94 protein-coding genes, 1 other RNA gene and 1 pseudogene (2 of these 96 running past the window's edge) are annotated in these 115,343 nt (G+C 44.6%); 58 read left to right on the top strand and 38 right to left on the bottom strand.

The genetic code is table 11. From position 1 onward, the window contains the following. Positions 1-874: the 3' end of a S8 family serine peptidase gene (locus tag DN730_RS03715; RefSeq protein WP_115466742.1), read on the top strand. Its footprint begins 965 nt before the window's first position; only the last 874 of its 1,839 coding nucleotides appear in the window; its start codon lies beyond the left edge, outside the window; it ends in the stop codon at positions 872-874. A gap of 203 nt (positions 875-1,077) precedes the next feature. Here DN730_RS03715 and ffs read toward each other — a convergent pair. Further along, positions 1,078-1,174, bottom strand: an RNA gene (ffs, locus tag DN730_RS03710) — signal recognition particle sRNA small type. A 143-nt stretch (positions 1,175-1,317) separates the two neighbouring features. Beyond that, positions 1,318-1,524 carry a helix-turn-helix transcriptional regulator gene (locus tag DN730_RS19410; protein WP_115466820.1) on the bottom strand — a complete coding sequence of 69 codons (207 nt, stop codon included), beginning with the start codon at positions 1,522-1,524 and terminating at the stop codon, positions 1,318-1,320. 209 nt (positions 1,525-1,733) lie between these two features. Here DN730_RS19410 and DN730_RS03700 point away from each other — a divergent pair, with 209 nt between their 5' ends. The 8 genes from DN730_RS03700 (at position 1,734) to DN730_RS03665 (ending at position 17,688) form a co-directional block, all read left to right on the top strand. Beyond that, a complete protein-coding gene (locus tag DN730_RS03700; protein ID WP_115466741.1) occupies positions 1,734-5,831 on the top strand; it encodes a PAS domain S-box protein in 4,098 nt (1,365 codons plus the stop codon). Beyond that, positions 5,831-6,757: a diguanylate cyclase domain-containing protein gene (locus DN730_RS03695; RefSeq protein ID WP_115466740.1), complete on the top strand. Its 927-nt coding sequence runs from the start codon at positions 5,831-5,833 to the stop codon at positions 6,755-6,757. Before DN730_RS03700 ends, DN730_RS03695 begins: the two co-directional genes overlap by 1 nt. A 108-nt stretch (positions 6,758-6,865) precedes the next feature. Beyond that, positions 6,866-7,207 carry a hypothetical protein gene (locus tag DN730_RS03690; protein WP_115466739.1) on the top strand — a complete coding sequence of 114 codons (342 nt, stop codon included), beginning with the start codon at positions 6,866-6,868 and terminating at the stop codon, positions 7,205-7,207. 259 nt (positions 7,208-7,466) lie between these two features. Then, a complete protein-coding gene (locus DN730_RS03685; RefSeq protein ID WP_158541170.1) occupies positions 7,467-9,323 on the top strand; it encodes an ATP-binding protein in 1,857 nt (618 codons plus the stop codon). A 211-nt stretch (positions 9,324-9,534) separates the two neighbouring features. Further along, positions 9,535-11,418 (top strand): methyl-accepting chemotaxis protein, encoded by a 1,884-nt coding sequence (locus tag DN730_RS19325; protein WP_115466737.1) that lies wholly within the window; start codon positions 9,535-9,537, stop codon positions 11,416-11,418. A gap of 173 nt (positions 11,419-11,591) precedes the next feature. Continuing rightward, entirely contained in the window at positions 11,592-12,428 is an 837-nt protein-coding gene (locus tag DN730_RS03675; protein WP_158541169.1) for an inositol monophosphatase family protein, read from the top strand. A gap of 344 nt (positions 12,429-12,772) precedes the next feature. After that, complete coding sequence (locus DN730_RS03670; RefSeq protein ID WP_158541168.1) at positions 12,773-16,777, top strand: PAS domain S-box protein; 4,005 nt, start codon at positions 12,773-12,775, stop codon at positions 16,775-16,777. Then, positions 16,774-17,688 (top strand): GGDEF domain-containing response regulator, encoded by a 915-nt coding sequence (locus tag DN730_RS03665; RefSeq protein WP_115466734.1) that lies wholly within the window; start codon positions 16,774-16,776, stop codon positions 17,686-17,688. The genes DN730_RS03670 and DN730_RS03665 overlap by 4 nt, the downstream gene beginning before the upstream one ends. Positions 17,689-17,791: 103 nt before the next feature. Here DN730_RS03665 and leuA read toward each other — a convergent pair whose 3' ends face one another. Next, positions 17,792-19,465 carry a 2-isopropylmalate synthase gene (gene leuA, locus DN730_RS03660; RefSeq protein ID WP_115466733.1) on the bottom strand — a complete coding sequence of 558 codons (1,674 nt, stop codon included), beginning with the start codon at positions 19,463-19,465 and terminating at the stop codon, positions 17,792-17,794. Positions 19,466-19,656: 191 nt separating this feature from the next. On the opposite strand from leuA, the gene DN730_RS03655 reads away from it, so the two are divergent. Together DN730_RS03655 and ribA are read left to right on the top strand one after the other, a co-directional pair. Beyond that, positions 19,657-20,130 carry an Lrp/AsnC family transcriptional regulator gene (locus tag DN730_RS03655; RefSeq protein WP_425452695.1) on the top strand — a complete coding sequence of 158 codons (474 nt, stop codon included), beginning with the start codon at positions 19,657-19,659 and terminating at the stop codon, positions 20,128-20,130. 77 nt (positions 20,131-20,207) lie between these two features. Then, positions 20,208-20,813 carry a GTP cyclohydrolase II gene (ribA, locus tag DN730_RS03650; RefSeq protein ID WP_115466731.1) on the top strand — a complete coding sequence of 202 codons (606 nt, stop codon included), beginning with the start codon at positions 20,208-20,210 and terminating at the stop codon, positions 20,811-20,813. A gap of 86 nt (positions 20,814-20,899) precedes the next feature. Here the strand turns inward: ribA and DN730_RS03645 are convergent, their stop codons facing one another. Beyond that, the gene (locus DN730_RS03645; RefSeq protein WP_115466730.1) at positions 20,900-22,126 is read right to left on the bottom strand and encodes a DEAD/DEAH box helicase; all 1,227 of its coding nucleotides are present in this window, start codon (positions 22,124-22,126) and stop codon (positions 20,900-20,902) included. A 161-nt stretch (positions 22,127-22,287) separates the two neighbouring features. Here DN730_RS03645 and DN730_RS03640 point away from each other — a divergent pair, with 161 nt between their 5' ends. Together DN730_RS03640 and DN730_RS03635 are read left to right on the top strand one after the other, a co-directional pair. Further along, entirely contained in the window at positions 22,288-22,848 is a 561-nt protein-coding gene (locus DN730_RS03640) for a DUF1415 domain-containing protein (RefSeq protein WP_115466729.1), read from the top strand. Between the two features lie 60 nt (positions 22,849-22,908). Then, positions 22,909-23,742, top strand: coding sequence for a CvfB family protein (locus DN730_RS03635; protein ID WP_115466728.1), 834 nt, complete (start codon positions 22,909-22,911; stop codon positions 23,740-23,742). Positions 23,743-23,775: 33 nt separating this feature from the next. On the opposite strand, the gene DN730_RS03630 is transcribed toward DN730_RS03635, so the two are convergent. Next, positions 23,776-24,726, bottom strand: coding sequence for a ketopantoate reductase family protein (locus tag DN730_RS03630; RefSeq protein WP_115466727.1), 951 nt, complete (start codon positions 24,724-24,726; stop codon positions 23,776-23,778). Positions 24,727-24,811: 85 nt separating this feature from the next. On the opposite strand from DN730_RS03630, the gene DN730_RS03625 reads away from it, so the two are divergent. Further along, entirely contained in the window at positions 24,812-25,297 is a 486-nt protein-coding gene (locus DN730_RS03625; protein ID WP_115466726.1) for a YajQ family cyclic di-GMP-binding protein, read from the top strand. Between the two features lie 17 nt (positions 25,298-25,314). On the opposite strand, the gene DN730_RS03620 is transcribed toward DN730_RS03625, so the two are convergent. Continuing rightward, the gene (locus DN730_RS03620) at positions 25,315-25,623 is read right to left on the bottom strand and encodes an MGMT family protein (protein ID WP_115466725.1); all 309 of its coding nucleotides are present in this window, start codon (positions 25,621-25,623) and stop codon (positions 25,315-25,317) included. A 51-nt stretch (positions 25,624-25,674) separates the two neighbouring features. Here DN730_RS03620 and DN730_RS03615 point away from each other — a divergent pair, with 51 nt between their 5' ends. From DN730_RS03615 to DN730_RS03560, 12 genes are all read left to right on the top strand, one after another. After that, entirely contained in the window at positions 25,675-26,151 is a 477-nt protein-coding gene (locus DN730_RS03615; RefSeq protein WP_115466724.1) for an FxsA family protein, read from the top strand. Positions 26,152-26,285: 134 nt separating this feature from the next. After that, positions 26,286-26,576 carry a co-chaperone GroES gene (locus tag DN730_RS03610; protein ID WP_115466723.1) on the top strand — a complete coding sequence of 97 codons (291 nt, stop codon included), beginning with the start codon at positions 26,286-26,288 and terminating at the stop codon, positions 26,574-26,576. Between the two features lie 51 nt (positions 26,577-26,627). Continuing rightward, on the top strand, positions 26,628-28,265 hold the full coding sequence (groL, locus tag DN730_RS03605) for a chaperonin GroEL (RefSeq protein WP_115466722.1): 1,638 nt from the start codon (positions 26,628-26,630) through the stop codon (positions 28,263-28,265). Between the two features lie 292 nt (positions 28,266-28,557). Beyond that, positions 28,558-30,912 carry a FimV/HubP family polar landmark protein gene (locus DN730_RS03600; RefSeq protein WP_115466721.1) on the top strand — a complete coding sequence of 785 codons (2,355 nt, stop codon included), beginning with the start codon at positions 28,558-28,560 and terminating at the stop codon, positions 30,910-30,912. Continuing rightward, entirely contained in the window at positions 30,905-31,732 is an 828-nt protein-coding gene (gene truA, locus DN730_RS03595; protein WP_115466720.1) for a tRNA pseudouridine(38-40) synthase TruA, read from the top strand. The genes DN730_RS03600 and truA overlap by 8 nt, the downstream gene beginning before the upstream one ends. Next, complete coding sequence (locus tag DN730_RS03590) at positions 31,716-32,333, top strand: phosphoribosylanthranilate isomerase (RefSeq protein WP_115466719.1); 618 nt, start codon at positions 31,716-31,718, stop codon at positions 32,331-32,333. The genes truA and DN730_RS03590 overlap by 17 nt, the downstream gene beginning before the upstream one ends. 422 nt (positions 32,334-32,755) lie before the next feature. Next, the gene (gene accD / locus DN730_RS03585; RefSeq protein WP_115466718.1) at positions 32,756-33,619 is read left to right on the top strand and encodes an acetyl-CoA carboxylase, carboxyltransferase subunit beta; all 864 of its coding nucleotides are present in this window, start codon (positions 32,756-32,758) and stop codon (positions 33,617-33,619) included. A 4-nt stretch (positions 33,620-33,623) separates the two neighbouring features. Further along, on the top strand, positions 33,624-34,850 hold the full coding sequence (gene folC, locus DN730_RS03580; protein ID WP_115466717.1) for a bifunctional tetrahydrofolate synthase/dihydrofolate synthase: 1,227 nt from the start codon (positions 33,624-33,626) through the stop codon (positions 34,848-34,850). A gap of 19 nt (positions 34,851-34,869) precedes the next feature. After that, positions 34,870-35,481, top strand: a complete 612-nt coding sequence (locus tag DN730_RS03575) for an SPOR domain-containing protein (protein ID WP_115466716.1) — start codon at positions 34,870-34,872, stop codon at positions 35,479-35,481. 70 nt (positions 35,482-35,551) lie between these two features. Further along, on the top strand, positions 35,552-36,085 hold the full coding sequence (locus tag DN730_RS03570; RefSeq protein WP_115466715.1) for a CvpA family protein: 534 nt from the start codon (positions 35,552-35,554) through the stop codon (positions 36,083-36,085). A gap of 54 nt (positions 36,086-36,139) precedes the next feature. Further along, positions 36,140-37,648, top strand: a complete 1,509-nt coding sequence (purF, locus tag DN730_RS03565; protein ID WP_115466714.1) for an amidophosphoribosyltransferase — start codon at positions 36,140-36,142, stop codon at positions 37,646-37,648. A gap of 92 nt (positions 37,649-37,740) precedes the next feature. Further along, positions 37,741-38,913 carry an O-succinylhomoserine sulfhydrylase gene (locus DN730_RS03560; RefSeq protein ID WP_115466713.1) on the top strand — a complete coding sequence of 391 codons (1,173 nt, stop codon included), beginning with the start codon at positions 37,741-37,743 and terminating at the stop codon, positions 38,911-38,913. A 45-nt stretch (positions 38,914-38,958) separates the two neighbouring features. On the opposite strand, the gene DN730_RS03555 is transcribed toward DN730_RS03560, so the two are convergent. From DN730_RS03555 to DN730_RS03535, 5 genes are all read right to left on the bottom strand, one after another. Next, the gene (locus DN730_RS03555) at positions 38,959-39,384 is read right to left on the bottom strand and encodes a PilZ domain-containing protein (RefSeq protein ID WP_115466712.1); all 426 of its coding nucleotides are present in this window, start codon (positions 39,382-39,384) and stop codon (positions 38,959-38,961) included. 17 nt (positions 39,385-39,401) lie between these two features. Then, positions 39,402-40,181: an OmpA/MotB family protein gene (locus DN730_RS03550; protein WP_115466711.1), complete on the bottom strand. Its 780-nt coding sequence runs from the start codon at positions 40,179-40,181 to the stop codon at positions 39,402-39,404. A 2-nt stretch (positions 40,182-40,183) separates the two neighbouring features. Continuing rightward, a complete protein-coding gene (locus DN730_RS03545; protein ID WP_115466710.1) occupies positions 40,184-40,951 on the bottom strand; it encodes a motility protein A in 768 nt (255 codons plus the stop codon). A gap of 132 nt (positions 40,952-41,083) precedes the next feature. Continuing rightward, positions 41,084-44,209, bottom strand: a complete 3,126-nt coding sequence (locus tag DN730_RS03540; RefSeq protein WP_115466709.1) for an efflux RND transporter permease subunit — start codon at positions 44,207-44,209, stop codon at positions 41,084-41,086. A gap of 10 nt (positions 44,210-44,219) precedes the next feature. Further along, positions 44,220-45,314, bottom strand: a complete 1,095-nt coding sequence (locus tag DN730_RS03535) for an efflux RND transporter periplasmic adaptor subunit (RefSeq protein ID WP_115466708.1) — start codon at positions 45,312-45,314, stop codon at positions 44,220-44,222. 272 nt (positions 45,315-45,586) lie between these two features. Between DN730_RS03535 and DN730_RS03530 the strand changes: the two genes are divergently transcribed. From DN730_RS03530 to DN730_RS03515, 4 genes are read left to right on the top strand one after another with little or no spacing between them, the layout of a single operon-like run. Beyond that, positions 45,587-47,497, top strand: coding sequence for an ATP-binding cassette domain-containing protein (locus tag DN730_RS03530; protein WP_115466707.1), 1,911 nt, complete (start codon positions 45,587-45,589; stop codon positions 47,495-47,497). Between the two features lie 4 nt (positions 47,498-47,501). Continuing rightward, positions 47,502-48,095, top strand: a complete 594-nt coding sequence (locus DN730_RS03525) for a DUF2760 domain-containing protein (protein WP_115466819.1) — start codon at positions 47,502-47,504, stop codon at positions 48,093-48,095. Then, a complete protein-coding gene (locus DN730_RS03520; protein WP_115466706.1) occupies positions 48,096-49,844 on the top strand; it encodes an Hsp70 family protein in 1,749 nt (582 codons plus the stop codon). It abuts the gene before it with no gap. Beyond that, a complete protein-coding gene (locus DN730_RS03515; protein WP_115466705.1) occupies positions 49,844-52,540 on the top strand; it encodes a hsp70 family protein in 2,697 nt (898 codons plus the stop codon). Before DN730_RS03520 ends, DN730_RS03515 begins: the two co-directional genes overlap by 1 nt. A 77-nt stretch (positions 52,541-52,617) precedes the next feature. On the opposite strand, the gene DN730_RS03510 is transcribed toward DN730_RS03515, so the two are convergent. Beyond that, complete coding sequence (locus tag DN730_RS03510) at positions 52,618-53,136, bottom strand: hypothetical protein (protein ID WP_115466704.1); 519 nt, start codon at positions 53,134-53,136, stop codon at positions 52,618-52,620. Positions 53,137-53,173: 37 nt separating this feature from the next. Here DN730_RS03510 and DN730_RS03505 point away from each other — a divergent pair, with 37 nt between their 5' ends. Continuing rightward, positions 53,174-54,325 carry a M14 family metallopeptidase gene (locus DN730_RS03505; protein ID WP_115466703.1) on the top strand — a complete coding sequence of 384 codons (1,152 nt, stop codon included), beginning with the start codon at positions 53,174-53,176 and terminating at the stop codon, positions 54,323-54,325. 132 nt (positions 54,326-54,457) lie between these two features. Here DN730_RS03505 and DN730_RS03500 read toward each other — a convergent pair whose 3' ends face one another. Then, positions 54,458-54,937: a DUF934 domain-containing protein gene (locus tag DN730_RS03500; RefSeq protein ID WP_115466702.1), complete on the bottom strand. Its 480-nt coding sequence runs from the start codon at positions 54,935-54,937 to the stop codon at positions 54,458-54,460. Beyond that, a complete protein-coding gene (locus DN730_RS03495) occupies positions 54,921-56,582 on the bottom strand; it encodes a nitrite/sulfite reductase (protein WP_115466701.1) in 1,662 nt (553 codons plus the stop codon). The genes DN730_RS03500 and DN730_RS03495 overlap by 17 nt, the downstream gene beginning before the upstream one ends. A gap of 233 nt (positions 56,583-56,815) precedes the next feature. Between DN730_RS03495 and nfuA the strand changes: the two genes are divergently transcribed. Then, a complete protein-coding gene (gene nfuA / locus DN730_RS03490) occupies positions 56,816-57,397 on the top strand; it encodes a Fe-S biogenesis protein NfuA (RefSeq protein ID WP_115466700.1) in 582 nt (193 codons plus the stop codon). 62 nt (positions 57,398-57,459) lie between these two features. Here nfuA and DN730_RS03485 read toward each other — a convergent pair whose 3' ends face one another. Together DN730_RS03485 and DN730_RS03480 are read right to left on the bottom strand one after the other, a co-directional pair. Beyond that, positions 57,460-58,536 (bottom strand): 3-deoxy-7-phosphoheptulonate synthase, encoded by a 1,077-nt coding sequence (locus DN730_RS03485; RefSeq protein WP_115466699.1) that lies wholly within the window; start codon positions 58,534-58,536, stop codon positions 57,460-57,462. A gap of 220 nt (positions 58,537-58,756) precedes the next feature. Continuing rightward, positions 58,757-59,521: a sulfite exporter TauE/SafE family protein gene (locus DN730_RS03480; RefSeq protein ID WP_115466698.1), complete on the bottom strand. Its 765-nt coding sequence runs from the start codon at positions 59,519-59,521 to the stop codon at positions 58,757-58,759. Positions 59,522-59,633: 112 nt separating this feature from the next. Here DN730_RS03480 and cysB point away from each other — a divergent pair, with 112 nt between their 5' ends. Together cysB and DN730_RS19320 are read left to right on the top strand one after the other, a co-directional pair. Then, positions 59,634-60,608 (top strand): HTH-type transcriptional regulator CysB, encoded by a 975-nt coding sequence (cysB, locus tag DN730_RS03475; RefSeq protein ID WP_115466697.1) that lies wholly within the window; start codon positions 59,634-59,636, stop codon positions 60,606-60,608. Between the two features lie 92 nt (positions 60,609-60,700). Beyond that, positions 60,701-60,829 (top strand): hypothetical protein, encoded by a 129-nt coding sequence (locus DN730_RS19320; protein ID WP_281270483.1) that lies wholly within the window; start codon positions 60,701-60,703, stop codon positions 60,827-60,829. 23 nt (positions 60,830-60,852) lie between these two features. On the opposite strand, the gene DN730_RS03470 is transcribed toward DN730_RS19320, so the two are convergent. From DN730_RS03470 to DN730_RS03450, 5 genes are all read right to left on the bottom strand, one after another. Continuing rightward, positions 60,853-61,647 carry an ATP-grasp domain-containing protein gene (locus DN730_RS03470; protein WP_115466696.1) on the bottom strand — a complete coding sequence of 265 codons (795 nt, stop codon included), beginning with the start codon at positions 61,645-61,647 and terminating at the stop codon, positions 60,853-60,855. 66 nt (positions 61,648-61,713) lie between these two features. Next, positions 61,714-62,697 (bottom strand): FAD:protein FMN transferase, encoded by a 984-nt coding sequence (locus DN730_RS03465; RefSeq protein ID WP_115466695.1) that lies wholly within the window; start codon positions 62,695-62,697, stop codon positions 61,714-61,716. Positions 62,698-62,725: 28 nt separating this feature from the next. Beyond that, positions 62,726-63,997: a DUF3570 domain-containing protein gene (locus DN730_RS03460; RefSeq protein ID WP_245957879.1), complete on the bottom strand. Its 1,272-nt coding sequence runs from the start codon at positions 63,995-63,997 to the stop codon at positions 62,726-62,728. Beyond that, entirely contained in the window at positions 63,984-64,211 is a 228-nt protein-coding gene (locus DN730_RS03455) for a DUF4266 domain-containing protein (protein WP_115466693.1), read from the bottom strand. Before DN730_RS03455 ends, DN730_RS03460 begins: the two co-directional genes overlap by 14 nt. Before the next feature lies 1 nt (position 64,212). Beyond that, complete coding sequence (locus DN730_RS03450; protein ID WP_245957878.1) at positions 64,213-64,764, bottom strand: TlpA disulfide reductase family protein; 552 nt, start codon at positions 64,762-64,764, stop codon at positions 64,213-64,215. Positions 64,765-64,896: 132 nt separating this feature from the next. Between DN730_RS03450 and dsbD the strand changes: the two genes are divergently transcribed. From dsbD to DN730_RS03410, 8 genes are all read left to right on the top strand, one after another. Further along, the gene (gene dsbD / locus DN730_RS03445) at positions 64,897-66,639 is read left to right on the top strand and encodes a protein-disulfide reductase DsbD (protein WP_115466692.1); all 1,743 of its coding nucleotides are present in this window, start codon (positions 64,897-64,899) and stop codon (positions 66,637-66,639) included. Between the two features lie 5 nt (positions 66,640-66,644). Then, positions 66,645-67,313, top strand: coding sequence for a response regulator (locus DN730_RS03440; protein WP_115466691.1), 669 nt, complete (start codon positions 66,645-66,647; stop codon positions 67,311-67,313). A gap of 3 nt (positions 67,314-67,316) precedes the next feature. Then, positions 67,317-68,717: an ATP-binding protein gene (locus tag DN730_RS03435; RefSeq protein ID WP_115466690.1), complete on the top strand. Its 1,401-nt coding sequence runs from the start codon at positions 67,317-67,319 to the stop codon at positions 68,715-68,717. 77 nt (positions 68,718-68,794) lie between these two features. After that, on the top strand, positions 68,795-69,523 hold the full coding sequence (locus DN730_RS03430; protein WP_115466689.1) for a ZIP family metal transporter: 729 nt from the start codon (positions 68,795-68,797) through the stop codon (positions 69,521-69,523). A gap of 61 nt (positions 69,524-69,584) precedes the next feature. Beyond that, positions 69,585-70,757: a benzoate/H(+) symporter BenE family transporter gene (locus tag DN730_RS03425; RefSeq protein ID WP_115466688.1), complete on the top strand. Its 1,173-nt coding sequence runs from the start codon at positions 69,585-69,587 to the stop codon at positions 70,755-70,757. Then, entirely contained in the window at positions 70,754-71,389 is a 636-nt protein-coding gene (locus DN730_RS03420) for a GntR family transcriptional regulator (protein WP_115466687.1), read from the top strand. The genes DN730_RS03425 and DN730_RS03420 overlap by 4 nt, the downstream gene beginning before the upstream one ends. Before the next feature lie 23 nt (positions 71,390-71,412). Beyond that, entirely contained in the window at positions 71,413-73,083 is a 1,671-nt protein-coding gene (locus DN730_RS03415) for a tetratricopeptide repeat protein (RefSeq protein ID WP_115466686.1), read from the top strand. A gap of 9 nt (positions 73,084-73,092) precedes the next feature. Continuing rightward, positions 73,093-73,779: a sensor histidine kinase gene (locus DN730_RS03410; protein ID WP_147290556.1), complete on the top strand. Its 687-nt coding sequence runs from the start codon at positions 73,093-73,095 to the stop codon at positions 73,777-73,779. Positions 73,780-73,834: 55 nt separating this feature from the next. Here DN730_RS03410 and DN730_RS03405 read toward each other — a convergent pair whose 3' ends face one another. The 12 genes and pseudogenes from DN730_RS03405 to nadC form a co-directional block, all read right to left on the bottom strand. Further along, positions 73,835-74,494 carry a sensor histidine kinase gene (locus tag DN730_RS03405; RefSeq protein ID WP_115466684.1) on the bottom strand — a complete coding sequence of 220 codons (660 nt, stop codon included), beginning with the start codon at positions 74,492-74,494 and terminating at the stop codon, positions 73,835-73,837. 7 nt (positions 74,495-74,501) lie between these two features. After that, positions 74,502-75,716 (bottom strand): response regulator, encoded by a 1,215-nt coding sequence (locus DN730_RS03400; RefSeq protein WP_115466683.1) that lies wholly within the window; start codon positions 75,714-75,716, stop codon positions 74,502-74,504. Positions 75,717-75,742: 26 nt separating this feature from the next. Further along, positions 75,743-75,958, bottom strand: a complete 216-nt coding sequence (gene yacG, locus DN730_RS03395) for a DNA gyrase inhibitor YacG (RefSeq protein WP_115466682.1) — start codon at positions 75,956-75,958, stop codon at positions 75,743-75,745. Beyond that, positions 75,958-76,563, bottom strand: a complete 606-nt coding sequence (gene coaE, locus DN730_RS03390; RefSeq protein WP_115466681.1) for a dephospho-CoA kinase — start codon at positions 76,561-76,563, stop codon at positions 75,958-75,960. Before coaE ends, yacG begins: the two co-directional genes overlap by 1 nt. Further along, on the bottom strand, positions 76,560-77,369 hold the full coding sequence (locus tag DN730_RS19405; RefSeq protein WP_115466680.1) for a prepilin peptidase: 810 nt from the start codon (positions 77,367-77,369) through the stop codon (positions 76,560-76,562). The genes coaE and DN730_RS19405 overlap by 4 nt, the downstream gene beginning before the upstream one ends. Beyond that, positions 77,359-78,387: a type II secretion system F family protein gene (locus DN730_RS03380; protein ID WP_115466679.1), complete on the bottom strand. Its 1,029-nt coding sequence runs from the start codon at positions 78,385-78,387 to the stop codon at positions 77,359-77,361. The genes DN730_RS19405 and DN730_RS03380 overlap by 11 nt, the downstream gene beginning before the upstream one ends. 1 nt (position 78,388) lies before the next feature. Next, complete coding sequence (locus DN730_RS03375; RefSeq protein WP_115466678.1) at positions 78,389-79,318, bottom strand: GspE/PulE family protein; 930 nt, start codon at positions 79,316-79,318, stop codon at positions 78,389-78,391. Further along, entirely contained in the window at positions 79,315-79,779 is a 465-nt protein-coding gene (locus DN730_RS03370; protein WP_115466817.1) for a pilin, read from the bottom strand. The genes DN730_RS03375 and DN730_RS03370 overlap by 4 nt, the downstream gene beginning before the upstream one ends. Before the next feature lie 66 nt (positions 79,780-79,845). Next, positions 79,846-80,577: a putative metalloprotease CJM1_0395 family protein gene (locus DN730_RS03365; protein WP_115466677.1), complete on the bottom strand. Its 732-nt coding sequence runs from the start codon at positions 80,575-80,577 to the stop codon at positions 79,846-79,848. Positions 80,578-80,650: 73 nt separating this feature from the next. Continuing rightward, entirely contained in the window at positions 80,651-82,750 is a 2,100-nt protein-coding gene (gene pta, locus DN730_RS03360) for a phosphate acetyltransferase (RefSeq protein WP_115466676.1), read from the bottom strand. A gap of 13 nt (positions 82,751-82,763) precedes the next feature. Then, positions 82,764-83,981 (bottom strand): acetate/propionate family kinase, encoded by a 1,218-nt coding sequence (locus DN730_RS03355; protein ID WP_115466675.1) that lies wholly within the window; start codon positions 83,979-83,981, stop codon positions 82,764-82,766. A 6-nt stretch (positions 83,982-83,987) separates the two neighbouring features. Further along, a pseudogene (nadC, locus tag DN730_RS03350) lies at positions 83,988-84,837 on the bottom strand (carboxylating nicotinate-nucleotide diphosphorylase). A 772-nt stretch (positions 84,838-85,609) separates the two neighbouring features. On the opposite strand from nadC, the gene aceE reads away from it, so the two are divergent. Together aceE and aceF are read left to right on the top strand one after the other, a co-directional pair. Further along, positions 85,610-88,276 (top strand): pyruvate dehydrogenase (acetyl-transferring), homodimeric type, encoded by a 2,667-nt coding sequence (gene aceE / locus DN730_RS03345; RefSeq protein WP_115466674.1) that lies wholly within the window; start codon positions 85,610-85,612, stop codon positions 88,274-88,276. Positions 88,277-88,365: 89 nt separating this feature from the next. Continuing rightward, complete coding sequence (gene aceF, locus DN730_RS03340) at positions 88,366-90,330, top strand: pyruvate dehydrogenase complex dihydrolipoyllysine-residue acetyltransferase (RefSeq protein ID WP_115466673.1); 1,965 nt, start codon at positions 88,366-88,368, stop codon at positions 90,328-90,330. 60 nt (positions 90,331-90,390) lie between these two features. Here aceF and DN730_RS03335 read toward each other — a convergent pair whose 3' ends face one another. Next, positions 90,391-91,536 (bottom strand): patatin-like phospholipase family protein, encoded by a 1,146-nt coding sequence (locus tag DN730_RS03335; protein ID WP_115466672.1) that lies wholly within the window; start codon positions 91,534-91,536, stop codon positions 90,391-90,393. Positions 91,537-91,926: 390 nt separating this feature from the next. Here DN730_RS03335 and DN730_RS03330 point away from each other — a divergent pair, with 390 nt between their 5' ends. Further along, positions 91,927-94,074 carry a methyl-accepting chemotaxis protein gene (locus tag DN730_RS03330; RefSeq protein WP_115466671.1) on the top strand — a complete coding sequence of 716 codons (2,148 nt, stop codon included), beginning with the start codon at positions 91,927-91,929 and terminating at the stop codon, positions 94,072-94,074. Between the two features lie 166 nt (positions 94,075-94,240). Next, on the top strand, positions 94,241-95,875 hold the full coding sequence (pgm, locus tag DN730_RS03325; protein WP_115466670.1) for a phosphoglucomutase (alpha-D-glucose-1,6-bisphosphate-dependent): 1,635 nt from the start codon (positions 94,241-94,243) through the stop codon (positions 95,873-95,875). A gap of 28 nt (positions 95,876-95,903) precedes the next feature. On the opposite strand, the gene DN730_RS03320 is transcribed toward pgm, so the two are convergent. Continuing rightward, entirely contained in the window at positions 95,904-96,638 is a 735-nt protein-coding gene (locus DN730_RS03320) for a spermidine synthase (RefSeq protein ID WP_115466669.1), read from the bottom strand. A gap of 58 nt (positions 96,639-96,696) precedes the next feature. Further along, entirely contained in the window at positions 96,697-99,768 is a 3,072-nt protein-coding gene (gene ydiJ, locus DN730_RS03315; protein ID WP_115466668.1) for a D-2-hydroxyglutarate dehydrogenase YdiJ, read from the bottom strand. Between the two features lie 161 nt (positions 99,769-99,929). Between ydiJ and DN730_RS03310 the strand changes: the two genes are divergently transcribed. The 11 genes from DN730_RS03310 (at position 99,930) to DN730_RS03260 (ending at position 113,936) form a co-directional block, all read left to right on the top strand. Next, positions 99,930-100,817 carry a 1-aminocyclopropane-1-carboxylate deaminase/D-cysteine desulfhydrase gene (locus DN730_RS03310; RefSeq protein ID WP_147290554.1) on the top strand — a complete coding sequence of 296 codons (888 nt, stop codon included), beginning with the start codon at positions 99,930-99,932 and terminating at the stop codon, positions 100,815-100,817. Between the two features lie 205 nt (positions 100,818-101,022). Beyond that, positions 101,023-101,904: an NAD(+) kinase gene (locus DN730_RS03305; RefSeq protein ID WP_115466666.1), complete on the top strand. Its 882-nt coding sequence runs from the start codon at positions 101,023-101,025 to the stop codon at positions 101,902-101,904. A gap of 21 nt (positions 101,905-101,925) precedes the next feature. After that, entirely contained in the window at positions 101,926-102,795 is an 870-nt protein-coding gene (locus DN730_RS03300) for a rhomboid family intramembrane serine protease (RefSeq protein ID WP_115466665.1), read from the top strand. A 40-nt stretch (positions 102,796-102,835) separates the two neighbouring features. Beyond that, entirely contained in the window at positions 102,836-103,114 is a 279-nt protein-coding gene (locus tag DN730_RS03295; protein WP_115466664.1) for a YeaC family protein, read from the top strand. Then, on the top strand, positions 103,111-103,947 hold the full coding sequence (locus DN730_RS03290) for a DUF2797 domain-containing protein (protein ID WP_115466663.1): 837 nt from the start codon (positions 103,111-103,113) through the stop codon (positions 103,945-103,947). Before DN730_RS03295 ends, DN730_RS03290 begins: the two co-directional genes overlap by 4 nt. Before the next feature lies 1 nt (position 103,948). Next, positions 103,949-106,582, top strand: a complete 2,634-nt coding sequence (pepN, locus tag DN730_RS03285; RefSeq protein ID WP_115466662.1) for an aminopeptidase N — start codon at positions 103,949-103,951, stop codon at positions 106,580-106,582. A 149-nt stretch (positions 106,583-106,731) separates the two neighbouring features. Next, positions 106,732-108,570 (top strand): coiled-coil domain-containing protein, encoded by a 1,839-nt coding sequence (locus DN730_RS03280; protein ID WP_115466661.1) that lies wholly within the window; start codon positions 106,732-106,734, stop codon positions 108,568-108,570. 141 nt (positions 108,571-108,711) lie between these two features. Further along, positions 108,712-112,440, top strand: a complete 3,729-nt coding sequence (metH, locus tag DN730_RS03275) for a methionine synthase (protein WP_115466660.1) — start codon at positions 108,712-108,714, stop codon at positions 112,438-112,440. 60 nt (positions 112,441-112,500) lie between these two features. After that, positions 112,501-112,881, top strand: a complete 381-nt coding sequence (locus tag DN730_RS03270) for a hypothetical protein (protein WP_115466659.1) — start codon at positions 112,501-112,503, stop codon at positions 112,879-112,881. Between the two features lie 2 nt (positions 112,882-112,883). Next, the gene (gene cobO / locus DN730_RS03265) at positions 112,884-113,492 is read left to right on the top strand and encodes a cob(I)yrinic acid a,c-diamide adenosyltransferase (protein WP_115466658.1); all 609 of its coding nucleotides are present in this window, start codon (positions 112,884-112,886) and stop codon (positions 113,490-113,492) included. Positions 113,493-113,582: 90 nt separating this feature from the next. Further along, positions 113,583-113,936 (top strand): RidA family protein, encoded by a 354-nt coding sequence (locus tag DN730_RS03260; protein WP_281270482.1) that lies wholly within the window; start codon positions 113,583-113,585, stop codon positions 113,934-113,936. Here the strand turns inward: DN730_RS03260 and DN730_RS03255 are convergent. After that, positions 113,933-114,430 carry a cyclic nucleotide-binding domain-containing protein gene (locus tag DN730_RS03255; RefSeq protein ID WP_115466657.1) on the bottom strand — a complete coding sequence of 166 codons (498 nt, stop codon included), beginning with the start codon at positions 114,428-114,430 and terminating at the stop codon, positions 113,933-113,935. The two genes, DN730_RS03260 and DN730_RS03255, sit on opposite strands and share 4 nt — an antisense overlap. A 263-nt stretch (positions 114,431-114,693) precedes the next feature. Here DN730_RS03255 and DN730_RS03250 point away from each other — a divergent pair, with 263 nt between their 5' ends. Beyond that, on the top strand, positions 114,694-114,987 hold the full coding sequence (locus DN730_RS03250; protein WP_115466656.1) for a DUF6404 family protein: 294 nt from the start codon (positions 114,694-114,696) through the stop codon (positions 114,985-114,987). Positions 114,988-115,021: 34 nt separating this feature from the next. Here the strand turns inward: DN730_RS03250 and DN730_RS03245 are convergent, their stop codons facing one another. Further along, positions 115,022-115,343 carry the end of an MOSC domain-containing protein gene (locus tag DN730_RS03245; protein WP_115466655.1) on the bottom strand. Its footprint extends 512 nt past the window's final position, so only the last 322 of its 834 coding nucleotides appear in the window; its start codon lies off the right edge, out of view; it ends in the stop codon at positions 115,022-115,024.

Below are 115,343 nucleotides of genomic sequence, written 5' to 3'. Positions count from 1 at the left end.
AACGCACAAGCCAAGCTACCCTATAACAATTACAGACCGAGGTTGTGGTGTTACGCACGGAACGCTCTCTGAAAATGTCTTATCTTCAAGAATGGCTTACACAACGCCAAGTCGCGAAACATCATATATTGATGGCGCTCCTGAATACCTGATGAGGTACACCACGGACTCTATATCAGGAAGTCGTCAACAGCCCTTGGAGTCTTATGCGGATTTTGATTCACACTGCACGGCAGTTCTATCCTTAGCTGCTGTAAACAATGGGGCTAAATTGAAGGTTGTTAATGACTCCGACTCCCTCTCTTATACTGGAGACTTGGATTTTCTGTCGGAAGATAGTTCCGCCCTAGTTTCTGTTAGCTCATCAGTCACAAACCTTCAGAAAAATCTCTCTTTACCACCTAATGATTCTGTGATTGTCAATGGAGCTGGAAATGCCAATGAAAACTGGACAAACAAATTTTCAGGTAGAGACTTTTCAGTTCTTGAGCGTGCAGTAATTGTTGGAGCATCAATCAATTCAGGCGAAAGATTAGCTTACTTTACAGCAACCCCTGGAGACAGCGCCACTATTCAGTCCCGTTGGATAGTGGCCGTGGGTGTCGAAAATATTGTGGCTGGTTCGGTAGCAAATACTGTCAATTCTCTTACTAAAGATAGCGGCACAAGTTTTGCCACTCCTATTGTCAGCAGAGCCTTGAATCTTGCCAAAAGCTACTGTGAAAACATGACTTATAAAGAGTTATCAGACGTCATACTCGATACGGCTGACCGTAGCATGGAAGATTACAGCCCCGAACGCTGGGGTATGGGGCTCCTAGATGTGAAAGCAATGTTTGAAAAGCTTAAGATTAACGGATGCCAAGCCATTTAGAGGTATGAATCTCCACTAGTTCGGCCATCTTTTCGAACTGTTTTTCAATCTCAACAGGTGACGATATGATGTTCGATAAGCGATAGAGTTTTTTAAGGTTGGATAAAAAGAGGTTATGTCAGCTTATACTGCAAATTTGACAACTTATGGTTCAAATTTGTCATTTTATGCTTCAATTTACAGGGGGGGGATTAAGGTGGTATCTCCATCAGCCGCACCTCGGCACACGAGTCCACCGCTGTGGCTGCTTCCTTCCGGACCTGACCAGATTCACGGTTTATCGTTGCGAGGGGACCAATGGAGACACCATAAAGGAGGCTCTAAGACCTTGGGGCGCCATTATACGCACCCATTATCAAAGTGCAACAGACACTTTATATTTTTCCTTTGGTGGGTATTAGGGCCTGTATCAAGTTTCAAACATACGTTCTTTGGGGTTCTCGTCATTGAGTGAGCAGGGTGCGAAGTACTAGGCTGACGAGGTCTGTTTGATTGCGAGTTTGAGTCTTCGAAAGTATGGCTTTGATTTGTTGGTTAATAGTATTTGAAGAGACGTTGCGTTGCTTGGCAATGTCTTGAGCAGGTTGACCAGAGCATAGCCTGCGGGTGATTTCAGCTTCTGTTGTAGTGAGAGCAAAATGCTGCTGGATCCCACACTGCTAATGCTTTTATGCATCCGCAGCGCTTTTCTGCTTTCTCCCCCTCACGATTAATAACACTCTGACACATCCCGTTACATATTTACTATGCTTTAGCGCTATCTTTAATAAGTTGTTCTTATTAGCTTTAATTAGGTTCGCGGAGGTAATCACTCAGCGTCGTCTGAGTTCTCAATATCTACTTATCAGGGTGTCGATTTATGAAGAAGCCGTTTCATTGGAAGATTGTAATCATCTTAGTTGGAATGCTTCTTTTTGGTAGCACTTATCTTGCCTACGTTTTTCAGTATGGGCGTCTTGTAACCACAGAGCACACTCAACTCGCTAGTAGCCTTAATGATAACGCGCAGATTCTGCAAAATGAGCTATTGGAATGGGAGAGTGACTTGCGCATTTTGCAGACTATACCACCCATTCAAGGGATTATAAGAGCTACGAAGAATGACGGTGTTGACCCTTTAAATCAAGGTAAATTAGAGGGTTGGCGTAAACGTCTCGAATCGATTTTTTCAAGTTATTTACAGTCACAAGATAGCGCTTTTCAAATGCGCTATTTATCCGCCAAAGATGGCAATGAAATCGTTCGCGTTGATAAGTCGGCATCGGGCGTAGAGGCCGTTACAAAGGACCAGCTGCAGTACATAGGTGATCGAGACTACTTTTATCACATCACCACAGAAAATTTCTCAGGTATTTATGTTTCTGATATCACGCTAAATCGAGAATTTGGCGTGATACAACGCCCTCATGTTCCAACAGTTCGCCTTGCCATCAGGGTTTACGCTGAAACCTCAGAGCTTTTTGGTTTCATCATTATTAACTTGGACGTGTCAAATATTATAAATAAGCTTGATCTGCCAGCAGGGGGGGATTCGCTATTTTATATCACTAATGATAACAACCAGTTTATTTATCGTTCTGACTCCGTTAAAGCGTTTGATTTTGAGTTTGGGCAGGGTAGTACGCTTGCAGACGTGTTTCCAGGAGTGAACCTAGCGGGAGGTAGCGCGGATACGGATAACTGGCTGATAGAGCAAACTACCGTTCCTCTCATGGAAGGCCTTCGTTCACTGACGTTTACTGTCGCTAAATCTTCCGATGACCTGGTTGCTCAAGCGAATGTCTACGCGTTTTATTCTTTTCTCGCAACGCTATTAGTCAGCGCTCTATGCCTGACTTTATTTGCTTCCTATCGTAGAAATGTCCGCAGTCAGGCTCAACTAGCCATAGAGCGAGCGCAACATAGTGCCATTATAGATGGCAGTCAGGATGCCATCATCGGTGTCACACTGGATGGACGAATCAAAAGTTGGAACCAGAGTGCTTACCGACTTTTTGGATATATCAAAGAGGAAGTATTGGGAGCACGGATTAACTCGTTATTTAAAGAGAGCGATATCCAAGATGAAGTATTAAAAGTATTAGAAGGGGGGGAAATAAAGCCATTTGAGACGCAGCGTATGGCAAAAGACGGACAGATGATTGATGTGTCGATTTCTGCGTCCCCGATAAAAGATGAAAACGGCACTATTATCGGGCTATCTAAGATTATTCGAGATATACGTGAGCAAAAAAAATTTGCTCGGCAATTGGAAGCATTTAACTACTCTTTAGAGCAGCAAATACGCGAACGCACTTTTGAACTGAAAAAGACCTATGCTCTTCAAACAGCGATACTGAGTAACTCTGCGAACTCTGTGATCGCAACGGATGCTAGCGGTTATATTACGCTATTTAACCCTGCTGCTGAGAAGCTTCTGGGTTATACAGCTGATGAGATACTGGGTAAGTCGACCCCCGCTCTTTTCCATTTGTCAGCGGAAATGGAGGAGCGCGCCGCCGAGTTGTCACTAGAACTAGGAAGACAAGTTCAACCCAATTTAGATGTCTTTGCTGCCATGGCCTCGAATAATCTCAATAACGTGTCGGAATGGACATATGTCGCTAGATCGGGTCAAAAAATACCCGTGTTCTTGTCGATCTCCGAATTGTATGACATAGACGGAAACATCTTTGGTTACTTGGGTATAGCCAGCGATATCAGTGAGCTATCAAAAAACAGAAGTCAGCTTGAGACGCTGAAGAATCAGCTTTCGATCGCATCGGATATCGCGGATATTGGGATTTGGAGCTGGAACACTGCTACCCAAGAGATCACTTGGAATGCGCGAATGTATAAGCTGTATGACATGGAAGATGGCGATGATATTGATTTCGATTTATGGGAAAGTATGGTTGCAGAAGAGGATCGAATAAAGTCGACGGAACACTTCGTACAGCTTGCTCAAGGGGTTAATGACAGCAGTATTATATTTAATGTCATTACGGCTAATGGTACACATAAGGTTATACATGCCGCCGCCACAATCGAATATGATGAGCATACGCAAGTTACGTCTTTAGTTGGGATCAATAAAGATATCAGCGACCAAGTTCGTTACGAGGAAGCGTTGAAAGCGGCTAAAGAAGCGGCGGACCAATCGAGCAAAATTAAATCAGAGTTTGTGGCCAATATGAGCCATGAAATAAGAACCCCCATGAACGCCATCATTGGCTTGCTCGAATTGTTGCGTTATACGTCGCTTGATGAAGCGCAACTGGACTATGTCAATAAATCAGGTCGCGCAGCTCAATCATTACTGCATATCCTGAATGACATACTGGATTTCTCCAAGGTGGAGGCGGGTAAGTTGGAAATGGATCCACACCCTTTTAAACTGATGGATCTAAAGGAAAATCTCACGACGGTTCTCACTTCGACTATTGATAACAAAGACCTTGAATTAGAGATTGAAATTGATCCTCAATTGCCATCCTTTATTACCCTCGATTCCTATCGTCTGCAGCAGATTATTATTAATTTAGCGGGTAATGCGATTAAGTTTACCGCTCAAGGGAAAGTCAAAGTTCTCTTTAGCTATGGTCGTGAAAATCAATCCGATATGCTTCTTATTGAAGTATCGGACACTGGTATTGGCATTTCTCAAGATAAGCAAAAAATTATTTTTGAAGCGTTCAGGCAGGCTGAGACGTCAACTGTTAGGGAGTACGGTGGAACAGGTTTGGGGTTGTTTATAACGACCAGTTTAGTCTCCATGATGGGGGGTGAATTGTCACTATCGAGTCAAGTGGGGGCAGGGACTACTTTTAAAGTCAGGATTCCTTTTTATGATGCGAATGATGAACAAGTGCCTGCTCTTGGGGTGCAAAGACCAGACGAGTCTAACGGCGGTAATGTTTCGAGTTCCATTGATGTTCCTTTAAAGGATGATAAAACGCAGCGCTTAAAAAGCGTAAACATACTCTTGGTAGAAGATAATGCAGTGAACCAATTGGTTGCCAAAAAAATTCTAGAGCTTGAAGGGGCAGAGATACATCTGGCAGAAAATGGCCAAGAGGCGGTGGATAGTGTTGGATCTCATGGAAAGACTTATGACGTTGTATTAATGGATATTCAAATGCCTGTGTTGGATGGCTACGAGGCGACAAAAATGATTCGCCAGCTAGATGAATCTAGTGATATCCCGATTATTGCAATGACGGCTAACGCGATGACATCTGATAAACAAGACGCGATCGATGCAGGGATGGATGATTATGTGAGTAAGCCATTTAATACCGATGTCTTGATTGAAACCATCCAGAGGTGTGCAAGCTTACGCTGTGACATGGCGTTAGAAAGAGAGCTCGCTAAGCCAGGTCTGGGTAGTAAAATCCCAAGCGTACTCAACGTTAGCGAAGCACTCACAAGATTGAGCGGTGATGAACACATTTATACGCTCGCGCTATCCTCTTACTTATCAGACTCAAATCATTTGATTGCGCAGCTGCCGAGAGATCTAGACGCTTCGAACGCGGATGGGGTGTTATCAACATTGCATACATTACGAGGGGCGTCTGCGACGATTGGGGCAGATAGACTCGTTAACGACATTCAGACTGTTGAGGCGGATATTCGAGGCTTGAATTATACGAATTACAAACAAGCTTTCGAGAGCGTTACTTCACGACATGAAGAGGTGTGCTTAGCAGTCGAACGCTATTTAGAAGATGCTAAAGACCGTGCTCCCATTATAGAGTTGGCCGAACAGGGCGGCGTTACGGCGGATGATATAATTGCATTGAACGAATTGCTTGCACAATCTAATATGAAGGCGGTGGATGCGTTCAGTGTGTTGATGCAAAGGACTGATAATCCCTACTCGGACATCTTGACAGCCATCCAAAATGCGGTTGAACAATTGGAATTTGATATCGCACATGACCAATTAACCGCTTACCTGGGTGCGAGCAACTGATGGAATATTTTAATCTAGCAAATGCCAACATCTTAGTGGTTGATGATCAGGTTACTAATCTCCAAATCATCAACGAGGTGCTAAAAGAACACTACAACGTGTTTGTGGCGCGATCTGGTGAAGCGGCTTTAGCGCACTGCTATAAAAATCCACCAGATATTATTTTGCTCGATGTCAATATGCCGGGCCTTTCGGGTCTAGATGTCTGTCAAACGCTTAAACGTGATCCTCTCTATCAAGCTATCCCAATTATATTTATAACGGCTCTTCAAGGAGCGCAGGATGAAAATGCATGTTGGGATTCGGGGGCCGTCGACTTTGTACGTAAACCGATTAATGAAGCGACGCTTTTGAACCGAGTGAAAGCGCACCTCACGTTAAAATTTCAAGCCGACGCTTTGCGTCGGTCAGCACTTCTCGATGGTTTAACAAATGTCTACAACCGACGCTATTTTGAACAACAGATAGAAGTGGAGTGGCAGCGGTGTTTTCAACACAACGTACCGTTCGCAGTTGTCATGCTAGATGTGGATCATTTTAAGTCTTACAACGATTCATATGGTCATTTAATGGGGGATGACTGTTTAAAAGCGATTGCTCAAACATTGAATGAATGTGTGCCAAATGAACGTAGTTTTTTAGCTCGATACGGGGGCGAAGAGTTTGTGATGGTGTTGGTAGGTTTATCAGAATCTAAAGTTCAACAGCTCACTGAATTATGTATGTCTTCCGTCAGAGCATTGGGGATACCGCATGGTGCGGATGGCGCTAAAGACACTGTCACACTGAGTATTGGGTGTTGCCTGAGTATTCAGAATGGTGCTTCCAGCATTTTAAGTGAGATGATAGCTAACGCTGATAAATATTTATATCAAGCTAAAGAAAGAGGTCGAGACAGAGCGGTTGTCGATGCTTTGGTTCAGTGATTAAAGAAGATAATAAAGCGCTGAAAGTAATTGCTATAAGTAATTCTAATGGGTAAATTAGCGGCCAGTTACATTTGTTTACACATTTTCATGAACTGGTGAGGAATTATGGACGAAGCGTTTTCACATGCTGTGAATCAGGAGCGTATTGCAAGAGTGTTGGTGGCAATGCGGGCGTTTGATTCGGTAAACGACGTCATTGATCATAAAAGTGATCAGATTGAGCATTTCCCAGAACACTATGCATCGAGCTTGTTACCCGAACTGATTATATTTCTCGATTGTGTTGAGTCCCTTAATACGGACGAAAAAATACGGAGAATGCTCGAGAGTATTGCCCTCCATAACCTCTATATCCGTGAAGATTTCTTTCTGTTGTGCAAAATCCTTTCTCCAGACCGGCGTCAAAACATTCAGTTAATTTGGCAGACTCTAAACTCGGTAGACTAGCGTTTTTGCTAGCTAGGGTTACGACTCTTTAATGGTGTTGTGATATCAACCGGTTAGGGCTAGACAGTAGAGTCATCATCAGTTTGTATGATTGTAGATATTTTGACTTGCGCAATTACGATAATTGGACAAACTAAAGGTATTGGTCTGGATGATGCACAAGGTTGTGGTAATGCCCCTTCGCGCTTTTCTCTCTCAATGCTTGAATGTGAGATATCTAAATAAGAAACAGCTCTTGGTTGTTTCTTTGGTGTGCGCTGTGGTTGCGGTAGCTTGGCTATACACATTTAGTCATTATCAAGCCGTTAAACAGCAATTGAGTGAACACAAATCACTGGTTGCAGAAAGTGCTTCTATCCTTACACGCTTCACTGATCAAGAAATTAGGTTATTAGAGTATTTATTGTCCGGTGATCGATCCTCTTTAGCGTCTTATGAGCGTACCAAGCTCGACCTACTCGCCAGTATTCAAAGTGCCAAAGCATTAACGTCTAGAGAGCCTTTGATTCAGCATCAGCGCATCGCATCAATCGAGCAAATGTACCGACGTTGGCTAAAAGATTTTGCTCAATACGCAGTCGGTGTGCAGAAAGACTCAGATTTAACAGCGGCTGAAAAATCGTCTTATGTATCGAAGCTGCTTTTACAGCACACCGGCAAACGCCATGCTGATCGCATGACCGTACTGTTAAACGAGTATTTAAAATCAGAGCGGATGAAGATCGAAATTCTTGAGGGCAACGAATTCGCTTTAATGGGACTGATGGTCTTGCTCTGCGTTAGCTTTCTGCTAATTCTCGGTGTAGCAGTGATATACATATTATGGCAATGTAAACACGATTACACAGCGTTCTATGGAAAGCTATTAGCAGCGATCGAACAGGTATATTTAGGGAATTATGGATACCATTTAGATACCGAGAGAAACCCAGAATTCAAGCCAATCACCAAAGCCTTCAACAAAATGTCTGATCAGCTAAGTGTGTTAGACAATGCGCAAACGGGTTTAATGAACTGGAATTATTTAGACCGTATGTCCCATGAAATTCGTACCGCATTGAATGGCATAACTGGCGCCTTAGAGATAATGAAGGTGGATAAGGTTGATGACGAAGTCTGTGAAACCATGTCCTTGATCGAGGAAGGGGCGGGAGTTTTAGTTCGCATTGTGAATGATGTTTTGGACTTGTCGAAGATTGAAGCGGGTCAGTTAGAGCTTGATTTCCAGACGATGAATTTAAAGAATTGCGTTGAATCAATCTTTAGGCTGTCTAAAGTTGAAACGCGAGATATGAGCGTCTCATTGGAGCTTGAGTATGATAGAGACTTACCTCTATATATTTACAGCGATGAAAAACGAATAAAACAGATTCTAATTAATTTGATTAATAATGCAGTGAAGTTCACTGAGCGAGGCAGTGTAAAGTTAGCGGTAAAAAAGCATAACCAGACAACTGAGCATGAAGAGTGCGTCAGGTTTGAAGTTATTGACACAGGGATTGGTATTGAGCCAAATCAAATTTCAAGCATTTTTGATCTGGTGGGTAGTGAAGATAGGTCTGGCGAGTATCAATATGGTAGCTCGGGATTTGGCTTAAAGCTTTGTCATAATTTAATTAAGCTGATGTCTGGAAATATTGACATTGAAAGCGAGCGCAACAAAGGTACTCGCGTTTACTTTGATCTACCGTTGATACAGGGGACACTTAATGTGCCAGAGATGAATACTCATGAAATCGAAAAAGGTCGTTATCAAGGTAAGAAAGCATTGGTCGTCGAGGATAATGGTATTAACCGTATCGTCGCGGGAGCGTTCTTAGAGGATCTTGGGTTTCATGTGACCTTTGCTATCAACGGCCAGGAAGGTGTTAACGCGGCAGCAAGTGAACGGTACGACGCCATCTTTATGGATATGCAAATGCCAATAATGGACGGAATTCAAGCGACAAGCATTATTTTACAAAGGGATTCAGATGCTCCCCCGATTATCGGGTTGACGGCGAATGTTATGGATGATGACATACATCAATGTATTAATGCTGGTATGGTAACCGTAATTACAAAGCCACTTTCTATAGGTAAGCTTTACGGAGTATTGGTGACAGTTGATATCTAGTGAGATGCGTCTTTAGTATTGCTTTAACACTCGCTGCTTTATCGGTTATCACGAACTGACTGTTGTGTTGGTGTGACTCACATTGTGTTACATAAGATGTCGTAAATTGACGTGTCATAATCCAAGTTAATCAAAAAGTTACAGAAATTGTCATCAAAAAGAGCTACTTTAATTAAAATGCTCAGCTAACTACTATTAGGAATTTGAAGCCATGTTAAAAAACTTGTTTTCACGATCATTGGAAGAGAATCAAGTCATTGTAGACAAAGCTGAATTGGCTAACCTTAGAGGCCAATTGCAAGCGATTTCTCGGTCTCAGGCCATTATTGAATTTGATTTAAAAGGTAACATCTTATTTGCTAACGACAATTTTTTAAACGCTGTTGGCTACACTCTTGATGAAGTGCAGGGCAAGCATCACGCTATTTTTGTTGATCAAAAGTATCGTGCGAGCAACGAATATCGAGAGTTTTGGCGTAAGCTGGGTGAAGGAGAGTTTCAGACGGGAGAGTTTTGTCGATACACCAAATCCGGTGACCCTATTTGGATCGAAGCAAGTTACAACCCAGTTTTTGATGAAGAAGGTAAGCCTTTTAAGGTTGTAAAATTCGCTACAGACGTCACGGAAAAGAAAAACATCAATGCTGACTACGAAAGTCAACTAGAGGCAATCTCTAAATCACAAGCTGTTATCTCGTTTGAGTTAGACGGTACGATTATTGATGCGAATGACAATTTTCTGTCTACGCTGGGATATTCGATTGAGGAGGTGCGCGGTCGCCACCACAGCATTTTTGTAGATAAGGCGTATCGCGAAAGTTCGGAGTACCGTGATTTCTGGCGTAATTTAGGTAATGGTGAGCATGCGGTTGGGCGTTTTCCTCGAGTACACAAAAATGGTTCTGCGGTATGGATTCAAGCGAACTACAGCCCCATTCGTGATTCCAGTGGGGAGCCCTACAAGGTGGTTAAATATGCTTCGGACATTACCGCTCAGGTGGAAGCAGAACAGCAGGTCCAGCAAACTGTTGCAGAGATAAATGAAGTAATTGATGCGGCTTCAGCAAATGATCTCACTGCGCGCGTCGATATCCAAGGTAAGTCCGAAATGATGTTGGCGGTTTCCAGAGGCGTGAATTCGCTGTTGGATACGATGACAACTGTGCTCATTCAGATTAAGAACGCTTCGGATGCGGTCTATGTTGGTGCTCGTGAAATCTCAATGGGTAATACTGACTTATCTAGCCGTACAGAGCAGCAGGCGTCGAGCCTAGAAGAGACTGCCTCTAGTATGGAGTTGCTGACCGGTATGGTGCGTCAAAATTCAGACGATGCGAATCAAGCGAATATGTTAGCAGCGAATGCGGTTAACGTAGCGACGGAAGGCGGTAGCCTTATCGAAGAGGTGGTTAAAACCATGGTCGCGATAAATGATTCGTCTCAGAAAATCTCTGACATCATCGGTATGATCGATGGTATAGCGTTCCAGACTAATATTTTGGCGTTGAATGCTGCGGTTGAGGCTGCGCGAGCGGGGGAGCAAGGTCGAGGTTTCGCCGTGGTGGCATCCGAGGTTAGAACACTTGCTCAGCGATCTGCGAATGCCGCTAAAGAGATCAAGGATCTTATTTCGGAGTCTGCGGCTAAAATTCAAGATGGTAATGTATTGGTGGATAAATCTGGCGATACAATGAAGGAAATTGTATCGGCTATCACGCAAGTAAATGAGATCATGTCGGGTATTGCGTCGGCCTCATCCGAACAGTCCTCAAGCTTGTCTGAGATTGGTAAAGCTGTAAATCAAATGGACGAAATGACCCAGCAGAACGCCGCGTTGGTAGAAGAAGCTGCGGCCGCTTCTGAAAGCTTGTTGTCACAAGCTGATCAACTGGCAGGCAGCGTAAATCAATTCCGTATTGATGATGCGAATGAAATGCCGTCAGCGCCAGCTGCGGCACCTCGCCAGTTATCAGCGCCTGTTAAGAAGCCTTCCATTCCAAAGCCTGCGCCAAAACCACGACCAGCTCCAGCGAAAAAGCCGAATCCTGTGCCTCAGTCAGAAGTACAAGATGATGATGGTTGGGAAGAGTTCTAGTCAATGCCTTCTAATAATGCCTAAAGCTAAAAGGCGGCCAACTGGCCGCCTTTTAGCTTTAGTGGCTTAATGCTTCTGTAGATTGATGGCGTGCTACTTTGCAATCTTCATGCTGCTGTCATGGGAAGTCGTGATAATCGAGTTTTTATGTTGCGCGAACAATAGGTGAAAGTGTGATAAGTAAACATCAAAAAGACGGTGTGATTGATATTGTACGACGTGTTGCGGCGGATGAGATTTTGCCTCGTTTTCGTGCACTACAGCAAGTGGATGTAGCCACCAAGTCAGGATTTGATGATTTGGTTACTGAGGCTGACTTAGCGGCAGAAAAGGCAATGACCCAAGCGTTTATTGAGTTACTTCCGGGCGTCAAAGTCATAGGTGAAGAGGCGGTTGCAGACCGCCCTGAGGTGCTAGATCAAATCGACCAAGACGGTTTGGTTGTGATCATTGATCCAATTGATGGGACTTGGAACTATGCAAACGGATTGTCGACGTTTGGTGTGTTGGTGGCGGTTGTTTTTAAGGGGCAAACCATTTTTGGTCTGCAATACGATCCAGTGAATGATGATTGGATAGAGGCCAGTGTTGGTGAGGGATGCTTTTATGTGCGTGCTGATAGGTCTCCATTGCGTATTCGACTTGATGAGCGTGTGATGGATTCACGGCTAGTCGGTATGTTCTCTCCATTTCAATTTCAAGATCTGGCTGTGCGACAGGGTGTTGCGATGTTGCAAGCAGGGTATGCTCGGGTACTAAGTTTACGTTGTTGTTGTCACGAATACCGTACTCTTTCTCAAGGTGGTGTGGATTTTTATCTCAGCCCAAAACCTCGCGTTTGGGATCATGCGGCGGGTATTTTATGCTATCAAGAGGCGGGTGGTGTTGTGCAGATGTTGGATGGTCGAGAGTATCGCCCTACTATCCGCGAAGGGGTCATTGTTGCAGCTCGTTCTGTGTCCGTTCTTAATCGTGTTAGGGATGACTTTTTGACCGTTTTAGATGCTTAGCAATGTAAGTTTGGTGTTACAACAATTGCTCCTTTCTAGGTGAATGTTCTCCATTTCCTACCTTGTTGCCGTTCCCGTCTTTGTACTTGTTTTGTGGTTTGCGTCTTTTATTTGCTGTTTATGCTGATTCCTTGGGTGGGGTAGGTAGTAGTTGGTAGGTAGTAGTTCATTTCTGTAAAATAGTAAAATGTGTAAATAAAATACCTTAATTATTTTATTGTTTGATAGCCTTTCTTTGCCTCCTCTTTGTCTTAATAGCTTAAGCCCGTGTCTGACTAGGCTAGGAGGGGGTTATGGGCTAGACTCTTAATATTACGCCCACGCATGAAAAGGTGATGCTCATCATGGCAAGTAGTATACCCCCGCAGTTTGATGAAGTTTGTTGGCAAGCCCAGCTCGATGGAAGTTTTAAGCAGTTGTCTCCGCTCGTTGGTCTTTCAATGCAAATGGGGGTAAGCGATTGGGGGGTCATAGCATCTGATAAAGGTCTAATGGTCGCGGATGGTGTCGTTGTAAGCGATTCATTTGATGCGAGTAAAGTCGATGGTTTCCTATGGCTTTCTTTGAGTGAAGAGATATGTGTAGGGGTACGTCATTGTGTTCCCTCAGAGGTTCGGTCAAAGTTCTGTGAATTGGTTGCTTCATTGACTTTAGAAGAACCCCCCGAAATAGGGGCTGTTGATACCGAGCTCGCGACGTCAGCATTGCGGCGTTTGCACGTTATCACCTCAGATGATGGCCTTCCATTATCCGAAAAGATCCAAAAAATTCTTGAATTAGGTTGCGAATTATTTGATCTCCCATTTGGCATTGTGAGTCATGTAGTTAATGATGACTACACGGTTGAATACTGCCATTCACCGAATGGTGAATTAGCCCAAGGCGCGGTGTTTGATTTAGGAGTTTGTTATTGTCTTCATACGCTACGTCGTAACGAAGTGACGGGTTTTTTTCATGCGGGGCAGAGCTCCATTGCTGAACATCCATGTTATGAGGTGTTTCAGTTGGAGGCGTACTTGGGGGTTTCAATACATGTTGCGGGCAAGGTATGGGGGACGTTAAATTTCTCTAGCTCCATAGCACGTGATAATGACTTCAGTGCGGATGAGTATGAATTGGTGAAGCTCTTTGGCCAATGGGTCAGTGTAGAGTTGACGCGAGAGCGTCACGTTGTGTCGGTGACTGAAGCTGAGAAGCGTCATCGCCTTATTCTGGAGTCTATTTCAGACGGTGTCGTTGGGGTTGATGAAGGCGGCAGGATTTCTTTTATTAATGCGGCCGCGGCCCAAATGACCGGCTATGAAGCTGAGGAATGTATTGGTCTTCCTATTAGTGTTATCACCCACTTACCTTTATCAGATGACGTGGCCACCGTGCAGTCGGTACAAGATGCTGAGGTTTTTGAAAAAGATGAGCCATTCGAGCTGAGCCGAGAGAGTGAATTCTACACCAAGCTTGGACAACCGTTTCCCGTTAAATATTCCTCAACGCCAGCGCACGGTAGTGGGCAAACCATCCATACTGTCCTTACTTTTCAAGATATAACGGAACAACGTGCTGTTGCGAGCGAGCTGACGAAACAAATGGAAATGTTTAGATCTCTGTTTGTTGATGCCCCCGAAGCAATTGTGGTGGTTGGAACCGACCGAATTGTTCAAATGGTTAATCCCCGAGCTGTGGCACTTTTTGGTTACCAAGAAAGCGAGATGGTTGGTAAGAGTGCGGAATGGCTCTATGCGGACTTACAGGATTATGAGGCGGCTGGAGAGTGGCTCGAACGTAGTGATTTGCCGGATCGTGGCGAATATCGTATGAACCGTCGCCGCTCCGATGGAACAATTTTCACCACTGAGAATGTACGCAGTAAGATTTTCAATCAGAATGGAGAGTTGAGTGGCTTTATCGTGCATGTACGCGATATTGAAGAGCGTTTAGCCATCGAGGCAGATATTCGTAAAGCCCAAGATCGACTGAGTATCGCGACGCTGTCTGCAGGTATTGGGGTTTGGGAGGTTGATATTGCGTCCAGTCGTTTTGCTTGGGATCACCAAATGGCAAAGCTGTACGGCTTGGAGGTAGACGAAGGGCTAGATTGCACATTAGAGCAGTGGCTTAGTTTCTTACATCCTGACGACAGAGATAGAGTAGAGGCTGCGTCAGAATACGCGGTTCGATCTGGTCAAGATCTTGATGTTGATTTTCGAATTATACGCGGGGATGGTGATGTCAGACATATTAAAGCCAATGCGCGGTTGGCACTGGATGAGAGGGGTAACCCAAGCTCATTGTATGGTGTGAATTACGATATAACTGAGCGTTACCTCACTGAGTCCATATTGAAGAAGGCGCGTGAAGAGGCTATTCGTGCGAGTCAGGCTAAAAGTAATTTTTTGGCAACTATGAGTCACGAGATCCGTACCCCGCTTAATGGTGTGTTGGGGATGGCTGAAATATTGGCAGGCACGGAGCTAAATGAGCGTCAGCAGTATCAACTGGGCGTTATTCGAAATTCTGGAGAAACGTTGCTTGAATTGATTAATGAAATTTTGGATTTCTCCAAAATTGAGGCGGGACATCTATCGCTCGAATTAATTGATTTTGACCTAGAGAAATTAACTTTTGATCTGACCAAGCTTTTGGTGGTAAGAGCGGAAGAGAAAGGTGTCGATTTATTGGTTAAATTTGATTTAGTCGGTACGCCAGTTATGCAGGGTGACGCATACCGAATAAGACAAATTCTAACTAACCTGATAGGGAACGCGATAAAGTTTACGCACGAAGGGGAAGTTGTTGTACGAGTTGGCGGTGGATTTGATACAAATCGAGGCTGTTTCGATATTGAGATAAGTGTGTCGGATACTGGCATTGGTATTGCATCTGACGCTTTGGCGAATGTGTTTAGTGCATTTACTCAGGCGGATAATTCGACGACTCGAAAATTTGGTGGGACAGGTTTAGGGTTGGCGATTACAAAGCAGCTGGTTGATATGATGGGCGGCAGTATCTCGGTGAATAGTACGTTGGGGCAAGGAACGGAATTTGTCGTTCATCTAACCTTGGGCGAGAGTTCTGGCCCCGTTCGTCTTCCTCATATAGATGCGGATTATGATTTTTCAAATATTTTAGTGATAGATGATAATGAAACAAACCTTTCGATTTTGGCCAGCCAACTGGATCAATGTGGGTTGCAGGCGCAATTTGTAAATCATTCGGTGAGTGGGTTGAATCAGATTATTGATGCGGGACGTGCTTGTCGACCGTATGATTTGATTATTCTCGATTACCTAATGCCTGAGCTGGATGGATTGGCAGTAAGCCGAATGATTAGGGAGTCGCTGCCAGAGGATAAGTGGCCAAAAGTATTAATGATTTCTTCCGCTGGCGCTTTGCATACCTCGCAACTTAAAGAAGCGGGTATTCATGTTTGTATTAATAAGCCCACAAGTGTGAATGAGTTGAAAGCTGGTCTGAAAGCGGCTGGAGCGGGAGGCACTGATCGTTTGGCTGTTATGGTCGCTTCAGCAGAAAGTCGGGTTGGCGAAGATTTAGAGTCTGGTGGCGTGCTCAGCGGCTTAAAAATTCTTGTTGTAGAGGATATGAAGGCAAACTTAGCTGTCGCCCAAGGTATGCTTTCTCAGTTGGGGGCCGAGGTTATTTACGCCGAAAATGGTGCGTTAGGGGTAGAGGCTTGGGCTGCTTGTTCGCCAGATGTCATATTGATGGACTTGCATATGCCCGTGATGGATGGGTTAACCGCTATAAAAGAGATTCGGCGCCAAGAACAAGATTCCGAAGTGAGAGTGCCAATCTTTGCGTTAACGGCTGACATCCAGCCTGAAAGAGCGGCTCAAGTTGAAAGCGCAGGTGGTGACGGCTACATATCAAAGCCCTTTAAACGTACAGAGCTTTTGGAAACGATAAGTAACCGATTGTTTAATGAAATAGAAATGAAGCCTACTGGTGATAGTGGCTCTGTGGTACATGAAGAAGAAAAGATGATTGAGAGTGAAGCGTTAGACCGTTCTGTGTTAGCTGGCTTAGAAGAGGTGCTTGGTGATCAAGTAAATGAGATTATTGCGGCATTTATGTCGGATGCTAGGAATGTTTTTCAGGCATTTGATCAAGCGATTAGTGCGTTTGAAGGTGCGGATGCGTTGCGAGGGCCAGCACACAGTTTGAAATCGGTAAGTGCCAATGTAGGGGCGATGCACCTCAGCGCTTTGGCGAGTGCATTAGAGCAAGATGTGCTAGCCGGGGGCGAGATAGACTCTATTAAGCGAGTAGAAGAGTTACGTAGCGAGTTTGGGCGAGTAAAAGAGAGTTTGGTTCAATTGGGGAAAGTGGTTTGAATATTCTGATTGCGGAGGATACTCAGTCCGATCGCTTGTTGCTGCGATTTTACCTAGAGAAACTAGGGCACACAGTGACAGAAGTTGTTAATGGCGAGGAGCTGTTTAATACAGTTAAAGATGGTTATGACGATTGGGACTTTTTGATTGTCGATCTTAATATGCCGGTGATGACAGGCGAGCAAGCAGCGAGAGAAATTAGAGCACTGCATTCAGATTCTCCAGAAGATTGGATTCCGATTATTTTCCTCAGTGGTTCAGATAACGATGCCGATATTGAGCGTTGCATTGAGGCGGGAGCTGACGATTATTTGGTTAAGCCGATACAGCATAAAGTGTTAGCGGCCAAGCTAATGGCAATGGCGCGTATCGTTGCGATGCGTAATAAACTTGTGGGGATGAACAAGCGATTAGAAGCCTTATCGACTACAGACTACCTTACGACTTTGCCCAATCGTCGTGCTTTTGAAACATCGTTAAAAGAAGAAGTAGCAAAAGCATCTCGTTACCAACAATCCCTTAGTGTCGCAGTGTTGGATATCGATCATTTCAAAAATATAAACGATCAATATGGTCATCACGCAGGCGATGAAATTCTTCAGCAAGTGGCAGAGCGATTGCAGGAAGGGCTTCGTGGTGGTGATGTCATTGGGCGTATTGGTGGGGAAGAGTTTGCATTGTGTTTACCGCACACTGAATCAAAAGATGCTTTTAGAGCGTGCGACCGTTATCGAGAAGTGATTTCTGGGATGCCGTTTCATTACAATGGTGCGCCGTTAACGGTGACCGTTTCGGTTGGTGTTGCTGCTTATCGCGAAGGAGTGACCCAGTTGGATCTAATTAAGCTAGCGGATAGCGCGTTATATGATGCGAAGCGGGCCGGGCGTAACTGCACGGTTGAGCGTGATTAATAATTGTGGGTTTCTATAAATGAAAAAGCCGAGCGATCTGCTCGGCTTTTTATTAGGCGAATGCGATTGTGTCACATTGCCTAACTCAAGAGGTCATAGCGGGTTACGCTACGTTCGCTTGTTTTGAATGAATGATCTTTTGATTCACGGTTGCTAAGACCGCTTGAATTGATGCGGAGACAATATCGTTATCAATCGCTGCACCGTTAAATCGATCGCCATCGATGTTAGCTTGAACATAAGCGATCGCTTGCGAGTCGCTGCCGACTGTCAAAGCATGTTCTTGATACTGAACGATGTCGACACGAATATTAAAGTGTTCGCTCAAGGCCGCTGTAAAAGCAGATAGTGCGCCATTGCCTTCGCCAGCAACAGAAATGTTACCTGTCTCACTAGTCAGTTCAGCAGTAACAGTATCTCTCTGATCTTTACTTAATGTGTAATTACCTAAGGCGTATGGGGTGCTTCCTGTCATGAAGTTTTCTTCGAATAGGCGCTTCATGTCTGCGGATTCGATGACACCGCCATCCTTCTCTGAAAATTGTTGGACGATAGGGCTTAACTCCACTTGTAACCAACGAGGTAGAGCTAATCCATATTCTTGCTCCAGAGCAAATGCAACGCCGCCTTTCCCTGACTGGCTATTTACTCGGATAACTTCTTGGTAACTGCGACCAACATCCATTGGGTCTATTGGCAAGTAAGCAACATCCCATGGTTTATCACTAGTTTGGTTTGCTAGACATTTTTTAATGGCATCTTGGTGAGAGCCAGAGAAGGCGGTAAATACCAGTTCGCCCGCATAAGGGTGGCGAGGGTGAACTGGCAATTGTGTGCAAGACTGCACCACACTAACAATTCGGTCCATATCGCCTAATTGTAATTTGGGATCAACACCTTGGCTGTACATGTTCATCGCCATTGTGACAACATCCATATTGCCTGTGCGCTCACCATTGCCTAGCAATGTGCCCTCAATGCGGTCTGCGCCAGCCATCAAGCCTAGTTCGGCCGCTGCGACGCCACAGCCTCGGTCGTTATGAGTGTGTAAACTCACAATGATGCTGTCACGTTTTTTAACGTTGCGACAAAAATATTCTATTTGATCTGCAAAGCGGTTAGGTGTTGCTACTTCAACGGTAGCGGGTAAGTTGATGATGCATTTGTTGTCAGGCGTAGGTTGCCAAACATCAATGACGGCGTCACAGACTTCAACAGCGTAGTCCGTCTCAGTTCCGGTAAAACTCTCTGGTGAATACTGAAAAACCCATTCGGTGCCGGGGTTTTTTTCTGCGTGTTCTTTTACACACAAGGCGCCGTTAACAGCGATGTTTTTGATCCCTTCTTTATCTAATCGGAATACCTGCTCTCGCTGCGTTGTAGACGTAGAGTTATATACGTGAACAATGGCTTTCTTTGCGCCTTTTAAAGATTCGTATGTGCGCTCAATTAACTCTGGGCGAGCTTGGGTTAGCACTTGAATGTAAACATCGTCAGGGACCTGATCCTCTTCCACTAACCAGCGGACAAAGTCAAAGTCCAATTGTGATGCGGCAGGGAAGCCTACTTCGATCTCTTTAAAGCCCACATCGACCAAAAGTTTGAAAAATTCTTTCTTTTGTTCAACCGTCATGGGTTCTACAAGTGCTTGGTTGCCATCGCGCAGATCAACGCTGGACCAAAGTGGAGCACTGGTGATTTCTTGATCTGGCCACGTACGGTTTTCGATCGCGACTGGCTGGAATGGACGGTATTTCGTGTGATCAAAAGAAGTCATGTTCTTTCCCTTCCTAGTTAAGACTGAGCGGGTAGCTCGTTCATATTCAATGAGGCGGGTTCGTCTCACTTGATGTAATTAGTGTATCTAAATTATAACGATTAATGATTGCGTTTTGGGGGTGAATGTAGGGGAATTTTGGAATATTATTGCTAGATTGATAAATAATTTGGAATTTTGGTATGAGTGGTTTGCGGTTTGATAAAATTGATATTCGTATTCTTCAGGAATTACAGCAAGATTCTAGCTTAACTAATCAAGAGCTAGCAGATCGTGTTGGCTTATCTCCATCTCCCTGTTTGCGTAGGGTAAAAGCGCTCGAAGAGAGTGGCATTGTCGATCGACAGGTAATGATTTTAAAACGATCTGAGCTGGGACTGAAACTGACAGCCTACATTCAAATCAGTATGGATAGACATACCCCAGATCGGTTTGGTGTGTTTGAGGAGCAGGTTAATTCGTTTGATGAGGTGCGTGCGTGCAATCTTGTTACTGGGCAAAACTGTGACTATTTGCTTGAGGTGGTTGTGGAAGACATGGAGATGTATCATGACTTTTTGCTGGGTAAATTGACACGTATTCCTGGTGTTTCTGGCGTTCAATCTAGCTTTCTTTTGCGTAGTGTAAAAGAAAATACCTCGCTCCCACTCAATCACTTAATGTAGTTTTCCTTAGTCGAACCATTGAAAACACCTTATAATGCGCGCATATAAGGCTATATTTTTATAAGAGAGCAGTATTAATGGATCAATTAACGGTTAAACGTCGAGTAGTGATTCCAGTAAGAGCTGGCGACGTCACGGCCGAGTTCATATCTTTCAATGGCGATGAGACGGGTAAAGAGCACATCGCTATATCGTTTGATGGCACGTCTGAACAGAAAAATGAAGTGCCGCTGGTGCGCTTGCATTCTGAGTGTTTGACTGGTGATGTCTTTGGTTCTGGACGATGTGATTGCGGTGAGCAGCTTGATGAGGCCATTGACAGAATTAACGAAGAAGGCGGTTATATTCTTTATTTGCGTCAAGAAGGGCGAGGTATTGGCCTCTATGCCAAATTAGAAGCGTATGCTCTGCAAGATCAAGGATATGATACTTACGAAGCCAATGAAATGCTTCATCTGCCTGACGATGGACGAGATTTTGGTATCGCGGCGCGAATGTTAAAAGCGCTAGGTGTGAATAAAGTTCGTTTATTGACAAACAATCCTGATAAAGCTGCGCAACTAACTGAAAATGAAATAGATGTTTCTGAGTTGGTGCCTACCGCGGTTCATGTGAATCAGCACAATCGTCAGTACTTAGAGGCGAAAGCTCGGCGTAAACAGCATACGCTTAAGTTTGACTAAAATTTTAAATGAGTTTGACATGAAAACGGGAGCCTTATAAGGCTCCCGTTTTCATGTCTGTTACTGAGACGATTAGGAAGCCAGTGCTACTTCTTCTTAGTCTTTTTCTTGGTTGTGACTGTGCCTCGTTTGGGTGGCTTCTTTTTGGAGTTATTAGAGGATCGAATCTTGGTTTTCGGCTCTAGGCCGGCAATTTTGCTAAATTGAATGTGTGTTTGCAGATAGCGCTGAATTTTCTCGATCATAGGTAGATCATGTATGTCGACAAGAGAGTAGCATTCTCCTGGGTTGCCTTCACGCGACGCTCGTCCTGCTCTATGAACATAAGAGTCGGCGCGACGCGGTAGGCGAATATTTATTACCGTGTTGATTTCAGGTAGATCGATACCGCGTGCGGCAACGTCGGTTGCTACGAGCACTTGCAGACGACCTTTCTTCATTTGTTTTAAGTGATCGTTACGATCACTCTGTTTCATCTCGCCATGTAAACCGTCACAGCGTAGGCCTAGCTTGCGAATTTTTTGAACCCAAACATCGACATGGTCACGGTTTGTTACAAAAACGACCGCTTGTTGCAGGCGCTCTTGTTTTAACAAGTGCTCTAGCACTGCTTCTTTGTGCGCTTCGTCATCAACCCGCAATGCAACTTGTTTGATTTGACTTGGGATGCTTCGAGGGGAGTCGGTAAGTTGGATGGTTTCTGCTTCAGACCGTAGTAGAGATTTTGCAAATCGCCCCATTTTTTCGCCATCAATGGTAGCTGAGAACATTAGTGTTTGATGCTCAGGTATTTGCTTGTGGAGGTGTTTGATGGCGTCCACAAATCCCATGTCTAACATTCGGTCTGCTTCATCGATAACGAACATGGTTGTATCGCTGAAATCTAGCCACCCGCGTTCGTCTAATTCAACTAGGCGCCCTGGTGTTGCAATCAAAATATCGCAAGGTTCACTGAGTTGCTGTTGTTGATTACCATAGGGTGTGCCGCCCACAATGATTTGGAGCTTGATTTTTGTGTGAACAATTAGCTTTTCAAAGACCTGAAATATTTGTCGTGCAAGCTCGCGGCTTGGAGCAAGTATAAGTGCTTTAGGGGCTAAGCTAGATTCTTCATCACGGTCCAAAATGTGTTGAATGACTGGTGCTGCAAAAGCTATTGTTTTCCCTGTTCCAGTAGGGGCGCAGGCTAAAAGATCTTGCGCATCCATTGCTAACGGTATGGCTTGCTCTTGGATTGGGGTAGGTTCTGTTAGGCCTAAATCTTCGATGGCTTGTTCGATGGTGAAATCCAGATCTAAGTCGGAAAAGGACATGTATTCTCTCAGTCAAAACTCAAAATTATGTGGCGCTATTGTAGCACTTCCAAATATTAAGAGTGGATCAGTTTGTTGTTAATTTGCTTTCAAAGTAAATTGCAGTTAGACCACCTTTCGCTAATCCCATAAAATGGCCTAAATTAGATGAAGGCGTAAATATGCATTTGACAGAAGAAGTTGTTCTGACGCAAACCAAAGCTTGGGTGCGGTCGTTTATTATTGATCTCAATATCTGTCCGTTTGCACAGCGTGAAGTCGAACGTGGCAGTGTTCGCTTTGTAGTGGTTCGCTCAAAGATGACTGAGGTTGCATTAGAGGAGTTGATGGCGGAGATTTCTTGGCTCGATCAACATCCTGAAACAGAAACTACCTTAGTAATCTTTCCGACGCTATTTAATGATTTTATGAGCTATCTCGACTTTGTGGATGATGCTGAGCAGCTAATGTTTGATCAAGGATGTGAGGGGGTTTATCAATTGGCAACCTTTCACCCGAAATACTGCTTTGCGGGGGCTCAAGAATCTGATGTCACGAATTACACAAACCGCTCTCCATATCCGATGTTGCATATATTGCGAGAAAGTAGCTTAGATAAGGCAATTGAATTTTATGGAGATACATCTGGTATTCCAGATCGCAATATCGAATTGATGGAAACGACTGGGCAAGCTGCGTTGGCGCAGCTCATGCATCAATGCATGGCTCAGTTAAAAGACTAATTTTTATTTATATTAGGCGGCCATTTACTGCGTGCGCCTGACAAGAACCTTGGAGATGATATGCCAGCGAATATCGGGCGCATGAATACCCTGCGTGTGTTGAAAGAGAAAGATTTCGGCGTCTACGTAGATGGTGAGCAATTGGGCGAGATTTTGCTTCCGAAGCGTTATGTGCCTAAGGGACTTAAAGTCGGTCAAGAGGTCGATGTATTCATATATTTGGATTCAGAAGATGAACTTATCGCGACGACAATTGTGCCAGATGTCGAAGTGGGGCAGTTTGCAGGCTTGCCAGTGGTGGCTGTAAATCAGGTAGGTGCTTTCTTTGATTGGGGGTTGCCAAAGGATTTGCTTGTGCCTTTCAGTCAGCAAAAAGTACGTGTAGAAGAGGGTGAGCGACATCTTCTGTTTGTGTATTTAGATCAAGTAACAAACCGCATTGTTGCGACGACCAAAGTGGATGCATTACTGAATCGAGAAGAGCCGCCATATCGAACGGGTGATAAGGTCGATATTATCATAGGGGATAAAACGAACATTGGTTTTAAGTGTATTGTCGATAGTCGGTTCTGGGGTGTGTTATTTTTCCAAGATGCGGTGGGGCAAGTGCGTAAAGGCGATAAGATGCCAGCGTTTATCAAGCGCGTACGTGATGATGGAAAGATCGATCTGAGTATTCAGCAAACAGGGTATAAGAAAGTCACAGGTATTCTTGAGGATATTGTTGAGTATTTAGAGAAAAACAATGGTGAGATGACCGTCACTGATAAGAGCTCGCCACAGGAAATCTTTAGAATATTTAATGTCAGTAAAGCGACGTTTAAAAAGGCGCTTGGAGCATTGTATAAAGACCAAAAGATTGAGCTTTCCAAGGATAAGGTTCGATTGAAATAATCTAGCTACTACACGGCCCGATCTATAAAGCTTCTAATGATACATAGTTAGAAGCTTTTTTTTGTGCTCTTCTAAATGTTCTTGATCGTTGAGAGCATGATAAAAGAAGTCTTGTAGAGGGGTGTCTTCTTGCGCTTCCCGATGGAAGAATCCAGAAATATATTCATTCTCTGTGCGCCGCAGGTTACGTACATCCTCATACATTGATGAGCAATTCATGGCTGTGAGTCGTGCGACGGTTGAGATCCGTTGATGCAAGGATTCTGGCGTTACATTTTTAGTGTGAGCATTGTATTTAAAGCATTGGCTGCGCATTGCTTGGGCGAGTTCATTAATGGCTGCATCAAAAATAGGACGAATCGGTTGCTCTAGTACCTGCCCATTACGAATTGAAAAAATAGCAGTCAGAGGATTGATGACAGCATTGATAGCAACTTTCTCAATTAGCCTTTGCTCCACGTTTGCGCTTTGAACGTCAGGGAAAGGGAATGCATCGGCAAACAGGCATTGTTCACTGTCTCTGATTAAGCCGAAAAATGTGTCGCCAATACCAGTTTTGCGAACACTATTAGGCGATAGTTTGAGGGCACCTTCGCTGGTAACGCCTGCCCATAAATTCTGGTGCTTCTTTAGATGGGGGATAAGATCGTGTTGCGCCCCCATGCCATTACACAATGTCGCGACTATTCCTCTTTTCTTGGTATGTGCGCGTATGTCCAAGAACGCCGGAATCAAATCGAATGCCTTGGTGCAGAGTAGTGTTTTTGTGTACTTACCAGTGAGGTGGTTTTTATCAGTAAACTCAATATTATATCGACGGGTTTGAGTGGCTCCCCATTCGTCTTCATTTTCTACTTCAAGAGGAGCTGATGGTACTGAAGAACGACATACGACAGTAACCTCTTCACCTAGTTCGCTTAATTTGCTTGCCCAAAGTAATCCAATGGATCCATTGCCGACGATCAACCACCCATCTTTTGTCATTTAGACCTCGATCTAGAAGTTTTTTCACGATAACCCTGCTATTATGCCGCCCAAAATCGTAAATATCGAACCTTAGGAGGCCCAAATGCCATCTTTTGACATTGTATCCGAACTTGATTGGCATGAAGTGACAAACGCAGTTGATCAAGCCAACCGTGAAGTTGGTACGCGTTATGATTTTAAAGGAGTTGATGCGTCATATTCAATTCGCGCGAAAGAAGCGGTTGTTTTAGAGGCGAAAGCAGAAATGCAACTTCGACAAATGGTGGATATTCTTTCACAGAAGTTGGTGAATCGTGGCATTGATCTCAAGACAATTGATCGCGGGCCCATAGTGGAAGGCAACCTTCGCGCCACACAAGACATTAAAATGAAAGAAGGCATTGATCAGGCTGAAGCAAAGAAGATCGTGAAAATGATCAAAGATAGCAAGATTAAAGTACAAGCGCAGGTGCAAGGAGAACAGTTGCGAGTGACGGGCAAAAAGCGCGATGACTTACAGCAGGTCATGCAATTGCTTAAAGGTGCGGACCTCGAGTTACCTGTTCAGTTTAATAACTTTCGGGACTAACAGTCAGCAAGAGGCGCTTAAGGCGCCTCTTTTGCCAGTAAGCGCTGGCCACAAATGATCCAGCCTTCTGCTTCCAGTGCTATTTTTTGACGGTAATACGCGGCACTGCCTTCTGAGAAACTAATTTGTCGTTTGCTATTGACAACACGGTGCCACGGCAACTGTGTGTCGCGTGGCAATCGCTTTAAAATTTGACCTACTTGCCGCGCGTGATTTGGGTGTTCGGCTTGTCTCGCTAGTTCCCCATAAGAGATGACTTCACCCGAATCTAAATGTGAAAGAACAAACAATACCTTGGTTTTAAAGTCGTCTATCTCTTGATTCAAGAAAATTCACCCTTAAATAAAAAACATACTTGAAAACATAAGAAGGTTACCATGCGATTTGCATTATTACTGTTTATTCTCGTTCCCGTCATAGAGTTATCAGTTCTGATTCAGGTTGGATCTCAAATTGGCAGCTTGACAACCGTTGCTTTGGTATTTTTAACGGCAATTGTTGGTTTGGCGCTCATTCGTCGACAGGGATTTGAAACGACCTTAAAGGCCCAGGAAAAAATACAGCGGGGCGAGTTGCCTGCATCAGAGGTGGCGGAAGGCTTTATGTTGGCGTTTGCCGGTATTTGCCTGTTGATACCCGGGTTTGTAACTGATGCGCTAGGGGCAATATTACTTATTTCACCACTACGTAAGCGTATCGCGTCGACATTAGCGTTAGACTTTTTAAAAAAACGTATGAACATGCGTGCGAGCTGGACATCCTATCAAAGGAATGAGCAGCGAGGTGACAGTGAGATTATTGAGGGCGAGTATCGCAGTGATAAGCAAGATCAAGATTTTATTGATAAAAAATAATTTCTTTTTCGGGCTTGAAATAAGTTTGGTAAGCCATATTAAGGTTTGCGATGAAGAATCCCATTTATTGTTCTAAATGGGTTTAATCCGGCCAGGGGAGTCCTGGTATTGATTAATTTTGGAGATAGAGATCAATGAATATTCGTCCTTTGCACGATCGTGTCGTTGTTCGCCGTAAAGAAGAAGAAACAACTACTGCTTCTGGTATCGTTCTGCCGGGGTCTGCAACTGAAAAACCTAACCAAGGTGAAGTGTTGGCTGTGGGCACGGGTCGTATTCAATCCAACGGTGATGTTCGCGAACTAGCTGTAAAAGTTGGTGATACTGTGTTGTTTGGCCAGTACTCCGGTCAGTCTGTCAAAATCGACGGCGAAGAATTGCTTATCATGAAAGAAGACGAAATCTACGGCATCATTGAAGCCTAAGTCTTTTGGATACCTTAACGATTAGTAAACTTTCAATTTAGGAATAAAAAAATGACTGCTAAAGAAGTAAAGTTTTCCGATAGCGCTCGTCAGAAAATGCTTAAAGGCGTAAACGTCTTGGCGGATGCTGTAAAAGTTACATTGGGCCCTAAAGGTCGTAACGTAGTAATTGAAAAATCTTTTGGTGCACCGCTTGTTACAAAAGACGGTGTTACGGTAGCGAAAGAAATTGAGTTAGAAGACCGTTTTGAGAACATGGGTGCTCAAATGGTTAAAGAAGTCTCTTCACAGGCGAATGATGTAGCAGGTGACGGTACAACAACAGCGACAGTGCTGGCTCAGTCTTTTGTAACTGAAGGTTTGAAAGCGGTTGCAGCAGGTCGTAATCCAATGGATCTAAAACGTGGTATCGATAAAGCTACGAACGCTGTAGTAACTGAACTTGCCGCGTTGTCCACGCCTTGTAAAGACAATCGAGCTGTTGAGCAAGTGGGTACTATTTCTGCGAACTCTGATTCTTCTGTTGGTAAAATCATCGCTGAAGCGATGGAGCGCGTTGGTAAAGAAGGTGTAATCACTGTTGAAGAAGGCTCTGGTTTCGAAGACGAGCTAGCAGTCGTTGAAGGTATGCAGTTTGATCGCGGCTACCTGTCTCCTTACTTTATTAACAACCAAGATACGATGAGTGCTGAGCTTGAAAATCCATTCATTCTTTTGGTTGATAAAAAAATCTCTAATATCCGTGATTTACTACCAGTATTGGAAGGTGTTGCAAAAGCGTCGCGCCCACTACTGATTATCGCTGAGGATGTTGAAGGCGAAGCGCTAGCGACATTGGTCGTTAACTCAATGCGCGGTATTGTGAAAGTAGCGGCGACAAAAGCTCCTGGTTTTGGGGATCGTCGCAAAGCTATGTTGCAAGACATTGCGATACTGACGGGCGCGCAAGTGATTTCCGAAGAAGTTGGCCTATCATTAGAGAGCACGACTGTAGACCATCTAGGTACAGCAAAACGCGTAACCTTGACGAAAGAAAATACTACGATTGTTGATGGTGCGGGTGATAACGCTTCCATCAATAGCCGTGTTGATCAAATCCGTGCAGAAATTGCTAACTCTTCTTCTGATTATGACAAAGAAAAACTTCAAGAACGTGTTGCGAAATTGGCTGGCGGCGTTGCTGTCATCAAAATCGGTGCAGCGACTGAAGTTGCAATGAAAGAGAAGAAAGCACGTGTAGATGATGCGCTGCATGCAACTCGTGCTGCGGTCGAAGAAGGTGTCGTTGCTGGTGGTGGTGTTGCCTTGGTTCGTGCTTTAACAAAAGTAACTGGCCTAGAGGGTGATAACGAAGACCAAAACGTTGGTATTACACTTGCGCTTCGTGCGATGGAATCTCCAATGCGTCAAATCGTATCCAATGCGGGTGATGAGGCATCTGTTGTAGTAGACAAAGTTAAGCAAGGTGAAGGTAACTTTGGTTACAATGCTGCAACGGGTGAGTACGGTGATATGTTGGAAATGGGTATTCTTGACCCAGCCAAAGTAACTCGTTCTGCGTTGCAAGCCGCAGCTTCTGTTGCAGGTTTAATGATTACAACCGAAGCAATGATTGCTGAGATCCCTAAAGAAGATGCTCCTGCTATGCCTGATATGGGCGGCATGGGTGGAATGGGCGGTATGATGTGATCCACGGGATCATAAATCGCTCTATCTGAGATGATAAAAACCCCGCTAACGCTGTTAGCGGGGTTTTTTGTTTTAGTCGATTGTCTGAGAGAACAAATTTATATCGTAGCGATGTCTCAAAGTGGTGGGAAGGCGAATAATAAAGTGCTTTGTGGCTGAGTTATGTGAGAGTATTTTGTTGTCAAGAGGGAATCTTGCAAACCATTGATTCTAAAGCTATTGATAATTGCGTACCCGTATAAGATACTTGTTGGTATAGTAATCGTCGATTTATAACGAGAAAGGGAAGCTTATGCTCAGAAAAACGCTCATTAGTTTGGCTGTGTCTGGTGCGCTGTACGTATCCAGCGGTTACGCATTAGAGCTGGGCGAACTGACCTCTCAATCTAAGATCGATGAACCGTATCGGGGGCGTATACAGGTCACTGACGCGGAAGGGTTAACACCCTCCGATATTAATATCCGCCTCGGTACTGAGAGTGAATTTAAGCAGGCGGGATTTGCACCTACTAGTGTGCTGTCTCAGTTAGATTTCAGTGTTGTTCGTGAGAATGGTCAAATCGCTGTTTTAGTTCAATCTGAAGCGCCCATTTCTTCCCCAGAACTCAAATTTGTCTTAGCTGCGAGGTGGCCAAGCGGCCAAGTCGTGCGAGAGTATCAAACGCCAATTACTCAGTCTGCATTAGTTGAAAAAGCGCAGCCCGAAGTCGTCCAATCTACCGCATCTCAGTCATCACAAGGCAATAGCGTTTTTCGAGATGCGACGCTTGCGGCAGCTAAACTTGCCACTGCATCCAACCTTGATGTTCAAAAAGGAAATACGCTTTGGTCAATAGCTGGGGCAAATAAGCCCACGAACCAGCTTACGATTTATCAGACAATGATGGCGATTCAGGCGCTTAACAAGGATGCTTTTTACGCCAACAACATTAACTTGCTTCGAGAAGGTGCGGTGTTACGTTTACCGACTCGCGAGCAAATCGAGTTATTTAATAAGACAACATCAATTCAGGAATTCGAACGTCAGCATGCAGCGTGGATAGCTCTTAAGCAAGCAGGCAAAATTGATGAAATTGTGAATCAAGAGCAACTTAATACTCAAGCAGTGGCAAATGTTGAACCTGCGCCGGAAAAACCTCAAGGTGATCAACTTAAACTAGCGTCAGGGCAAAGTGTGTTGCCTGAGTCAGATGCGAGTTCTAACGCGGCTGATATACAAAAAATTAATGAGTTAGAGACTGAGCTTTCAGCTACGAATGAGCTGCTAGACAAAGAAACTCGAGAAAAAGAGGAATTGAATAATAAGCTAACAGAAGTAAATGATCAGTTAGCAACTCTCGAAAAATTAATTAGTTTGAAAGATCAGCAGCTAGCCGAGTTGCAGCGACAATTTACGAGTGCTCAGCAATCTATGCAAGAGCAACAAAATACCGTGAATCAACTATTAGAAGCAGATCAACTTCGCCGCGAGCAGCAGGCAGCTCAAGAGGAAGCGTTAGGAAATAAAATATTTAGTAACCCAATAGTGTTGTCTATATCGGGTGTAGTGTTACTTCTTTTGGGCTTACTGGTTGGTATGCTGATTAAGCGCTCTGGGCGGAAAAAACAAACGCCCGAGCCTGTTAAAGATACGTCTGAATTTGATCTGGCTCCTGTTGCGGCCGCTGCTGCCGCGCCAGTTGCTGCTGCGGCCATAAATGAGCCTGTAGAAGACACTTCTGAGAAAGAAGTAGAGCTTGAAGAAGAAGACCCGTTTGCATTTGATTTTGATGTCGACAACGAGGCTGAAGAGAATTTTGATGGCTTTGACGAGACGGTTGCTTCCTCTGATATAGAGCCGGTAGTAGAAGAAAGTGATGCATTTGATGAATTTGATATCCCTGAATTAGAGGATACTGTTTCTGAGCCAGAAGAAGAGCCAGAAGAAAATCTTGAGGATCCATTGAATGTTGAAATGGATGAATTAGCTGACGATGAAGAGTCTGATGACCCGTTTGCTGAATTTGAGATTGAGGATACAGATACTGACTCTGACACTGATGTTAAGGAAGAGGAGGGTCAGGAAGACGAATTCAACGAAGTTACTGATGATGCATTCAATATCGACGATACACTTGCAGAGTTTGGTACAGATGAACCTGATGCTGTCGAAGACTCTGAAAAAGAACTAGACCTAGATTTAGATGCTGCCGATGAGTCAGAACCCTCTGAAAATGCAGACGAATCAAGTGAGCAATATTCTGAAGAAGAGTCGTTTGTAAATAGTCTTTTGAGCGATGATGAAGAGCAAGAAGATCACGATGAAGCGTCCGTATTCGATCAAGAGCCCGATGCCGCATTAGCGGAAAGCATTGATGAAGTGCTTGCTGAAGCACAAGAAGATGATTTTGGCGGATTGGATATTCCGGAGTTTGGCGAAGATGAAGCCGCCGAAGAAACAGACGAATCTGATGATGAAGAAGATATTGACTTCTTTGATGCTAGTGGTGACGAAGTGGCGACGAAATTGGATCTTGCTCGTGCTTATATGGATATGGGTGATGAAGAAGGGGCACGTGTTATACTGGAGGATGTTGTGATTTCTGGCAACGAAAGTCAGATCGCTGAAGCCCAAAGTATGATGGAGCGAATGTTCCCAAGTGAGTAAACAGAGAATTGCCTTGGTCGTCGAGTATAATGGGGCGGCATATAAGGGGTGGCAGGCTCAGAAGTATGATGTCGCCACTGTTCAAGAAAGTTTAGAAATTGCGTTGTCAAAAATTGCCAATCACCCAATCAGCGTCATCTGTGCAGGTAGGACTGACGCTGGAGTTCATGCTAGCGGACAGGTGGTGCATTTTGAAACGTCAGTAGATCGTCCAGAGAGAGCTTGGACGCTAGGTGTTAACACCCATTTGCCGGATGATATTTCGGTTGTCGCCGCTAAAACTGTAGGTGACTCCTTTCATGCCCGCTTTAGTGCGGTCAGTCGTCGTTATCGATATGTAATATATCAGTCAGAACTGCGTCCCGCTATTATGGCGAAATCGGTTACGTGGACATATAAGCCTCTCGATATCGCTAAGATGCAGGCGGCGTGCCAATGTTTTATCGGAACCCACGATTTCACCTCATTCCGTGCGGTAGGTTGTCAAGCAAATAGCCCCGTTCGCACCATTCTTAACTTTTCGGTTGATCAATTTGGTCAATATATCGTTTTAGATGTTAGGGCAAATGCTTTTCTGCATCATATGATTCGTAATTTTGCTGGCGTATTGATGACTATTGGTGCTGGTGAGCGACCCGTAGAGTGGGCTAAGACTGTGTTAGACGCCTGTGATCGTACCCAAGGAGGTGTCACAGCGCCGCCATTTGGATTGTACTTCGTTGACGCCGAATATCCGGCAGAGCTGGATGCGCCACGAGTTCCACTAGGGCCGCATTTTTTGCCATATAAACAGGAGCTGCCATATGAGTTGCCGTGTTAAAATATGTGGTATTACCAACGTCGAAGACGCGAGGCTGGCCGTTTTGGCAGATGCCGACGCATTAGGCTTTGTTTTTTATAGTAATAGTCCTAGATATATTACGCCTGACGCTGCAAATGAAATTGTTGCTAAGTTGCCACCGTTTGTAACGCCTGTTGCCCTGTTTGTAGATGCGGATCCTGAAGAGGTGCTCAAAGTGATGATGGGCAGCCGTCGCTGGGTTTTCCAATTTCACGGTAATGAGTCGCGTCATGATTGTGAGCGCTATGGGGTACCATACTATAAAGCGCTGCGAATGAAGCCCGGCCTTAATGTAGAGGACGAAGTAGCGTCCTACCACTCGGCGAGTGCTATTCTGTTGGACGCATACAAACCAGGTGTTCCAGGCGGAACAGGGGAAACGTTTGATTGGCAAGCAATTCCAGACAATCTAGATATACCAATCATCTTGGCTGGTGGTTTGACCGTTGGCAATGTTGCTCAGGCAGTAACCTCTGTTAGACCTTATGCGGTAGACGTTAGCGGTGGGGTAGAGTACCAAAAAGGGAAAAAAGCGCCGACTAAGATGAACGACTTTGTCCGTTTAGCGAAGAGTGTTTAAGTTACTCTTTCTTTAAAGTGAATCTTTTTGGAAAATACTAGACTCATGATAGCGACTTATTGTGTCGCGTGGGCGTTGTTGAAGATGAGCTGAAGATTGTTCACGCTGTCTAAGAAGAATAGATGAAATTTAATTCTTATAATTGACTCCTGATGACGGGATAGATGTAGTAGAATGCTCCCAAAATTGAGGCTTGATACCGTTTATGTAAATGAAGCTATAGGCCTTTAAAGACATTAATAAGCTGTTGATTTGTGCCGCTCTCAATCAATTGTTGAAGCGCCTGTCAGCAGTGATAGATTTGATGCATTCGTTAATTCGAATTGTATCCAAGATTAAATCGCCGGTACTTTGTGTTTAAGCATGACTTCGATGCGCTTGAAGTTAGCTAAGTGCTGGCCTGTAACTATTTGGAGATTTTAATGAGTAGTTGGCTAGATAAATTTGTACCTACGATTATGCGTAGCGAATCCAAGCGATCTCAGGGTAGCGTTCCAGAGGGACTATGGAAGAAATGTCCTAAGTGCGACAACGTTTTGTATCGCCCAGAACTTGAGAAGAATTTAGATGTATGCCCAAAGTGTGAGCATCACATGCGAGTTACAGCCCGTCGCCGTTTGGATATTTTCCTAGATAAAGAAGGGCGCGCTGAAATTGCGGCCAATCTAGAGCCTGAAGATAAGCTGAAATTCAAAGACTCTAAACGATATAAAGATCGCTTATTAGCGGCACAAAAATCGACTGGCGAGAAAGATGCTCTTGTAGCAATGGAAGGCACCCTAAATGGTATGCCTGTTGTCGCGGTAGCCTTTGAGTTTAGCTTCCTTGGTGGATCAATGGGCGCTATTGTAGGTGAAAAATTTGTTCAGGCTGCTAACGTCAGTCTTGCTAAGGGAATTCCACTCGTTTGCTTTTCTGCATCTGGTGGTGCGCGAATGCAAGAGGCGCTAATTTCTTTAATGCAGATGGCAAAAACTAGTGCCGTATTGGAAAGAATGAAGCAGCAAGGCATCCCTTACATTTCCGCTATGACTGACCCTGTTTTTGGAGGGGTTTCAGCATCATTAGCAATGTTAGGGGATTTGAATGTTGCCGAACCAAACGCTTTAATTGGTTTTGCTGGCCCTCGAGTCATTGAGCAAACAGTGCGTGAAAAGTTACCTGAAGGTTTTCAGCGGTCTGAGTTTTTGATGGATAAAGGCGCTTTGGATATGATCATTCCTCGCCATGAGTTGCGCGATCGCCTTCACAATATTCTATCCATGTTGACACATAAAGTAGCGTAATTGCATGCCTGCTCGGTCTCTAAATGACTGGCTTTCTTATATTGAAAGCCAGCACCCCTCTGAAATTGAATTAGGTCTTGAAAGAGGTCTATCCGTCCTTAGAAAACTAAACTTGGGGCGTCCAAATAACAAAGTCATAACGGTCGCGGGTACTAACGGTAAAGGCTCTACATGCGCTATGTTGACGCAATATTTGGTGGCAGCAGGTGCTAATGTCGGGACATATACTTCTCCGCACTTTTTGCGTTTTAATGAACGTGTGGCAGTTAATGCCAATGAATGTTCTGATGATTTACTATGTCAGGCGTTTACAAAGATTGAAGAAGTACGTGGTGACACATCACTTACCTATTTCGAATTTTCGACGTTGGCTGCATTATGGATATTTGATCAGCTAGAGCTAGATTATTGGGTTTTAGAAGTGGGGCTTGGTGGGCGCTTAGACTCTGTCAATATGGTGGATGCTGATGTAGCGGTGGTAACCTCCATTGCATTGGATCATATGGATTGGTTAGGTAGTTCCATTGAAGTCATAGGTAAGGAAAAAACGGGAATAGCGCGTTTCGAGAAACCTTTGATTTCCGGGGTCGTTGCACCGCCAGAGAGTATTGTTTTAACCGCCAAGGAGATTGGTGCGCTTTTACATCAAAAGCATGTTCATTTTACCTTTGAGTCAGGTGTGGATAGTTGGTCTTGGTCGGGATTTGGTAAGGCATATACTGGTCTACCTTATCCTAAGCTCCCCTTGGAGAACGCGGCAACAGTAATTGCTGTTTTAATGCAGTTGGATATACCTGTCACATTCGAAAAACTGTGTCACTTATTTGAAACAGCCACGTTGTTAGGGCGCTTTCAAAAGGTTGCAGAGTACCCTGATGTATACATCGATGTTGCCCATAATCCAGAAGCCGCGATTCAGTTGAAAGCACAAGTTCAACGCATAGACAAACCTGCCATCGCTGTATGTGGCATGTTGAAAGATAAAGACATCGAATCAGTAATGAGTAATCTTTGCGATGTTTTCCTTTCTTGGAAAGTGGTTAGTTTACCTGGTCCCAGAGGAGCAAGTGCGCAAGAGTTGAGCTGTTATCTTGATAGTTCGGAGCAATTTTCGGATTTGAAAGGCGGACTGGAATCGGCTCTTATTCAGGCTAAACAAGAGGATGCTTGTGTCATCGTATTTGGCTCATTTGTCACTGTCTCGGAATATTTAGCATTAACGCAACATTAGATCCATAAGGGGAGAGGACATGTTAGATGCCAAGTCAAAATATCGCTTGATTGGTGCTGGGTTGTTGATTGCTTCTGCCGCTGTTCTTCTGCCTTTGGTTCTGGATGGAGAGCGACCAGATACACTCGATGTGCAAATTGTAGTTCCAGATAAACCTCGTTTACCTGAGGTGGTCATAGCTCCGGTGCAACCATTAACCGAACCAGATACTCAAAAAAGTGACAATGAAGTAGTTGATGTTCCTGAAGCGAGTGAGATTGAGCTAATACCAGCACCGCAAAAGGCGATATCAACAACAGAAAGTCTGGACACGTCCGTCGAGGCATCTTCAGCTGATGTGAAAGAAAAGGTTTCGGATCCAGTGAAGACAGAGGCTCGACAGTCTACTGCTCCGATTGCCGAACGCTGGACTTTGCAGGTAGCGACATTCGGTAAGCGAGATAATGCAACACGGACACTGAAGAAGTTGCAAGATGCGGGATACCCAGCTTATGTGGTAACGACAAATTCTTTATATAAAGTGTTTGTTGGTCCAGAGCTTAAGCGAAGTGCATCGGATAAAGCCAAAGAGGATATTAAAAAAGAGTTTCTCTTAAACGGTATTGTTGTTAAATATGCCCCGAATTCATAATTAACTCTAGCTTGCTGCTTGGAATAAAGTGAGCTTTTGGTAAACTGCGCAGCGAAATAAAGAGGTACGCGTGGAGCAAATACAATCTATCTCGACACTCGACTGGCTAATCATTGCTGTGATTCTGCTTTCCTCCTTGTTGAGCCTAAAGCGTGGTTTTGTCAAAGAAGTTTTGTCTTTGGTGACATGGGTCGTTGCATTTGTTGTTGCGGTAAAGTTTAGTGATCAGCTACAGACTCTTCTGATTGATCAGGTTCAAAATGATCAAATTCGATATATCGTCGCATTTGTTAGTTTGTTTGTGGCGTCGCTAGTAATTGGGGCGCTGGTGAGTTTTATAGTGGGGTCTTTGATACAGGTGACTGGACTATCTAGTACAGATCGTGTGTTGGGCATGCTATTTGGATTCGCCCGAGGCAGCTTAATCGTTGTCGCGTTTGTGTCGTTATTGAGTTTGAGCCCAGCATTAGAGAAAGCCGAATTTTGGAAGTCATCTCAATTGGTGCCGCAGTTGGTCATCATGAAAGATTGGGTGCGTGAGATGTTAGGCAAAGGGAGTGAATCTCTGGATTCATCCCTCATCGAACGTGCTTTAAGTAGTTAAAAGTTTTAAAAGGCGACTGTGTAGTCGTTTCCCCAAATCACGAGGTATAAATACATGTGCGGTATCGTTGGTGTCGTAGCCACTTCGATGGTTAATCAAACCATTTTTGATGCTCTTACGGTTCTTCAGCATCGCGGTCAAGATGCGGCAGGAATGGTTACAAGCCATAATGGATTATTGTGCTTGCGTAAAGACAATGGCCCCGTAAGTGAAGTGTTTCGAACACGACACATGAAGAAACTTCACGGTAATATTGGCATTGGCCATGCTCGCTATCCTACTGCCGGAACATCTAGTTCTGCTGAGGCACAACCTTTTTATGTGAACTCACCCTATGGTATCTCGTTAGCCCACAATGGTAATTTGACAAATACAGCTAAGTTAAAGCGTGAGGTGTTTGAATCAGATTTGCGTCATATTAATACCACCTCTGATTCTGAAGTTTTAGTCAACGTTTTGGCGCACGAGCTTCATGAAGAGGGTAAGTTAGTACCAACGCCAGAAGATATCTTTAACGCATTAGAGCGCGTCTACAAGCGTATCGAAGGCGGTTATGGTGTCGTGGCTTTGATTACTGGTTATGGAATTTTGGCGTTCCGTGATCCGGACGGTATTCGCCCGCTGATCTATGGTTCTCGTGAAACTGAAAATGGAACTGAGTATATGGTAGCGTCAGAGAGCGTTGCTCTAGATGCAGCTGGTTTCAAAATTGAGCGGGATATTCGCCCTGGTGAGGCGATGTTTTTTGATGTGAAGCATAATGTCCATCAGCGTCAATGCACACCTGCTAAGGCTGCTCGCCCATGTTTATTCGAGTATGTCTATTTTGCACGTCCAGATACTGTGATTGATAGTATCTCTGTGTATAAGGCGCGTATAAATATGGGGGATATGTTGGCAGAAAAAATCAAGCGTGAATGGGCGGACCATGATATTGACGTAGTGATTCCTATTCCGGATACAAGCCGTACTGCTGCTCTTGAAATCGCTCAAGCGCTTGATATCCCATTCCGTGAAGGTCTGGTTAAGAATCGCTATATCGGGCGAACATTTATCATGCCAGGCCAGACTGTCCGCAAGAAGTCTGTTCGTCAAAAGCTCAACCCTGTACCTTTTGAATTCAAGGATAAGAATGTACTGCTCGTTGATGATTCGATAGTGCGTGGTACAACCAGCAAAGAGATCATTGAAATGGCTCGGGAAGCTGGCGCTAAAAAGGTCTACATAGCTTCTGCGGCCCCTGAGGTACGCTTCCCGAATGTGTACGGTATTGACATGCCAGCAGCTGAGGAACTTATCGCACACAACCGTAATGTTGAAGAAATTTGTGAGCTAATTGGAGCTGATCGCTTAATCTTCCAAGATTTGGATGATTTGATTAAAGCTTGCATTGACGAAAAGCATTCAGATGTTCGAGAGTTCGATACCTCTGTATTTAACGGGCACTATATTGCCGGAGATATTGATAAGAACTATTTATCCTCTTTAGCGAGTCAGCGAAGTGATGCGCAAAAAGAAGCGGTAGAGAGCAAATCTTCAAACGATATGATGCACCCAATGTAATTTATTTGGTTTAGCTGAATAACGTATTACACACGCTAAGCCAGGTTTCAACCTGGCTTAGCTGTTTTTAAAGAGTCAACTTGGAGTGACCTATGTCTGAATATAACGACGCTACGCTCGCTATCCGAGCGGGAGTTCGTCAAACCCAAGAGCAAGAAAATAGCGAAGCAATTTTTACAACCTCAAGTTTTGCTTACGCTAGCGCTGCGGAAGCGGCGGCGAAGTTCTCTGGCGATGCTGATGGTAATGTCTATTCGCGCTTTACAAATCCGACTGTTGAGATGTTTGAGAAGCGCTTAGCTGCGCTGGAAAAAGGCGAAGCTGCGATTGCGACAGCATCTGGTATGGCCGCATTGATGACATTAGGTTACAGCCTTCTAAAAGCCGGCGATAAAATCGTATGTTCACGTAACATATTTGGTTCAACGATTAAGTTTTTTAATACTTATATGGCTAAGTACGGGGTTGAAGTAGCTTTTGTGGACGCCACGGACTACGAAGCATGGGAAGCAGAGATCGATTCTAAGACCCGACTGTGCTACTTCGAAACGCCATCAAACCCTTTGTATGAAGTGGTCGATGTACCTAGAGTAGCGCAGCTTGCACACGCTCAAGGTGCGCTGCTTTGTGTCGATACTGTGTTGGCCACACCAGCACTGCAGAACCCTCTAACGCAAGGTGCAGACATAGTAATGCAGTCTGCGACGAAGTTCATAGATGGCCAAGGTCGCTGTTTAGGGGGGGCATTGATTGCTTCACAAGAAATCGTTAATGAATTTGTAGCGTTCATGCGCAGTGCTGGGCCAACAATGAGCCCCTTTAATGCTTGGGTGTTATTGAATGGCTTGGAGACACTGAGTTTGCGCATGAAAGCACATTCAGAGAATGCGCAAATTTTAGCAGAATACTTGGAGCAGCATCCAAAAGTGGTCAAAGTGAATTACGGTGGGCTTCCATCACATAAATACCACGAGTTGGCGTCAAAACAACAAAAAGGATTTGGTGGTGTTCTGTCTTTTGAGTTAGCTGGGGGTCAAGAGTCTGCGTGGTCTTTTATTGATAACACTAAACTAATGTCTATTACTGGAAACTTGGGTGATACCAAGACATTAGTCACTCACCCTGCAACTACTACACATGGGCGTTTGAGTGATGAAGAAAAGGTTAAAGCAGGTATTAAGCCCGGACTTGTGCGTCTGTCTGTTGGTCTTGAGGACATCCAAGACATTATTAAAGATGTGGAGCATGCTTTAGAAAGCATATAGTAATGAGAAACTGATTAGAGAAGGGCGCTATAAGCGCCCTTTTTCTCAATGCGCGTCGTCAGATGAGTCGTCTTGTTCGAGAAAAGCTTTTTCCTGAGCAGCGCGACGCTCCTTTGCAACTTTTTTAAGTTGATCTTTTTGAGTAGTGAGTACGAGGTTGTCTACAAACTCTTTCACAGAGTCTTCGAGCGCAGTGAATTGCCATCCAGAATGTGATGACTTTTTATGAACAAGTCGAGCCCTCACTTGGCCGATCACGTAATCATCTTGGTTTAATACAAACGCAACGATCTCCCCGATAGTAAAAGGCAGTGAGGCGTCTGTCTCAAGTCCAACCCCGAGGACGCTAATATCGCGACATGGGTAGACTGTGCTGCTGTGCTCAAATTGAATTTTGTGATCTACGGGAGTAACTCGGATTGCGTTCCTGCGTTCCGTAGAGTGATACTCAATTGAAGACTCACGAGACATCTGCTGGCCTTGTTATATTACTTAGAGGCATTTATAGGAGTGTCTTTATCGCGCTGTAGCACGAATTCGACACGACGGTTTTGTGCTCGGTGAGCAGGGGTATCATTACGAACGAGTGGGATGCTATCGGCATAACCTGTTGCAGTCATACGTTCTGCGGGAATGCCATTTTCCAAAAAGTAGCGCAGGGTGGTCGTTGCTCGTATGGCAGAAAGCTCCCAGTTACTGGGAAAGCGCGAAGTATTGATTGGAATATTATCAGTATGACCTTTGATATTAATATTGTAGTCGGTGTAACGGTTGAAAATGCCGAGTAGTGTGTCGTAAATAGGTTGTGCACTATAAAGAATTTCAGCTTCGCCCGATTCAAATAGCGAAGCTCCGTCTATTCTAATGGTAATTTTCTCACCGTCTTCAAATACCGATACTTGGCTTTCGAGGCTACTGGCAACAAATTTAGAGGCGACGTTATTTGCAATTTCATTGACTTCCTCTCGAACCTCTTCATCAATTGGTTCTTTCGAATAGGTTAGCTCCTGATTTGTTGCCATTTGTGGTTCTGCCGGTTTGATGGTTTCAGTACCGCCGCCAGAGTATTTAAGTGGGTCTAGGCGTACTGAAGCCCCATTACTATTGAGAGCAATTTGGATGGAGGAGAGGGCGGCAACCAAAGTTGTTTCCGTCATTCGAGATAGGCTATACAGCAAGATAAAGAACACCAATAACAGAGACATCAAATCTGCGAACGTAAAAATCCAACCTGGTGTTTCATCATCTTCAAATATAGGGTCAATCATGACTACTCTCCCATACCCGCAGGCTTACGCTGCTGCGCAGGAATGTAGGAGGACAAACGTTCATAGACGGCTAGATAGTTGTTGCTGCCCAACAGACTCACGGTACCATCACGAATAATCTCTAGGGTCTGGATTTCCAATATGGTTCGTGCCTTTAATTTGCCTGCAATCGGGTTGAAAATCACGGTCGCGAGTAGTGAACCATAAAACGTTGTAAGAAGAGCAACGGCCATTGACGGCCCAATTGTTTCAGGGTTATCCAATTGCGAGAGCATCTGAATAAGACCGATCAAAGTTCCCAGCATTCCAAAGGCAGGGGCATATGTGCCCATTTTTTTAAATACATCTTGGACGACATAGTGACGCATCTTTAGGGAGTCGATATCGGCTTGAAGCGTATTGCGTATGTATTCTTCATCTGAAGCATCTGATGCCATTGAGAGCGCCCGTTTTAAAAACGGGGAGTCAGCGTTAACTCGGCTCAGCGCAACCAAGCCTTCGCGCCGCGCAATCTTAGTCAATTGCAACATGGTGGAGATCATTGCCTGAGGGTCTTGCTTGTCTTGCGCAAAAACAATGAACATCGCCCTCAGAGCAGCCATTGTGTCTTTAAATTGAAACGTAAGTAATGTCGCGGCGATCGTACCACCTATTACGATCATGATCCCCGGCACATTAATGAAAATTGTCAGATCATCAGTGCCTAAGAAAATGGCAGAAACAATCAAAGCAATACCAGAAATGATTCCTATAAACGACGCGAAATCCATTGGTTATACACCTAATTTGCACATTGAAACAAAGTATTATTATGTAGAGCCATTTTCTGATCTACAAGTGCGCTTTGTAAGTTTTTTGTATATTAACGAAACAAGCGCACTGTAAAGAGCATCTGACCTTTATTACTCCACTTGCAGTTTTTCCAGCTGCTTACGTTCTTTCCTTGCATAACCTAGTACCAAAAGACAAGGCGTCAAAACCAAGGTTAATGGCGTGGCGAATGCGAGTCCTCCTGCAATGGCGGTCGATAATTGTGTCCACCATTGTGCGGAAGGGGCGCCAATACTAAGTTCTTGATGGATGAAGTCGATATTGAGTTGGAATACCATAGGAATCAATCCAAGTATTGTCGTGAATGTAGTCAACATTACTGGACGCAGGCGCTGCACGCCTGTACGGATAGCGGCCTCTTTCACTCGCATTCCCTGGTTCCGTAGGCCATTAAATGTATCGATTAACACGATATTATTGTTTACAACTACGCCTGCCAATGCGATGACCCCCACGCCACTCATCACGATACCAAATGGTTCACCTTTAAGCATAAGCCCAATAAATACCCCCATTGTTGAGAAGATGACGGCGCTGAGTATCAACAGACATTGGAAGAAGTTGTTGAACTGGGTCACTAGAATGATTGCCATAATAAAAAACGCAACGCCAAATGCTTTGGTCAGAAACACCATTGATTTTTGTTGGTCTTCCGTATTGCCTCTAAACTGATAGGAAAGCGTACTAGGTAATCCTGCTTCTTCTAGCTCAGCCCGAATTTGATCAATGACAACACTCACCACTAAGCCATCTTCGACGTCAGCAGAGATTTTAACAGTACGCTTACCATCAACTCGATTGATATGGCCTTGTTTGGGAGCGGCCGAGCGCTCAACAAAGTTACTAATGGGGATGGCGCCTGCAGCGGTAGGAATATGCAATTGATCTAATTGGCCAAGGTTGCGCTGCTCTTCAGGAAACCGGAGCATAATATCCAATTTGTCATCGGCGCCGTCCGGTAAAAAATCACCTAATTTAATCCCAGAGGTCACAAGCTTGACAACGTTGCCCAATGTGTTGACGTCGGCTCCGTACTTGCTCGCTTCGGCACGATTAATGTCCATGCGCCATTCAAGCCCAGGCAATGAACGGTCGTCACTGACTGAAACTATTTCATCGCGCGCAGCAAGTTTCTTAGATATTTCGTTGGCTGCTTGTTCCAGTACGGAGGCATAACTTGAGCTTAACTGGAGTTCTATATCAGAGCCGGATTGAGGGCCTCCTTGCTCTGCTTGAGATGCGACTTTTATACCTGGAATATTTTTCGCCTTTTCGCGAATCTCTGCCAAAATCACATTGGCATGCCGACGCTTATTCCAGTCAATAAACTCCATTGTAATCGTACCAATCGCGTCAGGAGCTGCATTATTCCCAGGTGCGGCATACGTCGTGGTCACTAAGCTTTCTAGTTCTGGATGACCAATTAATTGCTGCTCCACTTGACGAACTAAGTGATCTTTTTCGTCTAGCGATAAATCGCCTCGAGCGCGGATTTCTAGATTCGCAACTTCTGGTTCAACATTAGGGAAAAATTCAACGCCTTTACCAAATTTGCCGTAAATCATTAAAACACTGATTAACATTACAATGGCAAACAGTAGCACCCAAACAGGGTGCTCAACCATGCGAGTTAAAAACCGACCATAGCGCCCTGTAATACCTTTCAGTTCTGTCAGGTCACCGGTTTCTGTGATTCTTAAGGTGTTTAAATTTTGTTCCGAGTATGCCCCTCGTTTACCGATAAGTGATCCAAGTGTCGGAAGTAAAATCAGAGCCATAATCAAAGATGAAGAGAGAGTCGCTATGATGGTAATGGGCATATAGCGCATAAAATCGCCGACTATATCTGGCCAGAATAGAAGTGGCATAAAAACGGCTAAGGTTGTTGCGGTTGAGGCTGTTATGGGCCATGCCATTCTCTTTGCAGCCTCGGCATAAGCCTGTCGCTTTGAAGCCCCTTCGGCAAGCTTTCGGTCTGCGTATTCTGTTACGACGATAGCGCCGTCTACCAACATGCCGACGCTTAATATCAGTGCAAACAGTACCACCATATTGATGGTATAACCTTGCATGCTCAGAAGTAGTATGCCAGTTAAGAAAGCACCAGGAATTGCGAGGCCTACCAATGTAGCGGAGCGTATACCGAGAGCCCATACAATGACGATCATGACCAACAGTGTTGCGGCTAATACATTATTAAAGAGATCATTGAGCGACGTTTCGATTTGAATGGATTCATCTTGCGTTAGGCTATACTCAATGCTCTCTGGCCATTCAGCACTAGAATCAGATACCACTGCTTTTACGGCATCGATCGTATCGATAACGTTAGCTCCTACGCGTTTCGATACAGCAAGGGTAATACTGCTTCGTCCATTTACTCGCGCGTAGCTATTTGGGTCCTCAAATGCCATTTGCCCAGTAGCAATGTCTTTGATCAATACGACTTCTTGACCGCTAACTTTAACGGGCAAGTTAAAAATGTCTTCTTTCGTTTTTAGCAGACCGGGTACCTTGAGGGCAAAACGTCCCGCTCCGGTATCTAAGTTGCCTGCTGCAACCAGTCTATTATTAGAGGATAACAGTGTGGCAATTTCAGCTATGGATAAACCGTAGCTATCTAACTTCTCTTGACTAATAATGATTTCAGCTTGTTGATCTCGGTCGCCGCTAATGTTGGCTTCAAGAACGCCTTGCACTGACTCAATATCATCTTTTAGGCTATTTGCAATCTGACTTAATATTGCAAAATCAGTGTTGCCGTATAGATTGACACGTAACACAGGGAACGTTGCCAAATTTATTTCATTGACGGTTGGTTCATCTGCATCGGAAGGGAGGTTGCCTTTTGCTCGGTCTACTTTGTCTTTGGCGTCAATGATGGCTTGGTCTATATCGACGCTGGATTCGAATTCTAGAATTATAGATGCGTGACCTTCGGAAGCGGTGGAACGGATTTCCTTTAATCCTTCAACGCTTCGTAGCTCTTGCTCAAGAGGGTGGACCAATAGGCTGTCTGCGTCTTCAGGGGAAATGCCTTCGAGCGATACGGACACATAAGCCATCGGGATGGTGATGTCTGGATTGCTTTCCTTAGGGATTTCGATGTACGAGACAGTACCTGATACCAAAATTAACACAAATAGCATTAACACTGTTCTGGAGCGAGATAGAGCCGCTTCAATCAACTTTTGCACGGGACCCTCCTTAGTGTTGGTAGTGGGCTTCAACAACATCCCCCGCAGAAACAAAACCTTGTCCTACGGATATGATATTGACGTTTGTTGGCAACCCAGTCACCCAGACTTTATCTCTGTCGGACCGAATGATATTGACACGGTTTTCTACGACTTGATTGTCTACACTAAGTGTCTTAATAGACATATTGCCTTGTGCGTCGACGGCTAGCAGGCTAGGGGACAGTGCATGCGCTTTAATCTCGTCTAATTCAAACGTGACCTGAGCACTGATGCCCGCTGGGATATCATGGCTTTCATTGGGGACGCTGATTTCAACCGGAATGGTACGAGTTGCGGAGTCAGCCACCGCGCTCACAAATGTCACTTGGCTTTCTACATTGAGCCCGTTATCCAGTGTTACATTAGCTAAGGTGCCGATGGTTACTTTACCTAAGTAGTTTTGAGGAACATTAACCACGACTTTGAGAGGGTCTACTTGGACAAGGGTGCCTACATTGGCACCCGCACTAAGGACTTGCCCGGGTTTCACCGAAAAAGCGTTAAGCACTCCTGAGAAAGGGGCTTTAACCACTGTTTTTTCTAAGCTTACTTCGAGTTCTTTTAAAGTCGCACGTGCACTACTTAATGCGGCATCCGCTTCCGCGACACTGACTTGTGACGTGAGTCGATCATTGCTAAGGCGCTTGATACCATCAAGCTCGAGACTGCGTTGCTTGATCAACGAGCGCGCCTGAATACTCTTGGCCTCCAGTGTTCTGCGATCAATGGCTAGAATGGTTTCTCCTTTACGAACAAACTCTCCCTTGGTCACCGAGATACTATTAATTTCTCCTGCGACCTGATTTGTTAAGTCAAGTACCGTTTGAGCTTGAGTTTGACCGCTTAGCTTGATCGAATTGGTTATATACTGAGCAGTTAGTGTTTTTGCTTGGACTGATTGCTTTTTTTGCTTTTCAGAATGCTCAAGGACTGACTCGTTAACTGGGGTGTTGCTATCCGCTTGGGCGGTCGTGATTCCGTTGCCGCCAGCATACATCCATATAATCGTTGCGCTTGTGATAGCGAGTGCCGTTATCGGTCCAATCTTGCTTTTCAACCCCATCGTGTTCTCCGTCGCCAAAGGTATAATCCTGTCGTAATCATGAACAGTATATTCTTATTGATATGACATTCTATACATTCTTTGAAATTTAGTGATAGCAGAACGTGCTATTACGCCTAGAAGCGGACTTTTGGAGTGAAATGTCAGGTTCGCATTTATGGAATGCACCATTTTTAGGGAAAAACACCTCAATCGCGCAGCAATAGTTAAAACTACAGCGCTATCAGTGATAACATTGCGCGCTTAAATTGACCCTGTTTTTACGGAATATTATGAGTCTACTAACACTCGATCAGGTAAGTGTGGCGTTTGGTCACAATCCATTGTTAACGAAAGTTAGCTTCTCAGCGGAAGCTGGCGAACGCGTTGCGATTATCGGTCGTAACGGTGCTGGAAAGTCAACATTCTTAAAGATTGTTGCAGGTGAGCTGATTCCTGATGAAGGCGTGATTCGTGTGGAAGGGGGAATGAAAGTTGCGCAACTACCCCAAGAACTTCCTGCCGCCAACAACAAGACAGTTCGCGAAGTGGTGAGCGAGGGCGCGGGAGAAATCCACGAGATGATGCAGCGCTATAATGCATTATTAGAAGATTTCTCTGATGCCAACGCTGAAGAAATGGCAGATATTCAACATGAGCTGGACAAACGTGGCGGTTGGGATTTAGAACAACGAGTCAATCATATGATTCAGCGCTTAGCTTTGCCCGCTGAAAAGTTGATGTCTGAACTATCTGGTGGTTGGCGTCGGCGCGTTATTCTAGCGCAAGCATTGCTTACAAACCCTGATGTGCTGCTACTGGATGAGCCGACTAACCATTTGGATGTCCCGACAATCGAATGGATGGAAAGTCAGCTTAAGCAATTTCGTGGTTTGATTTTATTTATTACCCACGATCGACGATTTCTGGAAAATCTGGCTAATCGGATTGTTGAGCTTGATCGAGGAAACTTGCTGTCGTTTAAGGGCACCATTACTGAGTTTTTGGAATACAAAGAAAAACTCCTTGAAGAAGAGGAGAGAGCCAACGCGCTATTTGACAAACGCCTTGCTGAAGAAGAAGCATGGATTCGTCAGGGCATCAAGGCGCGTCGAACTCGTAACGAAGGTCGTGTTCGCGCATTAAAAGCATTACGGGAAGAGCGTAAAGAACGAATTAACCGCCAAGGCACCGCCAAAATGGCGCTAGAAGCCAAGGAAAAATCCGGTAAGTTGGTTGCAGAGTTTACTCAGGTTGCTCATTCCTTTGGTAACAAATTGATTTTGAAACCGATGGATTTAATCGTTAGTCGAGGGGACCGCATTGGATTAATTGGTCCTAACGGCTGTGGCAAGAGTACGTTTTTGAAAATTCTGTTGGGGCAGTTGTCTCCTAATGAAGGGACGGTACGTCAAGGTACTAAATTAGACATTGCTTACTTTGATCAATTACGCGATCAACTGGACCCCGAAGAGACGGTCGCGCATAACGTTGGCGAAGGTAAAGATACCATAGAAGTGAATGGCCAAAGCCGACATATTATAGGCTATTTACAGGACTTTTTGTTTCCACCAGAGCGCGCTAGAACACCAGTTAAAGCCCTCTCTGGCGGCGAAAGAAACCGCGTGCTGCTAGCTAAGTTGTTTACGAAGCCTGCTAACTTGTTGGTTCTCGATGAGCCCACCAATGATCTGGATGTAGAAACACTGGAACTGCTTGAAGAACTGTTGATGAACTACGATGGCACCTTGTTGCTTGTGAGTCACGACCGAGCATTTTTAGATAACGTTGTTACCAGCTCTATTGCGTTTGAAGGCGATGGCGTCGTACGAGAGTATGTCGGTGGTTATGAAGATTGGATTCGTCAGGGCGGGCAGTTCCCAACTGAATCGACCCAAGAAGTTGAAAAACCAGTGAAAGTTGAGAAAAAAACAGCTCCCGTCGCGTCAACGAAACCAGAGCCTGCAAAGCCTAAAGCTAAATTGAGTTACAAGTTGCAGCGCGAGCTAGAACTTATGCCAGAGCACATAGCTGAGCTTGAAAATAAACTGGAAACTCTCAATGCGATAACTTCTGCAGCGGACTTTTACGCAGGAGACCAAGACACTGTGCAGAAAACGCTAGCGGAACTAGCGGCGACAGAGGAATCATTAGAGAACGCGATGGAGCGCTGGGTTGAGTTAGAAGAGATGCAAAATGGGTGATGATATGTCAAATACACTAAAACCGATTGGTTTCTTGCCGCGTTTTTTTGGCGCATTTGGACAGTTTTTTAAATTCCTTGGGAGCGGCGATTATGCCGCGCGATGTGTCGCGATTGGTTCGGGGAAAAAATTAGCTGATGAAGTTGAGCCCGAAGTCATCACAAAAACGGTTGAAGTCGTCAAGGAAGTGGAGGTGCAAGCGCCAGCGTTAGACTCAGTCAACGAAGACGGTGCCCTACAGTTGCTACAGTTGTTGCAGCAGGAAGCGCGATTTGTTGATTTTATTAAAGAAGGCATCGATTCCTATTCGGATGCTGATGTAGGGGCGGCCGCACGTCAAATTCATAATGGTTGCTCAAAAGTCATTGCACAGTACTTTTCAATTGATGTGGTGAACGACTCACCCGAAAATAGCCGTATTGAGGTCCCTACTGATTACGACGCGAAATCGATTAAGCTCGAAGGACGTGTACAGGGAGATGGCCCTTATGCTGGAACACTGATTCATCCAGGTTGGAAAGTAACTGCTACGAACCTTCCGAAGGTTACTAATACTGACTCATTACATATTTTGGCTCCTGCTGAGGTAGAGGTATAGATGAGCGAATATTTTATAGGTATTGATTTAGGTACCACGCATTCGGCTTTGTTTTATGCAAAAAAAGGTGAGGGCGAAAACCTTAAGCAATTACAGATCCCTCAGCTGACCGGGCCTGGTCGAATCGAAGAGAAACCATTATTACCTTCCTTTGCCTACTTTCCGCACTCGACTGAGTTTTTGGAAAGTGATCGTCAACTACCTTGGGGAAAGGTTGATGTGATTATTGGTAGCTTAGCTCGGGAGCTTGGAGCGAAATCTCAAGGCCGGATGGTTCAAAGTGCTAAGAGTTGGTTGTGTCATTCTCGAGTAGGCGCTGATGAACAGGTATTGCCAGTTGACGCGCTAGAGGAAGTCGAGAAAGTGTCGCCCGCACAGGTGACCCGATGGCTAATTGAGCATCTCGTGCGCGCATGGAATAACCAGTTCCCAATGGCGTTACTGTCAGATCAGGACGTTGTGATTACCGTCCCTGCTTCCTTTGACCCAGCTGCTCGCGCGATTACAGAGCACGCCGCACAACAGGCAGGAATAAGTGCTAGGCTGATTGAAGAGCCGCTTGCTGCCTTTTATGCTTGGCTGTCTGAAGAGCAAGATTGGACAAAATCTCTTAGTGTAGATGACCATGTGCTGGTAGTTGACGTCGGAGGTGGTACGACTGACTTGTCGCTTATCCAAGCGGTGGAGAAAGATGGTAGCTTAGGTCTAGAGCGGGTTGCTGTAGGTCGTCATATCTTATTGGGCGGTGACAATATGGATATGGCATTAACGTACCATTTAGCGGGTCAATTGGCGCAACAAGGAACGCAGTTGGAGCCTTGGCAGATTTCGGGGTTGACGCAAGGGTGTCGCGAAGCCAAAGAACGTTTATTAGCGAATTCAGACATTCACGATGCAACCGTGGTTGTTCCTAGTCGTGGTCGTAGTTTATTTAATAACAGTATTAAAGCAACACTGACCCAAACCGATGTACAGACATTGCTGTTGGACGGTTTTTTTCCTGAGGTTGAGTTAGGAGAGCGAGCGCAGTCGGTCCAGCGTTCTGGTTTCGCTGCGATAAACCTTGATTTTGAATCAGACCCTGCGATTACGCGTCATATTTCAGCTTTTTTGTCGACAATTGAAGTCATTCCAAACAAGGTTTTATTAAACGGTGGTGTGTTTAATGCATCCCCGATTCGAGCGCTGATCGAAAAGCGTCTACAGAATATGTTGGGAGAGCACACCGAGCTCCAAATGTTAACACCGTCACATCTGGATCATGCGGTGGCCAAAGGGGCTGCCTTCTATGAAAAAGTTCAGTGTGAGGGTGGTGTAAAAGTTAAGAGTGGTTTAGCAGCCAATTATTACATTGGTGTCGCAAGTCCTATGCCCGCTATACCTGGTATGGCCCCTCCTGTTGATGCATTATGTGTTGCGCCTTTCGGACTTGAGGAGGGGGCTGAGGAGCAAATGCTACCCAACGAATTTTCTTTAGTCGTTGGTGAAACGGTTACTTTTCGATTCTTTCAGTCGCAAAATGCTGATGTCGAAGGTCTTGGTAAAACGGTCCCTTCCTTTTCCGTTGCTGCGTTGAAAGAGCTAAGTCCTTTGTCGATTTCACTAGATGCTGGTCACTACAAAGAAGGGGAGATGGTCAGGGTCTATTTGTCCTCTCGCGTGACTGAGCTTGGTTTGCTATTGCTGCAAGCCCACGATGTAAATTCTGACCTTGTTTGGACCATTGAGTTTCAAGTTAGGGAGTCATGATGGCGAGTGCTCGCTATAGAATCGGTATCGACTTGGGCACTACCAATTGTGTTGTGTCCTATCTAGAGGTAGGGGATACAGAGCCCAAATTATTACAGATTCCGCAATATTTGGCGGATGGTTCGGTCAGAAGTTTTTCTCAATTACCGAGTGCGGTGTACCTACTTGCAAAAGATGAAATTGGCAAGATCGAGCCCGTATTACCTTGGCGTGGGCATGATGCCGATGTAATTGTTGGGGTCGGCGCACTTGACTTAGGGCAGCGTCGTTCTGGTCAGTTGGTACAAAGCGCAAAGAGCTGGTTGAGTCATCATCAGGTTGATCGTCGCGCCGCGATATTGCCATGGGGTAGTGAAGAGGGGGCTCGTAAGATAAGTCCTTTGCACGCGAGTATGCTCTTGTTGCGCCACATTTTAAAAGCTTGGGATGATGCATTCCCTAGCGCGCCTCTAGTCGCTCAAGAGGTCGCTCTAACGTTACCAGCTTCGTTTGATGAACAGGCTCGCTCATTGACGCTTGAAGCCGCGAAAATGGCTGGTTTTGGCGAGCTTTACCTACTCGAAGAACCTCAAGCTGCGTGCTATCACTACATCCGCAATCAAGCGAATTTGGATGTTCTTACCCAAGGAAAGATGTTGCTTGTGGTTGATATTGGTGGAGGTACGACGGATTTTAGTTTAGTTAGGATTGATAACACGTCGTCTGGAAAAGTCTCACTAAAACGCGTAGCAGTCGGCGACCACTTATTATTGGGCGGTGACAACTTGGATCAAGCGTTAGCGTATCAGCTTGACCCCCGTCAGATCTCAGCGTTATCTGCGTCGCGTCTGGCCGCATTGGTACAGCAGACACGGACAGCAAAAGAAACCTTACTGGGTCAAAGCGCACCAGACTCCGTAACCTTGACAGTGTTGGGCGGGGGGAGTCGACTGATTGGAGGCTCCCAGAAATTTACGGTGAATCGAGATGATCTGCTTAAACAAATCGATGATGGCTTTCTGCCTCACGTTCCACTAGGGACGCGCACGACTCGTTCAGATTACGCGGTGCATACATTGGGCTTGCCTTATGAGCATGACGCAGCCTTCAGCCGTCATTTAGCGGAGTTTCTTGCAAATCATCGAGCCGATATTGAGTCGGTGACTGGCTCACAGGTTCCTGATGTAGTGTTGTTTAATGGGGGGCTATTTAATAGTGAACGCCTAAAACAGCGAGTCCTTAATCAGTTGAACGATTGGGCGACTAAACCAATTATCGTTTGTGACGCTCCTGAGCCCAATGATGCCGTTGCTAAAGGTGCGGCTCACTACCTGCGCTCTCTGGCAGGTGAAACGGCTCGAATCGAGAGCGGAGTTCCCCACGGACTGTTGTTAAAATTGTCTGATGGGCAGTTCGTTGGCTTAGTCCCTAAAGGTACGCCTAAAGAAGAAAGGGTACAGTTGGATGAGGTTTTCAACGTGAAAATGGGCGAGCTGGTACAGTTTCCTTTATTCCGTTCAGACGATCATTTGGATGTGACGACAGGCTCACTTTACACAGATGATAATGGCCTAGTATTTGTATCCAATTTAGTTAAAGAGTTAGATGGTCGTTCAGATGGCGAGATGGTTGAAGTAATGTTGTCCGCAACCATGACCGAAGTCGGTGTACTAAGGGTTGAACTAATATCTCGCGCAACCAAGGATCATTGGGTTTTGCAGTTTGGTTCGTCAGATGTTCAAAAAGGTGCGGGTGAGCCAGATGATAGCGAGCATCTTCATGCAAATACTGGCCAAGCTGAGGAGCATTTAGTGAAATGCTTTTCAGCGGCTGGGCAAAAGGCTCAGCCTGACCTGATAAAATCCTTAAAACAAGATTTGGAGCGTATCTTAGGGGACCGAGAGGAATGGAATCTTGGGACATCGCGGCGACTCGTTGATAAGTTGCTTGCTGTCAAAGCGGGGCGAGTAAAGTCTGCACAGCATGAGCGACAGTGGCTACAACTTATAGGGCATTGTCTTCGCCCTGGCTTCGGCGCAATAGGGGATGACGCTAGGGTTGAGCAAGCTGTCAACGCAACGAAACAAGGGCCGAAACATGATCAAGCTCCGGTATGGGGGCAACACTGGACTTTGTATCGACGTATTGCGGGCGGCATGACTCCTTCAATGCAAACGACTTTGTTTAAACAATTTTCGCAGTATTATTCGCCGGCAGGTCAGCGCTCTAGAGAAAAGCAAAAGTCGATCGCAACCAAGTCAAGTGATGATCTGATTCGCATGGTCGGTGCGTTAGAAAAACTTTCGATTGAGCACAAGCATGAGTCTATAGAGTGGCTGTTGAAAAGATTGAGCAAATCGTCGGAACCGGATACGGCTTGGTGGTCAATTGGTCGCATTGGTTCTAGGCGTCTATTGTTGGCCACTGACGCTGAGAGAGTTGATGAAAAGACGGTCATTAAGCTACTTGAATCGTGTTTAAAAGAAGATTGGAAGAAGCGGAAGCAAGCTGGCCTTGCAGCCGTGCTTCTGGCACAACCTACGAGTGAAGAGTCATCGAACTTAGTGGAAATGCGTAAAAAAGTTAGCGACAAACTGAAAAAAAGCAAATGTCCACAGCCTTGGATGATGCGCTTGGAAGGTGAAAATGAGTTTACTGATGCACAAATGTCGCGATTAGTTGGCGAAAGTTTGCCGATTGGACTATCGTTAAAATAAGTCTGCTAGTCAGCAGAGCTTAACAACATAGTGTTATTCAAAGAGGGAGCAGGTGCTCCCTCTTTTTGTTTAGGTCGTCAAAGCGGCTCGTCTTGTGCTAACTCTGATAGATCAAGCAAGTCATGGTTTGCAGCGACTTGGAGCAAGCTCATGATTTGCTCATCTGGGCTGAGTAACGAAAGTGGAGTTTCATCTCCATTTTCTTGTCTAGCAGCATGCAAATCGACGTCTCGCTCGTCAAACCAGTGTTCGATAGGAAGCACTTCAAACGCTGGATCAAGCCCTTTTGTGTCGTATAGATTTTCAATCAGTATTTCTACGGTCTCAGGGTCAATGGCATACATGGTATCTGTATCTAGCTCAGTCGCCCATTCCGCTAAAATGTCTTGTGCCTCATAGCCAAATTCGTAAAGTTGCTGCTCATCTAAGTTTTGTAAGTTTGGTTCTATCGAATGATCGTGGAGCCATTCATCGTCCGGAGTGATGAGTACCTCTTTGATTTGACCATCATGAGTAGACCACGTAAATAATAGTGGGAAATGTGGTTCGTCTGTAGAGTTAGCGACAGCGCTAATGAATATCGGTAAACTTGCCATAATTAAAAATTAACAGCCTAGCGTTAAGGATGAGTGAATGACCAGCCGACTCAAAATCAGCAGTTTCTTTGATGGCGGTAACATAGATGTTATTGATGCCTCAGAACCGGACAATATTAGAGTAAATATACCCAAAGATACAAACTCTGATTTTTATCAATGGTTCTATTTCAGACTACAAGGTGGGATGGGGGAGCAGTGCGTCATACATTTCGAGAATGCTGACGCAGCGGCTTACCCAGAAGGCTGGGAAGATTATCAAGCCGTCGCATCTTATGATCGTGAACACTGGTTTCGTGTGCCAACAGAGTATGTCGATGGTCAATTAATCATTACCCACGTCCCCGACCAAGATAGCATTTATTATGCTTACTTTGCTCCTTATAGCTATGAGCGGCATTTGGATATGATTGCCTGGGCAGCAAGCTATGAGGATTGCATTACACATCATATCGGGGAAACGGCTGAAGGTCGTGATATCACGATGTTAGAAGTAAGTAAGACGCAAGGCTTAGCAAAAAACATTTGGATCATCGCACGACAGCATCCCGGTGAAACGATGGCTGAATGGTTTATGGAAGGATTGCTGGAGCGATTATTTGATGAGTCACATCCTATCGCTCGAGCATTGATGCAACAATGCCGTTTTTACATTGTGCCAAATATGAACCCAGATGGAGCGGTACATGGTAACCTACGCGTCAATTCTAAAGGGGTGAATTTAAATCGGGAATGGAAACGATCTAGCGAGGCAAATAGCCCAGAAGTGTTGGCGGTACAGAAAAAAATGGCTGAAACGGGCGTCGATATGTTTTTAGATATTCATGGCGATGAAGCGCTGCCAGTGAATTTTGTTGACGGTTGTGTTGGGGTGCCAAACTATGATGATCGGATGGCCTCCATGGAAGCTTTGTTTAAGGACATGTTTGAAGCTGTTAGCCCAGATTTTCAAACCGAAATTGGCTATGAGCCTGCTCGATATGGTGAGGCTAATTTAACCGTCGGCTCAAAGTGGGTAGGGAATACCTATAGGTGCCTTTCTTTAACGCTAGAGATGCCTTTCAAAGATAACCAAAATTTACCTGATGAGTTGATGGGGTGGTCACCAGAGCGCTCGAAAATATTGGGTGCAGATGTCTTGTATCCTATTTATCATGTCGTCAATAGTGAATATATGAAAGGTGACTGAGGTGAGACTTTTAGGTCTGTTGTTTGCGGACTGTCTGAGTCCTATGAATTAAACTTTAGCACTTTATTCAAGAGCAAATAAAAAAGCCGAGTCGTAACAAACTCGGCTTTTGGCTTAAGTAATTAGTCGGTGTTAGGTGCGACGCAAGAACACGGGACGTGGATCGGATACATCGCCTTGGTACGCAACACTAAACGGTTTGTTTAAAGTAAGCGCAATATCTAGATTGACATCTTCGGCAAACTGGAAACTGTCGACGCCGCAACGGATCAAGTAGCCTTGTTGGTCCGCCATGAAGTTACCTAACGCACGAATTTCGCCTTTGTAATGTAGGCGCTCACGTAGTAGGCGAGCATAGCTGAAACCACGACCATCCATGAAGCTTGGGAAGTGTACCCCGATCACTTTAAACTGGCTCAGATCAACCCCTTCAAGCGGCTCTATGCCCTCGCCAGCATCAATCCAAATACCTGCCACAGTACCGATATTGTCTCGATTATCTAGCCATTTTTGCATGGGAACGATGGCGTTTTCTGTTATCGCACTTTCAGCATCTTGCTGCCATACATAAGTGTTATCGACGATTTCGCCGTTTTTAATTAGCTTTGGCATATACAGCCTCTTTGAATGGTTTGATGCCGATACGACGGAATGTATCGATGAAACGTTCTTCCTCGGTACGTGTATCGACATAGACATCAATGACTTTTTTAATGACATCGCCGACTTGTTCTTGTGCGAATGATGGGCCAAGAATCTTACCAATTGAAGCATCATGGCCTGATGCACCGCCTAACGAAACTTGGTAAAACTCTGCACCTTTCTTGTCGACACCCAGTATGCCAATGTTACCTACGTGGTGGTGACCACAGGCATTCATACAGCCAGAGATGTTTAAGTCGACTTCGCCGATATCGTATAAATAATCAAGATTGTCGAATGTGTCTTGGATTTGATCTGCAATCGGTATGGACTTCGCATTGGCAAGTGCACAGTAGTCCCCACCAGGGCAGCAGATCATATCAGTTAAGAGCCCAAGGGTAGGCGTTGCAAAGCCATTCTCTTTTGCTGCTTCCCAAAGCTCAATTAACTTGTCCTGACGTACATCTGCCAGTACAAGATTTTGTTCATGACTCACACGTAGCTCACCGTAGCTGAATTGGTCAGCAAGGTCAGCGGCTCTTTCCATTTGGTCTGCTGTCGCATCCCCAGGAGCTTGTCCTGGCTTTTTAAGAGACAAGGTTACAATGCGGTAACCTGGTTTTTTATGGTCGAACGTATTGCGTTCGTACCAGCGAGCAAAACCATTACTTTCGGCGAGCTTGTTTGTGAGTACTTCAGGTTGTTCTTCAAGAGATTCGTATGTAGGCTCTGTGAAGAAACTTGCTAGGCGATCAAACTCGCTCATTGGTACCGTGCTTTCTGAGCCACGTAAGTGAGCCCACTCGGCATCCACACGCTTGCGGAACTCTTCGATCCCCAGTGCTTTCACCAAGATTTTAATACGAGCTTTGTATTTGTTATCTCGGCGTCCGTGTTGATTGTACACGCGAATGATGGCATCCAAGTAGGTCAGTAAATCTTCACGAGGTGTAAATTCACTAATCGTTTCGCCGATCATAGGGGTACGGCCTAAGCCGCCACCAACGATGACTTTAAATCCTATCTCTCCGGCATCGTTTTTCTTCAAGTGAAGACCGATGTCGTGAACTTGAGTTGCTGCACGGTCTGCAGAATCGGTTGCACATACGGCAATTTTGAATTTACGGGGCAAGAATGCAAACTCGGGATGGAAAGTAGACCACTGGCGAATCAGTTCACAGTAAGGGCGAGGATCTGCAACTTCGTCAGCGATGACGCCGGAATACTGATCTGTTGTTGTGTTGCGGATACAGTTTCCACTGGTTTGAACGGCATGCATTTCAACTTTTGCAAGCTCCTCTAAGATATCCGGGACATCTTCGAGTTTGGGCCAGTTTAACTGTAAATTTTGGCGCGTGCTGAAATGTCCGTAACCGCGGTCGTAGCGGCGAGTGATGTCAGCAAGTACTTTAAGCTGCTTGCTGGAAACCATACCGTAAGGGATTGCAATACGCAGCATAGGAGCATAGCGCTGAACATATAGGCCGTTCTGTAAGCGTAAAGGAAGGAACTCTTCTTCTTTAAGCTCATTGTTCAGATAGCGGCGTGTTTGGTCGCGAAATTGCGCAACACGTTCTTCCACTAACTGTTGATCAATTGCGTCATATTGATACATAAAAGACTGAACCATTGTTGTATAAATTCTAGGTGGCCTAAATTTACCAAAATTCCTTTATTCCTAAAATGAATATTTATCTATATCTTTAAAAATATTAGACCTAAGGCTTTATAGTTGGACCACGAAATGCGAAAAAATACCTTACTTCTTTACTTGGTCTTTCGTTTTGAGGGGTGACTAAGGTAACATTAGCTCATACTTTAGTTCACACGTTTTAATTAAGGGTGAGTATGAACATTACGATTACAGATAGTGCTCAAGAGTACCTATCAGGGCTACTTGAAAAACAAGGTGTTGAAGGCATGGCAGTGCGTATGTTTATTCAACAGCCAGGAACACCATATGCAGAAACTTGCCTCGCGTACAGTCGTCCTGAAGAGAAAGACGACACAGATGAAACATTGGAGTTGCCAAAGCTTCGAGTCTATATTGAAAAGAATTCAGTGCCTTTTTTAGATGAGGCCTTTGTCGACTACGCGACTGAAAAGATGGGTGGTCAACTAACGATTAAAGCACCCAATGCAAAAATGCCAAAGGTTAGTGCAGACAGCCCGATTGAAGACCAAATAAACTATGTTTTGTATTCCGATATCAATCCTGGTCTCGCAGCCCACGGCGGTGAAGTGAAATTGGTTGAAGTGATCGACGGCCAAATTGCCGTGCTTCAGTTTGGTGGTGGCTGTCAAGGTTGCAGTGCTGTGGATCTGACTCTGAAAGAGGGGGTTGAGAAAACATTGATTGAAAAAATCCCTGGTTTGACGGCGGTCAAAGACGAAACAGACCACACAGTGACTGATAACGCGTTTATGTAATACATTTGAGAGCGAAAAAAGGAGCCAATCGGCTCCTTTTTTAATGTCTTTAGCTGACGCTATTATCCACGTTGGCGATTTGGTAGAACGTCACGTAGCGTCTCAGCCATTTCAAGTAACGTTTTTTCAGTGGTTTGCCAGTCTATGCATGCATCGGTAATGGATACGCCATACTCAAGGTCAGTAAGGTTTGCAGGGACTTTTTGGTTGCCCCAGCCAATATTACTTTCGATCATCAATCCCATAATGGAGTTATTACCTTGGGAGATTTGACGAGTCGCATCAAGCGCTACTTCTGGCTGGCGTTCTGGTTTCTTAGCTGAGTTCTCATGCGAGCAATCGACCATGATGTTGTGTTTCAGGTTCGCCTTGGTCAAAGCCGCTTCACTTTCTGCGATGTGCTCTGCGCTGTAGTTAGGTAGACCATTGCCCCCACGCAGTACTAAGTGACCGTACGCATTACCTTTGGTATTCACAACAGTGACTAAACCTGTTTCATCAATACCTAGGAATGAGTGCCCGTGTGATACAGACTGCATAGCATTAACAGCAACGGTCATCGACCCATCGGTGCCATTTTTAAAGCCCACAGGCCCAGATAAGCCAGATGCCATTTCACGGTGGGTTTGTGACTCGGTTGTACGTGCGCCGATTGCAGACCAGCTAATTAGGTCTTGATAGAACTGAGGTGAAATTGGGTCCAGAGCTTCAGTTGCAAGCGGAAGCCCAAGCTCTGATAGGTCGATGAGCAATTTACGCGCTTTGCGCATGCCTTTATTAATATCAAATGTGCCGTCTAAATTCGGATCATTGATAAGACCTTTCCAGCCAACTGTGGTTCGAGGCTTCTCGAAATATGCGCGCATAATAATGTAGAGCGAGTCATCTACTTTTTCCGAAAGGGCTTTTAGGCGGCGAGCATAGTCTAGGGCAGCTTCAGGGTCATGAATTGAACAAGGGCCAATAACGATAGCGAGTCGATGGTCCTTGCCGTCCAGAATATTTTTTATGACGTCGCGCGATTGTGCGATTTGTTCGCGAATGCCATCGGTGATAGGTAGTTCTTCCTTAAGTGCTTTAGGTGTCACCAAAGGGGTGAAGGAGGCAATGTTTAAATCCTCCAAACGGGAATCGCTCATATCAATAAATCCTAATATAACTTTTTGTATAATTTAATTGTGTTGTTTTTCATGTGATTACGACACTACATGGTTTTTATAGCAGAATGAAGTGGCCGAGATGAGAAAAGTTGAAAAATAACAACAAACCATAAAAAAAGACGCTAAATAAAAGCGCCTTTGAGTTGAGTGTTAACGAATGTGGGGCAGTTTGTTTCTAGTGTAAAACTTTATGTATGCGTTAAAAGAATAGATACTTTACGCCAAAGCTTGCTAAGGCCGTGGCAAGAACTGGCTGCAGAACTTTGTTCGGTACATACGAAGCGATTTTTGTGCCGATATATATTGCCGGTATTGAGCCAATTAATAAGCCAGCTAATAAGTAGTAGTCTACATTTCCAAGTAATACATGACCTAAGCCTGCAACAAGGGTTAGTGGTACGGCGTGCGCTAAATCTGTCCCGACAACATTACGTGCCTGCATTGCAGGGAATAGAAGCATCATCATAGCTGTGCCAAGTGCGCCCGCACCGACAGATGTAAGCGTGACAAAAATACCTAGAACAATCCCACATAGAAAAATTGCCTTTGTGCCGTCTGATTGGCTATCACTGCGCGGCTTAATTAGAGCATGTATTTGTTTTCTGAACACAATGACGAAAGCCGTCATCAGAAGCATTAGACCGAGAGTACTAGTTAGTAAGTGCTGATAATGCTCGGGGTGTTCGAATTGTGACAGGGCCCATACCGTTAAAAATGAGGCAGGAAGGCTGCCAGCCGCCATAGCTCCCATGATCCGCCAATTAACATTGCCGCGCTTAGCATGCATGTACACCCCTGTACTTTTGGCAATACCGGCATATAGCAGGTCAGTGCCAATGGCTATATGAGGAGGGAAACCGAAAATAAGAAGCAGAGGTGTCATTAAGGAGCCACCACCAACGCCGGTTATTCCAACAGCTAAACCGACGCCAAGGCCGGCTACTATGTACCAAATAAAATCCATCACGAGTCATCTTTAAGAGATTAGTGGTGGCAACCTTAAGGCTTTTTTACTATTCTATAAAGTAATATTTTTTTATGTTTTTAACTCTTTTTAGAATAAGGACGGTGGGCTTATGAAGCTACAGCAGTTGCGATACATCTGGGAGGTGGCAAGACACGATTTGAACGTCTCAGCGACCGCTCAAAGCTTATACACTTCTCAGCCTGGTGTAAGTAAGCAAATTCGTTTGTTGGAAGATGAGTTAGGTATCGAAGTATTTGCTCGAAGTGGCAAGCATCTTACCCATGTTACACCCGCCGGAGAGAAGATTATTGCCTTGGCCGGTGAAATTCTTAATCAGACACAAAGCATTAAAAAGGTTGCGAAAGAATTCAGTGATGAGCGCAAAGGCTCACTCGACATTGCAACTACTCACACCCAAGCGCGCTACGCGTTACCCAATGTCATCCACAATTTTATTGCTGGTTACCCTGATGTCACATTGCACATGCATCAAGGTACACCCATGCAAATCGCGGAGATGGCTAATGACGGTGTGGTAGACTTTGCAATTGCAACCGAAGCCTTAGAAATGTTCGGTAACCTCATTATGTTGCCATGTTATACATGGAATCGTTCTGTCGTAGTGCCAAAAGATCATCCGCTGGCGACAGTAGACACATTAACACTTGAAGCATTAGCTGAGCACCCGATTGTGACGTATGTATTTGGCTTTACGGGGCGATCACAACTGGATGAGGCATTTCAACAAGCAGAATTGGAGCCGAATGTCGTGTTCACCGCGGCGGATTCTGATGTGATTAAAACCTATGTTCGTTTGGGACTTGGTGTTGGGATTGTTGCAACGATGGCCTACGATGCGTCAGCTGACAATGATTTAGTTGCCATTGATGCGTCTCATTTGTTTGCAGACAGTACCACTAAAATCGGCATTCGAGGGAATACGTTTATTCGTGGCTACATGTATAAATTCATACAGTCTTTTGCTCCTCATTTAACTCGGGAGTTAGTTGAGGCTGCGATGCAGGCTCCTACTCGTCAAGATGTCGACGAACTTTTTACAGACATTGAATTGCCAAGGCTGTAATAGATGTTTTCAATGGGGTCGTTAGCTTAGTTCAAATTCGAATTGTCATATAAAAGCCTTAAACTGATTTTACTGTTTAAGAGGAGATGACGATGAAGGCGCTTATTAAGAGACTGGCTGACCGAATTAGTGCACCTAACGTAGATTACATAGAGGTCGAGTGGCAAGGATGGGATGCGTGGGTTGAGTATGACCTAAGCTCATCGAATAGAGAGCATTGACTGCTCTCTATTAATTTTTTTCCCTAAACAATCATGTCGACTGGCTGATTTTGTGCGTTGATAGCGGCTAAATAGTCCATGATCCCTACATCAACACTTTTCTGTAGATCTTTCACACCCTGATTACCAAATATGCGATTGAATTCGATTAAATAGGGCGTAGCACCGACCATCGCGACATCGAAGCCCCCGTGGTCTATTCCTAAATGAGTCGCGACGTACTCGACTAGGTCGAGCGCTTCTTTGGGGATAAGGGCCACTTCTACTTGTCCACCTTGGCTAATATTATTATAGAAACCTTTCTCTGCTTGAAGGCGCCAATATCCCCCAACCACTTTATTGCCTACCCAAACAATGCGTAAGTCACGATCTATCGGTAAGTATTCTTGAGCGTATAAGGTTTGTGATTTAGATTGATAGTCCTGCCACTGCATTATATTGTCGATCAGAAAAACACCGTTCCCCATGCTACTCCGCGGTATTTTTGCGACAAAAGGAGTGGGCATCACCTCCCAGATTCGGTCTGCTTCGTAAGGTGTATTGGCAGATATTTCTGTGTAAGGGTGGTTCATTGGTGCGATTGTCATAAATGTGCGTGTCATTTCGACTTTATCGTGACCAATCATATACGACGCTAAACTTGGAAATATTTGTTTTTTGAGTCCGTGAACTAAAGCATTTAATTGCCAATACTCTGGAAATAATACCCTATCTGCAGCTCGAATTTCATCAAGATGAGCGTACATGTTATCCGGTTTTATATAGATGACGTTAGGTAAATGTAAAGTACGTAGTGCGTCAAATGAAACAATTTTCATAGGTGGGATGTCGAACAATTGAAAGCGAGATAATAAGCTTAAACAAGAAAACGACAAAGCAATATTTTACTGGTTTGTGTAGGTTTTATGTTCACTTCGTAACCAATAGGGTACCCCCGTTTGATTGATAAATTCTTTGGCTTGATTACCTTGCAACAGCGTAAGTGTTGCAAGCATTCCTGCTTGTACGCACGTGGCGCCAGCGACACTGACACTGCGATAGGGTGAGCGAATAGGCCAGCCTGTTTTCGGGTTCAAAATGTGTCCGAATCGCTTACCATCTATCTCGATAAATCGCTTCGTATCGCCAGACGTAGCCAATGCTCCTTGGGTGAGCTCTAGATCGATATCCGACCGATGTGATTGACTTAAGCTTTCAATGCCCACGTTCCAAGGAGTGGGTGGGCATTGATTTTGTTTGCAGGCCAGATCACCACCAAAATTTACCAGGAGTCGGTATCTTAGTGATTTTGTCGCGAGGTATTCACTTAAAATATTGAGGACACGGTCTACCGCGTATTCTTTACCAATGCCTCCAAAGTCCAGTTCTACCCCTGTAGGGATAAGGATCGACTCAGGCGTGTCTGGTAACCATTTAAGATTAGAAAACCCAATGTAAGGCATTAACTCATCAATATCCTGTTGTTTTGGAAGCCGAGTCCTCGTCAACGACCATATCTCACGAAGTCTTCCAGATGTGATATCAAATAATCCATCAGATAATTGCCATGCTTGGTATGCAAAGCCCAAGAGGGATTGTGTTTCTTGGTCGATTAATTGTTCAGCATCGTGTTGTTTGTGTAAATTTGCCCAAGTATTGTCTATCACATAACGACTATATTTGTATTCTATTCGCCATGCTTCTGCGACACCTAACGTGCTTACTTCAGTAAGTTGAGAGTGAGTCAGCTGTGGAGCGTCGATTAGAATTTCACATGTGCTGGCCATACATTGAAATACAACTTTGGACGTATCCGATTTATAAAGGTGTGGGGAAGGGTGACAGGAAGGATTAGCAGAGGCAGCAATATGTAGTTTTATCGGTGTCATATTATCCTCTGCTAATTCTTGTGATTACTTAGAAACGATAGCCTAACGTTACCATGATCGCATCCATACTTGGGTACAAGTCTTGCGACGTCAGTTTACCGAACCCTTTATTTCCTGTGCTATCTTGGTGATACAGAGCGATCTTGCCATAGGCTTCGCTGGAGTTCTCAAACTGGTAGCCATATTTTAACCCCAGTGTGTAAGTTGTCATGTCTCCAAGGCGGTAGTCTGCACTCGCGTAATCCTGCGACAAATAATTGTTGCTGGTTAGGTAGCGTTGGTAAAAGTCCGCAGCAGATTGCTGGTAGAGCCTTAGCTGTGGTTCAAGGTATTGATGATCGAATCTAAACCGATATTTGGTCTCTAGTGTATGTGATGTGACTCCCCAATCGTCCCACATGTAACGGTAACTAAGGTCTAGTATATCGTTATTGGTGAGTTGATATTTTGTTTGCCAATAGACGGTTTGCTTTAGCCGAGAGTCAGGTCGTTTTTCAAATAGGTATTGGTTTTCGCCCGCAATTTGGTAATTACCGCCTGTGTTTACGTCTATTACGGATAGAAATTTGTAAGGATCGGTTTGGTAGCCACTGCTTTGGCTGACACCATAATTAAATTGCATCAGCGTACGGCGGTTAATGACTTGAGTAACTCCGAAGAGCGCATCAGTCAGAGACTTTGAATCATCACTCTTTTCTCTTGCACTGTTAATCGTGCTTAAACCAGTCGGAACTCCGCCTTCTGGATTAATTGTGTCGTTGGATGCGCTTAGTCCCAGTGTCAGGGTCGTATTCTTATTATTGAGATAACGAGATAATGAGCCATTGATACCTACGGACTGATAATCATGTTCAGCAGACAGATGTGAACCGATGCTATAAGCCCAATCGCGCCCAGCGGGAGCGTTCCAATTAATCGAGAATGCGCCACGAGTATCCCTAAAGGTGTCATCTAAAGGCGTGGTATTAGGGGGAACGTCATAAGTACCGTTGCCTGATGGGCTTGAAAAGGTTTGGGTCGAATCGCTTGGCGTTGCACCGTTTGGAGAAGCGCCTGTCAATGTGTCACCCACGATTTTCGTGGTCAGTGCTGTTTCACTATCATATTTACGCTTTAACTCCAGCACTGGCTCTATTGCGCTAACGCGAGAATCACTCTCGCTATATACCATCAATGCCGAATCAACATCCCAGTTTTCTCCAGCGTTAGCGTTGCTGCTTATTCCTGCGGTTAAAGCACAGCTTGCAGTCGCGAGCAATGTTGCTATGTCTTTTGGGGAGCGTTGTTTAGTTGCAGCCACAGCCACCTCCTGCAAAACCTTGACCACCAGAGCTTGCTTCTTTACTGAAATAAACATGGTCATTGAGGCTCGTTTCAATTGGGTCATTGATGAGATTCATTTCATCTTGGGCGAGCAGGTCTCGCTCCCAAGGTTTGACACCTAAATCGGAACAACCCGCGAGCATATAGATCGCTGTGATCACAATAGATGAGCGTATTAATTTATTGAGCATGCTAAAGGTCCTCATGAATGAGCTGCTGTATTTGTTGCTCATATGCTGCAGTTTGATCTGAATGAAAGCCTATGTGGGTGGCGCGAACTCTTCCTTGGCGATCCAATAAAAAGCTTGTTGGCATGCCGATGACTTCAAAAGCTTCTGGCATTTGGCCATCAGGGTTAAATAGGACATCAAATTCAGGCGGAAGTGATTGCAAAAAGTCCAATGCATTTGCTCGATCTTGGTCGAGGTTGATGGCAACTATTTTAAATCCGTCATCCCGATACTTATTGGTCATATTGTTCATCCATGGAAATGAAGATCGACATGGACTGCACCAAGATGCCCAAAAATCGACTAAAACAATGTCACCTCGATAATCTTCAAGATGTTTAGATTCACCTTTGAAGGCAGGCATCTCGAAAGTAGCTAGTGGCGCAAGTTCAGCGTTGGAAGTAGGGAGGACTTGAGTATCCGCGTGCGCGACGGCGGCAACAGTAAGTAGCCCTGCTAACAGCATACGCTGTGCCCGTACAAAATAGTTTTTTGCAAAAAGGTAATGTGTCATGGCGCATCCTCAGAGTGTGTTGTCATTGACATTAAGAGTTCAAGCTTAAGGCAATCTTAAGGGATGCATTAAGCTTAGCTTAAGCTTTGTGACGTAACTTAAAGTACGACACAAACTTTAATTGGAGCCGCTATGAAGCATTGGCTGATCACTATGAAATCTTTTTACTTACTTATATGGATGTTTGTGAGTGTTGTCGCGAGCGCTGGCGAGTTTTTAAAGCCGGATCAGGCGTTTGTTCTCTCATCTACCCCTGATGGTGTTTTGGAATGGCAAATTTCACCTCACTACTACTTATACAAAGATAGAATTCGGGTTAGTGAGGTGGGGCAAAAACGTGATTTGCATCTCATGTGGCTATCTCAAGCAGAACAGAAAGATGATCCGAATTTTGGTTTGGTAGAGGTATTCCATGACCAAGTGAGAGTAAAGGTGACCGATACAAAGGCGTCTGGTGCTCCGACAGCGTATGAGGTCACGTATCAAGGCTGTTCTGAGCAAGGTTTGTGTTATCCACCTCAACAAAGGACCGTTACGTTGTCCTTGACAAATGAGCAGGCTGTGACTCAGCCGAGCCCTACGACGAAAGAGCAGGGCTTGGTTTCGGGGTTGATGAATAACGGTGTGTGGGTGACTCTGCTCACATTCTTTGCATTAGGACTAGGACTTTCATTGACGCCTTGTGTACTTCCAATGGTGCCTATTTTAGCTGGGGTTATTGCTGGTCAATCGGGTAAGTTATCAAGTAAAAAAGGTTTTGTGCTGGCATTAAGTTATGTGCTTGGTATGTCAGTAACCTATACGATTGCAGGGGTATTGGTAGGGATATTTGGGGCGCAATTAAACCTTCAGGCGGCCATGCAAAACCCTTGGATCTTAGCCTTTTTTGCGCTTGTATTTGTGTTGTTGTCACTTTCGATGTTTGGGCTCTATGAATTACAGCTTCCTGACAGGCTCCGCAATAAGATGGATGCGCTAGGGTCAAACCGAAAAGGAGGGCAGCTGTTCGGTGTTGCCATAATGGGGGCCATCTCCGCATTGGTTGTATCACCTTGCGTTTCTGCGCCTTTGGCGGGTGCTTTGCTATACATCAGTACGACTGGAGATGCTTGGTTGGGCGGTGCGGTATTATTTGTGTTGAGCATCGGCATGGGGGGGCCACTTCTAATAATGGGTTTGGGGGGCGGCCGCTTCTTACCTAAAGCTGGTATGTGGATGCAGCACGTGAAAGCCTTTTTTGGCGTAGTGCTTCTAGGAGTTTCGATCTCTTTATTAGGACGCTTTTTACCAGAATATGTGAGTACAATGATGTGGGCGTTATTACTGCTTGCCTACGGCTGCTATATTATACCGAATACTTTATCAGGTAAGTGGCGTCGTATGCAGTTAGCGGGTTCGATAGCGCTATTGTTTTACAGTTTGAGTATTGGTAGTTCATCTCTCGCTGGTTCGCCAAGTTTAATGACTCCGCTGAAATTTTTTGGCACAGCGACCTCAAATGAAGATGAAGGGCAACAAAGCGCATTATTTACTCGCTATGATTCGGTGCTAGATGTTCAAAATCAGATTGCGCGTGCCAATGCGGATGGATTGCCTGTTGTGCTCGATTTGTATGCGGATTGGTGCACTGCGTGTAAAACTATGGAGAAAGAAGTTTTCGATAAGGCGAGTCTTCATAGTCAGGCAGATAGATATCAATTTATTCAACTGGATATAACTGACAACACTTCAAAGCATCATGCATTTATGGAGTCTTTAGGTATATTCGGCCCTCCAGCTATCGTATTTTTTAACAGTGATGGCACTCTTTCAGACGTTACACAAGGTGAATTATCTGAGCGTGAAATGCTCGAACACCTAGATAAATTGAGGTAAGCAAATTGAGAATACTATTGGTCGAAGACGATCAGTCTTTAGGTGACGGTATGTGTGTCGCACTACGGCGCGAAGGTTTTGTGATCGACTGGTTATCCGATGGTGTGCAAGCGTTACAAGCTATCGAACAGGAAGCCTTCGATCTGATTATTCTGGATCTTGGATTGCCGCGAATGGATGGTATGACTGTCTTAGCTAAGGCTCGGGAGAAAGCTATTGATACACCTGTACTCGTGCTGACAGCAAGAGACTCGTTGGAGGATCGTGTAAGTGGTTTAGATGCTGGCGCGGATGACTATGTTGTGAAGCCGTTTGATATTGTTGAAATAAAGGCGCGTATCCGAGCTCTTGTTAGGCGCGCGAAGGGCCGCTCCATTTCCACAATCACCCATGGTGATGTTGAGCTGCATCCAGATAGTATGCAAGTACTTTATCAGGGACGAGATGTGTCACTTACACGACGCGAATTTGTGTTGCTGAATGAATTGATTTCTCGGCCAGGTCATGTATTTACGCGAGATGCAATCATCCAATCGCTGTATGGTTGGGGGGAGGAGGTAGAAAGTAATACCCTGGAAGTGCATATACATCATTTGCGTAAGAAGTTTTATCCCGGATTAATTCGTACAATTCGTGGTATTGGCTATGTCATCGAAAAGCAAGTTGGAGAGTAGCTTGTGTTTAAGGCACTGAATAAGTATTTGCCTAATTCCATTAAGCAGCGAACGCTGATTCTGGTGATGTCGTTGTTTACGTTGACGAGCCTACTTTTGGGTGTTGTAAGTGTAGGTTTTGCTAATCATGAAGTAGAAGAGTTGTTCGATGCACGGTTGGCGCAGCAGGCTAGATTATTATTGAAACTAGCAGGGGAGGATTTGTCTGAAGGGCGCAAAGTACCGACCTTTGTTTATCCCTCTGTGGTAACGGAGTCAGATGAATACGAGCTGTCTGCGGTTGGGCATGAATACGAAAGTAAGATTTATTTTCGTATTTGGCGAAACGATAAAGTGGTTGCATCCTCTGATAGTCAAAGCATTGAGCCAGAACAAACGCACTACAACGGTTTTGGATCTGCAAAAAGTGAACGATATGAATGGCGTACATTTGAGTTGACCAAAACGCTAGAAAAGGACAATCAGTTTCGAATAGTCGTTGCCGAGCGTTTGGATGTTCGTGGAGAGATTGTCACTGAAATTGTTTTGAATACCGTGCTACCTCAGCTAATCGGTTGGCCTTTAATTGGCTTGCTAGTATGGGGTGCTGTAGGTATAGGTTTGGAGCCATTGAAGCAATTAACGAATAGAATTCAGAAAATTGAGCCAGCCCAACTCGAACCTGTAAACCTACAAAACGTCCCGCAAGAGTTAGCACCTATTCAACAGGCGTTAAACACCTTACTGTCAGAGATCGACGATTTGATGGCTCGCGAAAAACGCTGGATCGCTGATGCGGCCCATGAGCTAAGGACGCCACTTGCGATATTGAAGTTGCATGCGCAGAACGCAGAGTCTTCACAAAATGAGCAAGAAAGGCAGCATTCACTGTTAAAAATGGTGGATGGTGTTGATCGAAGTGCGCGAATTGTTGAGCAGCTACTCGCCTATGCTCGCGTTGAAAGTCAGTCTCAAGGGACTTGTAGTAAAGAGATTGCGTTACAAAAAGAGACGCGACAGATATTGGCAGAGCTTTATCCAATCGTCGCTGAAAAAGACATTGTGCTGGAGGTTCGAGATAGTGAAAAAGAACTGATGTTTCCTATCGAAGTAAATCACTTGGAGATCATTTTACGAAACCTAGTATCCAATGCCGTCAAATTTACGCCTGTGGGTGGCCGTATCGATATAGGGTGGTATCGCTTTCAAGACAGTGTGACTTTAGATGTCTCAGATACGGGCGAAGGGGTTTCCAGAGAGAATCTAACACGCCTAACAGAGCGCTTTTTCCGTGGCAGTGATCATTCGGGGGCTGGGCTGGGATTGTCCATCGTTGCTGCGCTCACAAAACAATATGACGCCACAATAAATTTCGAGCCCAATCGTCCCAATGGACTTACTGTTCGAGTTTCTTTTCCACCATAAAGCTTCGTAATGAAGCTGAATCTGTAGAGTTCATACCGCTTAAGAAGCGGTTTTCTATTTAAGTGAGGGAGCATTTAATGCCAGAGTGGATGTACATCTTGTTGTTAACCTTAATGGCAGGGTTAGCGATGCCCTTAGGCGGATTATTAGCAACGCTCGATAGTTTTCGTCCCAATTGGTTGAATGAAGAGCTACGGCATAGTGTTACGGCCTTTGGTGGCGGAGCACTATTGTCTGCCGTCGCTTTCGTTCTTGTGCCTGAGGGTATCGAGCCATTTGATCCGTGGTTGAGCGCAGGGCTGTTTTTGCTAGGTGGAATCATGTTTATGATGATCGATATACAATTGGATAAACACCATACTTCTGCTGGGCAGTTAGCGGCAATGCTTTCAGATTTTATCCCAGAATCCATTGCTTTGGGGGCATCGATAGCATTAGGCAAAGGGTCGTCTGTATTGCTAGCGTTATTGATCGCTATGCAGAATGTCCCTGAAGGTTTTAATGCATTTCGTGAGCTTAAGGCGTCCAGTCGATACCGCTCTTCGACAATTTTAACGGTACTGGCTGTATTAGCTTTGGCTGGGCCCGCAGCGGGCTTGCTAGCGTATTATTGGTTGGCATCATTCAGCGAGCTGGTGTCGGGGATAATGCTGCTCGCCGCGGGAGGTATTCTCTATGCCGTATTCCAAGATATTGCACCGCAAGTGCGATTAGAAAAACACTGGGGGCCTCCATTGGGGGCTGTTATTGGCTTTGTTTTAGGATTAATGGGATTCATGCTAACTCATAAATCGATACATATTTAAAAAATGTATACAAAAGTCGCTCTCTAGAGATATCATTGCTCCTCTACAAGGAGTATTTGATATGTCAAAGTTAATGTCCGATCTAAGTGTCAGTGCTGTTGTCGCTGGTTTTATAGCTGTTCTAATCGGTTTTGCAAGCTCGGTAGCGATCGTCTTCCAAGCGGCAGATGCCGTGGGGGCAAGTGAAGCGATGAAAATTTCTTGGATCATGGCCCTAGGATTAGGGATGGGGGCAACGTGTTTTTTTCTCTCATGGTGGTATAAAGCACCTGTTATTACAGCTTGGTCTACGCCTGGAGCAGCGTTACTAGCAACTAGCTTAACGCAGGCGTCGTATGCGGAAGCGATTGGTGTCTTCATATTCGCAGGTGGATTGGCATTAGCGCTAGGGCTATCTGGCTTATTTGATAAGCTCATGCGCTGGATACCGTTACCCATCGCGTGTGCAATGTTGGTGGGCGTTCTATTTAACTTTGGTGTCGCGATATTTACCTCAATGCAAACAAATTTATTGATGGTGAGTGTCATGTTTGCTGGTTACTTAATCGCAAAAAAGTTGATGCCTAGATACGCAATAGTGTTTGTTCTCATCATCGGATTAATGATGACGGTATTTGCGTCCGACGCAGATTTTAGCGGTATACCACTTGAACTTGGACAATTTTACTGGGTGACTCCAGAATGGAATATGTCGTTAATTCTGGGGGTCGGAATACCTCTATTCATCGTTACACTTACCTCCCAAAACATACCAGGCGTTGCTGTCATGCGCTCTAGTGCTTACGACGTTCCGGTGTCTAATTTGCTTTCTTGGACAGGGGGGGCGACCGTATTACTTGCGCCGTTGGGCGGTTTTGCATTCAATTTGGCGGCGATTACTGCAGCAATTTGTAGTGGTCCTGAGTCTCATCCTGATGAAAAGAAACGCTATATTGCTGGCATGTCTGCTGGAATTTTTTATTGGCTTGCGGGGATCGCTGGGGCTACATTAGTAGGAGTGTTCGCTGTATTCCCTAAAGAAATGATTGCCGCACTAGCAGGTATAGCGTTGTTGGGAACCATTGGTGCAAATTTAAAATCAGCATTTGACGACGATTCTCTGCGCGAGCCAGCGTTAGTTACATTTTTAACTACTGTCTCTGGTGTGTCATTTTTTGGTGTGGCATCGGCGTTTTGGGGGATTTGTTTTGGTGTATTAGTGCTTGTCGTTCAGCGTATGGAGTGGCACAAATGAGCGCTCATTTAGAATTAGTGGATCGCTTAAAGGCCGATATTTTGTCTGGCGAGTTAGAGCGCGGCCGACCATTACGGCAACAAGAATTATCGCGACGCTACAATATCAGTAGGATTCCTGTTAGAGATGCCATTGCGGCATTGCGGGGTCAAGGTTGGCTCGTCGCGCATGGTAAAGCAGGGGCAATGGTACCTGAACTAGACTGGGTTGAAGCTGAAGATCTTTATCAGATGCGTTCGATGCTTGAATGCCAGTTACTTAAATATGCCATGCCGAATATCACCCATGAGCAAATAGGTCGAGCGCGAGACGTTAATAATCGTTTAGGCTGTAATGATTTGGACCTAATAGAGCGAGGACGACTAAACTGGCAGTTGCATGCAGTATTGTATGACGCTGCGCAGCGACCATTGTTATTTAAAACTGTCGCAGCGATTAATGAGCAAGTCCGTCGCTACATGGGGTTCCAATATGTACCGCTCGATTATCAGCATGTGAGTCAAACAGAGCATGAACAGCTATTTCGGTACTTAGAGCAAAAAAAACCTCTAGAAGCGATAGAATTACTTAGAAATCACATTGAGGAAGCAGGGATTCTGCTAGTAAAGTATCTTAAATCAACAACCGCTTAAGTTCGGATAGGGCTGGTAATAACGTGGATAAAGCTTTTTTTCAAAACAAGGCCGCTCAAGAAAGTGCAGGTTACGCCAAGTTAAAGACGTTGGTGGCGGATGAGTTTGAGAATGCTCGTCAATCTATTAGGCAGATGCTGCAAGGGTTGGGAATTGTACATGTTGACCAAACCTCCAGCGGTAAAGGGGTCATTGATGCCTGCAGAGCGCATCGTTACGATGTAATCTTGTGTGATTATCGATTGGTAGGCAATAAGAATGGTCAGCAAGTTTTAGAAGAGCTCAGAGAGCTTAAACTGCTCAAACCTGATGTGGTATTTGTGATTGTGTCTGCTGAAACGAGTCGTGATGTCGTGATGGGGATTATGGAATCTCAGCCTGATGAGTATCTATCAAAACCTTTCACGCAAGCTGTGCTGGCGAGGAGGTTAGAGCGACAGTTTAAGCAGGCTAAAGCGTTATCGAAGATGAAAATGTTACTGGCCGCACAAAAATATACCGAGCTTATTAAAGGTTGCCTAGCCCATATTAATGCCCAAGGACGGTATGCTCCCTGGTGCAAGCGGACGCTTGTAGAAGCATATTTAGCGACGAAACATTACTCTCAGTTGGAAACGCTTTGTAAGCAAGAGTTGCAAGATCGAGACTTAGATTGGCCTATGTTAGGGCTCGCTAAAATGCACATCGAAAAGGGTGACATAGACCTAGCAATTTCAATGCTAGAGAAGCTCTTGCAATTATTTCCACAAACCATCTCAGCGTACGATCTCTTAGCTCAATGCTTAGAGGATAGCGGTAAAACAGAAGAAGCACAGCAAGTGCTAGAGGATGCCTTGCGTATATCTCCGCGCATACACAAGCGTCAGAAACATATGGCGACGGTGAGTATGGTCAATGGTGATGCGCAATCTGCACTGAAGGCGAGTCAGCAAACTGTAAGGTTAGGGGCAAACTCTATTTATGAAAATCCTGACGACTATATACAGTTAGTCGATATTGTTGCGGAGTCTTCTGATTCTTCGGAAAGTAAGCAAGATCAAAAGCGTTTGCTCGCCGAAGCATCTCAGGCACTTAGTACGGTTACGAAACGTTTTGCCAACAATGATCGCGTCAAGCTTCGTAAAACATTGGCAGAAAGTCGCTTAATGGCTTCTCAAGGGTATGTGAGAGAGGCCCAGCAATCTCTCTCGATGGCTAAAACACTCGCATCTGAAATGGATGGAGGGATGCCAACTGAGTTTGCTTTGGAATATGGTAAGACACTCTATGGCGCAGGAGAGAAAGAGCATGCAGAGGCGGTTTTATCATCTCTAGTTAATGACTCTACGACACAAGAGAACCTGCGACAACAAGCAGCTGACTTTCTAGATGAACCCGTCAGCAGTGCGGCGAAAGCCGAAGCAAAAGGACTCAATAAAGAAGGCCTGTCTTTGTACGCAAACAAAGATTACCAAAAGGCTGTTCAAGAGTTTAAGAAAGCATTAGCTCTCTCTCCTAGGCACCCTGGGCTAAATTTGAATTTGGTGCAAGGCTGCTTAAAGTTAATGGAATCAGAAGGTTCAAAGCACTATTTAATCACAGAATGTGTAGAAGCTTTTAAACGTTTACAGCATGTTTCTGAACGGCACAAGCAATATAAGCGGTTAGTAGCGTTAAGAGAATATCTCGCGAAAAATTATAAGACTAAGGTGTAGGGGATGAGCATGAAAGCAGATGATAATCAATTGCCTTTTGCAGATGTTATTGGCGCATCGGTCAATGATATGCGTAACTCTTTAGGTCAGGTGTTATATAAACTCACAGGGATTTCTGAAGAGTTAGATACGCAAGAAAGTAAGCTGGGGTTGCAAGTCGTTGAATACGAAGTAACGCGTATGCAAAACGTCATGAATCAGTTGCATGGCTTATACCTTATCGAAACCGACTCACTAACGATTCAAATGCAAGAGGTGTATGTATTTGAATTGATAGATGACATCTTGGCCGGAATGAATGGGCTTTTGGCGAATAAAAAAGTTGAGGTAGAGTTACGTGGTGAAGATATATGCTGGTATTTGGATCCTTACTTGATGACAAATGTCTTGAATATCGCGATTCTGAATGCTGTACGTTACACCAATGACAAAATTTGTATCACGCTTGTGCACAGCGAAAAAGGCTTGAGTATTTCAATTGATGATAATGGGCAAGGGTACCCTGATGTCGTGCTTGAACGCTTTAATAATGTTAAAGCGGGGATGTCTATCGAAGAAGTGTCTAGCCAAAATATTGGCTGGTTATTTTGCGAAAAAATTGCGTCATTACACAAGAATCAAGGCAATGCAGGCGAGACTATTTTAGATAATGAAAGTGTTATTTCAGGTGGTCGTTTACAAGTACTCTTACCATAAAAATCACAATTAACACCTGCGGTCACGTTTTATTTGGTCGGATTACGGGGCAGGGTCATTGAGGAATATAAATAGCTAATTTTGCCCCGCCTAGGCTATTAGACTTAAGTTTCTCTATGCGTCCTGTGCGCCCTTCGACGTTATGTGCTGTGGCTGAAAGCTCTGCAAAATACAGCCCTAGTCCAGTATTTGAACCAAATAGCAGCTCATCTTCTTGATGATCGTTGTTGTTGTATCCTGGTCCGTCATCTTCTATAGAAATGACTAGATATTCTTTGTCTAATGATGCGTTAAGTTCAATCTTTGATTTTGCGAATCGCAGGGCGTTATAAACGGCCGTACCAACGACGGCAGTCATAAGACGCTCGTCAAATACCCCCATCAAATTCCTATCGGCGTTAAACGAAAGGTCCAGATTCTTGGCGATGGCAGACTGGGATAACGCAAAGACTTGGTCATCAAGGAATTCTTCCAGTGAGAAGCAGTCATAGTGAACATGGTACCCATCAGACGCTAGTCGATATAAATAAAGGTATTCTACCCACTCGTCGTTGAGCTGCTTCATACCTTCTTCTACTTTTTGTATGGCTTTTTCAACGTCGGGTTTCAGTGGTTGACGCTTAAGAGTTTCTAACTGATAAAGAAGGGAGCCTATATGATTTTTGCTTTCATGAATTGCACTGGCAAGAATCGTGCTGATATCCATTTTTTCCATAGGGACTCTACTTGGCTGATTTTAGAATGTGAATGCGCTGCTGTGCAGCACTATCTGGTGCATCCGCTTTACCGGCTTCTATGTCACTCTGCCAAACTTCTTCAATTTGCTCAGCAGTTTTTAATTCATTTATAGCAGACATTAGCTCCATTTCCAGTAAATAGGCTTCTGACCTAGTTGTGCTTGAGTCAAAAAAGTTCTGTTCTACCTTCTTTAGAGAGCTTTGAAAGTTATCAAGTTGGCGTGAAGTTAATTCTGATTCGCGCGCGAGTCCTACGATCGAGGCCATGTGTTGAAGGTATACCGATGCCTCGTTGAAACAAGAATGCTTTGCTAAAAATACAGCTCGACGAAAAGACATTTCGGCCATGATATGGTCGCCAATGTCCATACTCAGCTTACCTAGTTCGATTTGTCTTAGTAGATTCTTAGGCGAGCGACCTACCGCATCGATTAGGACTTCTTGAGCTGTGTCTTGATGCCCTTGCTGGATAAGTGTTTTGGCTAGCCAGTCGTACGCAGCGACAAAATACTTATTATCAAGTGTGAGTTGTCGAAGCTTTTTTTCAGCTTTATCAAAATCATTTAAATAAAAGTGACATTTCGCTTCACCAAATACTGCCCAAGGCATTTTGGTGGATTTTCGACACGTTTTGAAGACCGCTAATGCTTCGTGGTAGTCTTTTTTGCAAAGTAAAGCGTCGCCGATGATGCGTTGGCATCGGTTGTCTAACACTGGGTGTTTAGTTGCTACCGCTTGAGCGCTCTCTATGGCCTTATCGTAATCCTGCTCATCTAAAGCCTGGTTTACTTTTATAAGCTTTTCTTTGTTGTTCATTAATTTAAGCAATCTGCGTTGCAGCATAGCTTGAGAGAATGGTTTAGTAATGTACCCATCCGGCGCGTATTCAATAGCGCCCATCACCATTTCAATAGATGTTTCAGCTGTAACCATTAAATAGGCAGAAGTGTTGGGAATAAGGTGTGATATGCGAACTTCTTCTAACAATTGCTGGCCATCTTTACCATTACCGAGATTGTAATCAGATAAAATGACGTCATAATCGTGGCCGCGCAACATTTCTATGGCGCTTTCCGCTTTCATTGCGATATCAATTGATTTAAAGCCGAAGTCATTGAGCATTTTCTTTTGCATGATTCGGGCTTCAGCCATATCTTCAATCAGTAATGCTGTTTTATCTGAGAAATCAGGCTTGTTCATCGTTTGATGGGTCTCTTCTCTATAGGCTACAAAAAAGATCTATTCGGATTTGCTGTTAGATCTTCAGAAAACACCTCGTCTTCCTCGGAGTCTTGTTGAGGAATGCTGTAGCTTTCACTAGCCCACTCTCCAAGATCAATCAATTTACAGCGAGCGCTGCAGAAAGGACGATCTTTATTTTCCGTAGTCCAAGGCGTTTTTTTGCTGCAGGTAGGGCAAGCCACCATTGTATTTTTCTGCATTATTTTTGGTCTAATATTTCAAGTATTTTTTCATGTAGTTTGATGACTTTAACATTCAATTCATCAGGTGTGCCACTATTTTTCAAGATAAAGTCAGCTCGAGAGGAGCGCTCCTCATCGTTCATTTGTGTGTCCATTATGCGATTAATTTGCTCCGCACTGTTGTTGTCCCTGCCCATGCTGCGTTCTAGTTGTTGGTGTCTGGGAAGGCTTATGGCGATGGTAAATTTACATAGACTATTTTTTTCTTTCTCAAAAAGGAGTGGATGAACGAGCAAGCAATAAGGTCCTTTCATCAAGCTAATGTGTTCCATTATCTTCTGATGAATGGCTGGATGGGTAATGGCTTCAAGTTCGGCAAGTTGTTTCGAGCTTGAGAAAACGATCTCTCGGAGTTTTGCACGATTAAGTGTTCCATCGACATTAAGAATATGCTTTCCAAATAGGTTTTCGATGTCGATTAGACATTGTTCGCCGGGCATTACAACCTCTCTAGCCACATCATCTGCATCAATGGACTCAATTCCTAGTCTATTGAAGAGGCTTGCTACTGTGCTTTTTCCAGATCCAATTCCGCCAGTTAAACCAATTGTAATAGGGCTCATGTGAATTCTCTTATATAAAATAATACGAAACTCGAGACGATCAGAAATGGGCCAAAAGGAATGCGAGTTCCCAGTGGTTTTCGAGTCATAACGCTAAATAGTATGCCAGTAACAGAAGCGCCAAGTAATATCGGAGATAGGGCCATAGGGCCTAACCAAAACGCGAGCGCAGCTAAAAGTTTCGCATCTCCCAATCCTATTGCTTCAACTTTTCTAAGGATGAGAAAAACAAAACGTAGACCCGCGATCAAACTAAAGCCGATCAGTCCCGCAATAATATGCGCATTGGTATTTTCATGAGATATGTAGAGTAGTGCAAATGCAAGTACAATGACTAGAGCGTTCAGCTCATCAGGCAACCATTGATGCTCATAGTCTATGATAAGCGACACCAAAAGGCATGAGATCAAAGCAGCGGTAAAGGTCCATTCCAGCGGTGTTAGATTTAAGAAGTAAAGGGGAGATAGGCTGAGTAGCGCTACAAGTTCTATAGCAGGGTACCTTTTTGAAATAGGCTCTTTGCATAGGCGGCACTTGCCTTTAGACAAAGCATAACTGATGAGCGGGATTAGATCCCTAGCATGGAGATTGTGATAACAGTTTATGCACTGTGAGCGTCCATTTACAAAGCTTGGGGGAGGCGTGTCGTCGGATGGCTTTGAAACGGTCAAATTCAGAAACGCTCTCGCTTCTTGCTTCCAGAAAAACGTCGCACGTTTGTGCCAACGCCAAGATATTGCACTAACAGTGCTTCCAATACATAGACATGCGACTGCATAGAGTAAAAAAAGTAGGTCAAACTGCAAAATTGCTCAATTCCAAAAGGGGTAAATAGAGTTGTATAAGAGTATACGCCACAAAAATTGAAGACAGCACTATACCTAATATCGGAATTGCTTTGCAGATTAGATTGATCTGCTGCTGGTTACGACGCTGCCAATCATCTCTCGCTTTTATGAGTGGCGTCACAATATCGGCTGTCTGCTTAAGATTAATTGTTTTTTCTCCACTGGAAGTAAACCATTGCTGGGGAATACAGTTTTCTGGTGCGTATCCAGACTTAAGGAGTAAATGTGCCTTATAGAGGGAATGGCGGTCTTTAATGTGGGCGTGGTTCTTAAGCAACTCTATTGTGTTTTGAAGAGATTCGCCACTCTCTAACATTGAAAGGGTCAAAGTCAGTACGCTCCCAATACGTATTCCGGTTATGTGCTTTGTTATCAGTTGTGAGATAGTACCCTTTAAGGTGAAGTATAGGGTGGCAACTTGAAGTATAGTGACTGAAGACCACAAGATTGCAATATTAACAATATGAAGTTGGTTAAATACCGCGTTCATAAAGGCCATGAGCAATGCGGATTGCATAATTAAAAACGGGTACGTCAGGCTTTTACTGATCTGTTGAGACAGTGCTAGCTCACGTTCTAGGAGTTGAGCTGCTGATTTTAAAATCGCAATTTTTGGACCTTCACTGGTGGATTGCCGCAGTGTTGCAAAAAGTGCTTTAAGCTGTGGCGGTGTAAACGGTATGAGCGCTTGGCCGAAAGAGGTACCGTTTTGAAGTTGAGACAGAATTATTTTAGCTCGCTGGTCTTTTTCTCTTAATCCAAGTGCCTGTAACAATGCACTTTGTAAAGAGTGTTGATTGTCGCAATGATGTAATGTGTTTTGCAGTAATTCGTAGAATTCCTTTGGGCGGTACGGCGTTAATTTGTGCGCTTTGATTGATTTAAATGAATGACGGTAAACGACTGCATGTTGGTAGGCAGAACGATTATTGTCGAAAATATGAAATTCATCCTCTCCAAATTGGTACCAACGCATACTATTCACCCCTCAAATATTTCCACAGCTCTGGGCGCTCAATAAGTGCTTGATAGCTTGGCGGCAATTGTTCTAACCATGTAGGCTGTATCATTGTGAAATGAGGCCGATGTCCAGAGTGCGTGAAGGTCATGGATTGATGGATGATGAGCTTCAAAGTGCTTGCTGTAGAAAAAAAGTCTACTTGCCAATTGTGCAGTCTATGGATGGTATTCAGCGCACTGTTTGTGTGTAGAGTAGCGAGCACTAAGTGTCCGGTTAGCGCAGCGGAAATTGCGAGATCTGCTGTCTTAGCATCCCTTATCTCTCCAACCATTATGATATCTGGGTCTTGACGTAAGAATGCTTTGAGTAAAGCAAAAGTGTCGATATTTAGTAACTCGTTTGGCTCAAATTGATAGATTCCCTCTACAGGCAACTCTACTGGATCCTCAATCGTGAAAATGGTTTTTTTGCCATCATTGAGTGCTTCGAGGCAGGAATAAAGAGTGGTTGTCTTACCAGACCCTGTTGCGCCACAAACTAAGATAAGCCCCGAAGGCTGATGAATGCAATGTTGAAGTGTATATGTCTGCTCCGTAGTTAAGCCGAGTTGATTAACTCGAAGATTGTTTATTGGGCTAAGAATTCGTAGAGCCAGCTTTTCTCCTTCTTCAGACTTTATAATACTTACCCTAACGAAATACTGGCTCCCATCCAGCGAGATGGAAAATTGCCCTTCTTGTATCCTTCTGGATTCAGCGACGTTAAGATCGGCCGCTATTTTTATGCGGTTAATAAGTGTTGAGCCATGCTGTAATTGCTTCATCTCTTGGACCTGACCGAGGGATCGGAATCGTATCTGGATACTGTCTGTCTCTTCGAGCTGCAATAGATGAATATCAGAAGCGCGAGCTTGTATGGCTGTGCGCATTAATTTGTCTAAGTTCATGGCGTATCACCATCCTCGGTAGCAGCGATGGTGCAGTTTTCAGGAGCTATTTGTAATGACAACGTTGTGCTGCATGTCCAAAGCCCTAGAGTATTGCGAGAGTATTTTAGATATTGGCCACTATCAATCCCAATTGAATCGTTCATTGTCAAGGTAACGCTGCCTTGCTTGTTGTCGACTTTAGTGGCGGCGATAGAGTTGATGTGGGTAATTGTGTCCGAGTTGGTGGGGAGTAATTGCTTAAATTCATTTGCGGTTGGAAACGTCGACTGAGTCAATATGTATTCATCGACATTGCTTGTGATTGTGCTAGCAAGAAGCTGAACCTCGACTAGATTGGCTTTAGCAATGTGCTTCTCAAACGAGGGGGCTGTAAAAGACGCTAGAATAGAGATAATGGCAATAACCACCATTAGCTCAACAAGAGTAAACCCGCGCTTATGCGCGTAAAAATTTCTCATAACTTCGCTCCTTGAAGTATTGTGATGCCATTCACATCCTATGGATGGCCTATAACCTAAATCAACTCATGCTGTAAGGCTAAGTGGACGCCTTGAAAGAGAGCCTGAATCAGTCTGATTTAATGCAGTATCTGATAGTACACTGCCGTCTCGCGATGTTGAAGAGGGGGCGGTGCTATTTTCAGAAAGTAGAGAGTTTTCTTTTAGGAGTTGTGAGGAAGCTTCAGTGATGTTGGCTTGTGCTTCACGAGCAACAGCGCGATCAGCGGCAGAGGGCTCGCTTGGTGCAAGCGCTGCACGATAAACTTGCTTCATTTTATCAATGGTTGCTTGTGCATTATTTGGAATTGGGCTGACGTCAATTTGGACTTCACCCCCGACAGCGTAACGCTTACCATCAGGTCCTTGCTCATAGTCATATGATGGAGAGCCAGCGTACTGTCCGCCAGCGGAGGCATGCGCTTGCTCATGTGTTCTGACTTCTTGGTCTCGTGACTTAAGTTCGGCGACTTTGTTCTGCTCGTCTTCCGAGAGTTCATTAGAGGAGTCAGCGTCAGTGCTCGTACTCTTGTCTACAGCGTCGGCGCTCGACTTCTCATTTTGATCGCCAGCATTTGCTTTGTCATCATCAAGCAATGCTTGAGCCTCCTCAGAAATGCTAACGGTATAGTCAGAAGATGAGCGTATAGAGACGGCTGATGATTCATCAGACGTCGAAGACTCAACACTCGTCGCATAGACATTGCGATCTTGTGTATATCGCTGAGCTTCAATCGAATGAGTAACACTGCCAGACATAAAACTACCAATCCATCATATATCCATTTAAGTTAATGAATTGATCGTTTTTTGTCCAGCTTGTTTTGGTCTTTTATGATGCCTGAAGCTGGCCTGACTGGATTGCAGTAATGGCTATCGTGTAGACAATGTCATCCACTAATGCCCCCCTAGATAAGTCATTAACAGGCTTGCGAATGCCTTGTAACATAGGTCCTATGCTCACAACTTCAGCACTTCTCTGCACAGCCTTATATGTGGTGTTACCAGTATTTAGGTCTGGAAAAACAAATACCGTTGCTTTACCGGCTACCTTGCTGTCAGGTGCTTTTTGAGCAGCTACTTTTTCCATGATCGCAGCATCATATTGAAGCGGGCCATCAATTAATAAGTCAGGGCGTCGTTGCTGAGCGATTTCAGTTGCTTTACGTACTTTGTCGACATCATTACCTGCACCTGAACCACCTGTGCTGTAGCTAATCATCGCGACACGTGGGGTAATGCCAAATGCCTCAGCTGACATTGCACTTTCTATTGCAATTTCAGCAAGCTGTTCTGCTGTCGGATCAGGGTTAATAGCGCAGTCGCCATAGACCAGAACTTGGTCTGGTAAGCACATGAAAAACACTGAGGATACCAAGCTAGAGCGAGGAGAGGTTTTGATTAATTGTAGCGCTGGGCGAATGGTGTTTGCAGTCGTATGAATCGCTCCAGACACCAGTCCATCGACATCTCCTTGTTGCAACATCATTGTGCCTAACACTACATTATCTTCTAATTGCTCTCGAGCCACGATATCCGTCACACCTCTGTGCTTACGAAGTTCTACCATGGCTTGCACATATTGATGACGAACGGTTTCTGGGTCTAACACCTCAACGCCAAAACCTAGATCGACTCCGTTGTTTTGAGCAATACGCTGTATTTCATCTGGGTTCCCAAGGAGTGTGCAGCGGGCGATCCCCCGTTCGGCACAGATTGCTGCAGCTTGAATAGTCCGAATGTCTTCACCCTCAGGCAAGATAATACGCTTGTTTAACGCTCGGGCTTGCTCCGTTAGGCGATAGCGGAAGGCTGGTGGTGATAGTTTGCGTTCCTCGTCGTTCAAAGCGAATGAGTTGATCCAGTCATGGTCTATGCAGCGAGCGATATGTTCTTTGACAGTTAAAATACGCTCTTTATCATCAAGTGGTATTTCTTGATTAAAGGACTGCATTTTTATGGCGGTTTCCCAGCTATTGCTATCAACAGATAGGATCGGGAGCCCCTTTGCCATGGCTTTGCCACAAAGCGTCATTAGGCTCTCGCTTGGTTGATAACCACCAGTTAAAACAAGAGCAGCAATTTTTGTATCGTTTAAAGCGGCAATGGCTGTTGCCATGATGACGTCAGTGCGGTCCCCTGGGGTGAATACTAGGACGCCAGGGCGCAGTGCTTCGAGTACGTTTTCTACCCCGCGTGCGCACAAAGTATAAGAATGAATACGTCGGGTATCCATTTCCCCAGCGTTAATTACTCTTGCTTCTAGGAAGTCGGCGACATCTCTTACGCGAGGATAAGTGAGTTCCTCTGAGACAGGAATCTGTCCCAGAAGGCTAAAGTTGCGTTTAAAAATTGGGCGCTGAGCAAACGAATCGCCGTAAGACTTCATACCCAGAGAGCCTGGCTGAGTTTTGTTAAGGATGCACCCTATCACATCATTCGCCTTGATTCCGCCATAGGAGCCGGCGGCGATTTCTACATGATGCTCGAGCTCGCTCACTCGCATAGAGTTGGGCGCAGTAACAAGCACCAAACCTGCGTCAAGCGTTCTAGCAATCGCTTTATTTAGGCGGGTTGCATAGGGGTGTCCAGGAATTTGAGCAAGGCCTTCTACGATTACGGTAGAGTCTGGCTCGATACTAGCTTGAAATCGGCCCACCACTTCTTCCATGAGTTCGTCGATATTGTCGTTGTATAAGTATCGTTCTGCTTCATGTAGTGGAATAGGTTCAGCTGGTCGTAGAGTTGAGCCCTGAGCTACCATGGCGGTGGAGCGATCTGGCCCATCATCTCCTGGGTGAGGTTGTGCAATGGGTTTGAAGAAACTGGCTTTTAGGCCTTGTTGTTCTAACGCCCGAACCAAACCGACGGATACGGATGTAAGTCCGACACCGGGGCCTGTTGGGACAGTCATTAAAACATTAGTAGACATGAATTTTTTATCCTTAAGTATTGGGGGACGGCTCAATACTTTTATTGATTAAATGTAATGTGTCTTGGGCAATAAGTAGCTCTTCATTCGTCGGAATGATCCAAACTTTTATTACGGCATTAATCGGGGCAATACAGCTGATTTCACCTCGAGGCACCGACTCATTTTTAGTTTCGTCTAAAATGATGCCAAGTGTTTTCAAGCGTTGGCAAATTCGACTACGAATAAGAGCTGAATTTTCTCCGATTCCACCTGTAAATATTAAATGTTCTAAAGACTCTAAGTTGGTTGCGACAGATGCCAAGTGTTTTGCTGCTCTTGAGGCAAACATAGTGAGTGCTAGGTCAGCTTGGGTATCTCCAGATGCTTGAGCCATTTCCAATGTTCTGCAGTCGTTTGATTTCTCTGAAATGCCTTTTAAACCACTATCTTTATTAAGGATATTAAGAGCTTCATCCATTGAAAGTTGCTCAGCGTGAGCGATGAATGAAAGAAGACTTGGATCAAGACTACCACTTCGTGTGCCCATCATTAAGCCTTCTAAAGGAGTGATCCCCATGCTCGTATCAACAGAGACGCCTCCTGAAATTGCGCAGACACTCGCGCCATTTCCTAAGTGAGCGATCAATGCATTTTGCTTGCCATAAGTAGGTGATAATTCAGCGAGTTGCATGCTGATGTAACGATAACTCGTTCCGTGAAAACCGTATTTTCGAAAATGGTGCTCCCTGTATAGACGCATAGGAATAGGGTACAGGTACTGATCGGCAGATAAGGTTTGATGGAACGCGGTGTCAAACACTGCAACGTGAGGAAGCTTACCGAATTGTTTTTGGGCTTCCTTGATACCTTTGATATGAGCGGGGTTATGTAATGGTGCAATGTTCGCACATTGTTCAATTCCTGCTAATACGCGTTCATCCACAATGACGGACTCGCTAAATAGCTCTCCCCCATGCACAACTCGATGCCCGATCCCAGCCAATTGGATCGCCGCACTTTTATTGTTGTGTATCCATTCCTTTATCGCACCCACAGCGGCTTGATGATCCCCCCCAGGTAGCGCGGACACACTTTTGGCTCCATTGTGCTTGAATGTAATAAAGCTCTGCTCTGGCGAGTCTAGGCGCTCAGCAATTCCTTCGAGGATAGGGCAGTTGGAGTGTCCGCCAAGCACTGCAAACTTTAAAGAAGAGCTGCCGCAATTAATGACCAGTACTTGATGAGACATGATTCATTATCCTTTAATAACACGTAGTGAAAGGTCGATTGATACGACGTGTTTCGTTAATGCACCAACAGAAATAAAATCAACACCCGTCTCTGCCACTTCTCGTATTCTGGCGTCGGTCATATTCCCAGATGCTTCAAATTTAACCTGACCTGAAAACGAGTCGACCGCCGTTTTCATGTCTTCAAGGCTAAAATTGTCTAGCATAATGATTGTTGCGCCAGCGGTGACGGCTTGTGCAACTTCATCCAGATTTTCGGTTTCTACTTCTATAGGTTTACCTGGCGCTATTCGCTTAGCTTGCTCTACCGCATTTCTAATAGAGCCTGCCGCCATAATATGATTTTCTTTTATTAGAAACGCATCAAAAAGGCCAATACGATGGTTTTTTTGCTCCGCCTACGGTGATCGCGTATTTTTGAGCAAGACGTAAGCTTGGTATTGTCTTACGTGTGTCAAGAATTGCTAACGACTGATCTGCAACGAGATCGGCATATTTTTTTGCGACCGTTGCAGTATATGACAGTAATTGTACGTAATTGAGGGCTGTGCGTTCACCAGTGAGAATACTGCGAGCGTTGCCTGACAACGTTAAAAAAGGCTGATTCTCAACCAGTAATTCCCCTTCTTCGGCAAGCCAATTTAAATTCACCGTTGGATCTAGCTGATAGAAAACCTCTTCCACCCACGCTTTTCCGCAGAGTACTGCGGGTTCACGAGTGATAACTTGTGCTGTCAGTTGATTCGCTTCGGGAATAAGTTCAGCGGTAATGTCGCCAGTACCTATGTCTTCTTGTAATGCCAAGGCCACGTGTGATGATATGTGCTGTAAAAGTTCGCTACTAAGCGTTCCCATGATGAATTGTGTCCGTTATTTTCCTGATTTTGGGGCAATTGTACCGAGTTAATACTGTTTCGTCAGTGCTGAAATGCTTTTCGTAACAATCGTAAAAGGGTAAGTTTGATATTTACTGCTTATGATGCGTATTCTTCTGGTGAATAGTATGGCATTGTTTAGATAAATCAGTACTTATAAGTAAAAAATTATATAAATTGCACAAAAAATGTACACAAAATCCGTCGTTTGACGGCAGATGGTGCATTAGCGATGATCACGTGGCTATGCGTTTAAAAGTTTAAATGGTAATCTTAGCCGCGAATTTCGTACCAACTCACGGGAATTACCGTCACGATGAAGTGCACTTAATTGCACAGTTCGAGCTATGGATAGCGTGAAATCTCAGTGATCATCAGCTTTGCTGGGAAGCATCGACGACAATAGTTAGCGCAGGTTTTAGTGGACTGTACTGCAAAACATTGTGCAGAGAAGCTAGGGTTTGCAAAAGATTTGTTAATCAAATCTCATAAACGGAAATAGACTTACTCAAGATGATGGGTGGTCGATGAAGTGATCAATTAGCATCTAACTAAAATAATAAAACTTGTTTGTGATCTAGCCTACACAAAGTAAATCGCCAATGATTCGGCCTCGTTTATTTTGGTGGGTATCGGCTGGTTTTTCTGATGGAAAGCCAAGCAGTCTATTTAAACTGATCTACAGGTGACTACATAACCAAATGTGCCTGTCGGTCTGAAGTTCTGTTCTTATAGCGGGGGTTATAAACACTATGACGGAGCAGCATATCCTCGAAGATATCGATCCAATTGAAACTAAAGAATGGGTTGATTCTCTCGATTCTGTCCTACGGGAAGAAGGTCCTGAACGTGCGCAATATATTCTGGATCGCTTAAACAAAGAAGCTTTGAAGTCTGGCACACCAATGCCTGCTTCAATCACTACGCCTTACCGCAATACCATTGCGCCTCAAAACGAAAAACCATTACCTGGTGATTTATTTATGGAACGCCGTATACGTTCCATTATTCGTTGGAACGCTTTGGCGATGGTGATGAAAGCAAACCGTCAAGACTCTACTCTTGGTGGCCACATCACAAGTTTCTCCTCTGCAGCGACTCTATATGACATCGCATTTAACCATTTCTTCCGTGGTGCCAGTGAAACACAAGAAGCCGATATGGTGTTTTTCCAGGGACATATCTCTCCTGGAATCTATGCTCGTTCATATATCGAAGGTCGTTTGACGGATGAACAGCTGGATAACTTCCGCCGTGAAGTAGATGGCAAAGGCCTTTCTTCTTACCCACATCCATGGTTGATGCCTGATTACTGGCAGTTCCCTACGGTATCTATGGGTCTAGGTCCACTGCAGGCAATCTACCAAGCTCACGTCATGAAGTACCAAAACAGTCGTGGCCTAGTTAATCAAGGTGATCGGAAAGTTTGGGCATTCCTGGGAGACGGCGAGTGTGATGAGCCAGAATCCTTAGGCGCGATTGCGTTAGCTGGACGTGAAAAGTTAGATAACCTTATTTTTGTTATCAACTGTAATTTACAGCGTCTCGATGGCCCGGTGCGCGGTAATAGCAAAATTGTTCAAGAGCTTGAGGGTGTATTCCGAGGCGCAGGTTGGAACGTCGTCAAATGTTTATGGGGTCGTCATTGGGACCCACTATTTGAAAAAGATGACAAAGGTCTTCTTCAAAAACGTATGGACGAAGTATGCGATGGCGAACTTCAGAACTACAAAGCAAATGGTGGCGCGTACACTCGTGAGCATTTCTTTGGCAAGTACCCTGAGTTGCTAGAAATGGTTAAGGATATGTCGGATGATGACATTATGAACCTTAACCGTGGTGGTCATGACCCTTATAAAGTTTATGCTGCGTATGCTGAAGCGACGTCTCATAAAGGTCAACCAACTGTCATTCTTGCTCAAACTGTAAAAGGTTACGGTATGTTCAAGGCGGCAGAAGCGCAAAACACTGCCCACCAAACCAAGAAGTTGGATGAAGAATCATTAGCGCAATTCCGTGACAAGTTTGGCATTCCAATTAGTGATGAAGAGCTGAAAGATCTTCCTTACTATCGTCCAGCGGAAGATAGCCCAGAAATGAAGTACTTACGCTCGCGTCGTGAAGCACTTCATGGTGATTTCCCTGTGCGTCGTAAAGATTGTGAAGCGTTGGATGTCCCGTCTCTGGAAGACTTTAAAGCGCAGCTTAAAGGCACCAATGGCCGTGAAATTTCATCAACCATGGCGTTTGTTCGTTGTTTGAATAACATGGTCAAACACAAAGGCATTGGTGAACGTGTTGTGCCGATTGTTGCGGATGAAGCGCGTACGTTTGGTATGGAAGGCATGTTCCGCCAATTGGGCATTTACTCTTCTGAAGGTCAGCGTTACACGCCACATGACCACCAGCAGGTAATGTTCTATAAAGAGTCTGAAAAAGGCCAAATTCTTCAGGAAGGTATTAACGAAGCAGGTGCTATGTCTGCTTGGCTGGCGCTGGCGACTTCATACAGTAACAGCAACTACCCAATGATTCCGGTTTACATCTACTACTCTATGTTTGGTTTCCAGCGTATTGGCGACTTGGCATGGGCGGCAGGTGACTCTCAAGCGCGAGGCTTCCTATTGGGTGCCACCGCTGGGCGTACAACTCTTAATGGTGAAGGGTTACAGCACGAAGACGGTCATTCTCATATCCTAGCAGGCACGATTCCGAACTGTGTGTCTTACGACCCAACCTATTCATATGAAGTAGCTGTTATCGTTCAAGATGGCATACGTCGTATGTATAAAGAGCGAGAGAGTGTTTTCTATTACCTAACAGTGATGAATGAAAACTATGAACACCCTGATATGCCTGAGGGTGTTGAAGACGGCATCATCAAAGGTATGTATAAGCTTAAGTCCGTAGAGAAAAAGGGCAACAAGCAAGCTGTACAACTGTTAGGGGCTGGGGTCATTCTGCGTGAGGTAGAAGCCGCTGCGGAAATTCTTAGTGAGGAGTTTGGTGTAAACTCTGATGTTTGGAGTGTCACGTCGTTCAATGAGCTGCGCCGCGAAGGTTTAGATGCAGCGCGTTGGAACATGCTTCACCCTACAGAGAAACCTCGCCTTCCATATGTTGAACAGTGCTTAGGTGACAAAGGTCCGGTTGTTGCTTCAACGGATCATATCAAACTGTACGCTGATCAAATTCGTCCATTCATTAACAGTACTTTCAATGTATTGGGTACTGACGGGTTTGGTCGAAGCGATACTCGCGCTAAGCTACGTCACTTCTTTGAAGTGAACCGTTACTGGGTTGTTGTATCTGCATTAAGTGCGCTTGCGAAAGATGGCAAAATCAAGCCTGAAGTCGTTGCAGAAGCAATTAGTAAATTTGACTTGGATCCAAACAAGCCAAACCCAGTTACCTGCTAATAGCGGACTGATCGGGACTGGGCCGCCTCATTAGGTTGGCCCAGCTAGTTATAGTTTGATGCGTCTTTGAAAAGACAAAGGAGATTTCCGTGAGTACTGAGACTATTCGAGTACCGGATATTGGTGGCGCGACTGACGTTGATGTAATTGAGATCAGCGTACAGGTTGGCGATATAATTGAAGTTGACCAATCCATTATCGTTTTAGAAACTGATAAAGCATCTATGGATGTGCCTTCACCACTTGCAGGTAAGGTAACAGCTATCACAATTAAAGAAGGCGATACTGTTTCTGAAGGTGATGACATTTTAGAGCTTGAAGTGGAGGCCGGTGAGGCGTCTGCTGAAGAATCTAAATCAGCAGAAAGCGAAGAAGCGCCAGCAAAAGAAGCTACGCCAGCAAAAGAAGAGAAGCCCAAGCCAGCGGCAGCCGCATCTGAGGAAACGGTTTCTGTTCCAGATATTGGTGGCGCAACGGGTGTTGATGTGATCGAAGTGTGCGTCGCTGAAGGTGATGTCGTCCAAGAAGGTGATTCAATAATCGTTCTTGAGACGGATAAGGCTTCTATGGATATTCCAGCGCCTTCCAGCGGTAAAGTATCTAAGCTTATTGTTAAAGAAGGCGACACGGTATCTGAAGGTGATGCGATTCTCGTTATGATGACTGAGGGCTCAGAGGCTGCTGAGAGCGAAGCCGAGGAAGAGCCTAAAACAGACGCTGCACCCCAAGAAGATTCTGCGTCAGTAGCGTCTGAAGAGACAGCGACGTCTGGTGGTGTCGAGCCGGTCAATGTTCCGGATATTGGCGGTGCTACAGATGTTGATGTTATTGAAGTTGTTGTGGCTGAGGGTGACAAAGTCGCAGAGGGTGATTCAATCATCGTTCTAGAGACTGATAAAGCATCTATGGATATTCCTGCACCTAAGGCTGGTGTAGTGAAGTCTGTTTCGATAAAAGAAGGTGATAAGGTTTCTGAAGGGACGTTAATTCTTGAGCTTGAAGTTGAAGGTTCTGCTTCAGCACCAGCAAAACAAGATGCACCGAAGTCAGCAGCTCCAGCACCTGCTAAGCAAGAAGCGCCTAAAGCCGCTGCGCCAGCCGTGGATCAGGGTGCGGTATTGTCGTCTCCAAGCAAAAAGGTCCATGCCGGCCCAGCGGTTCGTTTATTAGCTCGTGAGCTAGGTGTAGATTTATCGTTGGTTCGTGCAACAGGTCCTCGTGGTCGTATCACGAAAGAAGATCTTCACGCATATGTGAAAGCTGCCGTTCAAAAGGCTTCTTCGGCGCCAGCAGCAGGAGCGACCGTTGCAGACGGTGCAGGTATTCCTCGAGTACCTGAGATCGACTTTAGCCAGTTTGGTGAAGTTGAAGTTGTGAAAATGAGTAAGATTCAAAAGATCACGTCTTTTAACATGACGCGTTCTTGGTTGAATGTTCCTCATGTAACACAGTTCGACAAGGCTGATATCACTGATTTAGAAGACTTCCGTAAGAGCCTGAAACCAGAAATGGAAAAACAGGGTGTTAAATTAACTCCACTTCCATTTATGATTAAAGCGGTTGCGCAAGCGCTTGTTAAAAATCCAGCGTTTAACGTTTCACTTCATGCAGACGGTGAAAGTGTTGTTAAGAAGAAGTACGTGCATATTGGTATTGCTGTAGATTCCCCAGTGGGCTTAGTGGTTCCTGTTCTTCGTGATGTAGACAAGAAATCTGTTGTTGAAATTGCGACGGAAGCGGGTGAGTTGATCAAGAAAGCCTTGGCTAAGCAGCTTAAGCCTGCTGATATGCAAGGTGGCTGTTTCACGATCTCTAGTCTTGGGGCAATGGGCGGTACTGGCTTTACGCCAATCGTCAACACTCCAGAAGTGGGTATTCTTGGTGTTTCTAAGGCAGATGTTGAGCCACGTTGGAACGGCAAAGAGTTTGAGCCACGTACAATGTTGCCATTGTGCTTGTCTTACGACCACCGAGCAGTAAACGGTGCTGATGCTGGACGTTTCATGTCGTATCTAAATGCTCTACTAAGTGATGTTAGGCGTCTGACTCTCTAAGTTATTCATTAACTTCTAAAAAAGCAGCCTAGGCTGCTTTTTTTTATGTCTATTGTTTTTTTAGTTAATCTCAAGAAACGCTTGGATTTTCTCTTTTTCCCACATTGCATCCTTATAGCCTAGCTCTATCAGTGCTTGGCAATATTCGGGGGTGAATAAAAGATAGCTGGCTGCAGACGCGGCATTTTCCGGTTTATTACCACTTGCTGTTCTTAATAAGCGGCTGATATTGCGAGGTAGAGTATTGATATGTTCTCTTGCGATCACGTTTAATCCAGATGATGGTGAGATAATGAGGGTCTCTCGGTGGGATAGGTCCGGCGGTCTATTTTCTTCGGGAACGAGAGACAACAGCTTATTGAGTTCATTTATATTGGCGATGTCTTGATCTATTGAGTCGATGAAAGCACTGTTAAGCAGCTGTCCCAAAACCTGTACAATGGAGGGTTCGTCTGCGGATGCGGCGGTTGGTGAAGATGCCCAGTCTCTCGCCTGGCGATTATCACTAACGCCAATCAGGAGTAATTTTTCTGCTCCTAAGTTGATAGCTGGTTGAATTGCGGAACCAAGACGAACAGCCCCGTCTCCAAAATAATGTGTGCCAACTCTTCGCGGCGGAAAAATACCCGGAATAGCGCTGGACGCCAATAAATGCTGAATCGTTATTGGGTCTTTTGTGCCTACTCTTCTTCCTTTATGCCAATCCGATAAGCTTGAATTAGAAGTTTGAAAGAAAGTGGTTGAATTACCATCAGAATAATTGATGGCTGTAATCGCTAGCGTTTCTATAAAACGATGATGCAGTGCGACGGAGACTTTGTCTAAATTTAGAAACCTCGTTAACAGAGCTTCAAGCGGGTCATTTACCATGAGCGAAAGAGAGGCTCCCTTTTCCTGCTGTAAGAAAGCTGACGCAAGTGTTTTAGTAATGGAAGAAGCTATTGGCCAGCGACTGACGCGGTAGACTTGATCTGGAGTTAGGTGGCGCCAAATATATGATAATTGTTTCACACCTCGTTTGAAGTCCGATGCTTGGGTAGCAAGGAGTGCTGCGTTCAGTGCGCCCGCGGAGGTGCCACATAAGATCTTAAATGGAATAGGGCTGCCTTTAGGTAGTAACGATGCGATCGCTGACAGAACTCCGATCTGATAAGCCCCTCTTGCGCCACCTCCAGACAATAACAAAGCGGTTTTCTTTTCGTTCATTCGATACCTCACTTCATACCGAAGCCTTAAGTAATTAGTTTAGTTGAAGATTTTGCTTATTGTTGGTGCGGTTTTGTAAATTTTAAGTCTGTCATGGTGCAGCAGTTGAATTCTGGGGTGTCGGTTTGCTGTTGGTGGTTGTTTTGGTATCTCAGTGAGTTATAACGGCAGCTTATATTACTAATTCATATCTGACTCGCCACTCATTGCTTTTTTAGATTTATTATCTATTTTACTCGCGATAATCTTTATAAACATCTGTTTTTAATTTTATTTATAGTTTAATCATCTAATTTAAAAGTTGCTCTTTTCGAAATGTGGTACGTGCTTTGCTGTATTGTCATCAATGGCCTGTAATGGCGGTTGATTAAAGTGGGCTAAGGGGAAAAGATGGCGAAATTGCAAAGTGATTCGATGGCATTGACGACGAGTGAAAAGCGTTGGTTGAGTATTTGGGGTGCTAATGGGAAGTTACGTTTAGGTTGGAGTTGCTATGTCAATCGAAAAGCGTACAAAGATATAGAGACGACCTTTGAAGGGATCGCCAATACGCGCGTTAAATTACTGCAGCAGTTTACCAATAATGTCTGGGATCGTTTAGAGCAAACAGCGCTCTCATTACCTTCACTTTCTGCCGATGTTCATCTGGCTGATAGTCTTCAGTTATTACAGCAGTCTCTACCTGAGGCATCTGAGTTTATGCTTATTGGAATGGATGCGACGATTACGTATTCGACGGTCTCATCCAGAACCGGAAAAGCGTTCGAACAAACTAGAGCATTGCAACGTGCAAAGCGAGGTCGTTTTCTACACGGCCCCTATAGAGATGCTGTGACCTTAGATCTCGGACCAACGACGTCTAAGTTTCATGATCAAATGACAGTGATGTTTTACTTGCCGGTGGAATACGCTGGGGAATCAAAACTTTTGGCGGCGCGCCTACCGAATGATGTGATCAGCGATTTGATTCAGCGTGAGGCCGGTCATATTTATAATGAGTCAGGTGATAATTATCTATTTATGGTGGAATCAAACTTTGATACCACCATTGAGCCTGGTATCGCGCTAAGTCGCTCTCGCTTTGAGGATGACACCTTTTTTATGGGAGAAAATTTGAAGCAAGGCGTTCATACGCCGTTTGGCGTTGTTTCCATAAAAGAGCACACTGAGCTAGAGGTAAAATTTACTGATCCTAAAACAGGGGAGTTACACCCTGGTGTGCGTGAAACCATTAAAAATGGCCAGAATCTCTATGTTAAGTACCCAGGCTATTCGGACTATCGTCATATTCCTGTTATCGGCAAAGGGGTAACGTTTTCACTTTCAGGTTCAGATGACCGTTGGGGAATGATGTGCGAGGGGGATGTTGAAGAGGTATATCGGCCTAGATCGGTGGGCTATACCTTAATGAAAATGTACTGGCTGTTTATGATTCTTACGCTTGCTTTTCAGTGTTCTCTTAACGTGTTCGTCGGTCTGTCGCCAGTTATCTCTTTAGCTGTATCAACTGGTTTCGCATTTGCGTTGTCTCTCATTTATTCTCGGTTAGGACCAGCTCGGTTGGCGCGGCAACTTGGGGGTATGACGAAAGTTATTCGTCAATTGGCAGAGGGTGAGGGGGACCTCACTCAGCGGATGGACGTAAACCGCTTGCCGCCAAATGAAGCAGGTAATCTGGGACGATGGATAAATAGTTTTGTTGATAATCTAGACAATATTGTCGGAGAGGTCATTCAATCTGCTAAAGAAGTAGCGATACTGACCCATAAGATGGAAGCATCAAACAAGGAGGCATCTCAGGCAGCTGAAGCGGTGCAATTGGCTGCAGCAGACTCGTTAAGCGTTGTTCAAAGCCAATCTGGATACGTAGATCAAGCGAACAGCACGGTTAAGGTCATGAGAGCGTCAATGGAAGAGGCTGTTCAAGGCGCGCGTAACCAATATCTTCTCGTGCGTCAAAGTACTGAGATGATTCGAGATGTCGTTCAAACGTCGGCAGATTCTGTAAATCTGCTTAGCCAAAAAGCTGACAGTGTTGGGCAGTTCGTTGATGAGATCACTGACATTACTAGCCAAACCAATCTTCTTGCTCTTAATGCCGCAATAGAGGCCGCGCGGGCAGGGGAGTACGGTCGAGGCTTTTCTGTTGTGGCGGATGAGGTAAGGGCATTGGCTAACCGAACCGCCACTGCAGCGGCTGATATTGGTAAGGTCGTCGAAGGAATCCAAGCAGAAACAAGCCGGGCAGTCGGATTCATGGAGCGGGGCGTACAGGATGTTAATAATAGCCTCGATAAAAATGAAGCAGCTTCGAATGACAGTGATAAGTTATCTGCTATTGCTGGCGACATGTTTTCGATAATCGAGCAAATTTCCGTGAGCAGCCAGCAAAATGGTGATCATGCGCATCAGGTAGCAGCTAGCTCTGACCAAATGGGCTCTAGCGTTAGACTAGTGCGTACAAATGCTGATTTGGTTCAGGCAAAAGCAAATTCTTTGTCTCGTTTAGTTAGCCTATTCAAGGTCACCGCAGCATGATAATTAATATTTTGTTACTAAGGTGCGCATTATAAATCTATGTTTTGTAACATCTTTTCTAGTAGTCTAGATGATCTCTAGAATGAGGCAGATACATTGAGGCTTTCGTTGCAAGTCTTTTGGTATTTGGCGAAGATAGATCATCACTTTATAAAGAGGCATACATATGGCAATTCATCCACAAGCAGGGCAGCTTGCACCTCATGAATCGCTCGTTAATATCCCCAAATTGGTTTCATCTTATTATGCTTTGACGCCTGATGTTGGTGTAGCGGAAGAGCTTGTGAGTTTTGGTACTTCCGGGCACCGCGGTAGTGCATTTGCAAAGAGCTTTAATGAGCAACATATCTTGGTTGTCTGCCAAGCAATCGCTGAGTACCGTATTTCCAAAGGTATTACTGGGCCACTATTTTTAGGGAAAGATACTCACGCATTGTCAGAAGCTGCATTTACTACTGCATTGCAAGTTTTAGTTGCTAACAATGTTACGGTTAAGGTTCAGTCTGACGATGGTTTTACACCTACGCCGGTAATTTCTCACGCAATTTTGACGTACAACCAATCTGCCGAAGATCAGGCTGATGGCATAGTGATTACGCCATCACACAATCCACCAGAAGACGGTGGCATCAAATATAATCCACCCAAAGGTGGCCCTGCAGATAAAGATATTACTGATTGGATAGCAAAACGAGCGAATGAATTACTCGTTGAAAAGCTAGTGGGAGTGAAAAAAGTATCATATGAACACGCCAAGACTAGCGAGTTTGTGCAACCGTTTGATTACATTGCGCATTACGTCGATGACTTGGGGTCAGTGATTGATATGGACGCGATTAAAAAAGCTGGCGTGCGCATAGGTGTAGATCCCTTGGGTGGTTCGGGTATTGCGTATTGGCAACCTATTGCTGACAAGTATGGGCTTGATATAGAGGTAGTGAATAAGCGAGTTGATCCGGCTTTTGGTTTTATGCCGCTGGATAAGGATGGTCGTATTCGAATGGATTGTTCGTCACCGTTCGCCATGTCAAATTTATTGGAAATTAAAGATAAATTCGATGTCGCTGTCGGTAATGACCCTGATTATGATCGCCATGGTATTGTTTGCCCTGGTTATGGGTTAATGAATCCAAATGCCTATTTGGCGGTTGCGATTGAATATCTCGCTACCCATCGTGATTGGCCGAGTGACATTCAGTTTGGTAAGACACTTGTCTCCAGCGCGATGATTGATCGCGTCGTCTCTGATTTGGGCAAGCGCTTATGTGAAGTGCCTGTAGGGTTCAAGTGGTATGTGGATGGCTTGTATGAAGGCTCAATGGCATTTGGTGGTGAAGAGAGTGCCGGTGCGTCTTTCTTGCGCCGTGATGGCACTGTTTGGTCAACAGATAAGGATGGCTTTATTTTGGCTCTTCTAGCAGCAGAGATTATTGCCGTTACCGGGAAAAATCCTGCTCAGTTAGCGGAAGAACAAATCAAAAAGTTTGGCAAGCCTTATTACAAGCGTATTGATGTAACAGCCACTCCCGCTCAAAAGGCTATTTTGAGCGGCTTAGACGCTGAGTCTGTTCGTCAAGAAACACTAGCGGGTGACGTGATTACAAGTAAGCTGACTCATGCTCCTGGTAATCAAGCCGCAATCGGTGGGTTAAAAGTCACAACAGAAAATGGGTGGTTTGCCGCGCGCCCCTCCGGTACTGAAAATGTCTACAAGATATATTTGGAAAGCTTTGTTTCGGAAGAGCATTTATCTCAGTTAGAGCGAGAGGCTGTTGCGTTAGTTGACTCCGTTTTGGCCTAGCGCGGACATACAAGTTGTATAGCGCCCGCTATACAACTTGTTGGAGTCGACTTTGCCATTTATAGAGAGAATATCCGAGTCGAAGACTCAGCTTTTCGCATTCTTCTTTCTGTTGTTTTCCATTGAGTCCGTGGGGGGTGTTGGTTGCAAAGACCACCCAGTTACCGCAACCTGTGTCCAATGCTTGTACGTGGGAAAACTGGTTGATTAATATATCCTTTAGATCATCATCGTACTGATGTTCGTCCCAGCAGTTCAGGACCAACATGCCATCTGCTTTAAGTCGTGCTTTTGCATCCAGCAAAAACGATTCGGTTGTGACGCGATTATCCATTCCAAAATGCTGATATAGATCCGCAAATAGAATATCTACTTTTTTATCGTTGGTGTTTGCCAAGTAATCTACGGCATCTTCGGTGATAATATCGAGTCTCTTGCTTTGTGGTAGATGAAAGTATTCTTTTGCAATATCTACAATGTCTTGCCTTAACTCGACAGCCGTCATGTTTATGCCAGCTACGGCTTTCATTAAGGCATGGATCAAGGCTCCGCCGCCGAGCCCTAAGATACAGACCCTTTTAGGGTGTTTATGGATAAGTGCTAGTAGCATTGCTTGAGTGTATTCGTGCTGTAGGACATGGGGAGCTTTAAGTTGAATGCGGCTCTGCTCATCTCCGTCTGCGAAAGAGAGTAAGCGAAATTTTCCGTCGTCAAATACTCGAATAGAGCCATATTCATCTTGCGTTTCAAATAATAGAGGCATGGTATTCTCAAATAAAAAGGCCAAGTGATTACTTGGCCTTTTGAAGGTGACTTTGAACCTAACTTAGGTCGGATTTTATGTGATCCAACAATACCTGTGCAGGGTGCTTGATCTCTTTATCATCGATACGTTTAGCTTGGCAGCGACAGGAGTAGCCTGTTGCAACAAGCTTCCCTTGTAACGACGGGTCGTTGACTTTTTCTTTCCAAGAAAGGTCATAGATTTCGACCGATGTGGCTTTGTTGCTTGATTCATGTCCATAGGTGCCTGCCATACCGCAACAACCGACGTTTTCAACTTGTAATCCAAGCCCCAGTAATTCAAAAACTTTTTTCCAGTCTTGGATCGAAGGTGCGGCGTTCGTCTTTTCGGTACAGTGAGCCATCATGTGGAATGTTTCATCTTTCACGGCAATGGCTTGCTTTTCTAGATGTTTGGTTTGGCTGGCGAGCCACTCTTGCATCAGCTGAATCTTAGGGATCGGACGACTTGTGCCAAAAACCTTAGCGTATTCCGAACGGTAGGTTAGCGTCATTGAAGGGTCGATTCCGATCATCGGGATGCCGTAAAAAGATAGATTTTGTAGCATGTCCAAATTTTTACGTGCCGTTTTTTCAAAGGAACGCAAAAAACCATGAACGTGCAAGGGTTTTCCGTTTGGCATGTATGGTGCTATGTAGGCTTGAAAGCCAAGGCGGCTTAGCAGTTCCATCATGTCTAGAACAAGCTCTGTTTCAAAGTAGCTCGTAAAAGCATCTTGAACCACGATAACAGCCCGCTTGCGATCTTTTGGGCTGAGTGCCTCAATGGCGAGTGGGGTAGCTAAACGTATTCCTCGGCGAGCCATTTCTCGTTTAAGGTTGTGCTTTGAGAATTTGGGGCTATCTTCGACACCAACTATCTTACTAATCATGTGGTTGAGAAAGCGGTTGCCGACGATCCAGTTGTATGGTTGTGGTACAACTGAGAGCGCTGGCATAGCGTATTCAAGTCCGCCGATGGCATAGTCCTTGAGTGGTCGAAGGTACCGACTGTAATACAGCTCAAGAAATTTTGAACGAAATTCAGGAACATCGACCTTAATAGGGCATTGTCCGACACATGACTTACAGGCAAGGCACCCCATCATTGACTCGTGGACTTCGTGGGAGAAATCGTATTCGCCCTTTTTCTTTGCTAATGTATTTCGTAATCGGGGTAAGAAACTGCTGATAAAGCTAGTATGACGCGAATCATAGCTGGCTTTTTTGACGTCAACGCCTTGCTCGCTCATGCCTCTTAGCCACTCTCGCATCAGAGATGCGCGACCTTTGGGAGAGTGGATACGCTGACGCGTCCCTTTCCAAGAGGGGCACATGGCATCATTCGGGTCAAAGTTGAAGCAGGCACCGTTACCATTGCAGTACATGCCTTCTTTAAATTGATCGCGATTTGATATTGGGATCTGTCTATCCAACTGTCCGCGCATGGGGACTTCGTCAATTTTCAGAAGCTCCGCGCCCAGTTCAAATGGCGTCGCAATTTTGCCTGGGTTGAGTTGGTTTCGAGGGTCAAAAGCCCCCTTGATTTGTTGAACAGAGGTATACAAATCACCAAAAAATGCGGGCGCATACTCTGAGCGGACTCCTTTGCCGTGCTCACCCCACAGAAGACCATTATACTTTTGAGTAAGTGCAACAACTTTGTCCGTGATGTCTCGAATCATTGGCTCTTGCGAGTCGTCTTTTAAATCGAGTGCTGGGCGAACATGTAGCACCCCTGCGTCGACATGGCCAAACATCCCATAAGTGACTCCATAGCTGTCTAAGACGTCACGAAACTCCATAATAAAATCTGCAAGATTCTCAGGCGGGACTGCGGTGTCTTCTACAAAAGGGACAGGGCGCTTTTCGCCTTCGGCATTACCAAGTAAGCCGACAGATTTTTTCCGCATGGCCCATATTTTATTGACGTTGGAATGGCCGTTAGCGATGGTGTAGCCCTGAAAACTAGAGCTTGGGTCTTGAGCTAATATATCGAGCAGGTCTGTCAGTACTTTTATGCGTGTGTTGACTTCGTCTTCGCTGTCGCCGGTGTATTCCACTAGGTTGATACCTTGTGTGTCTTCACCTGAGTTTTGTGGAAAAAACTCTGCGACAGAGTTCCAGATAATATCGTTTTTAGCCAAGCCAAGGACTTTAGAGTCAACTGTCTCAATGGAGGTTGGTTGAACGCTTAGGAGTTCTTTTGCATGGCGAAGTGAGGCTTCAAAGCTATCGTAGCGAATATTAACCAGCGCTGCATAAGTCGGTATTTTAAGCAGATTAACTTTTGCTTCTACAATAAAACCAAGAGTACCTTCGGACCCACACAAAATGTTGTTGAGGTTGAATTGTCCATTGTTATCGCGGATATGTGCTAAATCGTAACCAGTTAGACAACGGTTTAGTTCCGGAAAGGTTGCTTTGATTTCATCTTGTTTTGTTTTCTGAATGGTATCGACTATTCGGCATGCGTGGGCCTGATAATCCGAGCCTTGCTTGATGTCTTCTAATGTTTCGTCATCTATTGGGTGAGTTTTTATTAAGCTTCCGTCTAGCAATACGGTTTTTAGTTCTAGCACATGGTCGCGGGTTTTACCGTACATAACAGAGCCTTGACCACTGGCATCAGTGTTGATCATGCCGCCGATCGTAGCCCTGTTGCTCGTGGACAGCTCCGGTGCAAAAAATAGTCCGTCACTCGCGACGGCTTTATTTAGTTGGTCCTTAACCACGCCGCTTTGAACTCGTGCCCAGCCTTCTTCGACATTAACTTCGAGAATTTTGTTCATGTGTTTCGAGAGATCAACAATCAGGCCGTCCGATAAAGATTGACCATTGGTACCCGTGCCACCACCACGCGCGCTCAAAACAATGTCGTGGAACTCTTCTTCGTTCGAAAGTCGGGTGATCAGCTGAATATCTTCAGCTGAGGCGGGGTAAATGACACCTTGAGGTAATACCTGATAAATGGAGTTGTCGGTAGACAGTGCAACTCGGTTTGCGTAGTCGGGGTTGGTGTCACCTTGGAATCCTGAGACCTTTAGGCGCTCGATAAACGAAAGGTATTTAGCCTGAACTGGCGAGACTTCGGACAGTTTAGGAATCATGTTGTGTTCTCCGCTATATATGCATGCTTTTACTTAAAGATACTACCAAATAAATAGCAGACTAAGGGATTTTCTTGCACGAAAAAAACGCGCATCATAACCTGCTTTTATCATGGGCTGAGTTTGTGGGTGTAGGTTGGGCATTGTTGGGAGTAATACGCATGTATATAGAATCTGTAATTTTGCCTGCAATGAGTCAGTCTTCGTGTACGAAAAGGTTCTACATTTATCGTGGTGACCTGGAACATCGTTCTGCTCCGGGGAATAAGTATCATAAGCTAAAACATCATATGAACGCAGCCATAAAACAGCGTTATCAGGCTGTTGCTACTTTTGGTGGGCCTCACTCTAATCATGTTGATGCGTTTGTTAATAAAGTAGTGGAATTAGGACTTCTACCTATTGTTGTGGTGCGAGGGGAAGTGCATGCGCAGCTTACGCCGACTCTTCAATCAGCTGCCTCGAATGGTGCAATTCTTTTCCCAAGTCAACGTTTAGATTATAGAAAAGGCTTGGCATCAGACGTTCGAAATACCGTTGACCAGTTTTATGATGATGTTTATTGGGTCCCTGAAGGAGGAGGGGGAGGTTTGGGTGTTTTAGGATGTAAAGATTGGGCTGACACCATAATGTCACGAGTTACTGATACAGATATGATCTGTGTGGCGAGTGGCACGGGGACCACAGCGGAAGGGTTTGCTGCCTGTGAAAAAGTGCATCACCTCGCTGTGTTTAGTGCGCTGAAGGGCGCTGATCAAATTGTAGTACGGCCAATCAAACCGCATTTGCAGACATTGTTAGAGTTTGATGAATGTTATCATGGTGGCTTTGGTAAGATGTCAGATGAGCTTCTGGCATTTTTGAAGAAGATGTACGAGCTGAATCCCAATCTCCAGTTAGACCCTATTTATACTGGTAAGATGTTATATCAAGTCGATCAGTTTGTACGCCAAGGTTGTTGGGAGTATGGCAATACGCTGTTTATTCACAGTGGAGGTTTGCAGGGGTGGCGAGGCATGCCAGCCTATTATTACCCCTACCATGAATGATCGCGAACTCAATAAAAATCGATTTGTAAATGCCGTGGCGGTCGTAAGCCCTTGTAGAGCGCGTAGCGAACTGAATCGCTTCATGTTACATTCTGCATTTACGGCGTAAGTGATGTCTTCGATGGATGTCAGTGCCGAACAATAATTAGAGTACGCCTACGTACCGCACGACAACAGTAACCACAGTGACGGGAAAACCTACTCAATGAGTCTTTTTAGACGGATCGGAATTATTGCGCGTTTGGATAAGCCTCAGATCCTCGATACCGTAAAGCGACTGATGGACTATCTTCAGAGCGAAGGCGTTTCACCAGTACTTGAATCGGATCTTGCAACCATGATGCCGGGTGTAACGACCCCTTCAGCGCCACTAAAAGAGTTGGGCGACCATTGTGATCTAGTCATGGTAGTGGGGGGGGACGGAAGCTTTCTGGGTGCAGCTCGGGCCATTATTGCTTATGACATTCCTGTAATTGGCGTCAACCGTGGCACATTAGGCTTTTTAACGGATATTTCACCGAATAATTTTGAAGCAGAGCTTGGTCCAATACTTAAAGGCGACTATTTAGAAGAGAAGCGCTTCATGATAGAAGCGAAGATTAAGCGTCAAAACCGCCCAAGTGGTGAGGGATTGGCGCTCAATGATCTCGTGCTTCACCCGGGAAAGTCTGCGCGTATGATTCGCTTTGATCTATTTATTGATGACCAGTTCGTTATGAACCAGAAGTCAGACGGACTGATCGTTGCTACACCGACGGGCTCCACGGCTTACGCGCTGTCAGCAGGTGGCCCCATCATGCTGCCTAAGCTTAATGCATTGGTATTGGTGCCGATGCATCCACATACACTCAGTAACCGACCCATTGTGATCGATGCTGATGCTAAGATCCGTATTGTTGTATGTGAGTCTAACTTAACGTACCCAAGTGTGAGTTGTGATGGACAATTGAATATCACGGCCGCTCCAGGTGACGAGATTCATATTTCCCGTCACAAAGGTGGGATACGCTTAATTCATCCTAAAGACCATGATTTTTATGATGTATGTCGTAGCAAACTTGGCTGGCAATCTGGTTACCGTCAATAATGAACTAAGGCGATTGTTTGCATGGTATTGATATACGAGTTCGTCGACGGTGAAGACCCGACTTCCCTAAGCCAGATTCTTTGGAAGTATGGAATCGCTCATCGTATTATGCAGGCAAATGGGCATGACCAGCTTTGGCTAGTAAAACCTTCACAGTCGCATGATGCCATGGAAATTTTAAAGTCATGGCTTGCGGACCCAAATTTAGATACTTCAAATGTTAGACCCACTCGTCAGCGTTCATCGTTGTCCTCCCTTGTGTCGAGTTGGCATCGTTCACCAATGACTTTGGTATTTTTGGCGCTTACATTTTTAGTCGCCTTAGTAACTGGGCTGGGTGACTATTTGGACGTGGTGAGTTGGTTCACGATCACATCCTTTGACATTGTCGGTAATCGCATACGTTTTTTGCCAATTGAGCAAGTTTGGCAACAAGGTGAGTACTGGCGTCTGCTGACTCCTACGTTTTTGCACTTCGGTGCAGCACATTTGATTTTTAACTCTCTTTGGGTATGGGACATTGGCCGCCGATTGGAACGACTGATTGGCTCGGTGGGGTGGCTGATTTTTGCACTTGTCGTCAGCATTGTGAGCAATGTTGGTCAGTTTTTGATTAATGGGTATCCACTATTCGGTGGTTTATCTGGCTTGGTATATGGGCTGGTTGGATTCGCATGGTTGGTTTCTATACTCGTGCCTTCATGGCCTACTTTGATCTCAAAGCCTTTGATGGTTTTTTTTGCCGCATGGCTGGCGTTAGGTTATACCGACGTATTGGCGACTTTGGGCTTGGGGAATATGGCAAACGAAGCACATTTGTTGGGGCTTACATCTGGTTTGGTATTGGCAGCGCTCTACGCAGGCTACCGCCGACTCATTAAGCATCTGTAGAATAAACAACGGCCTAGCGTTTACTAGGAACGAGATTGATATGAATTTTAAAGAAATGATCGATAACATGTCCCCCGAAGTATATGGGCGGTTGAAACAAGCAATAGAGCTAGGTAAATGGCCCAATGGGGTTAAATTGACGCCGGAGCAGATTGAGATTTGTATGCAGGCGGTGATTACTTATGATTACACAAATAAGTCTGAAGAACAGCGAGTTGGTTATATTGATCGAACCGTTCATAAGGGGTGTGATTCTAAGACGGAAACGCTTGAGCTTGACACGATTAAATGGGTAGACGATTCGGATCAGAGTAAATAATGCGCGGCAATCTTCGAAAAATGTCAGTACAAGCGGATACGTCTGGCAAGGTGAGTTATGAGTTGAAGCTCGATGAGTCTCTGATTCCACTAGATGACGCATTGGGTCAGAAAGTATCTCTCAAGTTCAGTGGTGAGATTCAATGTATTCATTGTGGAAGGGCGAGTAAGAAGTCGTTTAATCAAGGCTATTGTTACCCCTGTTTCAAGAAGCTCGCGGCATGCGATACATGCATCATGAGCCCAGAAAAATGCCATTTTCATAAAGGAACGTGTCGAGAGCCTGAGTGGGCGGAGCGTTTCTGCATGCAGAGTCACTATGTATATCTTGCCAATACGACTGCTTTAAAAGTAGGGATTACCCGTGGCGATCAATTGCCGACCCGCTGGCTTGATCAAGGTGCAACACAGGGGCGAGCAATGTTTGTTGTGGCAAACCGTCGTATGTCAGGATTGGTTGAAACATTGTTTAAAAATGAGGTCGCGGATAAGACCAATTGGCGCAATATGCTAAAAGGTAGTGATGCGAAGCTAGATTTAGCGTATGAACAAGAACGTTTGATTGGCTCCCTTTGGGAGGGGCTTGACGCGCTACAGAATGAGTTTGGTCTGCAGGCAGTTCAAGAGCTTGATGATACCAATTTAACCCATGAATTTAGCTACCCAGTACTTGAGTACCCATCTAAAGTTACCAGTATTAATGCTGAAAAAACGCCTCATGTAGAGGGGACATTAATGGGCATTAAGGGACAGTACTGGATTTTAGACACAGGTGTTATCAATATACGTAAGTACACCGGATACGAAGCAGAATTTACGCTACAGGAGCGTTAGTATGTCAGAGCAAACACCCGCCGCAGTCTTTCTGAAAGACTATAAAGTCCCAGATTTTCTTATTGATAAAACCGAGCTAACGTTTGATCTTGATGAAACGCAAACGGTCGTAACTTCTCGTCTACACATTCGCCGTAACCCTGAGTCAGATGCTGCTACGGCACCATTGATCCTAGATGGCGGAGAGGATGTAAAGCTTATTGGAGTGGCGATTGATAAGTATGAATTGCCGAAAGAGGAGTACAACGTTAGTAATGATAAATTAGTTATTACAGCGACCCCTGATGCTTTTATTCTGACATGTGAAACCCTTATTGAGCCGCAAAACAATACTCGCTTAGAGGGCTTGTATCGCTCCTCTTCGATGTTCTGTACGCAATGTGAGGCGGAGGGTTTTCGTCATATAACCTATTATTTGGACCGCCCTGATGTGATGTCCGTGTTTACGACAACGATCATCGCAGACGAGTCCCGCTATCCGGTGATGTTGTCAAATGGTAATGAGATCGAACGCGGTAAGACGGAAGATGGTAAAACGTTTGTCACCTGGCACGACCCTTTCAAAAAGCCTGCTTATCTATTTGCCCTTGTTGCTGGAGATTTAGAAGTGCTTAACGACACCTTTACCACCATGAGTGGTCGAGATGTCGCACTGAAAATTTTTACCGAGAAACATAATATCGATAAAGTCGATTTTGCTATGGATTCTCTAAAACGATCGATGAAATGGGATGAAGAGGTCTATGGTCGTGAATATGACCTAGACATCTTTATGATCGTAGCGGTCGATGATTTCAATATGGGGGCGATGGAGAATAAAGGTCTTAATATCTTTAACTCTAGTTGTTTGCTTGCTAGTCCGGAAACCACTACGGATGATGCTTATTTGCGTGTTGAGGCCGTGGTCGCGCATGAGTATTTTCATAATTGGTCAGGTAATCGTGTAACCTGCCGAGATTGGTTTCAATTGAGTCTAAAAGAAGGCTTTACTGTATTTCGTGATCAGTCATTTTCAGCGGACACGCATTCAGATGTTGTTAAACGTGTTGAGGATGTTTCATTTCTTAAAACGGCGCAGTTCGCAGAGGATGCCGGCCCCATGGCGCATCCAATTCGCCCTGCGTCATTTATCGAAATTTCCAATTTTTACACGCTAACCATATACGAAAAGGGTGCTGAAGTGGTGCGTATGATTCATACGCTACTCGGTGCGGATGGGTTCCGTAAAGGGTCTGATCTATATTTTGAGCGTCACGACGGGCAAGCAGTTACCTGCGATGATTTTGTCTCTGCAATGGAAGATGCAAATGGTGTAGATCTGACGCAGTTTAAGCGTTGGTACTCACAAGCGGGCACTCCCATATTAAATGTGACAGATTCGTACAATGAAACGACACAAACGTATACTTTAAATGTGTCGCAAATGACGCCTCCCACCCCTAATCAACCTACGAAACTGGCATTGCATATTCCTGTTAGAGCCGGGTTGATTGGTCCAGACAATCAGCCACTTTCTTTTACAGTCGACGGCAAAGAGCAGACCGAAGTCGTGCTTCATGTTAATCAAGCAGAGCAAACGTTTATCTTTGAAAATGTTGCATCTAGACCTGTTCCGTCTCTTCTTCGAGGCTTTTCTGCACCCGTGAAATTGGATTATGGCTACACTACAGATCAGCTTTTACAGTTGATGTCTGGTGATGTGGACGGTTTTAATCGATGGAGTGCATCTCAACAGTTAGCCGTTAATGAGCTGTTAAATTGCGTACAGCAATATCAAGCAGGCAAAGACCTAACAGAAGAATCATCGTTGGTTTCAGGTTTTGAGTCTCTATTGGCCGATAGTACCTTAGACTCGGCAATGGTCGCGCTAATTTTATCGCTACCAAGCCAAGCATACTTGTCAGAATTGTCCGGCGTTATCGACCCTCATGCGATCAAGGCTGCACGTAAGCACTTGCGTCTTCTCATCGCATCCTCGTTGGAAAAAGAGTTCAAGAAAATATATGAAGCCAATACTGTCACAGATGCTTATCAAGCCTCTGCTGGTCAGATCGCTAAACGCTCTTTGAAAAATGCCGCATTGTCCTATTGGGTTGCGTCTGGTAATGATGAAGCGAAAAGTGCGGTTGTTCGACAGTACCGCAATGCAGATAACATGACCGATCAATTTTCGGCGTTGAGCATTATTGTGAATAATCAATTGGCTGAAGCAGATGACTTGATGAGCGCCTTCTTTGAGCAATGGAAGCATGAATCGTTGGTTGTGAATAAATGGTTAATGCTTTCAGCATCTCGTGAACAAGAGAATGGCCTTGTTCAAATTAAGGAGCTGATGGAGCACCCTTACTTTGATATAAAAAATCCAAATAAGTTGCGAGCAGTGATTGGCGGGCTGGGGCAAAATGTAGAAACGTTTCATAATCTCGATGGCAGTGGCTATGCGTTTTTGGCAGACCAAATTATTCTGATGAATAAACGTAATCCACAAATAGCATCCAGACTTTGCACGCCGCTAACTCGATGGAAGCGTATGGAGTCCCGTCTTTCAGAGAAGATGAAGTCCCAACTTGAACGTATCGCTTCACAGGATTTATCGAAAGATGTCTATGAGGTGGTTTCAAAGAGTCTGGCATAAGTTAGGAAAAGCGCTGGTCATACTAGCGCTTTTTTTTGTAAGGTAAGTGTCAGGCATCTTCGCTATGCTTACATTATGTAGATTCATGAGCTTTACGGAGTGTTGTACTGGGTCAGTATGGCGTTTGTAGCGGGTTTAAGGAGTTATTAATGAAGAATTCGATGTATCTAACCTCTATCGCACTGAGTGTGATGTTGTCTGCTTGTAGTACGACCTCTTCTAATGATGATAACGCTTCCTTAGTCGATGAGGTGTCTCCCACCAAAGTGGCGGAAGAGCAAGATCCTAAACAAGTAAGTGCCTCCAATGAGTTAAAGAGTCAGCCCGAGCCTGTTTCCAGCGGCACTTCAAGCACTAACGACCAAACTGCTTTTCTAACGGATAGCCAGTCTAAAGATACCAATCAAGAAGCTGCAGCGTTGACCTATCAAAAGAAAGAAGCAGAGCGCAACCAGCAAATCGAACGTTTAAAGCGTCAGCTCGCGCAAAACTCAGAGCAAATAACTGAACTTACTCAACGACTTGATGAGAAGGAACAGCAGTTATCAAGTTTAATGACTCAAGAAAATGACAGTGATTGGTTGCAACGCATAGAGACACTTAAGGCTGAAAGGGATCAGTTAGAAGTTAGTTATAATCAATTACGACTTGAGAATGATCAACTAACAAAAAAAATTGAAGTGCTTGAAGTGGAAAAGCAGCAAGCATTAGCGGCTAACGCCAGTCAACAGCAAGACTTTATTGAGTTGAACAAGAGTTTTAGAACCCTCGATAGTGCACATTACGCCTTGAGTAAGAACTACCGAGACCTCTCAATCGAGCACGCTCATCTAAAAAGCAAATATAAAACATTAAGTGATCAAAAGAGCACACTGCAGGCTCAATACGATTCCCTTAATAAGGAAAATTTGAAACTGGGTGGCGCGCTGTCTGAAGCGCGTGCTCAACATCAGGTGCTCTGGGATAAAATTCGTGTGCAAGGTAATGTGATTAATGCATTAGAAGAGCAGAACGCAAAACTGGAGCGCGGAGGATCGTTATTGGTATCTGAGCCCGCGTCACGCACTGATGAAGATTCTTTAAAAGATAGTGCTGCTTTACGCTCAGAAATTACACGCCTTAAAGCTGAAATTAATGCCCAAAATGGGCTTATTTCAGACTATCAAAATGATGTGGTGGCATTGGAAAGAGAGCTATCGACAAAAGAAACGGATTTGGCAAATAAACTGTCTGAATTGAATGCGAAGTATCAGCAAGCGAAAACACTTAATAGTGAACTTAAAGCAGATCTAGAAGTACTGCGGACCGCTATTGCCAATCAAGACATTAAAATACAGCAATTAAGACAGCAGCTTGCGGACAGTACAGCGTTAAAAGAGCAATATCGAGAGGAGATGGCGACGTTACGAGAAGGGCATGTCGCGGCTCAAGCTGAAGTTGAGCAGCTATCTGCCGAAGTGAGGGCGGTTAACGAAGATAAGGCGAATCTAGAGCGTCAAGTAAATAATCTTATCCCTTTTGAGGGGGCGGTTATGTCACTACAGCAGCAATTGCGCAGTGAGTTAGATGACGTGCGATGGGATTTGCCGACCATGGCGAATTTAAACGATGCATTTGAGATTCAGCTATCTGCTAGAGTTGAGAATCCGGTGCAAGGGCAAACCTATTATGCAGAGCTGTTCGTTGATAGCGCACTTAACATGATGAGTGCCTCTGAAGCAGAGGCAACGGTGGATAATGGTGCAATTAATTTTCGTTGGCGTTTAAGTGGCCTAAATGAGCGCCCAAACGCGATGATGAACGTGTCCGTGACTCAAAGTCTTAACTATGACGGTCAAACAATCCTAAGAAAAGTCTACCGAGATCATGCCACAGTTGAATTAGTATCTGATGATTGGCTCAGTAAATATGGTTATTGGTTAATTGCAATTCTCGCCGGCTTATTGGTTGGATTTGGTGTAGGGAAAATAGGTCGGAAATCCGATTAACTATTTCAAATCAAAGCGAGTAGGCTGTCTCTATCGGGGCACCGTGTGGACAAACATTCATTTTGGTATTATTAAAATTCAACTACTTGTTGATAGGGTTTGGTATAGTAGCCTCGCATTGTATTGTATGAGGTAGTAATCGTGGATAAGTCCAGCTCGTTTGAAGTCATAGAACAACGTCTAAAAGATAGTATCCTGATTTTGGATGGTGGTATGGGTACCATGATCCAGAGTTATAAACTGGAAGAGGAGGATTATCGCGGCGAACGCTTTAGTGACTGGAAAAGCGAGTTGAAAGGTAATAACGACCTGCTTTCCTTGACTCAACCCAAGATCATTAAAGCAATTCACCTAGCTTACTTAGAAGCAGGTGCGGACATCATCGAAACCAATACTTTCAATGCGAACTATATTTCCATGCTGGATTACCACATGGAAGAGTTGAGTTATGACATTAATTACCAGTCGGCTCAATTAGCTAAACAAGCTGCTGATGAGTTTACCGCTAAAAACCCAGACAAACCTCGTTTTGTTGCTGGTGCTGTTGGCCCAACAAGTCGCACCTGCTCTATTTCTCCAGACGTAAATGACCCAGGCTATCGCAACGTCACCTTTGATGAACTCGTCGAAGCGTATACTACGTCTATTGATGGTTTGGTCAAAGGTGGTGTCGATCTATTACTGATCGAAACTATATTTGACACCTTGAATGCTAAAGCCGCTATATTCGCGGCACTTCAATACTTTGAAACTCACAAAGTACGCTATCCAATAATGATTTCCGGTACCATTACAGATGCTTCGGGTCGTACTCTATCTGGTCAGACGACGGAAGCTTTTTGGAATTCAATTGCCCATGCTAAGCCAATTTCCGTTGGGCTAAATTGCGCATTGGGTCCTAAGGACTTACGGCAATACGTTGAAGAGCTATCGCGTATTGCTGACACCCATGTATCGGCGCACCCAAATGCAGGTTTACCGAATGCTTTTGGTGAATATGATGAAACGCCAGAAGAGATGCTAGAAGAGATTCAATCATGGGCGGATTCAGGCTTTCTGAATATTATTGGTGGATGCTGTGGTACGGAGCCTGCTCACATTAAGGCGTTTGCCGATGCATTTCTAGGGATGCGTCCACGTGACATACCTGACATTGCAAAAGAGTGTCGGTTGTCAGGATTAGAGCCATTTAACATAAGCGACGGTAGCCTATTTGTGAACGTAGGTGAACGTACTAACGTTACTGGTTCGGCAATGTTCAAGCGCCTTATTAAGGAAGGTGATTTCGATACGGCCCTCGATGTTGCTCGTCAGCAAGTCGAGAATGGGGCGCAGGTTATTGATATCAACATGGATGAGGGCATGTTGGACTCGCAAGGTGCAATGGAGCGGTTTTTGAAGCTGATTGCCTCCGAGCCCGATATCTCACGTGTTCCGATTATGCTTGACTCCTCTAAGTGGGAGATCCTTGAAGCAGGCCTCAAGCTGATTCAGGGCAAAGGAGTTGTTAACTCTATTAGCTTGAAAGAGGGTGAAGACAAGTTTGTATCGCAAGCTAAGGCTTTGATGAAATACGGCGCGGCCGTGATTGTCATGGCGTTTGATGAAGATGGGCAAGCAGATACCCGTGAGCGAAAGATTGAAATATGCCGTCGTTCTTATGACGTTTTAGTGAATAAAGTCGGTTTCCCACCTGAAGACATTATTTTTGATCCAAACATCTTTGCCATTGCGACGGGTATAGAAGAGCACAATCGCTATGCCCTGGATTTCATAGAAGCGACGGCGGACATCAAACGAGAGTTACCTTACGCGAAAATTTCTGGTGGTGTGTCCAACGTATCTTTCTCGTTTCGTGGTAACAATCCTGTACGCGAGGCTATTCATGCAGTGTTCTTGTACCATGCGATAAAGAACGGTATGACGATGGGGATTGTTAATGCTGGACAACTGGCTGTTTATGAAGATATTCCTCAAGCATTACGCGATGCCGTCGAAGATGCGGTACTTAATCGCACACCAGAAGCAACAGATAACTTGCTGGCGATTGCAGGAGATTACGCTGGGACTGGTGAAGTAGCGGAGAAAGAGACACAAGAATGGCGTAACTTACCAGTCGGTGAACGTTTAACTCATGCATTGGTTAAAGGTATCACCGAATTTATCGAAGAAGATACTGAAGAAGCGCGTTTACAAGCGTCAAAGCCTTTAGAGGTGATAGAAGGTCCTTTGATGGATGGTATGGGCGTAGTTGGTGATCTGTTTGGTTCTGGGAAAATGTTCCTACCGCAAGTTGTAAAATCTGCACGCGTCATGAAAAAAGCAGTGGCTTATTTGATGCCATTTATTGAAGAAGAGAAGCTGCGTAATAAATCAACAGCGTCTTCCAGCGCCGGCAAAGTCGTGATGGCAACAGTGAAGGGAGATGTTCACGACATTGGCAAGAATATTGTAGGTGTTGTGCTCCAGTGTAATAACTTCGAAGTCATTGATTTGGGTGTGATGGTATCGTCAGAGAAAATTTTGCGTACTGCAAAAGAAGAAGGTGCCGATATCATAGGGTTGTCTGGCTTAATCACTCCGTCACTTGATGAAATGGTGCATGTCGCTAAAGAAATGCAACGCCAAGGCTTTGAGCTACCCGTAATGATCGGTGGTGCTACGACTTCCAAAGCGCATACTGCTGTTAAAATAGAGCAAAACTACAAGAACAACCAAGTTGTTCATGTTACCAACGCTTCTCGTAGTGTTGGTGTTGCGAGTGCTTTATTAAGTAAAGATGCTGAACGCCGCGCTAAATTTATCGCGGAAGTGAAAGATGATTACGAAAAAACCCGTAAGCGCTATAAAGATCGCGCTAGTGCAGGCCGCAGAGTTTCTTTAGATAAAGCGCGTATGAACAAAACTCCAATTGATTTCGGTCATATCAAGACACCGAATAAACTCGGTATTACTGTGTTTGACACCGCTGATATTGATTTTAATGTGGTGCAAAATTATATAGATTGGACGCCATTCTTCCAAACATGGGAGCTTGCAGGTGCTTATCCAAGAATTTTGACCGATGACGTTGTTGGTGAAGAAGCTACTCGCTTATTCGCAGATGCGAAAGAAATGTTGGCGACAGTCATTTCGGAAAGTTGGTTAGATGCAAAAGCAGTCATTGGTTTGTTCCCTGCGAACCAAATAGATCACGATGATGTGGTTATCTATCGTAATGAAGAACGCAATGAAGAATTGATGCGTCTGAACTTCTTGCGAAACCAAAATGAGTTATCTGCACCGGGTAAGTATAACCAATGTTTGTCAGACTTTGTTGCCCCGATAGAAGAAGGTAAAGACTATATTGGTGCATTTGCATGTGCTGCTGGATTCGGTATTGATTCAATTGTTGAGCGCTTTGAAGCGGATCATGATGACTACAACTCTATTATGATTAAAGCCGTTGCCGACCGATTGGCGGAGGCAACTGCAGAATATTTGCATGAATTAGTACGTAAAGAGATTTGGGGTTACGCAGCCGAAGAAGACCTCAGTAATGAAGAGTTAATCAAAGAGCGTTACAAAGGGATTCGTCCTGCGCCGGGTTACCCTGCATGCCCAGATCATACTGAAAAAGATAAGCTCTGGGATCTGCTTGATGTACGAGGCAATACCGGAATGAACATTACCGAGAGTTACGCCATGCTACCGACTGCTGCAGTAAGTGGGTGGTATTTTGGTAATGAAGAAAGTAACTATTTTGGTGTGGGCAAAATAGGGCCAGACCAAGTAGAAAGCTATGCAGAACGTAAAAATATGAGTAAGGATGATGCTGAGCGTTGGTTAGCACCGAACTTAGGTTATGATCCTGAAGATGATCGCATTTAGCTCGTGTTTTCATGTAGTCATTCCAACCTAATACATGTCCCAAATCGTGTGATTTGGGACATGCTGACTTCTCCGAATCAGGCTGATTGGAACTATGCCGTTAGCCATTTGGATGCTTCGATCGGTTTTCTAACAGGTTCACATCTTAATTTTCAACTGCGCTCTATTCGTGGACCATGTTTAGTATCTGCAAACGTGGTTGAAGCATCTCCACCTTCTAGGATGCATTTGCAAAGTCAGTTCCGTCATTTTTGTTTATTGCACACCGAGGATTGGCACTTCTCGTTAGTTCCTATTGATGCTTATTCTACAAATGTGATAATAACATATGGGCTAAAAGGGCCATTTCTCGCCAGTGCATGGCGTATTAAGCAACCCATCATGGCAGTGATTGTTGAGCTGTGGGTTGAAAGTTTAAAAAATACATTAGAAAGGATGTAACGATGGCAAAAGCAATCCATGATGCCGAGAAGCATGCGGCTCGTATGAAGGCGATCAAGCAGCATGTTGATAAACGAATTGCTAAAGCTCAGGAAGAAAAAGGGACATTTGTTCTCTTAACTGGCAATGGCAAAGGTAAATCGAGCTCTGCACTAGGTATGGTTGCGAGAGCGTTGGGCCATAATATGAAAGTGGGAGTCGTTCAATTTTTAAAGGGCGATTGGGCCACTGGGGAAATCGATTTCTTTAAATCCCACCCTAATGTCGATTGGTTCATTATGGATACAGGCTTTACTTGGGAGTCACAAAATCGGGATAAAGACATTGTAAGCTCTCAAAATACATGGGCACATGCCAAGACATTGCTGCAAGATTCTAGCTACGACTTAGTTGTTTTGGATGAGCTTACGTATCTACTGCATTATGACTATCTGGATGCGGATGAGGTCTTAGAGACACTTTTGTCGCGGCCAGTAATGCAACATTTGGTTGTTACGGGTCGCGGTGCTCCTGATGAGCTAGTTGAGTTGGCTGATACAGTGAGTGAAATTAAAGATATTAAGCATGCGTTTAAACGAGGAATAAAAGCCCAAAAAGGCCTTGAATATTAGTTTATAGTGCTGATTGGCATAAATATATAAGATGAATATTTTGCTTATGTGTTGTTATTATGGTGTTTTAAACTAAACGAGGGTTTTGGTGTGTCTGGAATAGAGCGCTTAGAAGTTGGTCAGCGTATGAGTCGAATCGTTAAACATAACGGCTGTGTTTATTTGTGTGGTCAAGTGGCTGCGGATGCATCAGCTGATATTTCTGAGCAAACGCAGACGATGCTGGATAAAGTGGATGCGTTGCTTAAACAAGCTGGGTCAGATAGGCAGCATATGTTGTCCGCTACGATCTACCTCAGGGATATGAAAGACTTTTCATCAATGAATGCTGTGTGGGATGCTTGGGTTCCTGATGGTTATGCTCCGGCTCGAGCTTGCGTTGAGGCACGACTAGCTCGCCCGGAATTATTGGTCGAAATATCCGTCGTTGCAGCGGAAGCCTAACTCGTCAAATTTACATCGACATTGGCTTGCGTCAATGTGTCGCTGAGTTTTGTGATATTGCGCGCCATGTCGCGGGACAGGTTAAGTATTAAGATGCCGAAATCGAATGCGTAGTGTTCGTGTAGCCTGCCAAAGACATGGCAATCAATTTTTAGCAACAGAGCGTCGGTGCAGGCCACAGCATAACCTTGCCTTGGTCCAAGCGATATCATGGTGACATAGCCTAGAGCCTCGCCAAATTTTACACGTCGGATTAAATTAGAGTGAGCTGCGTATTCTTTGAAGTAGCTCGCTTCCCCCTCTATCACAACGTAGAAACTATCTCCTTTGTCGTTATCCGAGAAAATTTTTTCATCGGCATCAAAGTGAATTAGCTCGCCTTCTTTCAATAAGAACTCTATGGCGGACGAGCTAAGCGCACCAAATATCGAGCCTGTCTTTAGCATATCTGTTTCCAGATTGTAAGGGCAGTGTGAAATATTAACTGTATTCATGACAGATCCCTCCCTTTTGCTAAAGCATATGTCTTAAGGTGTTTGTTCACCACATACAAAATAAAGAGATTCGTATACTTGAGTAACAATTTTTGCAATTTTCGGTAATTTTTCATAACTAAGACAATATTACTGTCACAATTTGCATGTTTTTCCAAATATAGCAATGAACTAGGTAACCCCGAGGAAGCAGGTGAGCTGCTATTGGCTACAGTTCGCTACCGTATTAATGTTATCCCAACATTAATTATTTGGAGAGAGTTATGTTGTTTAACGAATTTAGCTCGTCACCACTAGAGCGTCTGTTTGGTCGATTTGAGTCCAAAGGGATGCCATCTTCAGCGACCTTCTTCTTTGAGGCATTGTTCAAGGGGTTACAGTTTTCTTTCATCTGGGGATCTGCGATGTGGTTGCTTCAATGGAGTGTAATTGACATGTCATGGCAGACAGCCATCGCTGTAAGTGTTGTCGTTGGGCTCGCCTCTGGTTTCTGGATGGCTGCAATGAACCGTCGCTCCAAAGAACTTGCTGGGGAGCATCGGTTAGGCTTTCAGTGATGAGTTCACCTCCGCATTATGAGGATCCAGGCAGCTAGCGCCTATCCTCATAATGCGGAGGTGTTTGATATTCTAAGATATGAACCTCATCTCCTACCCGAATCACACCTTCGTTTAACGCAATTAAATTAACGCCAAATATTATTTCATCCTTTGTTAGTCGTCTAAATTTAGCAAGCGATTTTAGCGGTTCGCCCTTAGGGCTTCTTTGAGCTGTCTTCGGGTCTAAGGTTGTGAAAATGCAGCGAGCACAAGGTTTTACATTTTCAAAAACCACTTCTCCAATTTTTATGAGTTTCCAAGTGTCTTCTGCAAAGGGGGCTGAGTCAGATACCATGATATTAGTACGGAAGCGC

It is taken from the genome of Marinomonas piezotolerans (genome assembly GCF_003362755.1).
GTDB classification, from domain to species: Bacteria; Pseudomonadota; Gammaproteobacteria; order Pseudomonadales; family Marinomonadaceae; genus Marinomonas; species Marinomonas piezotolerans.
The sequence above is the reverse complement of the archived record's forward strand: the minus strand, read 5'-3'. Positions and strand labels throughout refer to the sequence as shown.

Coding starts and splice junctions, on each gene's coding strand:
- DN730_RS03700 (WP_115466741.1), top strand. CDS start 1,734: ATGAAGAAGCCGTTTCATTGGAAGATTGTAATCATCTTAGTTGGAATG.
- DN730_RS03695 (WP_115466740.1), top strand. CDS start 5,831: ATGGAATATTTTAATCTAGCAAATGCCAACATCTTAGTGGTTGATGAT.
- DN730_RS03690 (WP_115466739.1), top strand. CDS start 6,866: ATGGACGAAGCGTTTTCACATGCTGTGAATCAGGAGCGTATTGCAAGA.
- DN730_RS19325 (WP_115466737.1), top strand. CDS start 9,535: ATGTTAAAAAACTTGTTTTCACGATCATTGGAAGAGAATCAAGTCATT.
- DN730_RS03670 (WP_158541168.1), top strand. CDS start 12,773: ATGGCAAGTAGTATACCCCCGCAGTTTGATGAAGTTTGTTGGCAAGCC.
- leuA (WP_115466733.1), bottom strand. CDS start 19,465: ATGACTTCTTTTGATCACACGAAATACCGTCCATTCCAGCCAGTCGCG.
- ribA (WP_115466731.1), top strand. CDS start 20,208: ATGGATCAATTAACGGTTAAACGTCGAGTAGTGATTCCAGTAAGAGCT.
- DN730_RS03645 (WP_115466730.1), bottom strand. CDS start 22,126: ATGTCCTTTTCCGACTTAGATCTGGATTTCACCATCGAACAAGCCATC.
- DN730_RS03640 (WP_115466729.1), top strand. CDS start 22,288: ATGCATTTGACAGAAGAAGTTGTTCTGACGCAAACCAAAGCTTGGGTG.
- DN730_RS03635 (WP_115466728.1), top strand. CDS start 22,909: ATGCCAGCGAATATCGGGCGCATGAATACCCTGCGTGTGTTGAAAGAG.
- DN730_RS03630 (WP_115466727.1), bottom strand. CDS start 24,726: ATGACAAAAGATGGGTGGTTGATCGTCGGCAATGGATCCATTGGATTA.
- DN730_RS03625 (WP_115466726.1), top strand. CDS start 24,812: ATGCCATCTTTTGACATTGTATCCGAACTTGATTGGCATGAAGTGACA.
- DN730_RS03615 (WP_115466724.1), top strand. CDS start 25,675: ATGCGATTTGCATTATTACTGTTTATTCTCGTTCCCGTCATAGAGTTA.
- DN730_RS03610 (WP_115466723.1), top strand. CDS start 26,286: ATGAATATTCGTCCTTTGCACGATCGTGTCGTTGTTCGCCGTAAAGAA.
- groL (WP_115466722.1), top strand. CDS start 26,628: ATGACTGCTAAAGAAGTAAAGTTTTCCGATAGCGCTCGTCAGAAAATG.
- DN730_RS03600 (WP_115466721.1), top strand. CDS start 28,558: ATGCTCAGAAAAACGCTCATTAGTTTGGCTGTGTCTGGTGCGCTGTAC.
- DN730_RS03590 (WP_115466719.1), top strand. CDS start 31,716: ATGAGTTGCCGTGTTAAAATATGTGGTATTACCAACGTCGAAGACGCG.
- accD (WP_115466718.1), top strand. CDS start 32,756: ATGAGTAGTTGGCTAGATAAATTTGTACCTACGATTATGCGTAGCGAA.
- folC (WP_115466717.1), top strand. CDS start 33,624: ATGCCTGCTCGGTCTCTAAATGACTGGCTTTCTTATATTGAAAGCCAG.
- DN730_RS03575 (WP_115466716.1), top strand. CDS start 34,870: ATGTTAGATGCCAAGTCAAAATATCGCTTGATTGGTGCTGGGTTGTTG.
- purF (WP_115466714.1), top strand. CDS start 36,140: ATGTGCGGTATCGTTGGTGTCGTAGCCACTTCGATGGTTAATCAAACC.
- DN730_RS03560 (WP_115466713.1), top strand. CDS start 37,741: ATGTCTGAATATAACGACGCTACGCTCGCTATCCGAGCGGGAGTTCGT.
- DN730_RS03555 (WP_115466712.1), bottom strand. CDS start 39,384: ATGTCTCGTGAGTCTTCAATTGAGTATCACTCTACGGAACGCAGGAAC.
- DN730_RS03550 (WP_115466711.1), bottom strand. CDS start 40,181: ATGATTGACCCTATATTTGAAGATGATGAAACACCAGGTTGGATTTTT.
- DN730_RS03545 (WP_115466710.1), bottom strand. CDS start 40,951: ATGGATTTCGCGTCGTTTATAGGAATCATTTCTGGTATTGCTTTGATT.
- DN730_RS03535 (WP_115466708.1), bottom strand. CDS start 45,314: ATGGGGTTGAAAAGCAAGATTGGACCGATAACGGCACTCGCTATCACA.
- DN730_RS03530 (WP_115466707.1), top strand. CDS start 45,587: ATGAGTCTACTAACACTCGATCAGGTAAGTGTGGCGTTTGGTCACAAT.
- DN730_RS03525 (WP_115466819.1), top strand. CDS start 47,502: ATGTCAAATACACTAAAACCGATTGGTTTCTTGCCGCGTTTTTTTGGC.
- DN730_RS03520 (WP_115466706.1), top strand. CDS start 48,096: ATGAGCGAATATTTTATAGGTATTGATTTAGGTACCACGCATTCGGCT.
- DN730_RS03515 (WP_115466705.1), top strand. CDS start 49,844: ATGGCGAGTGCTCGCTATAGAATCGGTATCGACTTGGGCACTACCAAT.
- DN730_RS03510 (WP_115466704.1), bottom strand. CDS start 53,136: ATGGCAAGTTTACCGATATTCATTAGCGCTGTCGCTAACTCTACAGAC.
- DN730_RS03505 (WP_115466703.1), top strand. CDS start 53,174: ATGACCAGCCGACTCAAAATCAGCAGTTTCTTTGATGGCGGTAACATA.
- DN730_RS03500 (WP_115466702.1), bottom strand. CDS start 54,937: ATGCCAAAGCTAATTAAAAACGGCGAAATCGTCGATAACACTTATGTA.
- DN730_RS03495 (WP_115466701.1), bottom strand. CDS start 56,582: ATGTATCAATATGACGCAATTGATCAACAGTTAGTGGAAGAACGTGTT.
- nfuA (WP_115466700.1), top strand. CDS start 56,816: ATGAACATTACGATTACAGATAGTGCTCAAGAGTACCTATCAGGGCTA.
- DN730_RS03485 (WP_115466699.1), bottom strand. CDS start 58,536: ATGAGCGATTCCCGTTTGGAGGATTTAAACATTGCCTCCTTCACCCCT.
- DN730_RS03480 (WP_115466698.1), bottom strand. CDS start 59,521: ATGGATTTTATTTGGTACATAGTAGCCGGCCTTGGCGTCGGTTTAGCT.
- cysB (WP_115466697.1), top strand. CDS start 59,634: ATGAAGCTACAGCAGTTGCGATACATCTGGGAGGTGGCAAGACACGAT.
- DN730_RS19320 (WP_281270483.1), top strand. CDS start 60,701: ATGAAGGCGCTTATTAAGAGACTGGCTGACCGAATTAGTGCACCTAAC.
- DN730_RS03470 (WP_115466696.1), bottom strand. CDS start 61,647: ATGAAAATTGTTTCATTTGACGCACTACGTACTTTACATTTACCTAAC.
- DN730_RS03465 (WP_115466695.1), bottom strand. CDS start 62,697: ATGACACCGATAAAACTACATATTGCTGCCTCTGCTAATCCTTCCTGT.
- DN730_RS03455 (WP_115466693.1), bottom strand. CDS start 64,211: ATGCTCAATAAATTAATACGCTCATCTATTGTGATCACAGCGATCTAT.
- DN730_RS03450 (WP_245957878.1), bottom strand. CDS start 64,764: ATGACACATTACCTTTTTGCAAAAAACTATTTTGTACGGGCACAGCGT.
- dsbD (WP_115466692.1), top strand. CDS start 64,897: ATGAAGCATTGGCTGATCACTATGAAATCTTTTTACTTACTTATATGG.
- DN730_RS03430 (WP_115466689.1), top strand. CDS start 68,795: ATGCCAGAGTGGATGTACATCTTGTTGTTAACCTTAATGGCAGGGTTA.
- DN730_RS03425 (WP_115466688.1), top strand. CDS start 69,585: ATGTCAAAGTTAATGTCCGATCTAAGTGTCAGTGCTGTTGTCGCTGGT.
- DN730_RS03420 (WP_115466687.1), top strand. CDS start 70,754: ATGAGCGCTCATTTAGAATTAGTGGATCGCTTAAAGGCCGATATTTTG.
- DN730_RS03410 (WP_147290556.1), top strand. CDS start 73,093: ATGAAAGCAGATGATAATCAATTGCCTTTTGCAGATGTTATTGGCGCA.
- DN730_RS03405 (WP_115466684.1), bottom strand. CDS start 74,494: ATGGAAAAAATGGATATCAGCACGATTCTTGCCAGTGCAATTCATGAA.
- DN730_RS03400 (WP_115466683.1), bottom strand. CDS start 75,716: ATGAACAAGCCTGATTTCTCAGATAAAACAGCATTACTGATTGAAGAT.
- yacG (WP_115466682.1), bottom strand. CDS start 75,958: ATGCAGAAAAATACAATGGTGGCTTGCCCTACCTGCAGCAAAAAAACG.
- coaE (WP_115466681.1), bottom strand. CDS start 76,563: ATGAGCCCTATTACAATTGGTTTAACTGGCGGAATTGGATCTGGAAAA.
- DN730_RS03380 (WP_115466679.1), bottom strand. CDS start 78,387: ATGCGTTGGTACCAATTTGGAGAGGATGAATTTCATATTTTCGACAAT.
- DN730_RS03375 (WP_115466678.1), bottom strand. CDS start 79,318: ATGAACTTAGACAAATTAATGCGCACAGCCATACAAGCTCGCGCTTCT.
- DN730_RS03370 (WP_115466817.1), bottom strand. CDS start 79,779: ATGAGAAATTTTTACGCGCATAAGCGCGGGTTTACTCTTGTTGAGCTA.
- DN730_RS03365 (WP_115466677.1), bottom strand. CDS start 80,577: ATGTCTGGCAGTGTTACTCATTCGATTGAAGCTCAGCGATATACACAA.
- pta (WP_115466676.1), bottom strand. CDS start 82,750: ATGTCTACTAATGTTTTAATGACTGTCCCAACAGGCCCCGGTGTCGGA.
- DN730_RS03355 (WP_115466675.1), bottom strand. CDS start 83,981: ATGTCTCATCAAGTACTGGTCATTAATTGCGGCAGCTCTTCTTTAAAG.
- aceE (WP_115466674.1), top strand. CDS start 85,610: ATGACGGAGCAGCATATCCTCGAAGATATCGATCCAATTGAAACTAAA.
- DN730_RS03335 (WP_115466672.1), bottom strand. CDS start 91,536: ATGAACGAAAAGAAAACCGCTTTGTTATTGTCTGGAGGTGGCGCAAGA.
- DN730_RS03330 (WP_115466671.1), top strand. CDS start 91,927: ATGGCGAAATTGCAAAGTGATTCGATGGCATTGACGACGAGTGAAAAG.
- pgm (WP_115466670.1), top strand. CDS start 94,241: ATGGCAATTCATCCACAAGCAGGGCAGCTTGCACCTCATGAATCGCTC.
- DN730_RS03320 (WP_115466669.1), bottom strand. CDS start 96,638: ATGCCTCTATTATTTGAAACGCAAGATGAATATGGCTCTATTCGAGTA.
- ydiJ (WP_115466668.1), bottom strand. CDS start 99,768: ATGATTCCTAAACTGTCCGAAGTCTCGCCAGTTCAGGCTAAATACCTT.
- DN730_RS03310 (WP_147290554.1), top strand. CDS start 99,930: ATGTATATAGAATCTGTAATTTTGCCTGCAATGAGTCAGTCTTCGTGT.
- DN730_RS03305 (WP_115466666.1), top strand. CDS start 101,023: ATGAGTCTTTTTAGACGGATCGGAATTATTGCGCGTTTGGATAAGCCT.
- DN730_RS03300 (WP_115466665.1), top strand. CDS start 101,926: ATGGTATTGATATACGAGTTCGTCGACGGTGAAGACCCGACTTCCCTA.
- DN730_RS03295 (WP_115466664.1), top strand. CDS start 102,836: ATGAATTTTAAAGAAATGATCGATAACATGTCCCCCGAAGTATATGGG.
- pepN (WP_115466662.1), top strand. CDS start 103,949: ATGTCAGAGCAAACACCCGCCGCAGTCTTTCTGAAAGACTATAAAGTC.
- DN730_RS03280 (WP_115466661.1), top strand. CDS start 106,732: ATGAAGAATTCGATGTATCTAACCTCTATCGCACTGAGTGTGATGTTG.
- DN730_RS03270 (WP_115466659.1), top strand. CDS start 112,501: ATGCTGACTTCTCCGAATCAGGCTGATTGGAACTATGCCGTTAGCCAT.
- cobO (WP_115466658.1), top strand. CDS start 112,884: ATGGCAAAAGCAATCCATGATGCCGAGAAGCATGCGGCTCGTATGAAG.
- DN730_RS03255 (WP_115466657.1), bottom strand. CDS start 114,430: ATGAATACAGTTAATATTTCACACTGCCCTTACAATCTGGAAACAGAT.
- DN730_RS03250 (WP_115466656.1), top strand. CDS start 114,694: ATGTTGTTTAACGAATTTAGCTCGTCACCACTAGAGCGTCTGTTTGGT.